Origin of the sequence: Enterobacter sp. KBR-315C3_2022, assembly GCF_041399425.1 — a bacterium.
GTDB lineage: Bacteria > Pseudomonadota > Gammaproteobacteria > Enterobacterales > Enterobacteriaceae > Enterobacter.
Map to the genome: position 1 here is coordinate 1 of NZ_JBGKEB010000010.1, position 111,716 is coordinate 111,716.

Sequence of the window (111,716 nt, forward strand, 5' to 3'; positions counted from 1 at the left end):
ACCCCCGGAGAGTGAGGCGGCTGAATATAGGTAACGAGTTGAAAAGGATGGGAAAGGAGTACAGTAATATGGTCATGGAGGTATGACCATATTACTGGGGATCCCTCAGCCCCGTGGGAGAGGGTTGGGGTAAGGGCATCAGCCCACACAGGCTACTGACTGTCCTTCTGGATCTTCTTGATGATGTTGGTGGTTGAACACCCGTCCTCAAAGTTGAGCACCATCACCTCGCCGCCGTTGGCCCACACCTCTTCGCTGCCCGCGATCTGGTCCGGCTTATAGTCGCCGCCCTTCACCAGCAGGTCCGGCAGAATACCGGCAATCAGGCGCTGCGGGGTATCTTCTTCAAACGAGACAACCCAGTCCACCGCCTCAAGCGCGCCGAGTACGATCATGCGCTGCTCCAGCGGGTTCACCGGACGCGTTTCGCCTTTCAGGCGCTTCGTCGACGCATCGCTATTGACCGCCACAATCAGGCGATCGCCCAGCTTGCGCGCGTTCGCCAGATACGAGACGTGGCCCGCGTGCAGGATGTCAAACACGCCGTTGGTCATCACCACTTTCTCACCGCGTTTACGCGCGGCGGCGACGGCGGCTTTCAGCTCGTCTTCGCTCATCACGCCAAACCCGGTCTCAGCGCGACCGCGCACCGCGTTTTCCAGCTCGATAGGCGAAACGGTAGAGGTCCCCAGCTTGCCCACCACAACGCCCGCTGCCGCGTTTGCGAAGTAGCACGCCTCTTCCAGAGAGTTGCCCGCCGCAAGCGTCGCCGCCAGCACGCCAATCACCGTATCACCGGCCCCGGTCACGTCGTACACTTCCTGCGCCTGGGTTGGCATATGCAGCGGCGCTTTGCCCGGCTGCAGCAGCGTCATCCCCTGCTCGGAGCGGGTGACCAGCAGCGCGGAAAGCTCAAAATCAGCGATGATTTTCATGCCGCGCTCAACCAGCTCGTCTTCGGTTTTGCACTTGCCCGCCACCGCCTCAAACTCAGAGAGGTTTGGCGTCAGCAGCGTCGCGCCGCGATAGCGTTCAAAGTCGGTTCCTTTCGGGTCGATCAGCACCGGCACGTTGGCCTTACGCGCCAGCTGAATCATCTGCTGTACGCTCGCCAGGGCGCCTTTCGCATAGTCAGAGAGCACCAGCGCGCCGATATTGCCCAGCGCCTGATTGATGCGCTCGTGCATCGGCTCGGGATCGACGCCCTCAAACCCTTCTTCAAAGTCGAGGCGGATCAGCTGCTGGTTCCGGGACAGCACGCGCAGCTTGGTGATGGTGGGGTGAGTCGGAACGGAAACGAAGTCGCACTTCACGTTCACGTCCGCCAGAGCCTTGCTCAGCGCGCGCGCCGCATCGTCGATGCCGGTTAAGCCCACCAGACGCGAGCTCGCGCCCAGAGAGGCAATGTTCATCGCCACGTTTGCCGCGCCGCCCGGGCGCTCTTCAATGGTATTGACCTTCACCACCGGGACGGGGGCTTCCGGGGAGATGCGGCTGGTCGGCCCATACCAGTAGCGATCCAGCATCACATCGCCGACAACCATAACCCCAGCACGTTCAAACTCTGGCAGTGTTACTTTCATTCCTGACTCCAGAAAGATTCACAATTTGCGCGCGATAATATCACACTTGTCCTGTTTCGCACGGTTCCACCAGCCACTTCTGCCAGCTCGCCGTGACCTGCGCGCGCTCGTCAGCAAAACCGTCGAGCGCCACGTGGCCCGGCTGTTCCTGCAGGGCCAGACGGTGCAACGCGTCGCGAAGCGTGGTGTAGGCGCGGGTTAGCGCCTGCGCCTCCTGCTCGTCCATAATGTCGTTCTGGGCCAGCAGCTCAAGAATGCGCACGTTGTCGGACCAGCGCGTCAGCTTCGGCCTGTCGTGGGCGTGGCGCAGCACCAGATACTGGGTAATGAACTCAATATCCGTGATGCCGCCCTCGTCGGCCTTGATATCAAAGCGATCGCGATGCTTATTGCCGAGGTGCGCGCGCATTTTTTCGCGCATCTCGCGCACGTCGGTTTGCAGCGTGCTGCCGTCGCGCGGGGTCATCATCACCTCCTTGCGAATGGCATCAAACTGCGTTTTTAGCTGCGGATCGCCATACACCACGCGGGCGCGCACCAGCGCCTGATGCTCCCACGTCCAGGCCTCATTCTTCTGATAATCCGCGAACGACTCCGTCGACGTCACCAGCATCCCCGCCGCGCCGGACGGGCGAAGGCGCGCATCCACCTCGTACAAAATGCCCGACGAGGTGCGGGTGCTGAACAGGTGCATAATGCGCTGCGCCAGGCGCAGGTAGAACTGACGCCCGTCGATTTCCCGCTCGCCGTCGGTCATCACGTCCACCGGGCAGTCGTGCAGGAAGATTAGGTCCAGATCGGAGCTGTAGCCCAGCTCCCAGCCGCCGAGCTTGCCGTAGCCCACCACCGCGAAGCCGCGGCCTTCGCGCTCAGCGAGGTGTTTCGGCTGGCCGTAGCGCGCCACCATCTGGATCCATGCCTGATGCACCACCGCATCAATCATCGCTTCCGCCAGCCAGGTTAAGTGATCGCTGACCTTCATCACCGGCAGCGTACCGGCGATATCCGCCGCCGCCACGCGCAGCATCTGCGCCTGCTTAAACTGGCGCAGCGCTTCCAGCTGCTGCTCTTCATCCTCTTCCGGCACGCGCAGCAGATACTGGCGCAGCTCGTCGCGGTAGGCGTCGGTCGCCGTCGGCTGATACAGGGTATTCGGGTCGAGCAGCTCATCCAGCAGCAGCGGATAGCGCGCCAGCTTGTTCGCCACCATCGGCGAGGCCGCGCAGAGCGTAATCAGGTGCTTGAGCGCGCCCGGAAACTCGCTCAAGAGTTCCAGATAGGTGGTGCGGGTGATAATTCCGCTCAGCAGCGGCATCATGCGCGACAGCGGAATCGGCGCGTCCTCCCGCGAGCATACGTCGCTCAGCAGGTGCGGCATCAGGTGATCGAGCACCTGGCGGCCGCGCGGGCCAATGGCGCGCTTGTTCAGCTCAAGCCGAAAATCGGCAATCAGCGCCACTACGCGGTGACGATCGTCATCGCTCAAGTGCGCCAGCACCGGCGTAGTATCATCCTCCTGGAGCGCGTCCTGCCACAGCTCGCGCCAGTGCTCGGAGAGCGTATCCTCCTGTGACTCGCTTTCATCGTCGCCGATCAGGTCGTTAAAGATGCGGCGAACGCCCGCCATGTGGGCATCCAGCCTGTCGGTCAACGCCGCCCAGTCGTCCACGCGCATGCCCCAGGCCAGTCGCGCCCGGTTAAGATCGTCGCCCGGCAGGGTTTGCGTTTGCTCGTCGTTAATGCTTTGCAGCAGGTTTTCCAGACGGCGCAGGAACAGGTAGGCGTCGCGAAGCGTTGCCGCGTCGCCTTCCGGCAGCAGGTGCAGCTGTTCAATGGCCGCCAGCGTCGGCAGCAGCGAGCGCGACTGCAGGGACGGCTCGCGTCCGCCGCGGATCAGCTGGAAAACCTGAACGATAAATTCAATTTCGCGAATGCCGCCCGCGCCGAGCTTAATGTTGTCCTTCAGGCCGCGGCGGCGCACCTCGCGGGCGATCATCCCCTTCATATTGCGTAGGGACTGGATCACGCTGAAGTCGATGTAGCGGCGGAAGACGAACGGGCGCAGCATGGCGCGCAGCTCGTTGGCGTAGGCATCCTCGCTGTCGCCCATGATCCGCGCCTTGACCATCGCGTAACGCTCCCAGTCGCGCCCCTGCTCCTGATAGTAGTCCTCCAGCGCGGCAAAGCTCAGCACCAGCGGGCCGCTGTCGCCAAACGGACGCAGGCGCATATCCACGCGATAGACGAAGCCGTCCTGCGTCGGCTGATCCAGCGCTTTAATCAGGCGCTGGCCGAGGCGGGTAAAGAACTGGGCGTTATCCAGCTCGCGACGGCCGCCGCGCGTAGAGCCCTTCTCCGGCCAGGCAAAAATCAGATCGATATCGGATGAGAAGTTAAGCTCGCAGCCCCCCAGCTTGCCCATCCCCAGAATCAGCAGCGGCTGCGGAACCCCGTCTTCGCTGCACGGCGTGCCCCACTCGCGGCAGCACGCGGCGTACAGCCAGTCTCGCGCGGCAATAATCAGGGTTTGCGCCAGCGCGCTCAGCTGCTGCAGCGTGCTCTCTTCGCTCACCAGCGCCAGCGACTGCGCCCACGCGATGCGCACCATGATCCGGCGGCGAAACTGGCGCAGCGCGCGCATCAGCGCGGCTTCGTCGGACACGTCCGCCAGCGCGGCCTGTAGCCAGCTGTCGTAATGCCTCCACTCGTCGGCCTGCGGCGGCGCGCTTTCCAGCTCGGTCAGCCAGCCTGGGTTTGCCGTTACGCTTTCCTGCACAAAATCGCTGAAAGTGAGCACACACTTAGCTTGCTCACTCAGGGATGACGCAGGTAAAGATTCAGGCAGACGTTCGCAGACGGTCTGCCACTGCTGCTGTAGCTGTGAAGAGAGCGGCATGTTCGGGGTTCCTTGCCAGAGTTAACGTTTTCCGCTGTGCAGCCAGAACGGCTCCTGCGAAATGGCCTCGTTTCGGAAATGCTCAATTTCGATGTGCTGACGGGTTTCGATGGCGTGCTTCAGCCCCTGCCAGTTCTCGATCCAGGCCTGCGTCCTGGCACCGTCATACGCCCCGGACAGCAGCAGCATACTGTCGATATTGCGCGCCAGGCGAGGAAGCTGATCGCCATACTGGTCGCCCAGCGGGTGCGCGAAGGTCGTTTTCAGCTCGGCCGCATGGCGAGACAGATGGATATCCGCGAAGCGTTTGAACGACTCGCTGATTTTGGCCTGCGCTTTGGCGTCAAGGAACGCGCGCCAGCCGCGGGTGACCAGGAACTCGGTCAGCGCTAGCTTTGCCGCTGCCGTTTGCGCACCGTAGAGCGCCGTGTCGGCAGAAACGTCGGAGAGCAGCAGCGCTTCAGTTTGCGTCAGCAGATCGCGTAAGTGAGCGCTCGCTTTACGAGGCACAATACCGCCGAACAGCATCAGGGCATGGCGGACCAGCCCCATTGCGACCAGCACGTGGGTCTTCGCGTTTTTCACATTACGCGCCCATAGCTCCTCGTGATAAAGCCACTGGGAGAGCGCCAGCTCCAGCGCCGCTTCCATACCCTGCTCAACGCTGGCCTTCGGCGCCACGTGCAGAATGGTCGTCTCCCTCAGCGCGCGCGGCGCATTCCCGGCGGCCAGATGATAGCCGCGGGCGGCTTTGCTCAGGCTGCCCTGGCGCAGGCCGGGCTGGCTCACCAGGCGGCGCGCCAGCTTCAGCACGTCGTTCACGTCGCCTTCCAGCAGCTCAAGCTCCAGCTCGCAGATCGGCTCCCGGCCTTCACCCGCTTTGACTTCGCCCTGGTCCAGCGCAATTTCAATGCGGCTTTTACCTTCCGTTACGAGCCATTTTTCGCGCCAGAAATCGGTGCTGAACAGCGGCTGCACCTGTTCCGCAAGCGTTGCAGGCAGCTCACCTTCCGGCCAGACCTCTACCGGGAAGCGTTCCAGCTCAAGTTCTGGCTTGCTGATGTCGATATTGTATTCCGGGCGCTGATGCAAACCGCCGATCACGCGACCGGCAATTTTCATCGTCATCTCATAACGTCCGCTCGCGCCGCGGATGCGCAGCCCCATATCGTGGCGGCGCAGCCAGTTGTCCGGCGTTTCGTAATAGATGTTGAGGAGCTGTTCCGGTTCATGATGTTCGCCGGAAAACGTATTGATAAGCTGACGCAGGGCGTCCACGCTCTCTTTTTCGACGATAAACTTTAATTCGATTTCTTGAGCCATAGTCTTGTACTTTTGCGTGCGTCACAGACGCGTCAATGAAGGCGAACTTCCTCGCCATTTGTTTGTCAGTACATAGTATTTTGCGACAAATTGCCACGCAATGCGCATTTTGACGGACTTAAAAGTTTAAAGCAGTGGAAATCAGGACACAGATGATTCCGATTGATGATGAATCCTTTGCGTAGCGACACTGATGCCACTACTATCGTTCCACTTTTTATGAAAATAACGACTAATATGCTTAAATTACGCCTGATTGGACTGACTTTCCTCGCTTTTAGCGCCGCGACCGCGGTCCACGCTGAAGAGAAGCGTTACGTTTCTGATGAACTGAATACCTGGGTACGCAGCGGCCCTGGAGACAATTATCGCCTCGTGGGCACGGTAAACGCCGGCGAGGAAGTGACTCTGTTACAAATCAACGCGGACACCAACTACGGTCAGGTTCGCGACAGCACCGGCCGCACCTCCTGGATCCCCATGAAAGAGCTGAGCAACGTGCCTAGCCTGCGCACCCGCGTGCCGGATCTGGAAAACCAGGTGAAAACCCTGACCGACAAGCTGAACAACATTGACGGCACGTGGAACCAGCGCACCGCAGAAATGCAGCAGAAGGTGGCGCAGAGCGACGGCGTGATCAACGGCCTGAAGGAAGAAAACCAGAAGCTGAAGAACGAGCTGATCGTCGCGCAGAAGAAAGTGAACGCCGCCAATCTCCAGCTCGATGACAAACAGCGCACCATCATTATGCAGTGGTTCATGTACGGCGGCGGCGTGCTGGGCGTGGGTCTGGTGCTGGGTCTGGTGCTGCCGATGCTGATCCCAAGCCGCAAGCGCAAAGACCGCTGGATGAACTAACTCGTCTTCTCTGCCACACTTACGTATTATCTTGCGAAAAGAAAATACGGGAGCGTAGGGCGTGAAGAGTTATCTGGTCGGTGGTGCGGTTCGTGATGCGTTGTTAGGTCTGCCGGTCAAGGATAAGGACTGGGTTGTGGTCGGCGCCACGCCAGAAGAGATGCTCGACGCGGGCTACCAGCAGGTAGGCCGCGATTTTCCCGTGTTTCTGCACCCGCAAAGCCGCGAAGAGTACGCCCTTGCCCGCACCGAGCGAAAGTCAGGCTCGGGCTATACCGGCTTTACCTGCTATGCCGCGCCGGACGTGACGCTGGAGCAGGATTTGCTGCGCCGCGACCTCACCATTAACGCGCTGGCGCAGGACGAGAACGGCCATATTATTGACGCGCACGGCGGGCAGAACGATCTGCGCGACCGTATTCTGCGCCACGTCTCCCCCGCGTTTTCCGAAGATCCGCTGCGCGTGCTGCGCGTGGCGCGCTTTGCCGCCCGCTACGCCCACCTGAGCTTCCGCATCGCCGACGAAACGATGGCGCTGATGACCGCTATGACCGACGCGGGCGAGCTGGAGCACCTGACGCCGGAGCGCGTGTGGAAAGAGACGGAAAACACGCTCACCACCCGCAACCCGCAGGTCTTCTTCCAGGTGCTGCGCGACTGCGGCGCGCTGAAGGTGCTGTTCCCGGAAGTGGACGCGCTGTTTGGCGTGCCCGCCCCGGCGAAGTGGCATCCCGAAATCGACACCGGCGTTCATACGCTGATGACGCTAAGCATGGCCGCCATGCTCAGCCCCGAGGTGGACGTGCGCTTCTCCACGCTGTGCCACGATCTCGGCAAAGGCTTAACCCCGAAAGAATTCTGGCCGCGCCACCACGGCCACGGCCCGGCGGGCGTGAAGCTGGTAGAAGGGCTTTGCCAGCGCCTGCGGGTGCCGAACGAAATCCGCGACCTGGCGAAGCTGGTGGCAGAGTTCCACGACCTGATCCACACCTTCCCGATCCTGAAACCGGCGACCATCGTGAAGCTATTCGACAACATCGACGCCTGGCGCAAGCCGCAGCGCGTGGAGCAAATTGCGCTGACCAGCGAGGCCGACGTGCGCGGTCGCACCGGGTTTGAAGCCAGCGATTATCCGCAGGGTCGCCTGCTGCGCGAAGCGTGGGAAGTCGCCAAAGCCGTGCCGACGAAGGACGTGGTTGAGGCCGGTTTTAAAGGGCCAGAAATACGGCAAGAGATGACGAAGCGACGGATTGATGCGGTAGCCGCGTGGAAGGAACAGCGCTGCCCTCAGCCGAAGGACTGAGGGCAGTCGGTCATCAGAAGAAGACCACGTACACCGCAGCGGCGACGATGAAGCGGTAGATCGCGAACGGAATGAACGAGATCCGCTTAATCAGCTGCAGGAAGGTTTTGATGGCAATCAGCGCCACGATAAAGGCGGTGATAAAGCCCACCGCGAACATCGGAATATCGCCTGCGGTCAGGAAGTGGTAGCTCTTATAGAGGTCCAGCACGGTCGCGCCCATCATCATCGGCACCGCCAGCAGGAACGAGAACTCCGACGCCGCGTAGCGGCTCACGCCCATCAGCATCCCGCCGGAGATCGTTGCGCCGGAACGAGAGAAGCCCGGCCACAGCGCCAGACACTGGAAGCAGCCGATCATGAAGGCCTGACGATAGGTCATATCGTCCAGCCCTTCCGCGCGCGGCGTTTTCGGCTTTAGCAGCTCTGCTGCAATCAGCAGGAAACCGCCGACCACCAGCGCGTACATGACGTTAATCGGGTTGAAAAGCGATTTAATGACGTCGTGGAACACCAGCCCCAGCACCACCGCCGGGATCATCCCGAGCAGGATGTGGATCAGCGTCAGGCGGCCCGTGCCTTCCCCTTCGCGCTGCGGCAAACGGCCAAAGTGGATGCCAATCAAACCAAACAGACGGCGCCAGAACATCACGACAACCGCCAGGATAGAACCAAGCTGAATCACCACTTCAAACGTCTTTGCGGTATCACCCTCAAAGCCCAGCATATGGCCAACGATAATCATATGGCCCGTACTGGAAACCGGTAAAAACTCCGTCAATCCTTCGACCACACCCAGTATTGCCGCCACCAGCAGCGAGTGCATATCGCTCATCTATAAACCCCTAAAAAGATATAAAAAACGGTTTACCTGATGGGAAACCGCGAAAAATACATGAGTCAGACCGGTATAACCGAAAATGGTTTAACAATTATGACGTTAAATCTTACCTTTCAGATTTGTGCCACGCTCAATAATAACCCCGACGTTGGCGGCGCGCGCCACCGCCCCCGGCTTGCTCAGCTTGATGCGCACCCACGGCGAGTTAAAGCGCGTTAACAGCAGCTCGGCCACCTCTTCCGCCACGCGTTCAACCAGGGCAAAGCGCTGCCCTTCCACGTGGCCAACGACCGCTTTGCTGATGTCGGCATAGCTCAGACAGTCCTTCACATCATCGCTTTTCGCTGACGCGCGGTTGTCCCAGCCCATTTCGATATCGAACACCAGCTTCTGCTCGATGGTCTGTTCCCAGTCGTAAACGCCAATGGTGGTGATTACCGAAAGTTGCTCTATAAATACAATATCCATCACGACCCGCCTGCTTTTTGTTGGAACCGGATACCACTTCCGGCGAATTATGCGTATTATCCACAGATGCCGAGAATACCGATACCTTTTCAAAATGGAACAGCGTTATGAGTGCAATCGCGCTTGGAATGATACTCCTCGCCTACCTTTGCGGCTCAATCTCCAGCGCCATTCTGGTCTGCCGTATTGCCGGGTTGCCTGACCCGCGCGAAAGCGGTTCCGGGAATCCGGGAGCGACCAACGTATTACGAATTGGCGGCAAGGGAGCAGCCGTAGCGGTTTTGATTTTTGATGTGCTGAAAGGAATGCTTCCCGTCTGGGGCGCGTATGCGCTGGGCGTCACGCCGTTCTGGCTCGGGCTTATCGCTATCGCCGCCTGCGTCGGCCACATCTGGCCCGTCTTCTTCGGTTTTAAAGGTGGCAAAGGCGTCGCAACCGCTTTTGGCGCAATCGCCCCTATCGGCTGGGATTTGACGGGCGTGATGGCGGGCACCTGGCTGCTCACCATCCTTCTTAGCGGCTACTCCTCGCTGGGCGCCATCGTCAGCGCGCTGATCGCGCCGTTTTACGTCTGGTGGTTTAAGCCTCAGTTCACCTTCCCGGTGTCGATGCTCTCCTGCCTGATCCTGCTGCGCCACCACGATAATATTCAGCGCCTGTGGCGGCGTCAGGAAACTAAAATCTGGACGAAGCTAAAGAGAAAGAAAAAAGAGCCGAAAAACGGCTCCTCCTGATTACGCTTCCGGCAGTTCCGCCAGCGGCCAGCGCGGACAAACGGAGACGCTCAGGTCTGCCGTTGCTCCCGCGTTCATACGCACCATGCCCGCATAGGCAATCATCGCGCCGTTATCGGTACAGAATTCCGGGCGCGCGTAGAACACTTCCCCGCGACGTTTTTGCATCATCTCCGCAAGCTTCGCGCGCAGCGTGCGGTTAGCGCTCACGCCGCCCGCCATCACCAGGCGCTTAAAGCCGGTTTGATCCAGCGCGCGCTTGCACTTGATCATCAGCGTGTCCACCACCGCATCTTCGAACGCACGGGCGATGTCCGCTCGGGTCTGCTCGCTATCGTCATTATTACGAATGGTGTTAGCGGCGAAGGTTTTCAGGCCTGAGAAGCTGAAATCCAGCCCCGGGCGGTCGGTCATCGGGCGCGGGAAGACGAAGCGCCCTGCCGTTCCCTGGGACGCCATTTTTGACAGCATCGGGCCGCCGGGATAATCCAGCCCCAGCAGCTTGGCGGTTTTGTCGAAAGCTTCACCCGCCGCATCGTCAATCGATTCGCCCAGCAGTTCGTACTTGCCAATGCCCGTCACGCTAATCAGCTGGGTATGGCCGCCGGAAACCAGCAGCGCCACAAACGGGAACGCGGGCGGGTTGTCTTCCAGCATCGGTGCCAGAAGGTGGCCTTCCATATGATGCACCGGAATGGCGGGAACGTCCCACGCGAACGCCAGCGAGCGGCCCACCGTCGCGCCGACCAGCAGCGCGCCGACCAAGCCCGGCCCTGCGGTATAGGCCACCGCATCAATATCGTTTGACGTCAGTCCAGCTTCTTTTAACGCCGCCTGGATCAGGGGAACCGTTTTACGCACGTGGTCACGAGAGGCCAGCTCGGGCACAACGCCGCCGTAGTCAGCGTGCAATTTCACCTGACTATACAGTTGGTTGGCCAGAAGCCCTTTTTCGTCGTCAAAAATAGCGATGCCGGTTTCATCGCAGGATGTTTCAATACCCAGTACACGCATGACTTGTTTTACCTCGCTTCAATACCGCGCAGTGTAGGGCCAATGCGGGTTGATGTAAAACTTTGTTCGCCCCAGGACATCCGCTCGTGTATACTCCTCCTCCTTATAAAAGTCTCATTTCAAAATCGCATCGGTGCTTTACAAAGCAGCAGCATTTGCAGTAAAATTCCGCACCATTTTGAAATAAGCTGGCGCTGATGCCAGCGGCAAACCGAATTTATTAAAGGTGAGAGTTACATGCCGGTAATTAAAGTACGTGAAAACGAGCCGTTCGACGTAGCACTGCGTCGCTTCAAACGTTCATGCGAGAAAGCAGGTGTTCTGGCTGAAGTTCGTCGTCGTGAGTTTTATGAAAAACCAACGACCGAACGTAAGCGCGCTAAAGCTTCTGCAGTGAAACGTCACGCGAAGAAACTGGCTCGCGAAAACGCACGCCGTACTCGTCTGTACTAATCTGTTGAGAGCACGCGCTCTCAATTGACAGACAGAGTAGTAGTCGTAAGGCCGTGCTTCCGGAAGGAATGCGCGGCTTGTTTTCGTTTATAAGTCGCTTAAATTTTTGGGGCATATGGCCGGAAGAATCCCACGCGTATTTATCAATGACCTGCTGGCCAGAACCGACATCGTCGATCTCATCGACGCGCGGGTAAAGCTAAAAAAGCAGGGCAAGAACTACCATGCGTGCTGTCCGTTCCATAACGAAAAAACCCCCTCTTTCACCGTAAACGGTGAAAAACAGTTTTACCACTGCTTCGGCTGTGGCGCCCACGGTAACGCGGTCGATTTCCTGATGAACTACGACAAGCTCGAGTTCGTTGAGACCGTCGAAGAGCTGGCGGCGATGCACAATCTTGAAGTGCCGTATGAAGCAGGCAGTGGGCCAAGCCAGATCGAGCGCCATCAACGGCAAACGCTGTACCAGCTGATGGACGGTCTTAATTCGTTTTACCAACAGTCTCTTAAGCACGCTGCTGCTGAGCCTGCGCGTCAGTACCTGACAAAGCGCGGACTGAGCGACGATGTGATTACGCGTTTCGCTATTGGTTACGCCCCGCCCGGCTGGGACAACGTGTTAAAGCGTTTTGGCGGCAATAGCGAAGATCGTAAATCGCTGATCGATGCGGGCATGCTGGTCACCAACGACCAGGGACGAAGCTACGACCGCTTCCGCGAACGGGTGATGTTCCCCATCCGCGACAAGCGTGGCCGGGTGATTGGATTTGGTGGTCGCGTGCTGGGTGACGGCATGCCGAAGTACCTCAACTCCCCGGAAACCGATATTTTCCATAAAGGCCGCCAGCTTTACGGGCTTTATGAAGCCCAGAAGGATAATGCGGAACCTCCGCGCCTTTTGGTCGTCGAAGGCTATATGGACGTCGTCGCGCTGGCGCAGTACGACATCAACTACGCAGTTGCGTCGTTAGGCACGTCCACTACCGCCGATCATATCCAGCTGCTGTTTAGGGTGACGAACAACGTCATCTGCTGTTACGACGGTGACCGCGCGGGGCGCGACGCCGCGTGGCGCGCGCTGGAAACAGCGCTGCCGTATATGACCGACGGGCGTCAGCTGCGCTTTATGTTCCTGCCCGACGGTGAAGACCCGGATACGCTGGTACGTAAAGAGGGCAAAGCGGCGTTTGAAGCGCGGATGGAGCAGGCACAGCCGCTCTCCACGTTTTTGTTTAACAGCCTGATGCCGAAGGTGGATTTGAGCACCCCTGACGGGCGCGCTCAGCTCAGTACGCTGGCGCTGCCGTTAATCAGCCAGGTACCCGGTGAGACGCTGCGCATCTATCTGCGTCAGGAATTAGGCAACAAGCTCGGCATTCTCGACGACAGCCAGCTTGAACGTTTAATGCCTAAACAGGCTGAAAACGGTGCGGTTCGCCCCGCGCCGCAGCTAAAACGCACAACCATGCGTATACTGATAGGATTATTGGTACAAAACCCGGAACTTGCGCCGCAGGTGCCCTCGCTGGCGGGTTTGAACCACGAAAAGCTGCCCGGCCTTGGCCTGTTTTCAGAACTGGTCAACACCTGTTTATCGCAGCCGGGCCTGACCACGGGTCAGCTTTTAGAGCACTATCGCGGCACAAAAGAGGCCGCTACCCTTGAAAAACTGTCGATGTGGGACGATATAGCAGATAAGGATATCGCAGAAAAAACCTTCACCGACTCACTCAACCATATGTTTGATTCGATGCTTGAGCTGCGCCAGGAAGAGTTGATAGCTCGTGAGCGCACACACGGTTTAAGCAGCGAAGAGCGCCGGGAGCTCTGGATGATTAACCAGGAACTGGCAAGAAAATAAGTGAAAGACAACAGTATTTAACGGCTTAAGTGCCGAATATCGATCGGGAAGCCCCCGGCAGCCGCACTGAGAGGCAGCGGCAAAAATATAAGTACGCCCTCGCTTTAAAGGTTGGCAGCCCCATCGTCAACACCAATCAAACGAATTAAGTGTGGATACCGTCTTATGGAGCAAAACCCGCAGTCACAGCTGAAACTTCTTGTCCAACGCGGTAAGGAGCAAGGCTATCTGACCTATGCCGAGGTCAATGACCATCTGCCGGAAGATATCGTCGATTCAGATCAGATCGAAGACATCATCCAAATGATCAACGACATGGGCATTCAGGTGATGGAAGAAGCACCTGATGCCGATGATCTGTTGCTGGCTGAAAACTCCAACAACACTGATGAAGATGCAGAAGAAGCCGCTGCACAGGTTCTGTCCAGCGTTGAATCCGAGATCGGGCGTACCACTGACCCGGTCCGCATGTACATGCGCGAAATGGGTACCGTTGAGCTGTTGACCCGCGAAGGCGAAATCGACATCGCAAAACGCATCGAAGACGGGATCAACCAGGTTCAGTGCTCCGTTGCCGAATACCCTGAAGCCATCACCTACCTGCTTGAGCAGTACGATCGCGTTGAGGCTGAAGAAGCTCGCCTGTCCGATCTGATCACCGGTTTCGTCGATCCGAACGCTGAAGAAGACCTGGCGCCAACCGCCACTCACGTCGGTTCAGAGCTGTCTCAGGAAGAGATGGATGACGACGAAGACGAAGATGAAGAAGAAGACGACGACAGCAGCGATGACGACAACAGCATCGATCCTGAGCTGGCGCGCGAGAAGTTTGCTGAGCTGCGTACCCAGTACGAGCTGGCCCGCGACACCATCAAGGCGAAAGGCCGCAGCCACGCTGCCGCTCAGGAACAGATCCTGAAGCTGTCTGAAGTCTTCAAGCAGTTCCGCCTGGTGCCAAAACAGTTCGACTACCTGGTGAACAGCATGCGCGTGATGATGGATCGCGTGCGTACCCAGGAACGCATCATCATGAAGCTGTGCGTTGAGCAGTGCAAAATGCCGAAGAAGAACTTCATCACTCTCTTCACCGGCAATGAGACCAGCGAAACCTGGTTCAACGCCGCTATCGCGATGAACAAGCCGTGGTCCGAAAAATTGCACGACGTGAAAGAAGACGTGCAGCGCGGCCTGATGAAGCTGCAGCAGATTGAAGAAGAGACCGGCCTGACCATCGAGCAGGTAAAAGACATCAACCGTCGCATGTCCATCGGTGAAGCGAAAGCCCGCCGCGCGAAGAAAGAGATGGTTGAAGCGAACCTGCGTCTGGTTATTTCTATCGCCAAGAAATACACCAACCGCGGCCTGCAGTTCCTGGATCTGATTCAGGAAGGCAACATCGGCCTGATGAAAGCGGTAGATAAGTTTGAATACCGTCGCGGCTACAAGTTCTCCACCTATGCAACCTGGTGGATCCGTCAGGCGATCACCCGTTCTATCGCGGATCAGGCGCGCACCATCCGTATTCCGGTGCATATGATTGAGACCATCAACAAGCTCAACCGTATCTCCCGCCAGATGCTACAGGAGATGGGCCGCGAGCCGACGCCGGAAGAGCTGGCCGAGCGCATGCTGATGCCGGAAGACAAGATCCGCAAAGTGCTTAAGATCGCCAAAGAGCCAATCTCCATGGAAACGCCAATCGGTGATGATGAAGATTCGCATCTGGGTGATTTCATCGAGGATACCACCCTCGAGCTGCCGCTGGACTCTGCCACCACCGAAAGCCTGCGCGCCGCGACGCACGACGTGCTGGCTGGCCTGACCGCCCGTGAAGCAAAAGTGCTGCGCATGCGTTTCGGTATCGATATGAACACCGACCACACGCTGGAAGAAGTGGGTAAACAGTTTGACGTGACCCGCGAACGTATCCGTCAGATCGAAGCGAAGGCGTTGCGCAAGCTGCGTCATCCGAGCCGCTCTGAAGTGTTGCGTAGCTTCCTGGACGACTAATCCGTCCGGCATTGTGAAAAAGCTCCCTTCGGGGAGCTTTTTTGTTTTTTCCCTCGCCCCTATGGGGAGAGGGCCAGGGTGAGGGGCAGTGAACGCAGAGGCCGCTAAAGCCCACGCACCACCAGCGCTTCATCAAGCTCGCGATATGCCTCTACCAGCTTGTCCAGCGTCGCCCTGTTCAATCCGCTCGGATTTGGCAGCACCCACACCTGCGTGACGCCAATCGTGATGCTCTGCTTACCCCACATCGCGCCGCGCTGGCTAAACGCCTGTTCGTAGGCCTGTTTCCCCAGAATCGCCAGCGCTGCCGGCTGATAGTCTTCAATCTTCTTCATCAGCTCGCGCCCGCCGCTGCGCAGCTCGTGCAGATTCACCTCGCTCGCCTGCACCGTAGGGCGTTCGACCAGCATGGTGATCCCGCAGCGCGTGTCCAGCAGATGCTGCTCCTCTTCCGGCTTCAGCAGCCTGTCGGTAAATCCCGCCTGGTGAATCACTTTCCAGAAGCGGTTTCCCGGATGAGCAAAATGAAAACCCGTATGCGCCGAGGACTTACCCGGATTGATACCGCAAAACACCACCCGCAGCCCAGGGGCCAGAATATCGTTGATCATGCCTACTCCGCTCTATACATCGTTATAGAAGTATAAAGGATTGATTATGCGTTGTTTATAAAAACAGCAGGCAGGTGCGAATGGCTGGATTGCAACGGGGAGTTACTCTATAATTCACCGCCACGGCCCCTTAGCTCAGTGGTTAGAGCAGGCGACTCATAATCGCTTGGTCGCTGGTTCAAGTCCAGCAGGGGCCACCAAATTTTAGCTTTAAAATCATATCTTTAAGCCACCTTTCAGAAGGTGGTTTTTTCATTATCAAACCCCAGTGTCGCAAAAGTGTCGCACGAGTTAAAAATGCCGGGTTGATTATCAGAGCCTGAAAGACCCAGCAAGCTGTTCATACGTTCACAGATTTCCATCCAATGTCCAAATGCGCCCTGCCACGCAGAGGACTCATCGAAAAAAATATTTGCCTGAATTGGCAACCACTCAACGCCCTTTGTGCCGAACTTCAGATAACGCACATCCCACCCTTCGCCGCGTGGCCATAAAACGTATTTCATGTCCGGCGTTCCGTTGGAAGGTATCCAGTCAGAATCCTTAAGCTTTTCACCTCTGGCCATAAAAATAAAAACCGCGCCGTTGATAGAAACTTTTCGCATTGGCTTTACCTCCCCCTCAAAAACACTGTTTATGCATACAGCATTATAGTGCGTAACTTTTTCAGTTTTCCAGCACCGCTCTGTTTTGCCTTGTACCGCCCCAGCTCTGGCATGAGCTGCATCCCCGCGGACCGAAGCGGAAGGCCAAAACGATCCTTTCGACACGCATAAAATTTAAAATAATACTATTCTTCAATTACTTATGATTTTACTCAGATCCTTTCCAGATCCATGAAAATGAAAAACACTGAAATTCTTTTCAATCTTTTCAGTTCTGGTTTTCCGCAAAGCCGCCAGCGCTGGCGCGGTCTGTCGGTCTGGTTTGCACAAAAATAAAACTGAAAAATTTTTATGATCCAAAAACCGCAGGCGGGTGCGGTGTAGTGCGATTTTTGTCTGCGAAAGATTTTTTTTTGCTGTGCTGTGACGCGCCAGCGCCCTGCTGTTAGCACGATCTGTTTTAAAGGTGGCGTTTACTGTCTGAAAGGCTGGAACGCGCCAGAGCGCCGCTGGTTGCGTGTGGCAACATCCCATTAAGGGGGTAAGAAGATAGATATCCCCTACGGGGGACAGGAGACATAAAAAAACCCGCTTTCGCGGGTTATGTTCTGTTCTGGGTTATTAGCCGATCAGTGGGGAGTATTTGCCGTTCAGCGTGTCCGCTTTCACTCCGGCGTTCCGGATTGCTCCCGCGTTGGTAGGCGTGCCCGTATTGCTGTGCGTGTGGTTTGCCGTTTGCTCTGCCAGCTCTTTCATTACATCGAGCGTGTCGAGCATCAGCTGTGCCACGTTGACAGTGTCAGAGCCAATCCATACCACCGGGGCGATAATCTGCTGTTCGACGGCCGCCACGCTTTTGCGTATCTGGCCAATTTTCTCGATCAGGTCTTTACCCGTTGTAACTGTCTGGCTCCCGGCTATGTCCGTTTCATCATTGCCGCCAATACTCGCCACGCGGTTATTCACAGCCTGGCTGTAATCCCCCGTGCATACCTGCTGAATGGCTCCGGCCATCAGTGTGGACGTACCCAGCACGGTAATTTTATCCGTGGCGTTAACTGTGATTTCGCGGCTGACCAGCTCCCGCTGTTCTGTATCGGCCTTAACCACCCGCGCCATTGAGGTTTCACTGATCGTCTGGTCTGTCTGCCTCACCCAGTCCCCCGCCTGGGTGACGCGCTGCGACACTTCCGCGCGCTGTTGTTGCAGCTGCTCGCCAGGCTGGATATCCGGGAGACTGGTTCCGTCCGGCACGGTCTGCCGCACAAAAGGCTTATCCGGCCGTCCGCCAGTAAAAGCGATTTCAACCAGCGTTCCCTCTGGCGGAAACTGGAACATCCCCGAATCATTACCCGCCATAGGAACCGGCAGCGGAACGGCCGAATAAACAGGCGTGTCTTTTTCCGGGTTGCCGTCCGCGTCCAGCAGCTGCACGTCAACCGCATAGCGGGGACGGAACGGATCGGAGAAACTGCCGCTTTTCACTGCCTCAACGGGATTCAACACACGACCAAACTTTGGCAAATGCATCCCGGATGCAAGCTCCGGATAATGGCTTTCAATCTGGCGCTGAACGGGCGTTTTTTGCAGTGGTTCACCCGTCGCACGGTTGCGGGGTGTCCAGGTAACGGCCATCGTGTCATTTTGCAGGTGAACTTTTGTCACCCTTTCCCCGTTCAGCTCCACGCCGGGGCGCAGACTCTGCACCAGGGGAAGCGTTATTGAGTTTCCCCCGGCCGTTCCCTGATTAAATTCATGCGGGATCTCAATCGGACGGCCAGCAAACAGGGCTTTCTCCGCGCCGCCAACATATACCGCGCCGTCCGGCAGCTGATACCAGACGTAATCCGTAATGCCGAAAGCTTTTCCGAGATTATCCAGCAGCTGATAACCCGTTCCGCTGTGGGTGAAATGTGGGATCGGACGGTCTGAATATTCTGCATCCGGCACGCTGAAGGTTAATCCACTGTTTTCTGTCAGCCAGCTGGCCACATCACGCAGCGTGGGATGCTGGAAGGAACATGGCCACAGGCGTTCGAATACGCCTACCAGTTCCCGGACAAACAAACGCTGAAAGCCGTTTTCAGCAGGTTGCGAGCGTTCCACGTATCCGGTAAACCAGCGCAACACCAGATCGGTGTAACCCACATCGAGACGGACCAGTTTCCCCGTATAGTCCTGCGTTGTTCCGGCTGTAATAAACCCCCGGCCGCAGCTGTTCAGCTCCAGCACCAGGCTGGCATCAGCCAGGTGAATTTCATCCGTTGAAAGATATAAGCGTTTGATAGGTTTCATGATTACGCCAGTGCGTCATTTACGGGCTTGAGTACGTTGCTTTCAAACCACGTCAGTTTTTCTTCATCCTCGCCAGCTGCCTGGCCACCGTTCTGGACTCCGCCACTTCCCGCCGTTTGTTTCACGGCTTTGGCTTTGCCGCTTGCTCTGGCCTCGCGTTTTTCCTGCACGCTGATATGTTCGGCCAGGGTAAACGTAACCAGCCAGGACATACGCCCGTCCTGCGGCGGCGCGTCCAGTGTTCCGGTAAAAATCGCCTCACGAAAATTCACCGCCCGCGCCGCCTCGTGTGCAACGCGGTATTTCTGGCGCTGGCCGGTGGCATCCGTCGCGCTGGCCAGCTCAAAGATACGGCGCAGGATCTCCGGGTTTTTATATGGAATTTCGCCTGAAACGCGCAGCTCCTTGCCTTTTATGCCCTGCTCGGATTTCGTGGTTGCACTCGTCTGGCCGGACTGGTCTTTGTCCTGGAACTGCTGCGATACGGTCACGCGCATGTTCTTCAGCAGAATGGCTTCACCGTTAAGCGCCAGTGTCGGGTTCGATGTCATGTATCATTCCTTTTATGCCATCAAGATTGTCGCCAACCAGCATCATGGCGGCGGTGTACACGGAGGACTGAAGCGGAATCCCTTTTACCAGCTCCAGAAGCGTGGATGGCAGATCGCCGCTGGCGGTAAACACCCATGCCCTGGCACTTTTACCCTGCAATTCCGTTAAGCCGTTGGCAATGCCAGAGATCAGGCTTTCGCGCTGTTGCTTAAAATCCCCCATCAGTTTTTTTAAGGCCGTCAAATCCGCAATGTCTGCGGCCTCCTGCTGGGCTTTCTTCACCGCTGCGGCCGCCAGGGCAGTGCGGCTCGTAGGGACGGAAAGCGGGATCGCCGCTGGCAGACTCTGACTGTATTTCGCCGGAATTTGCATTTTCTCCGCCGCCAGCTGCGCGGCGGACTGCGCCAGCCTCCGCACCTGGGTAAATGCCGGACAGGGGAATACATCAACAAGTTTATTCAGACTGGCCATAAAGCTGTCATGCGTCTGGCCAGAAACCATCATGATCACGATATCCGCCGCGCCGCCCGTTCCGGCCAGTTTGTCAGCCAGGTAATTGATTGCGTTTACCGGGCTGAGATACGCGCCGTTTTCTGTCTGTTGCCCTACTCCGTATAACCATGGATGTACCGGAATAACGGAACAATTTAATGATGCCACTGAATCAGTAAATGCCAGTTTTGCTTCGCGCCACATATAAAATAACCTCAGGAAAATCCTTCAAAAAGGTAATGGGGGGTTATATCCATCCCCTTCATATGCATCAACAATACTTTTCTTTTCCTGCAAATCCGGGCGCGCCTCGCCTTTTATAATCGACTGAATCATTTCATCCTTGATTTTTAAATTCATGTTATGTTTCCACGCTCCCACATCAATATAAGGTTTAAACTCATTACCATCATAAATAAAAGCCCCAACCTGAAGTCCTTCCGGCAATGAATCCAAAAAATAAACTTTATAGGGGTAAGGAAATGAAAACATGCCCTCTTCATCTATACCGCTGACAATGTTGCTTTCAGGGATAGTTAGCAGAACATATTTCTGTTTTCGCTGTTCACGAATATCGTAGTAATCCTCTCCATCCTCGTTTAAAGCCACCCAGAACTCAACACCTTCAACGCTTGTTTCAGTGTGATGCCTCAGGAATGTCCCTGCATATTCTCCTTTGTACATATCAAATATCCTTATGCTGAACCCGTATCAACCCAGCCTTTTGACTGAATATAAACCTGCGCTACACGATAGTAATATTGGCTAAACTTGCTGTTACCATCATCAGTGTGATTTCTTGTTCCGGTAAAATATCCATTCCCCAGTTCAAATCCGTTCCATATTCCATTTTCACCCGGCGTCATAAACTGCTGCGGTCCCCTGCGAATATTCTGTACATATCGCGCATCACTTTCGGCTTTGGTATACGAACCTATAGCGCTGGCCGGGATAGTGATATTCGCCGTGCCGTTGAACGATACGCCATTAATGGTTCGCGCCGTTTGTAGCCGGGTTGCCGTCGCCGCGTTGCCCGTGGTGTTCTGGTTTCCCTGGGTATTCACTCCCGGCAGGTTTATATTCCCCGTGCCGTCAAATGCAACGCCGCCAATTGTGCGCGCAGTCTGAAGCTTAGTTGCTGATACTGCATTTCCATTACTCGGCAGCGCGCCGATATCCGCGGCGGTTGGCTTATTTGCCGCATCATATTGCTTTATCCAGGCCGTCCACGTTCCACTGTAGAGCGTGCGAATATACGAGCGGGAATTGTTATAAACCCGGTATATCTGCGTAATCCCGGCGTGTTTATACACTTCCAGCGCCCCCGCATTGGCTTCGGGATAGTTCTTCCCGGTAGCCGCCTGTGCGTTTGCGGGCTGATAATACAGCCCCGGTGTGGTAAGGGTATTCAGGTCAACGGCATTTCCGATCCCCACAGCCTGGCCGTTAAAAATATCCTGCGCGGTAACACTCACATCATCCGTCAGCGCGTGCCCGTTAACCTTGCGTGTGGACGGCACACGCCCGTTGGCATTCTCGTTAGCGGCCTTCACCGCTTTCGGCGTTGCGGCCAGCGTTTCAGATACGCTGTCCGTTGCGCTACTTAACTGGACAATCCCCTTTTGTCCCGTGGTAGCGTCCTGCGCCGTGTATTTGCCTTTAGCCAGATCGTATGCAGACTTCACCGCCTTAGGCGTTGCCGCAAGAACGTCTGAATCGCTGTCCGTTGCACTGCTTAACTGCACAATTCCTTTTTGCGTTGTGCTGGCATCCTGCGCCGTGTATTTCTTTGCGGCAAAATCATAAACAGCCTTCACCGCTTTAGGCGTTGCAGCCAGTACATCCGAATCACTGTCCGTTGCGTTGCTTAATCGGGTAAAACCTTTCTCCGTGGTGGAGGCATCAGGATGATTCCGGGATTGCTCATGCTGTTTCAAAGCGTCCGTGGCCGCCTGATCGTTTAGCGAGCCTTTAGGGCGCAGATCGGTAATTATGCCGTTTGCATCAATACTGGCCACGGCGAACACATAGTGCTGCACGCCATTTTGCACATAATCTTCAAGATTCTCCGCCAGGGTAATTTTACTGCTGACGCCCCACGCGCTGGCCAGGGTTCCCGTCCAGGCCACATCCAGCCAGACTTTTGAAGCCCCGGCTTTCAGCGTTATGTTTTGGTTAGCGGCAAGGTGTGAACGCAGCCCGCAAACGTATCCGGTTCCGGCAGTCACAAAGTATTGTGACGCGTTTTTATCGACCAGATAGCCATCCCCCAGAAAAGCCGCAGCTCCATAGAGATCGATATTTTCCTGGCGCTGCCGCTCGTCAATTCCGGCCATACGGGCAGTGAAATCAATTTGCCAGGTTTCTGCCGGAGTATCGATCCCGGTTTCAGTCTGCGCGCCGTTATACTCCATCAAAAACGAACGGGTGAGCACATTTCCCTGCTGGCCATCTTTCGTTTTCAGCTTTTGCTGCATGGGAGCATGAACAATCATGGCCAGGGTGTTACTTGCCTTATTGATCAGACCAATCCAGTTAAACGAAAAATCGCCCACATCAGCGCCAAGCACCACTGAATGCACCACGGCATTTTCATTTACTACGCCCTTACGGGTGACGGCCTGGCGGTGAACGATTTGGCCAGCAGGTGGCAGCTGTTCATCGCGCTCGATCGGCGCGGAGGCATCCAGCCCCGGTACGTTGGCAAAAATAAATTCATCCAGCAGAACGGGTTCACCTGTAACCGCCTGGCTGGCCTTCCACTGCTCAAAGGCAAGTGTGATCGCAGTCTGTGACATAAAATCTCCCTATAAACTCGCGCTAAATGTTGCGCTGCTGGTTACAGCACTGCCCAGACGTGCCGGATAAACCACGTATTCCCCCTGGTCCCACCCTGCCCGTATAGCCAGGCTTTCAGACGTAATCACTTCAAACTGATAGCGGCGGCAGGTTCGCCCGTACTGCCGGATTATCTGAATCATCAGCTGCGTGTTGTCCGCAATCTGGCTGTCCGTGACGCGCACCATGATCACGTCCCAGTCAATGTCTGGCTGGCGCTCTACCAGCTCCACATAACCAATCCCCAGCCGATCAAAAATATTGATAAACCCTTCCACAGAACCCGCGTCACGGGCATTGATGAAGGCATAGGCCACGCGCTTGCGGTACAGGCTCAGCGGCTCCCCGCTGAACCGGGTGATATCCCGGTCATAGGCAATCAGGTTCAGTACCGGTTCAACACAGGTCAGCGGGTCAAACTGCCTTAGCGGCCACGTTATCCAGCCGTAAACCTCCGCCCAGAACGTCCTGGCCGTTTTCAGTAACGCCAGCGGCTCACCTTTGTTCATCCAGGACGGGAGCGCCATGCTGGCCAGTTTCTTGAGAAAATCAGTCATCTTTCAGGCTCACCGTTAAGGAGTTAAGGCGCGGTACACTCAGATCGCTGGTGATATCCTTCAGCGAAAACTCAATGGAATCCGAATCCGGGAAGGTTTTGTGCACCTCGCGCCCCAGTTGCGAAAACGAAAAACGGGAATATGGCCATGTTTTTTTCACGTCATAATCCGTGTTCTCCCTGAAGGCGCAGCGGATCAGGTTTTCAATCCCTTTCTTCAGCGTGTCCTGCTGTTCCGCTTCAAAGTTGCTCAGGTTCCTGACGTACACCGTCACGCTCAGATCGTGACGGGTTTCCGGCATGGCAAAACATTGCATATCGTCCCCGTGGCCGTGGTGGCCTTGCGTGTTGATATAGTCATTAACCGCTTCAATAAACGGCTCAGACGTTACCCCGCTATCCAGTAACAAATATGCGTTTGCTGTACCTGGACCACGGGGCGCGTCATGCAGAAAGAAGATCCGATCGATACTCAGCCCGGCAACATTGGCAATCATCGAACGATAAACTGCATCCGTGTGATAGTTCCCCACCAGGTTGAACTGGTTCCGGCAGCGCTCGCGCAGCTCGTCATCGCTTTCTTCGTCTGCCCCCGGAACGGTTAGCCAGTCCTCTTCACTGGCCACATGGCTGATACCGTCCACCGCCACGGGCAGAATGCGGTAATAGCCCGGCGCAAGGTTGTACGCGCCGCCCGTTCCGGTGGCTTTGACGTCCAGTAAAGCACTTGCCGTGCCGGACGGGATCACCACATCGGCCACTGTGGCCATGGCATAAACTTTGCCGTTAATCCTTTCAGTCTGGACTACCGTTCCCGCCGTCACGGTGACGGCCTGTTTTGAATCCTCTTTGTAAAAGCGGATCACTCCTTCCGCAGCGCTGGCAGGTTTAGCCGTGACGTTCACCGCCCAGGCCAGCAGACGCAGCATCTGCCCGCCCGCAGTGGCCACAAACATATTGGCCAAAACCACCGACACCAGCGCATCCTTCAGCCACATCACTGGCGCGGTCACAATGGCGGTAATGAGCCGCCAGAACGGAGACATGCGCGACGTGTTTGTGATTAGCCCTTCCTGTGCGGCGATGGCATTGAACCGGGTGCGTACCGCCTCTTCCGTAACGGGCATTCCGCTGGACTTCACCACCTCTTCAAAATCTACCTGCGGCTTTTCCGTCATAGCTCCACCTGCGCCGATATTCCGCCAAAGTCATACGTGCTCGCCGTCACCCATAAGCGCTTCTGGCTTTCCTCACTCACTTCCACCGTGCCTGGCATAATGCGTTCATCCTCTTCAATCAGCAGCTCCAGCTGCGTGAAGATATCCGCGCGTAAAGTCGGGCTACGTTCGCCGATCAGCTGCGTGGCCAGACCGCTTTCCAGAATGCTGTGAATAATGTCCTGCCCGATGCTTTTGCGGTTATTACACAGCACAGGCTCTTTCCCGGTATTCAGAACAAAATTACCGTTTTCAATCAGCAGATCGATGTAAAGCAAATCACTCATGGGTTTAGCTCCTGCCACTCCTGCAACTGTCCCGGTGAAAGCGTTTCTTTCGGATAAATATTCACCGTGTCAATTTTGCGGCTGTTGTCCGTAACAGATTTTGAATTGCTGTTTATGGTTTTACTGATCCCGCCACGCTCAACGCCTTTAAGCTCCCCACCAGTTAAAAGCACGCTGGGGGCAACTGCTGGCGGCGGCTCCGGTAATAACGTATTCCGCGTTAACTGCGGCGTAATATTCACGCCATAATCAACATGTTTTGAATTGAAAGGGATTCCCTTATTTGTTCCCGATCCAGTATCAGTAGCCAGGGCGATATCCACACCCGGTATTTTGTTCAGCTTTTCAATAATCCAGTTGTACGTTCCGGTAAATGAACCTTTCAGGGTGTCCCACAATTTCCCGAACACGTTCCCGATCACGCTGGCCATTTTTTCAAAGGACGCGACAGGGGAATTTATATCAAAGGCGTTAACCACATCGCCCCAGCCCTCAATCACGATCCCGAACATCTCAATGACCGTTTGAATGGAACGATAAACCAGCTCAAACGGAGTCAGAACCATGCCAACCGCCCCCGCCACGACACGACCAAAGGTTTCCCCCGCGCTGGTCACGCCGCCCAGTTTTTCCGCGGTCATTTGCACCGGGGAAAGCAGGTTTCCAAACCAGCCAAACAGCGTTTTCACTCCGTTCCATACCCAGCCTACCGCCGTGGCGATGCCGCTGAACAGCCCTTTAAACGGAGTCAGTGCGCCACTGGCCTGGCTGAAACCACTGATAAAACCGCTGACGAAAGCCTTGATAGGTTGCCAGAACTTAATGACCGCCAGCACCACGCCAGCAATAGCCAGGGCAACGGCCGCAACAGGGGCAATCATCAGTAAAAACGAAGCAGAACCCACGCGGGCGGCAATACTGGCGGCCAGCAGTGCGGCACGCAGCCCCCGTAATCCGGCAGTAAACAGCTGCGTCACGGCGCTACTGGCGAGCATTGCTAGGCGATTGAGTCCCAGCAGTCTGGCCACTGGTGCCAGCACCTTCGTCATGCCCATCATCACAAACGTACTGACGCCCATCACGATATTGGCGATGGCTCCCACCGCGGCAAAGCTCAACAGCGCCAGCGCGGCATAACCCACCACCCGCGCGATATTGGGAAACAGCTGCATCCACCGGGCAAAGGTCTGCCCCATATCTGCCAGGCGATTCAGCAACGGATACAGCACCGGGATCAGCGTCAGGCCAATGACGGTTTTAATGGCCGTCAGGATGGCAATAAAGCGATCCCACGGCTTCACCATTCTGGCCGCCATTTCCTGGGTACGCTTCAGCCCGTCAGCGCCGCCCAGCTCGGTAATATTCCGCTGAAGCAGCGCCACGTTGCCATACAGCTGCTTAACCACCGCCGAACTGTCCCCAAAGGCTTCATCCAGCTCCGCCTGAGCCTTCAGGTTCCCTTCCAGGCTCTTGCCATATTTGCCCTGTAGCTTTGCCAGCATTTCAGGCATGGACAGCATTTTTCCGGTAGCGTCAGTGAAGGACAGCCCCAGCTTTTTAGCACCATCAATCGCGCCCGTCATAAAGCCTTCGTAAGCGCTGCTCGCTTCCGTTCCCAGCGTGCGGCTCAGTTGTCCCAGCACGGCCAGCTGTTCATCCAGCCCCACACCGTAGTTGGTCCCCACGCCGCGCGCGCCTTCCATCAGGTCTTTGATAGTGCCCATTTCCGCGCCGAAGGTTTTGCGCATGTAAACCATCTTTCCGGCCAGCTGTTCAGCGAACTGGACTTTGCCCAGGCGTGCGGCATCAGACGAAAAGTTACCGAACATCTGCCCCATAAATTCCGACGTTTCCGCCGCGGTTGATTTCATGGCAAACGCCAGGACGTTGGCGACTTTGGCCACTTTCGGCAGTTCATTGCCCGTCAGCCCGGCGATGGCCGCATTGATTGTTTCAGTGGACTGAACAAACTCCACCGCGCTGGCTCCGTAGGTCATGCCAAACATGAGCGCATCGCGCCGGACAGTTTTCAGCGCAGAATCGTCGATACCTTTTGCGGCCGCCTCGTTCAGTGCGTCATACATTTCTATGGCCGGGGACAATGCGCCTTTGATGGCCATGCCCGTTCCGGCCAGCGCCAGCACGCCGCCGCCAATCTTCGTAAACGCTGCCGCTGATTTTTCCGCAAAGCCGGTCACATTGTTCTGCACCTGTTTTAAAGGGCGGGACAATTTATCGATCAGGCTTAATGTAAAATCTAACTGTTTCATTCATCGCCTTTAAAAGCAGTGCTTATTCCGTTTGCAACAGCAATACGCATATTTTCCCACTGGCGATTATCCAGCCAGATAGCGGCGGCGATATCATCAATGGAATCTTCCCCATGGGGTAAATAATGGCGGCGCAAAATTAAATACTGTTCGAGTCCGTTTATCTCAATAGTCCGGACTCGCTTTGTCAGTTTTTTACTTCAATTTCCAGCTCAGGCGCGTAAATTTCATTTACCTTGCCAGCCAGCTGCAACGCTGCACCCGGACGTTTTAAAAGCTCGGCCAGCGCGTCTTTACTTTCCGGCTCTACAATACGGATTAAATAACTATGCGCCGGGGCAACCTTGTTATCCATCGCCATTTCATTAATGAATTTGTTATAGGCGGTCTGGTTAGGCGCGAATACAATTTCTTTACCACATACAACCAGGTTAATTTTCTGTTCCATTTAATACACTCTCTCGTTTATTTATTTCATCAATCAGCGCGTTATGACGTGCTGCACACACAGAATATAAATCCTGATATTCAACAGCAGGGGCAGCGATATCCGCCCCGGTATTACCCTTAATGCGCGGAAGATTTTCCGTTGGGCATTTTCGCTTCAGGTTTTCCTGATAAGGTACGTTCGGTATTTTCGACGGTTGCGTTATACATCCGGATAAAATCATCAGACACGCAAACGTTAGTGAATACCGGCTTAAGGATTTCCGTCCTGATTTCCCTCGGTCTGCCACTTTCCAGCGCCTCCAGCTTCTCTTCCAGCCCCCTGGCGGATTCGCTGGCAATCTCCAGCATCGCCCTGCGGGACTTGTTACCCGCAACCTGCGCGGCGGAGTTTATCGCCAGCTCCAGACTGTCACGCCGCCAGTCAGCGGTCAGCCAGCCCCAGACAAACGCCAGCGCAACCACTACCAGCCACTGGCCGTTTGTCATCAGCGCACCCCGTTATGTTCCAGACTGAAATGATTGCCGTCCGGACGGGATTTAAAACGGCCGCCCCACGTACCGCCCAGCGATTCCCAGTATTCACCCAGCGGGAGATAATCAGCGGTGTCCGTTTTGTACTGACCATTTACGAACAGATTAAAATCCACGGCCAGGCGCTGGGTATGCAGACTGTTAGTGATGCCGCTGCCCTTTTTAGCGTTCAGCGCGGCCTGTTCCGGCGTGCGGTACGCCTCGCCAAACGTCAGACGATAGCCGTGGTCTTCAGCCCAGTGGATCAGACTGGCCACCATCACGGTAAACAGCTGCTGCTTTTCACTTAACGTCATAATTTACCTGCCCCCGGTTTAATCCCTTTACGTCTGAGCCACAGTTCAACCCCCTGAAGCCCGGCCAGCCCCAGCGCCGAACCAATCCCCAGCAGCGCCAGCGGGTGTAGTTCCGGAACCAGATACAGCGCCGAACCCGCCGCCACTGAAAGCGCACTCCCGACAATCACGCGCCCGATGGCCAGCCGTGCCGTAACAGGCTCATTGCTGGACAGTAGCTTACCCAGCGCGATAAGCGCCCCCATAACTGCCAGCGTCAGTGCGCCTTTTTCATACTCCTGCATCCCTGCCCCTTAACCGATCAGGTTTTCCGTGGCTTCCGCTTCCAGATACGGAACGCCGTTGATGTTCACGAACTTCGGACTGGTCACAAAATATTTGATTTTGTGCGTGGCCACGCTGCCCCCCTTCGGATCAACATCCAGCAGGTTACTCAGCTGAAGTTTGCAGCCGAACGTCTCCACCTTGACTTCCTCGCTACCCGCTTTGGCATAGAAGAGGAAATCCACTGGCTCAATACCGCGCCATGAACCTGCCGATCGTGCTTTTGCCGTCAGCACACTCAGCACTTTGGAACTGACTTCAATTTCACCTTCTGCGGACACATCCCCGTCAACGTGGCCATCCGGCACGCCACGGGTCTGCGCGGCGGCGCTGTTGTCCGTGATATCGAGAGAAATTTTCTCGATGTGGATCAGATCGCCATCAACGTAAGTATCAAACGACATCCCCGAAATACGTTTACTCATGCGGCGGCCTCCAGGCTGGCATCCAGTAACAGACTAATGGTGATTTGCAGCGGCACTTCCCAGGTACGCACCACAATGTAAATCTCCACCGCCTTTTTGTTTTTCCAGACAATGGTTACATCACCATCCTGCGGAGGCTTCACTTCGCCGGGGAATGAAACCCCGTTGATGTTTGCTGCCGTGGACATTTCGCGCAGTGGCCTGGCAAACAGCGTCTGGTGGGCTGCAATGCTTCCCGGCGTGCTGTTCAGTGATCGGTCTGCGATTTTGCCGATGGCCAGCAGACGCACTCGTCGTGCGGCTTTATCGGCCACGCGCAGCGTTTCGATGGACTGATAATCGCCCCCTTCCGCGTCCAGCGTGCGGCCGTCTGACCAGTAGAACCCGTCATAGTCCGGATACCACATCGGCACGCTGAAGCGCTGCGCCTCAAGCGCCTGAAGCGTGGCAAGTTCCAGCACCGCGCCTGTGCCATCCAGTGGCAGTTCATCGCTGCCCAGGCTGACCAGCGCTCCCGTTTTTACGCGCGCCGGACTGTCCGCCACGGTGACGGCTCGGTTACACAGACGGCCAGCCAGCACGCCCGGTTCATTCCCCCAAAGCCGGGGAACCAGCTGCACCGCTTTTTCCGCAATGCCGTCCTGGAGATTGGACATACGCGCAAGGTAATCCGACTGCCCCTCTTCATCCTGTATTCCCTGCGTGGCCAGAATGAACCATACCCAGCGGCCATATTTGCCGATCAGATCCGCACGCAGCGTTATGGCCTGGTTAATTTCCACCTTTGTGGAAATGTCATTGCTCAGCACCACGCCTTCAACAGAGCACGACACCTGCGCGGCCAGCACCGCTTTAACCCATGCGTCCGGCTCGCTGTCAGCAGCCAGCACATGGACGAACCCCCACCAGTTTTGGCCAGCGTTAGACACTGCCGCCAAAACATCCTTTTTTAACTGGCTGTCAGCCTCACCCAGAAGCGCGTCAAAATCGCTCTGGGTGTTCACAGCCAGGGTCTTGCCTGTATTTTTGGTTCCCGTACCGATAAACAGCACCGTGCGTTCCACCTCGTTGGTTTCACCCAGTAACTGGTTTACCTGGTTAACGGTTACATTTGGCCAGGTCATGTTCTCCCTCTGATATCCTGCGCATTTACATCCCAGCCAAAGCCAATGGCCTGAAGCTGGCGTGCCAGCGCCTTGTTAAAGTCTTCATCACCCATTCCCAGAAATACGCGGGAGGGGAGATCGATAGTCCAGCTTGTTTTAACGGCCTTGCCGCTTAACTTCCGGATAAGCAAGCCCGCCTGTCCGTATGGCATTTCGCTGGTTATTTCCCGGATAGTGGGCTTTTTCCAGCGCTTCCCCCGGCGCACCCGGTAGCCCAGCGCACGTAGTTTCTTTCCCTGCGCAGCGGTGGCCATCTTTCCCGCCTGTGCCTTCCCTGGCTGGCTGGCACGACTCACCCGGACGCGCATGCCGTTTTGCTGCGAATATCCCACCGTGCCAGCGGGTACAGGCGTTTCTCCGTTCCGGTAGCCGCCGCCCTGCAAGTAGATCCGTACGGCCTGAATTTCAGGCATTTCCCGGATATGTAGCAGTTTCGGCATATTGCGCAGCATCTTCCCTTTGCGCTTTGTTTTGCGCCCTGCCCAGGCTCCCCCGTCCGGCGCCTCCTGGTTCCGCACGTTGCGTTTGGCGGCAGCAATCACGCCATATTTGGCCATTCGCCACAGCAGCCGCTGCCGTTTCTTGGGCGGCAGCTCCATGCTGGCCAGCGCCTTTTTCAGCTCCCCCAGCTGGCGCTTGTTAAGCTCCCCTCCGGCAATCACGACACATCGCCTACAGGCGCACCGGATTCATCCACGCCGTAAATCGTTGCCGTCAGTGCCGTCCAGATCTCCGGCTCAACCAGGGACCAGCGCTTTCCCTGCCAGGGGATTAATCCCTTTTCGTCCTCACGGATCACCAGCGCTTCCGCCATGGGAACCGTCAGTACAATATCGGCGGTTTCTTCATCGGCCACCGACACATCCCATTGCGGATCGGCCTCTGTTACCCCGATTTCTTCCAGTAGTTCCCTGTCTGCCTCATCGAGCCAGGCAGCCATCAGCGACATAAGCAGCTGCGGCGGACACAGGCGATACGGGAAACGCTCCCAGCTCAGTACCGCGTCATAGCGGATCACCGCCTGACGGTACTGCCCCAGCCCCAAATCCTTAGCAGCCGGTACGAACTCCATTTCATCAACGACGCTGCCAAAAGCCTTCATCGCACGGGCTGGCACGTTGCTGGTAAAAAACGCCGTCAGGTTTTCAAGCTGTGTCTGGTTCATACCTTCTTCACCGTGGCTCTTTTCAGCCCCTTCATACGGCGGATCACAACAGATGCTTCTGCCAGTAACCCGGCGCGGGTTTCCGTGCTTTCCTGGCCAGGGTGAGAGTCACGCCGCCCAACGGTGGCAAACTCCCCCAACAGGTCCGCTTTTGCCCTGGCAAAAACCGCCTTTGTGTACTGTGCACAGAGGGCGTTTAACTCCCCCATCCTTGCCCCCGGCGCGTCCCCTGCGCTCAGAACGCCTTTTGCCTTCCAGCTGACTTCCACTTTTTCCAGCTCCGCATTCACCTCCGCCACGGCCGCCAGCAGCGCCTGGGCAACGGTGTCCGCGTCAACATCAGCCGGGATCGCTCGCTGTGCCTGAAAGTCCTTCAGGTTCAGGTCTGGCCAGAATCCTTCGTTTTTTAGCGGCTCGTCCTGATAATCAAGCGGCTTTCCACTAAACATGGCTCCCCCGAAAAAATAGGCGGGCTGTCCGGTTTCCACGGCGCAGCTTCACATCGTGTTTCTGCCCTCCACCGCGCCCGCCTGGCGGTTGGTAGTCTTTAACCCTGCGTCAGTTTTCGGATACGTGCGGCGATGGTCTGCCGCTGCGTTTTAACGCCGATTTTCAGGTAATACTGTTCAGCGGTAGCCAGCAGCTGATCGGCTTTCTGAAGTGTTTCCACATCGTCCACACCCGCCGCTGTTTTCTGGCCATCCTCACCGCGCAGCAGCTGCAACCCGGCGAACTTGTACCATTTCGCTGTCACCTGCTCATGCAGCCGCCACCTGGTGGCCACGTTCTCAAACGTGCGTGAAAAATACGGTTCAATGCTTTCCCCGCGCCCCGCAGACTCCTCCGCCCAGGCCAGCATCGTATCGGCCACGAACGTTGGGAAATTGCTGCGCAGCCTTTCCGGCGTGGCCTGTTGCTGGGCAATAGCGATATCTGCCCATTCCAGCGCCTTTTCCAGATCGCCCACGTCAAACAGCCAGATCACGCACCAGGCCATAACCGGATTGGCATACACCTGGTCGCTGGCCAGATACGCTTCCACAGTCGGAACCCATTTCGGCAGCAGCACATTGCGCTTATGCTCAACGCGGTCAGCAATCAGCGGCAGGCTCCGCACCTGTTCCACGTCTGTTTCCAGCGCCTTAATAAGCAGGTGCATGCTTTCCGTGGTGCCAACGGCCAGGCTTTGCTTCAGCTTTTGCTCCATTGCAATGCGCTGGTTATGACGCTGCGCGGGTGAAAGTGACATTGATTAACCCTCCACTGGCTCTGACGGCTTGCCGATTGTCACGGCATTTTCATCAATCGCCGCGTAAAGCTCCGGCTCTTCAATCGCATAGCCTTCATTACGCAGATAGCTGTTTTCGAACTGTTTGCGATCATCTTCAAAGCGCGCTTTACGCTGGCGCGTGTTGCGCTGGGTGTAGATGTGCAGGTTAGAAAGGGGCGTAACCACCATGCGTTTGCCCGGCATGAACGGCGGGATAATCGCCTGACGGCCAGCAATAGTGTTGCCCAGCAGCTGCGCCGCGATTTTCTCCGTTGGGCGATCTGCGGCCTGGAACAGTCTGTACTGTTCAGCAGCCACCAGGTCAGCACCTACCAGCACCACCAGGCGCGGGTCATTGCGGAACTGTGCCGGAATTTTGGCGTTAATCAGATCGGAGGCCATCGCATCCAGCGATTTGTAATCACCCGCCTGATCGAGGACCACTGGATCGGTCATGATTTGCTTGCCGTCCATCATGGTTTTCATGATTTCATGCCAGCCAATATTGACATCTTCGCCATTTGGGTTGGCTTTAGGGTCTGTGGTTTTGGCGCGGTGTGTACCGTTAAAGCCGATACGCAGCATGTCCATGGCAAACGCCTGTGTGCTGAAGGTCTGCACCAGGTTGTAAAACTCGTTTTCTTCCTTCCCGGCGTTCGCCCAGACGGAAAGCAGATCCCAGCGCAGCGCCGCGCAGCTGTCTGTCTCAACCAGTGAGTAAGTATTGCCGTCAACGCCTACCTGGCGGACAAAACGGCCTGTTTCGCTGCGTCCGGTATGGAGAACAGACGCGCCCACGTTGACGACCTGGCCACTCAACTGGTCAACGTCCAGCGTGGTGATCCAGTTCAGGAACTCCACGGACTCCAGCATGGCCAGACGCAGCGCTGTTTCCTGCGGGTCATTTAACGAAAAATAACGTCCAGGGTTTTGCGTGCCAAAATGCTGCGCCAGCCCCGCCGTATAGTTGTCCAGCAAATCCCGCGCACGGTTATTCAGTAACATAAGACTCCCTCGCAATTAAGCGATAATAAAAATGTTTTGCTTATTCGCGTTGCGGTTAATTACAGGTAACTAAATTTACCTGATTTGGCTGGCACCTGACGCTGTTTGCGCTGACCGCCTTTATTACCCAGATCGTTAAATCGGGTAACAATCTCTTTTGCATTATCACGAATAGCGGCAAACTCTTCCGTGTCTACGACTTCGGTGATAGTGTCAACATCGTCCTGCACGGAATTAAGCTGGGTTTCAATTTTACCCACCCGTGCTTCCAGATCGTTCAGCGCACTCGCCAGCGCCTGCAATTTATCATCAGCAGGTGGATCGTCCTGCGGATTTTCATCTTCAAATTTCGGCTGAATACCAAACAATTTCTGCCAGTTTTTCATCTTCCCTTCCTGCGTAATTTTACCGTTGCGGGAAATCACACAACTGTAATATCCCTGTTTATTTAATTTGCGCTGACTAAAGCGCAGCCGTGTCGTTCCTACACTTGCCGGGTTGTCAGTGACAGCCAGCCCCTTCAGATATGTACGATCCCCTCCGCGCCAGTTCAGCTCCGGCTCGACGGAGAAATAAAGCAGCTGGCCTTCATCATTTGCGTAAATCAGGCGCTTATTCGGGCACAGGCTGACATACAGCCGCGCCAGCCCGTCATCACCGTCCTGCCACATCGCTTCCAGCACTTCACCAAAGTTTCCGGCGTAGCGCTCGTGTTCTGGCCAGAGTAAAGCGGCGTAATGGTTAGGGTCATAGGTTTCCCCCATGTCGATAATCCATCGCCGTTCCAGCACGCGTCCATCAACCGTATCGCCTTCAGTAGCAACACACAGCCAGCCAGTTTTTAAATGCGACACATATTTCCCCCTCTGTCGATTAACTGTTTCCCTTGCTGTGGATTTGATTATTGCTAATTAAACGCATCCCCGCATTACGCTTTATTCTGAACAGTTCGGTTATAAGCCATTACCGAACAGCCCCGAATTTACCCCACCGTTTTTTCATCAGCACCACGGCATAATTAAATCTATGGCTAAATACTCAGACGAATTAAAAGGCGTTGTCCGCGCTCTTTACCTGCGCCGCTACACGCCGAAAGAAATTGCATCAGAATTAAATCTGCCGAATGCGCGGATCGTTTACTACTGGGCGGAAAAATATAAATGGGCTGACCTGCTCAGTTTCGAAAGTACAGAGGAGGCAATTGAACGCCGTTACCAGCTGTTAGCCGGGCGTGACAATAAAACGGATCTGGATTTAAAAGAAATGGATTTGCTTATTGCTCACGCCACAAAGCTGCGTGCGCAGAGCAATAAGCATAAAGAAAAGCTGGCCAGTAGCCAGGGAGAACGGCAAGCAGCTGCGCGAGGGGATAACGAAGACGAACCCCGCGGTAAACGCAAGTACAAGAAAAACGATATCTCGTCACTGACTCAGGAAGATTTTGACTCCTGGGCGGACGAACACCTTTTCGAATATCAGAAGCACCTGCGCCGCAACATTGGCCAGCTGGTTAGGAACATCCTGAAGAGTCGCCAGATCGGTGCAACCTGGTACTTTGCGTTTGAGGCGTTCGAAAACGCGGTAATGACGGGCGATCCACAAATTTTCCTGTCCGCGTCCAAAGCCCAGGCGGAGGTGTTCCGGTCTTACATCGTCAACATTGCCGAACAGTATTTCGGTATCACGCTGACCGGGAACCCTATCCGCTTAAGCAACGGCGCAGAGCTGCGCTTCCTGTCTACCAACAAAAACACCGCGCAGTCATACAGTGGCCATCTTTACTGTGATGAATATTTTTGGGTGCCCAACTTCGCAAAACTGAACGAGGTGGCTAGTGCGATGGCCACCCATGACAAATGGCGTACCACCTATTTTTCCACGCCATCGGCCAAAACGCACCAGGCCTACCCGTTCTGGACGGGTGAAGAGTGGAAACAGGGCAGCAAGAAACGCGCAGCCATCAAATTTCCGCTGTTCGATGAAATGCGGGACGGCGGCCGGCTCTGTCCGGATGGCCAGTGGCGCTATGTCATCACCATGGAAGATGCCATTGCGGGTGGCTTCAACCTGGCCAACATTGAGAAGCTGCGCAACCGCTACAACACCGCCACATTCGACATGCTTTATATGTGCGTGTTCGTGGACAGCAAGGATTCCGTTTTCAGCTTTTCCGATCTGGAAGCGTGCGGCGTGGAGGTGGACACCTGGCAGGATCACGACCCGGACGCAAAACGGCCCTTTGGAGACAGGCCAGTATGGGGAGGATTTGACCCGGCACGCAGCGGCGATTTGTCGTGTTTTGTGATTGTCGCCCCGCCGATTTTTGCCGTTGAGAAATTCCGTGTGCTGAAGGTGATTTACTGGAAGGGCATGAACTTCCGCTACCAGGCAAAGCAGATCGAAAAGCTGTTCGACCAGTACAACTTCACGTATCTGGGTGTGGATGTAACAGGGATCGGCCAGGGTGTTTTTGACAACATCCAGCACTTTGCCATGAAGGTTGTTGTGCCGATTCGCTACGACATGAACACAAAAAACCAGCTGGTACTGAAGGCCGCCGATGTGGTGGAAAGCCAGCGTATCGAGTGGGACAAAAACCTGAAGGAAATCCCGGCCAGCTTTATGTCTGTCCGGCGTACCACCACACAGAGCGGTAACGCTATGACCTTTGTTGCGGACCGCACCCAGGACACTGGCCACGCAGAGGCATTCTGGGCAATTACCCACGCCCTGCATAACGAACCACTTAACTATGAAAACAAACCAAAATCCCGCTGGGGTGTAAGGAAACAAGCAGCATGAGCAAAAAGAAACGATTTGTGAAACGCGAGCAGCGCGGCGACAAATCAAAAAAAATGAGCATTATCAGCTTCGGTAAGCCAGAACCGGTACTGACCACCGGAACCGATTACCGGGAAATCTGGTACGACAACGCCGCCGATCACTACACCCAGCCAATTGACCGCCTGGCGCTGGCGCAGCTTATCAATCTGAACGGCCAGCACGGCGGGATTATCCACGCCCGTAAAAACATGGTCACTGCGGACTATCAGGGCGGCGGGCTGACGTTCGACGAGCTGGAAGCCGCTGTGTTTGATTATCTGACTTTCGGGGATATCGCCGTGGCCAAAGTCCGTAACGGCTGGGGTGATGTGATCGGGCTCCAGCCCCTGCCGGGGCTTTACCTCCGCCGACGAAAGGAGCGAGAAAACGCGGAGACTGTGCCAGGGGATTACGTGGTTTTACAGGAAGGCGAGCCGCTGGCATTCTCACCTGAAGATATCATTTTCATCAAGATGTACGACCCGCAGCAGCACATCTATGGACTGCCGGACTACATCGGCGGCGTTCACTCTGCCCTATTGAACAGTGAGGCGGTTATTTTCCGCCGTCGCTACTACCACAACGGCGCACACACGGGCGGCATTCTGTATACCCGTGACCCCAGCATGACGGATGAAATGGAGGAGGAGATCGAACAGCAGCTGCGGGACAGCAAGGGGATCGGCAACTTCTCCACTATCCTGGTGAACATCCCTGGCGGCGACGGTGATGCGATCAAGTTTATTGAGATGGGGGACATTTCGGCCAAAGATGAATTTGCAAGCGTGAAGAACATCAGCGCCCAGGACATTCTGAACGCGCACCGCTTCCCGGCCGGACTAGCGGGTATCGTTCCGCAGAATACTGCTGGGCTGGGCGACCCGGAGAAGGTTGAACGCACCTACAAAAAGAATGAAGTGCTGCCCATTCAGCGCCGCCTGGCGATGGCCATCAACAGCGATCCGGAAATTCCGCGCCATTTACATTTGAATTTTGCTGAAGAAACAACGGTGAAGGGTGCAGCATGATGCAAAAAAGGCTAAAATCCAGGCATTATTTGACAGCCGGAGAATGGAATATGAGAGTCCTGAAGATTGAATGCCCGGAATGCGGCTCTAAGGCTGTGATTCGCAAGACCAACCGAAAACACCGCCAGATCGCAGATATCTACTGCGCCTGTGCTGACGTAGAGTGTGGACACACCTTTGTTATGAATTTGACGTTTTCCCACACTCTTAGCCCCAGCGCTAAAACGGGTGACGCTTTGGTGCAAACTTTGCTGAAAAACCTGTCACCCAATCAGAAGCAAATGGCCCTGGATTTACTGAAAGCTGCACCCGCCGCCTGAAATGCCCCCGCTCCGGGGGTTTTTTACTTCTGAACGTACAACGTCCCGCATTTCTTCCGCTATCTCGCCAATCCACGTCAGAGCAATGGTTTTTTCCTTCGCGCTGATTTCACCCACATGAGCTATTTTGGCCAGTAGTTCAATACGCTCCAGCTTTGCTGAAGCCTCTAAGATATCCATGCAGCCCTCCACAAAATACAACAATACTGTATAAGCATACAGTATACTTAAAAGCACAATATGTGAAATGATAATTCATGCAACTAATTGGTAAGGCACGATTTATCACATACTTACACAGGATTACTGCCAGCCTGGCCATTGTTCGTTTTCCGGACTGTTCCGCTTCTCCTGCAACCGCCCTTCACGGTAAATCAGCGCTGAACGGCCAAATTTAAGCCCGCCGCCCCGCTTCAGAATGTCGATTTCTTCATCCGTTCCGGCAAAGCCTCGCTGGTTCAGTTCCAGTTTTAACCGCCTCCGGGTTCCTCCCTCCGTACAGTTATTGACAGAACTCCTAGGCGGCGCATTCGCGCCGCTAACTGCAACCGCCTGATCGGCGGTTAACTTCGGAACAATCTTCCACTTTGTGAGTCGGGTTAGAATCGGAGAACCTGCACCAACAACCGGAGAGAAAACCCCCTTAACCCGCACGATCTCCTCACCGTATGCGTTAAATTCCTGACCTGTTTCATACCAGGTGCGAGCAATCAGCTCGTCCCTTCTGACAAACGGACCGCCCTGCTCATTGATGTATTTCGCCCAGTCGCCGTTATCCGCTGCATCATGCACGGCAGCAAATTCCACACTTAAGCCCATGGCCGTATCATGATCGGCCATCCGGCGCAGCTCACGCCAGACGGTGACAGGAGCACCACCAACAAACTGAAACTGGCGGATGCGCCAGCATGAAGCCCACGCAGCAGCAGCAGCGGCCGCTTCTTTCATCGGCTTGCCACTTTCGTCGTCCAGCTCTTCATCCAGCGCGTATCCGTCGATATTTTTAGAAATGTATTTGGCCACATAGCCCGTGGCAGACCCTTTTTCCGGATCGATGCTTTCAGCATGGAAGCGGGCTTTTCTCGCTTTGGCGGTGATCAGCTCCGCATGGTCTTCATCCATCGCGTAATCGCGCAAAATTCCACGCACCTGCTCAACCTCTTCAGGGCGCATAAACAGAAGCATATGCCAGTGCGGCGTTCCATCGTGATGCGGCTCAGCAACCCTGATCCCGAACACACGCAAATCATTACGGTGCAGCTTTGCCCGTATCCGCCCCCAGACTTTACGCAAATAGACCTGCGTATCGGCCGGGCTGCTCCCGTCCCATTTACGGTTACGGTGACCATGAATAGTGGTGGCGTGATATTTGGATGGCGCGGTGATGGTGTAGAACTCCCCCACATAGCCCAGCTCATTACAGATATTTTCAAAGCCACGGATGCGCACCATCATTTCAGTACGACGAATGGCCGGGTTAGCCACGCTGCCCCAGTATTTGTCTATCAGGCTGATTCGGTTGCCGAATTCATCCTCAAGCTCCATCGACTTCAGGAATTCCCGGGTGCGGCGCTTCTGCTCTTTCCAGTCACGGATAAGCTGTTTGCTGGCGTAAGTGCTGGCCTTTTTGCTGACGTGATTCAGGGCAATATGCAAATGCTCGCGCCACTCAGACGCATGGCGGCGCAAGCGACGCGCCCACCACTGATCAGACATCATTTTGGCAAGCGATGCGGCGGCCTTTGTCTCCTCGAAGCAACGACGCATTAACTTTTCAAAGTCTGGCGCTGACTGGCGGAATGCTTTGGCAATTGCCGAGGCACGAACATAAAGTGCGTGCAGTAATTTCAGCGCACCGGCTTCCGGCATTTCATCGTTGATGCTGCTGATTTCCATAGTGATGAACGTCACGACATCCTGCGCCAGCAGATCAATATCTTCCTTCGACATATCAGGAAGCTGATTAAAACGGTGCATCAGTCGAACGTTGTCAGCGGTCATTTTGCCAATGTGGTAACGCTCAGAAACGATGTTAACGCGTGGGAGAATTCGCTCCAGAAAGGTTTTGGCCAAAAAGGCGTTGGCACGCTTTATTCCCTGCTCTTTCTCCAGTTTGCTGGCCGCCGCGTTTACCGACATACGAACAATCACAGATTGCTTTTGTAGCAAATCCTGAGCGCACGCTAACGCCGCATTATCCCGATCACGTTGCTTTAATTCTTCGTATGTTGGGAACGGGCTTTCGATTGCCTGTCGCGGCGCGTTCCAGGCGTATGCCCACTGTTTGATCGCCGATGCGCTTTCCGATAGGTTAGGCATAAACCCTCCTGACCATATGGAAAACCACATGAAGCACCGTTACACCCGAGATTGTCCACGCCCAGATTATGATGAAACGATCACGAAATGGCTGAACACGCTTGATATTGATGACGGAATGATGAGCTATCCTGTGGCTATTTATCACGACGGGTACATTTACCGCGTGATTACAGGCCACGGAATGAGTGAATATGTTTCTATCCGTAATTTTTTGGGTGAGATTGGACTGATCAACCTTATAGATGATACGGCCACATTCCGGGGTTATGATGCCGTGATGGCCATTCCAGATGTAAAAGCAGCAATGGCTAAAGGCGTATTCAGGATGGCTGACATCCCCAAAAATACCCCTCCAGCTAAGTAAGTAAATACGATACACAACTTCATGCCGCCAGATATCGGCGGCATGATGTTGGCCAGCAAGAAACAGATCAGCCACGATTAACCCACTTCTTCCAGGCATTAATCATGTAAGCAGCGGCACAAACCGCCACCAGTACAGGCCAGACGAGGGAAGAGATAGCGAGCAAAATAAAGTCTGCATCATCTGAAGTCTCCGCGTCCCGGCGCTCTTCCCAGGAAAAGAAGATGAAAGCCGCAAATACCGTCATCGCATACAGCCCGGTCATGGGTTCAGTCATCATTTCGCCACCACCCCAGCGCTGGAGGCTGTGGAAACTGGTGATTTCAGGATCAGCTCTACGGCAGATTTCTGGCTTGCAGCTGCGGCACCAACACTGCGTGGCGCTTTGACTTTCATCGCCTCAAACCCGGCGTAAAGGTAATGCACCATTTCCAGATCGCTGTTTGACGCAACAACACTCACGCCCTTTTCAGCGAGACGGCGCAGCTTTCTGGCCAGCCGCCCCTGATCAAGATGTGAAAAGCCGCTTTCAGTGTATGAGGTGAAATTTCCTGATTCCGTCAGGTATGGCGGATCGCAATAGACCACATCCCCGGCACGAACCAGCGCAAGCGTTTCGGAGTAATGCGCAGTGATGAACGTTGCACGCTTTGCCTTTTCAGCAAATGCCCGGACTTCTTTAAGCGGGAAATAGTTTTTCTTGTACTTCCCGAACGGGACATTGAACTGGCCACGGCGGTTGTAACGGCAAAGCCCGTTAAAGCCATGGCGGTTCAGGTACATGAAACGGGCAGCAGCTTCAACGCTTTCAGCCCCAAGCGCCTTTCCCGACAAATTAAACGCGTCCCGGACGGCATAGTAAAAAATAGCGCGGCTCTCCTGTTCACCTAACGCCCCGGCAGAAAACAGGGTTTCAAGCTCCACAAGAAATGCGTCGGTATGGTAGGCCATCGCCTTATACAGATTGACTAAATCCGGGTTCAGATCAGCGATCAGGTATTCGTCATAGTCCGTATTCATCATGACGGCGCACGAACCCGCGAACGGTTCAACCAGGCGCCTACCTTCCGGCAAGTGGCGACGCAGCTGCGGCATAAGGCGGACTTTACTGCCAACCCATTTAAGAGGGGTTTTTACTGCCATGCTGCACCGCCTTTACTGCAAATGGCCGCAGCCTCTTCACGGATCAGCTCAACGATTTCGGCAGCGCTTAAACCTTCGTTAGCTGCATACGCGGCCAGCTTATCCAGACGAGCAGAACACAGATCGGCGGAGGCCGCTTTACCTTCCTCAGTAGCTTTTGCCAGCATTGCCAGCAGGTCAGTACCGGATTGGTTGACGGGTAAAAACATGCGTGTTGTTTGCATTTTGGTTTCCTCAGGGCAAAAGAATCCCCGGCCACCGCAGGGATGGCCAAAAATTCAGGCAGTTAATTAGTGGAAAGAGACGGTAACGGGCGCGGCTGAGTAGCTCGGCGCGGGTATCTGGTGCAGCTCGTAGGTGTTGCGCCACCATTCCTGGATCAGCGCCTTAACTTCCCCGGCGCCCAATGACCCTGCGATGTAATACATGGAACGAATGCTTGCCAGCGCTTCAACCTGTTGGTACAGGCTTTCCGCTTCACGATAGACACAGCACCAGTACGCAACATTCACGGCCAGCCAGTGCCGTTTGTTAGTCATGTGCTCGGTGTCGTTAAAGAAAAACGGATGTAAGGCCACACGGCCATTTTTAACGGTGCTTTTCTCAAGAAAGAGAATGGCGTAATTGTGTGGAACACCCCACGCAGCCAGCTCCTGTCCCAGTTCTTTGGCGTTTACAGAGATAATGGACATTAATGATTCTCCTGCTGTTGCATCTTATGAACGATATGAGGCGCGATAATCATCTGCACGCCATTACTGCTGTGGATCGGATGAGCCTTTTTCACCTGGCGGTTAGCGCTGCGCTTTGAAAAATCGCTGTCGCTCAGACTCCCGAACCCTTCAAACGTCAGACGCGCCCTGGATATGCCCTGACGCAGCTGAATCATTGCCCGGTAGTCCAGGCGTTCGAATAACTCTGACCAGTAGCATTTGCTCAGATGGGCTTTGAAAACGTCCATTCCGGAAGCTACTGCGGCCGCATGTAAAACAACCCCGCGCCATTCTGGTGTTAATTTGTCCCACCATTCGGCGGCTTCGCTTTTCTCACTCCAGTATTTACGGCGGATATTCCCAAGCCACTTAAGGCCAATTTCCTGCTGCTTTTCGCTAATGGCCATAACGCCCCCTGATAATCCCGAACAAACGAAACCACCATGGACGACGAGACGAGCGGGCACTGAATTTGTACTGGTGGCCAGGGTTCCAGCGCTGGCCATTTGGCAGTTCAAGCCAACCAGTTGATCCGCTGGCCAGCTGCATGGCCGGAGATTCTTTTTTCAGATAGGTAACGAACGCTTTCATGGTTATCCCTCACATCATGCTGCTGGCGCTGGTAGTCACGATATCGACGGCAGCAGCAAGAACCGGCGCAGACTGGAGGCGGCTTTCAACGGTGTAAGCCAGGACGGAAAGGGAACGGATTGCATCACGGGCACGATCAAGAATTTGTGTGCGGCGTGCGGCGGTCATGTGCTCAGTTGAAACGGCTTCCCCAGCGATCGCACCCACGTTTGCGGTGGCGCTTAATGCGCAAAACTGCATGTTCGCTTCAGTGGCGTTATTGACCGGAACGGACGGGAGGCAGTTAATCTGCCCTAGCATCCCATCCAGTAAACGCGCATCTTCGGTGTAATCGGTAATAGCCAGTAGCTCGTCACAGGTCAGGCGATGCGGTTGCATCGGGTTCAATTTATTGCGCAGGATCTGCGGACGCATACCAACGGCAGCGGCGACATCCTCCAGATTGTGCGAAAGCGCAAACGCTCGGCAAGCAGCATCAAAGTGAGCATGTTTAGAAGTCTGATAATCAAACATTGTTAGCTCCTCCCTAATCCGTACGATGAATTACGCGTTAAGCGAAACATCACATTCGCTTAACGCCATTACGGTTAAGGCGGCCATGTTCACTTCAACCAGCCCTTTTTTCTGTGCTCCTTTAGGCTTGATAGGAAGTTTTCCGTATGAAATCAGGTTCTCAGCAGTGCTTTTGGACATGCCTGTACGACGGCAATACTCATCAAGCGGGATGTATGGATCAGGGATCACGATTGTAATGTTGGGACGCATAATGCAAACTCCTCAGGTTGTGGATACGCCAATATCCACCGTTATTAGCCAATATCTAAACACAGGAGCAAGGTTAGTTAGATAAAATCTACATGTCAATACAATGTAGTATTTATCTAGATGCCTTGAAATTATGGCGAGATTTAGACTAGACCCAGAATCGGATAGCGCCCCGGTACTTGATCGGGTGCTTGAGGCATACGGCTTTACACAAAAATTACAGCTTGCCGAACATCTTGGAATTGCTTCCAGTTCTATGTCAGCGCGTTATAAACGCGGTGGGCTTCCTGCTGACATAATGCTCAAATGCATGGCTGAAACAGGCGTAACACTTGAATGGCTGGCAACAGGTGAAGGTAAGAAATTTGAGGATGAAGAAGTGGATATCCTCAAAATGCCGCGGCGTAAAATCGTTGACGGTTTGATGTATGACGCTGGGATGTACATGCTGGATAAAGTCTCTTTTTTACCCGGAGTCCCTTTGCCATCATCTCCCGTATGTGTCTTGGAAGGTAATAATCAGTTCATCGTTGATACCTCATTCACAGAAGTTTATGACGATCAGTGGCTAGTAGAGATTGAGGGTAAAGTGAGTATCCGCACCCTTACGCGTATCCCGGTTAAGAAGGTTAGAGTTAGCGGCGTTGGTATGGCTTTTGATTGTGGTATCGAGGACATAACCGTAATTGGGCGCGTTGTTCTGACGATTCAGTGATATGACCGTAAGAAAACTCAGTAATGGCCAATGGGTTGCGGACTTTTACACCGTCAACCGTAGTGATGGCAAGCAAGGAAAGAGAGTTCGCAAGAAGTTCGCGACTAAAGGCGAGGCGTTAGCATACGAAAATTACACCCTTCAAAAAGTAGAGGACACACCCTGGCTTGGACAAGGAAAGGATAAACGTCGACTTTCAGACCTAGTACATCTCTGGTTTGAGCGCCACGGGATAACCCTGCGTGATGGTGAAAAGCGTAAAAGCGCCATGCTATGGGCTGATGAGTGTATGGGTTCTCCAATGGCTATTGAGTTCACCGCGCAGCTGTTCACCGCTTATAGAGCTAAAAGGTTGGATGGCCATTTTGCCCGGACAAAGCGTGTCGCTCAGGTTTCGCCCCGCACCATGAACCTTGAGCACGCGTATTTCCTTGCCGTTTTTAACGAATTAAAACGACTCGGGGAATGGGACGCACCGAACCCTTTAGAGAACGTACGCCAGTTCAGAACAGAAGAAAGTGAGATGGCCTATCTTACAGAAAAACAGATCGAACGCCTTCTAGAAGAATGTCGTAATAGCTCCGCTAAGGATTTAGAGATCATAGTAAAAATTTGTCTTTCTACAGGGGCTAGATGGGGTGAAGCTGAAAAACTAAAACGAACCCAAATCTCCTCAGGAAAAATTACTTTTACAAATACTAAAGGTAAGCGAAATCGCACTATTCCAATCGATGATGATCTAGCCAAATCTATTCCCAAAAAAGGGGGGGCACTATTTACCCCGTGCTATTATGCATTTAGAAATGCACTTTCTAGAGCCGAAATTGAGCTTCCTCCTGGGCAGCTCACTCATGTACTACGTCACACTTTTGCAAGTTATTTCATGATGAACGGTGGAAACATATTAGTACTGCAAAGAATACTAGGACATACTGATATCAAAATGACAATGCGATACTCGCATTTTGCACCATCTCACTTAATTGAAGCTCTAAAGTTCAATCCATTATCAAAATCTATTAAAAAGGATGTTGAAGATGATCGATGAAAGCTTAAAAAGGTATCTTGACTATTACATTGAACAAGCTGAACCAAGTTACGCCGTTCTCATAACAGGGGATTGGGGAATAGGTAAAACTTATCAAGTGATGAATTCATTGCCTAAAGAAAAAGTATGCTATGTCAGTTTATTTGGCTTGAGTTCCACAAGTGAGATATACGCTAATGTCTTCGCAGAAATGTATCCAACAAGAAATTTTTTGAAAAAATCTGCTACAGCTGTTAAAGATTCCACCGCAGAATGGAATGATATAACGTTTGGAGCAGGAAATATTATTAGTAGCCTTGCCGACGCCTTTATAAAGGAGAAAGTAGATAATACTAAAATCATAGTTTTTGATGATCTTGAAAGATGCTCAGTAAAATTAAAAGATATTCTTGGCGCTATAAACAAATACACCGAACATCATAAATGCCGCGTACTTGTAATTGCTCACGACTCAGAAGTAGAATCAGAATTCATAACTACAAAAGAAAAAATAATTGGTCATACCATCAAAATAAAACCTCAAGTGGATTCTGCTGCCGATAGTTTCTTTTCCGAAACCGTCAGATTAAAACATCATAACAATATCAAATCATTCATAGTTTCTGCATTTAAAAAATCACAGTGCCAATCACTGCGAATACTTCGACATGTTATTAAGGACTGTGAAAGATTAACCTCTTGCCTTACATATATTCAAATCAAAAACGATGAGGCTATGCAGGAATTATTTAATACATTTTCAACATTGAATATAGAGTACAGACTAGGTAATATCCTTTCTGTTGAACTTATGAGCTTACAAAATGAATTCCGTAATCACGGCTACTCACTACCAAGTTTAGAAGCTGGCGATGAAGAAAATGAAGAAGCAGACCCGAAAGAGAAAAGATTGAAAAGATTATTTTCAAGTTATTCTCAAGAGATTTTTTCGGATGGAATCCTCAATGATGAGCTTATTTATTTGATGCTTGTTGAAGGCATATATCCAAAAAGTAAAATAAGAAACAAAATCAAACAATCAAGATATTTTCAAGAAAAAGCTAATATCGAAGTGCCAGCCTGGCTGAAAATCCAAAGTTTCGATTATTTGGATGATGAAATTGTTAACAATTCTAAAGTCGAGATGCTTAAACAATTTGAAAATAGAGAGGTGACTGAAACCGGAACTATGCTTCATATGTTTCACTTGATGTTTTTAATGTCATATATCAATGTAATTGATAAGTCCTTAGAGGAAACTCTTAATGATTGCAAAAAATACATAGATGACCTTGTTAACAACAATAGATTACCATTTGAAAATCCAAATGAAAGTATATTTGATAGCTTTTTAGAGTCGAGCGCACACGGCCACGGATTTTGGTTATATGAAGTTTACAGTCAACATATCAATGAAATTAGAAAATACATTAAAATAAAACGCAAGGAAGCATTAATTAATAACTACCCTGAATTTTCAAGGGAGATAATGCAGGCTTTAAATGATAATTTAAATGAGTTCAAATTACTTTTAATCGGTGAAGGTTCGACTTTAGGAAAATATTCCAGAATTGACATATTATCTACCATACCTCCTGAAGATTTCGTACTTACATGGCTGTGCAAACCCTATAATGACTGGGACAGAATTAGAAACATTCTAATAAATAGATATACTAATGGCATTGCCAAAAATATTTTGGCTAGTGAAAAAGAATGGTTGCGCTCAGTAATTGTCACACTAAAAATCGAAGCGATGAAGTTAGAAGGATTTGAACGCCTCAGGATAGAGAGACTCATCCCTGCACGTGCAATGCAGTATCTATAGTGTCGCAAAAGTGTCGCGCAAACTTCAGATTATTGGCTCATATTGGTGGATATTGGGCCTTTAACTTATTGATTTTGAATTAAGTAATTGTTTTTGCTTAGGCTGTAATGGTTCTCATAATCGCTTGGTCGCTGGTTCAAGTCCAGCAGGGGCCACCAAATATATCAAGGACTTAGATAAGAAATTATCTAAGTCCTTTTTCTTTGCGTCGAATTTGGGTCAGGTAACGTTTTGGCTTCGAACCTGAAATGCCAACTTCCAGACTAAAGGTTTGCATGAACACTTTTGCTTCGAACATCCATTCTCTGCTACAACGCCTCGTCAGCGAAGAAGACCCAAACTTGAGTGAAAACGATAAGTGTTTGCTATCACATCTTAAGGTTGCCCTCTATAACTTGCTGGAGGCTGAAAATGGATTAGAGCCTGTTTACAAAGTAAGTTTCAAGGATAGAGCCGGATTAGGATAGTTGGGGTTTTCACGCAGAACATGACTACGGCGTTTCAGTTTGCATTTCAATTTCAATCCTCAACTCATTATTGTTCTGCGCTATATCGCCAGCGATAACCGGCATTGGTTTCCCGTTTACCCTTTCATACAAGGCAAATTTTAGAAGCAGATGCGCCTAATGTTGCCGCTGCCGCAATTGGTACGGTATCAAACAGGATTTCCGTACCATCAGGATCTATCCGGATCACCGGTCTACTCTTTGTTTTTACTTTTCGAACTTCGACGGCCACCAGCGCTTTTCCTGCAGCAATTTCTTCTGGCGTGGCGTAACGCGCACCATACCCACCAGCAGAGCGCCTTTTACCATTGGCCACCATTGTGAACTTGCCATTTGATACGCCTAAAGCGCGGTTAGCATCAGCCACTAAAGGCCAGTATTGTTGATACCCGTCACTGAGCCGGATAGTGATTAGCGGCCTACCCCGGGCCTCATTCACTTTCGCCATACGATTCGCCGTCCATTCCGGATCAGAATGATATTTATCACGCATCGTAGCTTCGCGCCGGGCTAATACTGCGGCAGTCATTGAAGACTGTAGTGTTTCACCCATGCGCTCGCGTTCACCTTCTCGCTGCCAGCGGAGTGCTTGAGCTGCCGCCAGCTTATCTGCATGGCCATTAGCCTGCCGCTTCACCAAACCAGCCTGATTACGCTCTATCCATGTGGGATCAATACTTCGCAGCATCATGGCTTGCTCTTTGGCATGGTTATACATTTCAGATGTTACGCCATCAGTTATATCCTGCCGACCACTCCCCTTTTTGCCGCGTTTATCCAACATCATGGCATAAACAGCCTGCCAGGCGGGTGCTGTCTCTTTCCAGCGAGCATAGAGACGATGAGCGGTATAATGGTGCCAGGCAGTCAGGCGAACAGTTAAGGCCTCCAGGTAAAGCCGGTTATGACGGCGGAAAATAGCTCGCTGGATTATGTGATGGTCTTCGCAGTAGCAATTTGATGCAACGGGATGAACTTGTGCCCACCAGATAAGTTGTTTGTAGAGCTGACGCGGGTTCATCGCATCAGTTTGAGGGTTATAACTCATTTTGTGCTCAACGCTGTTCTCCGATCGCATAGCCCTGCTGATATGCGTCCAAGTATACTTCCTTTCCAGTTCCCTGCCCTCTGCAATAATCGCGCGCGCCTCATCATCCATCGCGGCTATTTCTTCCGCCGCGAAGGGGGATATTTCCAGTTCGGATTTTACTTCTGGCGTTAATTCATTGGTGTATTGCTGGATCATGTAAATTCTATTTCATTCCTAATAATTAATAAACCAAATAATTCTACTACGGATATGTACTCCCCATATAAATTATGGCATTTTTTGTTCATATTTAATCAACTAATTAATTGAAGCCCAAAATATCCAAGGTGAATATTAATGATTAATGTTACAGGTTATCTGAACCACGTTTTGAGCCAATCATCTAAAGGTACTTTTTGCGGTATCCTGCTGCCGCAGTACGTTGTCTGAAATGCATTATCTCAAGCCAGCGCGTTGCATCACACCTCCGGAGGTCTTTCTTCTCAGAGGTTCCCGCAACGCCATCGCTTTTTTTCAGAAATTAGTTTTATGAAACACTTTCGATCATCATGATATGCCCTTATTTAATCTTTTGACTATTTGTTCAAAAGGATGGTTTGTAGGTTCAGTGATTTACATGAAATATTGCTAATTAAGCGAGAGTATACACAGTGAATGGAAGAGTAAAATCTACTGAAAAAATGCGCCCATTCCGCGGAGAACAAATGGTAATCGCTCGCTAACTCAAGATCATAAGCAGAGGACGCCTCATGGCGTATAACTGAGCTGGGACAGAAAAGAATTGATAAGTGCCTTGATGGAAACACCTTTTCTGTCATTCAAGGTGATGGCGAAGAGCCAAACGGGCGTGTAATTCTTCGTACTATTCGCGGTAGCTACACTAAGTAAGTATATCCAAAGCCCCATGTAATCATTTTGGGGTCTTGTCGTATATAATATATTATATTTAATGGCATAATAGCAAAAATTGCCAATTAGTGAGAATCTCTATCTATGATAATTAAAATCAAAAATTGATTTTCAGTTATTCCGATAGAAACGCCTGATCGCCTGGTCGCTGGTTCAAGTCCAGCAGGGGCCACCAGACACCGCAAGGGCTGGAGAGAAATCTCCGGCCCTTTTGCTTTTTGGGCTCCAACACGATTGCCCCTCAAACGCATTCACACACTTCTCCCCCCCCAAAAACAGCTAAAGAAATCCTCCGTCGCGCCGATCATCATCCGTGTGTATTATTTCCTGTAGCGTTCTCAACAACTAACCTTCACTCAACGACTTAAGCGTCAAAAGCGAAAGGCATCATGAGCACACCGATCAAACGGCTAGAAATCATCAAAAATGCCATCGAGCTGGAGGATGACGACATCATCCAGAGCCAGCTCGCGCGCCTGAAGAATGAAGCGTTTGACGATGAGCTGCGGGCAATCGTCGCCGCGCTTGAGCAGAAGCGCTACACCGACGCGCTCGGGGCTATTGTTGCCTGGCTGCAGGGCCAGCGCGCCGTCACACAATGGCGCGACCCGCAGGTGGCGGCAAGCAAGCTTGAGCTAAAGGCGCTGGAGGAGCGGCTGCGCGATCTGATTGACCGCCGCAACGCGCGCGTGCAGCAGCTTGATGAATTTAACGATCTCTACTTTGCCCGCCTCGGGCCGCTGATGCAGCAGATCCTCGGGCTTCGCAAAACGCTGGCGGAGCTGAACCTGCGCCGTCAGCGGGCCGAAGCGCAGCGTCGGGAAGAGGACTACCGCCGCTGCCAGCGCTACATGGCGCAGGCGGTGGAGGTGCTGAACACGCTGACCCAGCGCTGGCGCGACTTGCCCGCGGATTCCGTGCAGGCCGCCGACGCGCGTAAGCATCTGCAGCAGCAAAGTAACCTAATTGCAAACCTGCTGGCCGAAGCGCTGGAGCTGGAAAACGGGCTCACGCGTGAGGAAGAGCCAGCGCGGCAGGCGCGCGACGAGGCCCACGACGAGTACGAGAAATACCGCGAGCAGCATCACGACGCCGAAGTGCGCCTGCGCAAAGGGAAAACGCTTTCGGAAGAGGACAGGAACGAGCTGAAGCGCCTCTGGCGTCAGGCGAGCAAGCTGTGTCATCCGGATCTGGTCGCGGACGACCTGAAGGAAGAGGCCAACGCGATGATGGTTCAGCTCAACCAGGCCAAACAGCGTGGGGATGTGAAGGCCATTCGCTCGCTGGTCGCCCGCCTGCAGCAGGGGTTCGAGCCGCTGATGGCAAGCGACAGGCTGAACGATCTGGCGCGTATTCGCAAAAAAATGGACCAGGTGCGCGAGCAAATCGACACCCTGGTGAACGAGCTGGCCGAGCTGGAAAAAGAGGAGTCGTGGCTGCTGGTCTCCTCGCTGAACAATATGGAAGCCTACTTTGCCCAGCAGGAGAAAGCGCTGAACGAGGTCCGCGCCTCGCTCGAAAATCAGGTGAGCGAAGCGCAGCTGGACTCGGCCGCGTAGTTATTTGGCGTGCCAGTACGCGCTGGCACGCACCAGCTGCGGGTCAATCGCGTCGGCTTCAAACCTCCGGCTCAGGTTTTTTACCACCTTCCCTTCCCCGGTCAGCCAGACAAAGTAATCCTCTTGCGGAACGGTCAGCGCGGCCAGATGGTCTGCTACCGCCTGCTCGCTGTGGCCCACAACCCACGTGATGTTGAACGCGCTCAGGTGCGCCAGATAATCCTTGCAGGATCCGTCCGCCACGGTCACGAGCGCATGTATCTCCGGGCGTACCGGCAGCTTAGCGATCCCCTCCAGCCGACGGCGCAGCGCGGGCATGCCGGACTCGTCGCAGACGTACAGCTGCCAGGCGTAATCTTCCGGCACCACCAGCGAACCGCGCGGCCCGCCGATGGTCAGCCTGTCGCCCGCTTTCGCCTGCATCGCCCAGCGGCTGGCAACGCCGCCGTCGTGAATAAAGAAGTCGAGCGCCAGCTCGTGGTTCGCCTCATCGTAGAGCGGCGTATAGTCGCGCGACTGCGGGCGCACGCCGTCGCCCCAGTCGATGCCTTCCTCCGTGACGACGGGCGGCACGAAGGTCGCGCCCGGCGCGGGGAAAAAGACCTTGGTGTGGTCGTCAAAGCCGCGGGAGCTAAAGCCCTCCAGCGCCTCGCCGCCCAGGACAATGCGCTGAAAGCCCGCGCTGACGCGCTCAACGCGCAGGACGTTTAGCTCGCGAAAGCGCAGGTCGTTACGAACGCGCTGAGGGTAACGGGTAGTCGTCATAGGTATGCCTTACACTGTGAATACGATATATCTAAATCAAATTTTAAATGATAATGATTGCTAATAACGCAAAAAGCAAGATCTTTAAGATTGCATCTAAATATATCTTAGATACACTTTAGATATATCAAAATTAAGGATTCCCATGCGACACGAACACGGCGGACGCCGACAGCGCTTCTTTGGACACGGCGAGCTACGGCTAGTCATTCTGGAACTTCTGACCCGCAGCGCGAGCCACGGCTATGAGCTAATCAAAGAGATCGAAAACCTGACGCAGGGGAACTACACCCCGAGCCCGGGTGTGATCTACCCCACCCTGGATTTTTTGCAGGATCAGGCGTTTATCACCATTATCGAAGAGGAAAACGGCCGCAGGAAGATCGCGATCACCGTTGCCGGGCAGCGCTGGCTGGATGAAAATCAGGAGCAGATGGAGAGCATTCACGCGCGTATCCGCGCGCGCTGCGTCGGGTTTCAGCTGCGCAAAAACCCGCAGATGAAGCGGGCGCTGGACAACTTCAAAGCGGTGCTGGATCTGAAGGTCAATCAGGGAGAGCTCAGCGACGCGCAGCTTAAGCAGATCGTAGGCGTTATCGACCGCGCGGCGCTGGAGATCTCCCAGCTGGATTAGGCCAGCGCGCGGTCGCCCACGCGGAACACGTTGACCAGCGCTTTCAGGTGCATCGCCTGATCGTTCAGCGATGCCGCCGCCGCGACGGACTCCTCCACCAGCGCGGAGTTCTGCTGGGTAGTCGAGTCAATCAGACCAATCGCGCTGTTAATCTGCGATATCCCTTCCGTCTGCTCGTGGCTGGCCTGGCGTATGTCGCGCAGGATAACGTCCATCTCCTCCACGTTGCCCACCATGCCGTTGATTAAGCCGCTGGCTTTCTCCACCAGGTTCATCCCGTCCTGCGTCTGGCTGGTCGAGCTCTCAATCAGCTGGCGAATTTCGCTGGCGGACGACGCGCTCTTCTGCGCCAGCTGGCGCACTTCTCCGGCCACCACGGCAAAGCCCCGGCCATGCTCCCCGGCGCGCGCCGCTTCTACCGCCGCGTTCAGCGCCAGAATATTGGTCTGAAAGGCAATGGCGTCGATCAGGTCGATAATGTCGGACATCCGGTTAGACGTTTCGTTAATCAGGCGCATTTTGCTGGTCACCTGCTTCATCATCTCGCCGTTGTTTTTCACGGTCGCCGCCGCGTCGGCGGAGAGAAGCGTTGCTTCGCCGGTGTGGGAGGCGGTGTTTTTCACCGTCGCGGTAATCTGCTCCATCGACGCCGCCGTCTGCTCGACCGAGCTGGCCTGCTCTTCGGTGCGCGCGGCGAGATCCTGGTTGCCCGCCACGATCTGCGCGGCCGCGCTGGAGATGTTCTCCGAGCCGGTCTGCACCTGCTGCACGATCTCCAGCAGCCGCGTTTTCATCTCCATCAGCGCGTGCAGCAGCAGGCCGGTTTCATCCTTCCCGCGCGGCGTGATGCTGGCCGTCAAATCGCCCTCTGCGATGGCCTCGGCAAAATGCACCGCCTCGCCCAGCGGACGGGTGATGGAACGCACGATGTACCAGCCCATCAGGCTGCCCGCCGCCACGCTGAAGAGCGTAATCAGGATCAGCAGCATGCGGTTGGATTTAAAATCGCCATCGACCTGCGCGCCCGCGCTTTGCATCTCGCCGTTTTGAATCGCAATCAGCTCCTGCACCTTCGCCTTGTAGGCCTGCTGCAGGCCCAGCGTGGTGGTGGTCATTTCCTCAACGGCCGCGGCGCGATCGTTACGCTGCACCGCCTGTAAAATTCGGTAGCGGGAGTCGAGATACTGCTGGCGCACGCCGCGGATATCCGCCAGCACCTGCTGGGACTGCTTATCCTGCAGCGCGTTGTTCAGATCGCCCAGGATCTGCGTGATTTGCTCGCTGATCTCTTTCAGGCGCAGCTCTGACCGCGCGGTAGAGGTTCCCCGCTCGTCCAGCAGCATCAGCTGTTGGGTGCTCACAAATTCCTGGAAGTTGTCGATCAGCTGGTTCGCCTTAACCGTTGTCGGATAATCGCGGGTAATGATGGTTTGCATTCCGTCGTTCGCCCGGTTGAGGCTCATCAGCGACAGGCTTGCGCTCAGGACCATCAGAACAATAAAGAACCCAAACGCCAGAAATAATTTCGTGCCGATCCTTACGTCATGTATGAACATATATTCTCCATCGATGTGATTATTTCTCAGACGATCATCGTTATCGGTAACAGCAACGCTAACTTTATGACTTTGATCGTTTTTTTCTTTACCACCGATGATTGAGCGTTCAGAAATGAATAAAAAATCCGGCGTTTTTTAGTTATTTAATATTTATTTAACATCCTGGCTTATTGCGAAAAACAAATAGCCGTTTACCCCCAAATGGAATAAACGGCTTTAGCGAAACCTGAGATGACTTAATGCAGCACGGTCACCGCGTCCTCCAGACGCCCCGCGCGGTGCTTCACCATCGCGGAGATCTGCGCGCTCTCTTCAACAAGATCGGCGTTTTTCTGCGTGATGCTGTCCAGCTCCGCGACGGCCCGCGTCAGCTCGGACAGCCCCGTCGCCTGCTCGGAGGTGGCGTGACTTATCTGGGCGATAAGCTGCGTGACGTTTTTCACCTGCTCGACAATATCGTCCATCGTGCGGCCCGCGGCGTGCACCTGCTCGGAGCCGGACTGCACCTTGCTGGCGCTGGCGTCGATCAGCCTGCGAATGTCGTTGGCGGCATTTGCGCTGCGGCTGGCGAGATGGCGCACTTCTCCGGCGACCACGGCAAAGCCTTTGCCCTGCTCGCCCGCCCGGGCCGCCTCCACCGCCGCGTTGAGCGCCAGGATGTTGGTCTGAAACGCAATGTCGTTGATAAGCTTGGTAATAGAGCCAATCTGCTGCGTGCTGTCGGCAATGTCGTCCATCGTCTTGACCACGGTGTGCATCGCATTTCCGCCCTCGGTCGCCGCGCTGCTGGCGGCCACGGAGAGCTTATCCACCTCGGCGGCGGTGGCGGAATTGCTTTGCACCGACGCCGCCATCTGGTTCATCGTCGTCACGGTCTGCTGCACGTTGCTGACGGTCTGGCGCGTGCGATCGTTAAGATCCTCATTCCCCTGCGCCAGCCTGTCGCTGCCGTCGCGCACGCTCACCACCTGGCTCGAGACGTCATTGATCAGCCAGCGGCACATCAGCCCGAGCTGCCCGATCGCGCGAAGGGTTAGCCCCAGCTCGTCGCTGCGGTTCAGGTGCTGGACGCTGTTACGCTCCCCCGTCGCCACCTTAAGCGCCTGGCGCGCCACGTTTTCCACCGGGCGAACAATCTGCTGCTCAAAGACAAGCGTGCCCGCCAGCACCGCGACCGCGCTCGCCGCCAGCGCCGTCCAGCCCGCCGAGGTGGTCAGCAGCGCGGCGGCCATAAGTAAGAAGAGAACCGCCATCACGCCGCGGACGCGCCAGCGCAGCGGCACGGCGGGCAGCCTGCCGAGCCAGCTTTTGCTCACCACCAGCCCTTTGTGGATACGCTTTTTGCAGCGGCCTTCATTCAGCGCCTTGTAGAGCGGCTCCACGGCGGCAACCTCTTCTGCCGTCGCTCGGGTGCGAATCGACATGTATCCTGTCATCTGGCCGTTGCGCACCATCGGCACCGCGTTCGCGCGCACCCAGTAGTGGTCGCCATTCTTGCGGCGGTTTTTGACGATCCCGCTCCAGGGCTCGCCCTGCTGCAGCGTGTACCACATGTCGGCAAACGCGGCCTTCGGCATGTCGGGGTGACGCACCATATTGTGCGGCTGGCCAAGCAGCTCCTGGAGGGAGTAGCCGCTTACCTGCACAAAGGTATCGTTGGAGTGGGTCATATAGCTGTGGAGATCGGTGGTCGACATGAGGGTGGTGTCAGCGTCCAGAGGATATTCGTTCTGTGTGACCCATGAAGAAGAGGACATGCGGGCATTCCTTGCAGGTTATTTGAATGTTAATTTTGTGGTTTATTGTTTTTTCGGCGATAACGAATTTATCTTTAGTTGTTAAACACGATAGAGATCGCAAATTTCAGTTAAACCGCACTTTTTGCACGCCTTTTTAATTAATTGATTTTAAATACTTTCATCCTGAAACTACTCACAAAGCATTATTCACCGCTGCCCGCTTAAGCGCCAGGCCCTGCACCATGCAGGGGCAGGGGCGCGTACTCCCTGCAACGCTGCGGCGTTTTCTTCTGGCCCGTTACGCCGTTTCGGCCAGCCCCGCATGATTAAATTTTGTGCAACATTATATTTCCCTGGCGTTTATCCCGATTTTTGTTAAGGCCGCTGAGGTGGCGTAATCCCTGCAATACTTAACTCAGTATCATGTGATACGCGATCCCCGGGAGCATATTTTGAACAGGTTACCTTCCAGCGCCTCGGCTCTTGCCTGTACCGCGCACGCACTGAATCTCATCGAAAAGCGAACGCTCGACCATGAGGAGATGAAACAACTTAACCGAGAGGTGATCGACTACTTTAAAGAGCATGTGAACCCGGGTTTTCTGGAGTATCGCAAATCTGTTACCGCCGGCGGGGATTACGGAGCCGTAGAGTGGCAAGCGGGGAGCCTGAATACGCTTGTCGACACCCAGGGACAGGAGTTTATTGATTGCCTGGGTGGTTTTGGCATTTTCAACGTGGGGCACCGTAATCCAGTTGTGGTTTCCGCCGTACAGAATCAACTTGCGAAACAACCTCTCCATAGCCAGGAGCTGCTCGATCCGCTTCGCGCGATGCTCGCGAAAACGCTGGCGGCCCTAACGCCCGGCAAGCTCAAGTACAGCTTCTTCTGCAACAGCGGCACGGAGTCGGTCGAGGCGGCGATCAAGCTCGCCAAGGCGTACCAGTCGCCGCGCGGCAAATTCACCTTTATTGCCACCAGCGGCGCGTTCCACGGGAAATCGCTGGGCGCGCTGTCGGCAACCGCCAAATCCACCTTCCGCAAGCCGTTTATGCCGCTGCTGCCGGGCTTCCGCCACGTGCCGTTTGGCAATATTGACGCCATGCGCGCCGCGCTCAGCGAGTGCCGTAAAACCGGTGACGACGTGGCGGCGGTGATCCTCGAGCCGATTCAGGGAGAAGGCGGCGTGATCCTGCCTCCGCAGGGCTACCTGCCTGCCGTGCGCCAGCTGTGCGACGAGTTTGGCGCGCTGCTGATTCTGGATGAAGTGCAAACCGGCATGGGCCGCACCGGCAGGATGTTCGCCTGCGAGCACGAGAACGTGCAGCCGGACATTCTGTGCCTGGCGAAAGCGCTCGGCGGCGGCGTGATGCCGATCGGCGCGACGGTGGCGACGGAAGAGGTGTTCTCGGTGCTGTTCGACAATCCGTTCCTGCACACCACCACCTTCGGCGGTAACCCGCTGGCCTGCGCGGCGGCGCTGGCGACCATCAACGTGCTGCTGGATCAAAACCTGCCCGCGCAGGCGGAGCAGAAAGGCGACATGCTGCTCGACGGCTTCCGCCAGCTGGGCCGGGAATATCCGGATCTGGTGCACGAGGCGCGCGGCAAAGGGATGCTGATGGCGATTGAGTTCGTGGATAACGAGATCGGCTACAGCTTCGCAAGCGAGATGTTCCGCCAGCGGGTGCTGGTCGCCGGCACGCTCAACAACGCGAAGACGATCCGCATCGAACCGCCGCTGACGCTGACGATCGAGCAGTGTGAGCTGGTGCTGAAGGCGGCGCGTAAGGCGCTGGCGGCGCTGCGGGTAAGCGTAGAAGAGGCGTGACGTCCCTCCCCCTTCTTCGGAAGGGGGATTTTCTTCAGTGCCGAGAGTATTACGGCATCAGCTAAAAAGCATAAAACGATATATGAAACAGTAGAAGCCAAATGAACGATTAAATCGCCAGAATAGCCGCCTGGTAAGATTTTTATACAAATAGATATACGCCCTCACACACGCCCAAAAAGCATTTATTGCTTAAAGTAACAGCGAGTAATAAGAACCTGATAAATATGACCTAACTTCATATAATATAAGTAAATTCCTAGTAAAAGCGCTAAACCTGTGTATCACCATTCTTACACCGCTGTATTCAAATCGTTACTCCAGCAATTGCGAGAGAACTTTAAGTTATATACTATGAGTTGAATGTAATTCTTACCGATGCATAATTGCGGCTCTTTTTGGACCCCGGACCAAAATGCCAGTCATTGATTATTGCTTGCAGGAACATTTATGAATTCCACACTCGACATCACTGGCAACGGATTGCACGCGTATCGTTTTTCTCAGGATACAAAACCGCAGAAGGCCATTGAGACACTTTTTGCTTATCTCAAACCAGTTAGTTCGCCTTTCTTTTTAGAGGCAGATAAAGAATTTAACTTAAGTCCTAAAAGAGACAATAGCGGTATTATCCTTCTTGATGAGGGCATCTGCTCTGTATGTCATGAAGAAAACGGCTTGCATATGTATTCTTTCTTTGCACAAAGCCTGATAGGGTTTATTGACGGATATAGTCTCTACTATGATGTTCCCGCAAGACCACAGCATATGCTATGCGCAGAAACGGATTGCACGGGTTATTATGTTCAGGTGGATGATTTCGTCAAAGTGGCCGATGAAAATAATCTTTGGCATGACGTTGCCCGCATTCTGGCGCATCGATTGATGGTCATGAGCGCACGGGAAAATGAATTAGTCGGCGTAGACTCTTATCGCAAGGTACGCTCACTTTTAATTGAGCTGTGGTCTTATCCAGAAGAGTACCGGCGGAATATCAACGTGCAGAACTTTATTCAACGCCGAACGTTGATGTCGCGAAGCCGAACGCTAAAATTATTATCTGAATTACGCAAGGGCGACTTCATCAGCATCGACAATGGAAAGCTAACTGCTATTCAAAAACTTCCCGAAGCTTATTAACGCTAATTCCTGACGGCTTCACGCCAGATATCAAACACCATCTTTGGCTCAACCACTTATTCGGTCCTATTGAGGACCGATTTGCTATGCGTGTAATTTAAAGCCGCAATTTTCATTAATTACAGATGTCCTTTGTAGGACCGCATTTTTGCTTTTAATCAAAAAAAACGACAATACAATATGTCTCGAGCTGATAAGGATATCCTCACATCCAAATGTATTTAATGGATAAAAGACTAATAACGGAATAATCCAAATAAACTAAAAGCAATTAGAGTTAAATTATGAAAAAAACAGTTATGGTTAAAAGTTTAGCAGCAGCGGTTATCATGGCAGCCGGCATCTCTTCTGCATTCGCAGCAACGAGCGGCGCAACGTCTTCCACCGTACAGGGCGGCACCGTTGAGTTCAAAGGTTCTGTTGTTGACGCAGCATGTGCAGTGTCTTCCGATACCGTAAACCAGGTTGTTAACCTCGGTCAGGTACGCCTTGCACAGCTGACCGGCAAAGATGCAGTAGCTAATCAGAAAACGCCTTTCGCGATTACGCTGGCTGATTGTGATTCTACTGTTTCTAAGCAGGCTTCAATTACGTTTGACGGTACTGCAGCAGCTGATGAACCAGGCGTGCTGGATAACACCGCTGGCGCAGGCTCCGCGTCTGGCGTGGGTATTCAGATTTATGACAAAGACGGTTCCGCGCTGGATCTGGGCACCGCATCTCAGGCCGTTACCCTGATCGATGGCAACAACAACCTGAACTTCTCTGCTGACTACATCCAGACTGCAGACACCGCGACCGCGGGCAACGTGGACACCACCGCGACGTTCAACATTACTTACCAGTAATTCCCGTCAGGATGAAATCTCTGCCAGGGAGGGCAGCTTAATTTTCTAGGGGGAAGGAATGATTAAAAATATCTTAAGCATCGGCTTGCTCAGTCTTGGGATCGTTCCCTCACTGACGTTTGCGGAGACGCACGTCACCGTCAAAGGGGGAGATGTTGAATTTCGCGGTGCGGTAGTGAATGCCGCCTGCGTGGTCGATGTAGGAAGTGAGGATCTTACCGTTCAGATGGGTGAAATTCGCACCGATGAATTTCACGGTCTGGGCAGCTGGACCGATCCACAAGCGTTTACGTTGGAACTCAAAGACTGTGATTCCACCGTCAGCCAGGACGTTGGCGTAACGTTCCGGGGCCAAACGGATAAAAAAGACCCCGGCGTTTTGGCCGTTATTGATGGCGCACAAAGTGCTCAGGGCGTAGGGCTTGGTCTTTTTGACAGCCAGGGAAATCAAATTATTCCCAATGAACGTCCTCTCACCTTTACGCCAATTCAGGATGGCACAACATCGCTGCATTTTACCGCGCGCTACAGAGCGACCTCCAACGAGGTGATTGCCGGTGATGCAAATACAGAAACCTGGTTCACGTTGACCTATTTATAAATTCAACGCCCTCAGTGGCAATAATTAGCAAGGCTTATCATGTCCGTCATTTCTTCTCTACGCTCCTCGCTGACCGTTTTACTCATGGTTAGCGCAGGATTTATTACATTCGCTGCAAATGCTGCTGAACCCGGCGGCGTATCGTTGGGTTCAACCCGCGTTATTTACCCTGAGGGAAATACGCAGGCTTCACTCGCAATCAATAATACCGATCCTAACGCCGTTTTTTTAATTCAGGCGTGGATGGAGAATGCGCAGCAGGCCAAAAGCAGTGATTTTGTATTAACGCCACCGCTGTTCGTTATCAAAGCCAATAAAGAGAATACGCTGCGTATTATGTACGTCGGGCCTAACACTCTGCCAGCCGATCGCGAATCGCTTTACTGGGTGAACGTTAAGGCCATTCCGTCAGTCAGCAAAGATACCAACAATAAAAACACGCTGCAGATTGCGATATTGAGCCGCATTAAGCTTTTCATGCGCCCCAAAAACCTGTCGATGTCCTCTAATGAAGCACCTTCGCATCTGCAATTCCACAAGAGTGGTAACACGCTAACCATCGATAACCCAACGCCTTATTACCTGACGCTGGTTCAATTCCACGCGGGCCTTGCCAATCTGCCAACCACCATGGTGGCACCGATGTCCAAAGCGGATGTAAAACTCCCGGCAAATGCACAGGGCGATATTAATTTCCAGACCGTAAATGATTACGGCGCGAATACGCCTACTCAAAAGGCACATTTGAATTAATAAATTAAGGCGGGTCAGCAAGGATATGACTATTAGAATGCGCACTGTCTCTTGTGCCATCATGCAGGTGTTATTATCACGACGTAAAATGCAGCGGTTTATCCTGCCTGCGTCATTGACACTCCTGCCGCTGATTGCCCATGCAGATAACTACTTTAATCCGGCTTTTTTATCTGACGATCCGAACGCCGTGGCTGATTTATCGCATTTCGAAAAGAGCGATCATCAGGCGCCAGGTAATTATCACGTGGATATTTACCTTAACGATCAATTTGTCGCGACCGAAGACGTTAAGTTTAATGCCGCGCCTAAAGGCGCAAAAGTCGATTCTGGTCTTGTACCCTGCTTTACCCGGGCCCACCTGCAGGCAATGGGGGTCAATACTGAGGCGTTTTCGCAGATTGCAAAACTGGCGCCGGAACAGTGTGTGCCCTTTGAATCCATACCCGACAGCAAGACAGAGTTCGACTTCGAACAGCTGCGGCTGAACGTCAGCGTGCCTCAGGCCGCAATGAAACAGAGCGCGCGCGGATATATACCGCCTGAGAATTGGGATCAGGGCATTAATGCCCTGCTGGTTAACTATGACTTCTCGGGCAGCAACAGCGGCGGGAACGGCAGCGAAGATAACTATTTTCTTAACCTGCAGAGCGGTCTTAACCTCGGCGCGTGGCGGCTGCGCGACTACTCGACCTGGAACTACACCAGCAGCGATGAAGAGACGGAAAACAACTGGGAGCACATCAGCACCTACGTTGAACGCACCATTGCGCCGCTCAAGGCCGAGCTGACGGTAGGCGAAAGCTATACGTCATCGGACGTTTTCGACAGCCTGAGCTTCCGCGGGGTTCAAATCGCCTCTGATGACAACATGCTGCCAGACAGCCTGAAAGGGTTTGCGCCAACGGTGCGCGGAATTGCGAAAAGCAATGCCAAAGTTACCATCAAGCAGAACGGCTATGTCATCTACCAGACCTACGTTTCGCCGGGCGCATTTGCCATCAACGACCTCTTCCCGACCTCATCGAGCGGCGACCTCATCGTCACGGTGAAAGAGAGCGACGGAAGTGAAAATAGCTTTACGGTCCCCTACTCAGCCGTGCCATTGCTGCAGCGCGAAGGGAGGCTGAAGTACGACTTCACGGCGGGTAAATACCGCAGCAATACCGACGAACAGAACGATGACAGCTTCGTACAGGGCACCGCGCTGCTGGGTATGGCGCATGGGATTACGGCCTATGGCGGTACCGAGGCCTCGAACGACTACCACGCTTTTGCGCTCGGCCTCGGGCTGAACATGGGCGACATCGGCGCCGTGTCGATGGATATCACCCAGGCGAACAGTACGCTCGTTGACGGCAGCCAGCACGACGGCCAGTCAATGCGCTTCCTCTACGCAAAAGCGCTTAACGAGATTGGGACCAACTTCCAGCTGCTGGGCTATCGCTATTCCACCGAAGGGTTTTATACCCTCGATGAGACAACGTACAAACACATGAGCGGCTATACCGGCAGCGATGACTGGAAGGACGACGATCATGATGGAAAACAAGACGCTCCGGACTGGAACGACTTCTACAACCTGTACTACAGCAAAAAGGGCAAAATTGAGCTTAACGTGTCCCAGCAGGTTGGCGAGTTAGGATCGATCTTCGTCACGGGTCAGGAGCAGAGCTATTGGCATACGGATGAAAAAGATCGCCTGCTCCAGCTGGGCTATAACGGCAGCTGGCACGATATTTCCTACAGCGTGAGCTGGAACTACAGCCGATCGCCGGATGAGGATGAAGCCGATCAGCTTTACGCCTTTAATATTTCATTGCCAATCGGCAAATGGCTGTCCGGCCACGGTAGCGAAGCCCCGTCCGATACCACAAATACGGCTAACGCCACCTACAGCATGAATACCGATCAGCACGGCAAAATGACCCAAAGCACCGGTGTTAACGGCACGCTGCTGGCCGATAACAACCTGAGCTACAACGTGCAGGAAGGGTACGGCAACCACGGCGAGGGCGATAACGGCAATGCCAGCGTTAACTACCAGGGCACCTACGGCAATCTGAAGGCCGGCTACAACTACAGCGATGATTATCATCAGGTCAACTACGGCATGAGCGGCGGCGTTGTGGTACATCGCAACGGCATCACGCTGAGCCAGCCGCTGGGCGACACGAACATTCTGGTTAAGGCGCCGGGCGCAGCAGGCGTCGCGCTTGAGAACGCCACCGGGATTAAAACCGACTGGCGCGGCTATGCGGTCATCCCTTATGCCACCACCTATCGCCAGAACCGCGTGGCGCTGGACACCAATACCCTGGGGCAAAACGTCGATATCGACGATACCGTCACCAACGTAGTACCCACGCAGGGGGCGATGGTGCGGGCGGAATTTAACGCTCACGTCGGCATTCGCGCGCTCATGACGTTACTGCATAACGGGAAGCCGGTGCCTTTCGGCGCCGTGGTGAGCCAGGACGCGGGCAACAGCACGATCGTCGGCGAGGATGGACAAACGTATCTTGCCGGCCTGCCGCTGGCTGGGCGACTGAACGTGCAGTGGGGCGATGGCCCGAATCAGCACTGCAAAGTGAATTATCAATTATCGGAAAGCGCAACAAAGCAGCCGATAAACAAAATAGGTGAAAGGTGTCAGTAATGAAGACATGGTTAAAATTCAGTTTGATTTTACTTTGCACAGGCTTTTTGTGGGGTAAGTCAACGGCCGCAATGGCGAACGCCTGCAAGCTAGATTACGCGACTCCAATCGCTATGGTGGATCAAAATTACACCTTCTCCTCAAACAGCAACGGTGCGTCCAGCAAAGAGTATCCAATGAGTGAGACGTTCTGGCCTGGCACTTCTGACCAAATGTATCACTGCCCGGCGCCGCCCAAGGGACTCATTTTTTGTGGTACGGACATAACACGTACCGCTGGCGGAACCGCAACGCAGATTGCGCCCGGCATCACGGCAACTGCTTATGCGGCAAATGGTTCGAACACAACCGGACTTTACGGCGGGTGTTGGGGCTTCACCTCCTCCGCGGCTATGGACAGCCAGGGTCCGATGCCCAGTTCGTTATTGCCCTGGAAATACGTTGGCGCACATTTCTATATCACGGATTCCAGCGTGGCAAGGAATATAACGCTCAATGCCGTGCGGGTGGGGTATATCTTTTTATTGGATGAAAACATGTCCGGTAAGGTCATCAACAGCGGCGAGGCAGTCACCAATGTCGACGTATCAGGCACGATCACCATTCCGGCCTCGTGCAAGCTCGCCTCCAACTCGGTGGTGGTGTTGCCCGACACCTATGCGTCTGATTTTGGAAAAGCAGGCGCGGGTGGCAAAGTCGGCAACGGGACGAAGCAGACCATGGCCATTAGCTGCCTTGGTGGAAGCGAAGAGGCGACCCTCGATCTGCACTTTTCCACCAGTAAGACGTCTGGCGACGATATCGTGACGTCGAATCCGGACGTCGGCGTGCGCATTTTGAACCCTCGCGGCGAAACGGTTTCGGCCAACAACGGCAAATATAGCGCCACGCTGTACCAGGCTGCCTCACATGTTGATTTCACCTACGTACCCGTTGCGCTAACCGGAAAGAATCCTGACGCCGGCGATTACTCCGCGATTGAAACCATCACCGTGAACATCCCTTAAAGCAGGAAAGAGACATGAAACGCGTCGTTTTATTACTATTGCCATTCTGCCTGCTGAGCAACGCATCGCGAGCGGAAACGCAGGTTGGCTCCTGGAATATGACCATTAACGGTACGGTACTGCCCTCTTCCTGTGACGTGGACGCGGGCAGCCAGAACCAAACCATTCAGATGGGTAAAATTTCCTCGTCGGTCTTTAGCAGCGTGGGCGCAACCAGCCCCAATACCCCGGTGAGCATAAAGCTCACCGGCTGCACAAACACCGTGGGTGCGAAAGTCACGTTTAGCGGGAACGCGGATGCCGACAATCCGCAGCTGCTCGCCTTATCCGACACCGGCAGCAGCGGGACGTTGGCCACGGGCGTGGGCGTCGAAGTGTTGAACAGCGATAACACCGCCATCCCGCTTAACAGCCCTTCGTCGCAGTATTCCCTGAAGGATGGCGATAACACGCTCTCTTTCCTGCTGCACTACAAGGCAACAAAAATGCCGGTGACTGGCGGCAGCGCGACCGCCGTTGTTTACTTCGACATGAGCTATCAATAATGATCAAAGTTACCCTTAGCCTGCTTTTGCTCTGCTGGACGCTGTCGGCAGCGGCCCACGACGGCACCATTAACATCGACGGCAGCATTGAAGAACCCGGCTGTACCATCAGTCCCGATACGGTCAACCAGACGATATCGCTGGGGAATATTGCCTCAAGCCAGCTGAGCCAGCCGGGAGAGACCTCGCTGCCGATAACGTTTAAGATCAGCTTCGAACATTGCTCCAGCGTTACGAAAACTCTGGCTCTGCGCTTTAACGGCACCAGCGATAGCACCAATCCCGATCTGGTGGCGATTGACAGCGATCCTGGCGCAGCCTCTGGCATCGCCATTGCGATTAAGGACAGTGATTCCAGGCTGCTGCCGATTAATACCAGTACAGGCACATATTCGCTTCCATCCAGCTATGGCTCTCTGACCTACTATGCACAGTACATGGCCACGAAAAGTAACGTGACGGCAGGGACGGCAAACGCAACGGTAACCTTCAGCATGACGTATGAGTAACCCATCGATCATGCGTACCGTTACCTTCTGTTTATTGGTGCTTTATAGCGCGTGGGCTCAGGCGGGCATTGTCATTGGCGGCACGCGGTTTGTTTTTCACGGCAGTGAAGACACGCTGTCGTTTCACGTGCGCAACACCACCTCTTTGCCCTATCTCGTTCAGACAAAAATTTTGCCCTCCGAGGGCCAGCCGGTGGAGAGCGGGGACGCGTTTATCCCCACGCCACCGCTGTTTGCCCTGAATGCGGGACGCGAAAATTCCGTGAGGATTGTGGATACCAGTGAAGGCTTACCCCAGGACAGGGAGAGCCTGTTCTGGCTAATGATAGCGGGCATTCCCGCCGCCTCGAAAACCGGGAACGAGAATACCGTTCAGTTTGCGGTGCGTCACCGCATGAAGCTATTTTATCGCCCGGCGGGCTTATCGGACGTCGCGGCCAAAAAAGCCCCCTCGCGGCTGCAGTGGACCCGCAGCGACGCCGCGGTGCAGATAAAAAACCCAACCCCTTTTTACGTTACGCTGATCAACGTGACGGTTAACGGCCAGCCGATTGAGGATGCGACCATGCTCGCCCCGTTTGCCACTGAATCGCGGCCGTGGTGTGACGCACCACGCTGTGAGATCCGTTGGCAGGCGCTTAACGACCTGGGTGTGGCGCAACCGGCTCGCCGCGTCGAACCGGGCGTACAGCCCCGGAAAGGCTCGCCGCGATGACCCACAGGCTATCAACCACAAAGGCCTCGCGCTGGACGGTGGGGATGCTGACGCTCATCCTGCTGGGCCTCACGCATGTCGCCATCAGCAATACCGGTGGTAGCGGTGCCGATCTGCCAGAGGCGCTGCTGGTCTGGTGCGGCATTACCGCCACGATCGCGGGATGCGCGTGGTCCATGGCTCGCCAGACGATCGCCCTCTCCTTTAGCGCCCGCCTCATGCTTGCCGCCGCGATCCTGCTGACGATCCCGCTGTTCTGGAGCCCTTCACCGGACTGGCAGCGTGACGCCCTTCCGCGCTTGGCGGGGCTGTGGGCAGGCATGACGCTCTATATTTTGCTGCTGAACTGCCATTTCAGCGCCAGACAGCGCCAGTACATCCTGTGGCTCATTGCCGCGGCGGCCACGCTGCAAACGGCCTATTCGCTGGCCGGGCTGTGGGCGCCGTTCCTGCTGCCAGAAGCGGGACGCACCGCGGCGATGCTGAGCCCGCATATCGGGATTGGTGTTTTTCAGCAGCGCAACGTCACCGCGTCGTTTATTGCCACGGGAGCGGCGGTGCTGCTCTGGCTTGCCGCAGACAGCCGCTTCACCTTAACCCGAGAGGTGCTGGAAAAATGGCGGCGGGCAGCCGTCTACGCCGCGATCGTCGTCATGTTCATGACGTTGACGCTGCTTGAGTCGCGAACGGGCTGGCTGGCGGGGCTGGTCATCTGGGGGATGTTTTCCGGCATTTTTTACCGCACCGAAGAGGCGGATCCCCATCCGGGAAGATGGACGGTACGCTGCGCGCCAGCGCTAGGCATCGCGGTTGGCTTAGGCCTTATGACCGGCACCATCACCAGCGCGCTGCAGGATCATTCAGGCAGCACCCTTAATAGGGTATTTATTTTGCAGCAAACCTGGCAGATGATCGCCCTGCATCCCCTTTCGGGCTGGGGCTACGGCGGCTTCCCATGGTCTTTTGCCCATTTCATTGCCGATCGCGCCCAGCCTTTATACCTTGGAATGAACGAGCTGACGCATCCCCATAACGAACTGCTGTTCTGGTGGGTTGAAGGCGGGATAGTTGCGCTGGGCGGCATACTGCTGCTGCTCGCAGCGGGCGTCATGCTCTTTTTACGTCATCCCACCCGGCATAAGCTGGCGCTGCTCGGCTGCCTGCTGCCCATTCTTATCCACACGCAGCTGGAATATCCGCTCTATCAGTCGCCTGCGCACTGGCTGGTGGTGATTATATTGCTGAGCTTTGCCGACAGGCTGGATGCGCAAGAACGCCCTCATCCTGGCCTGTTCAGACGGTCATCCATCAGGCTGCTTCCCTGCGCCCTCACCGTGCTGGCCCTCTGCGGCACAGGGCTTGTGGGTCTCACATTCTGGCAAAACCAGGTCCTGATCCGCTTTCAGCAATCTCCTCAGCAGTACGCCAGCCGCGTGCTGAAACTGTACGATACGAGGATGGGCAGCGAGCGCTTGCTCAAGGATCGGGCGCTGAGCTGGATCGTGCATTATCAGTCCAGCGGCAATCCCGACGATCTGCAGCGGTTCTGCCGCCTCGGCAGGCGCTGGATTGCCACCTGGTCCGATCCGGATATCTATCACAACCTGATTAACGTAGAGCAGTTTTTGGGCAACGAATCCTACGCGCGCCAGCTTCGCAGCGAGGCGCAGCGCCTGTATCCTGAAGATCCCCGCTTTAGCTGAAAAGCGCCGGGCGGCACGCGTGCCGCCTGGCCGCTACTCCGGCAACAGCCCCACAAAGCTGCGCTTCTTGCGCGGCTCCGACATCAGCGCCTCAAGCTTATCCACGCACGCCAGGTAGTGCGGGGTTTGCTTATGCGCCAGCACCGCTTCTTCGTCCTTATAGGCTTCGTAGATAAAGAACCGGGTTTTCACCCTCGGGTCCTGCAGCACGTCGAAGCGCAGGTTGCCCGGCTCCTGAATCGCCCCCTCGTGGTTGGCGCGAAACACCTCTAGAAACTCGTCCACCCGCTCGGGCTTGATGTTGATCTCCACCAGCGTCACGTTCATTTTGCCTCTCCCTGTTTTTCTTCCTGCCAGAACTGAAACGCCTCTCGCGCCTTCCAGTTTTCATGCACCACCTTCTTCACCGCCTTCAGCATCGCCAGCGGCGCGCTGGACTGGAAGATGTTGCGCCCCATGTCCACGCCGGACGCGCCCTGATCGATGGCGCGGAAGCACATCTCCAGCGCGTCGTGCTCCGGCAGCTTTTTGCCCCCGGCGATCACGATCGGCACCGGACAGCTGGCGGTCACTTTTTCAAAGCCCTCGTCCACGTAGTAAGTTTTGACGAACTGCACCCCCATTTCGGCGGCGATGCGGCTGGCAAGCGAAAAGTAGCGCGCGTCGCGCGCCATCTCTTTGCCCACGCCCGTCACCGCCAGCGTCGGCATGCCGTAGCGCGCGCCCGCATCGACAAGCTTGATGATGTTGTTGATCGACTGGTGCTCAAACGGGCTTCCGATGTACACCTGCGCCGCCACCGCGCAGACGTTCAGGCGCAGCGCGTCCTCCATCGCCACCGCCACGCACTCGTTGGAGAGCTCGCCCAGAATCGAGTTGCCGCCGGAGGCGCGCAGCACTATCGGTTTATTCGTCGCGGCAGGCACCTGGCTGCGCAGAATGCCGCGGGTACACATCAGCACGTCGGTTTCGCCAAACAGCGGCGCAATCGACAGGTCGATACGCTCAAGCCCGGTGGTCGGCCCCTGGAAATAGCCGTGGTCAAAGGCCAGCATCACCGTGCGGTTGCTTTGCGGGTTGAAGATCCGCGCCAGCCGGGACTGCATGCCCCAGTCCAGCGAGCCGCAGCCCTTCAGGGTGTACGGCACATTTTGCTGCAGCGTGCCGATGCCAAAATCCTTGCCGTCCTTGATGTCGTCTAAATCAGCCATTTGCTCCCCCGTCAGAAATCGTATTTGCCAATGTTCTCTTTGGTGAACACCACGCGCTCCGGCAGCAGCACGATGCCGTTGCCCTTCGCCTCATACTGGTAGCCCTGCACGCCGTTCGGCTCGACCTTGAGCGTGCCGATATCTTTTACCTCCACGCTGTCGCCGACGTTAAGATCGCCTTTTTTTAGTAAGCGATCGGCGACGCTGACCGCAATTTTGCCCTGCTGCACCACGTCCCACAGGCCAAAGGCCTTCACCGTGCCGCGCTCAACGTACGGGCGCATCACGTTCGGCGTGCTGAACCCGACGATCGCCACCCCGTCGCGCTTCAGGTTTTCCGCCGCCTGCGCCGCGGCCGGCAGCGCGTTGGCATCCGGGGCGATGATCGCATCCAGATCCGGGTACGCCTTTAAGATCCCCTCGGCGGTCTGCAGGGATTTGGTGGCGTCGTTATAGCCGAACTGGGTGGTGACGACCTGCCACTGCGGGTGATCTTTCTCTATCTTCGCCTTCGCCTCTTTCACCCACTGGTTCTGGTCGGTGACCGTCGGGCTGGAGTAGAAGAACGCCACTTTGGCATTCGGCTTCGTGACCTGCTTGCCCGCCATCTCCACCAGCAGGCCGCCGAGCTGCTCCGGCGTGCCCTGGTTGATGTAGATGCTGCGGCACTCCGGCTTGGTGTCAGAGTCCCAGGTCAGCACCTTGACGCCGCGCTGCATCGCGCGCTTCAGCGCCGGGCAGAGGCCGTCCGGCGACACGGCGGAGACGATAATGGCGTTATAGCCCTGGTTGACGAAGTTATTGATCAGCTGCACCTGCCCGGAGACGCTCGGCTCGGTCGGGCCGTCGTAGGTCACCTCCACGCCGAGATTTTTGCCCGCCTCCTTCGCGCCGTTGCCGCCGCTGGTGAAGAAGCCCACGCCCACCAGCTTCGGAATAAACGCGATGCGGTCTGCCGCCTGCGCGGACGCCACGCCGAGCGCCATTGCCAGCACTATCAGTTTTGTTTTCATCTTTCGCTCCGAAGAGTGTTGTGGAAGAAGTTGCGCACCCATTCACGGTGCAGGCTCAGCGAACGTCCCATTACCACCACCACCAGCAGCGCCCCTGACAGCGCGCTCGAGACCTGGTTGGGGATGCCGACCATCTGTAAACCCTGCTGCAGGTAGCCCACCAGCAGCGCCGCCAGCGCCGTACCGACAACCGAGCCGGAGCCGCCGTAGATATTTGCCCCGCCGAGCACCGCGGCGGTAAGCGCGGGCATGAGTAAGTCGCGCCCCAGATCCGAGCGCGCCGATCCGAAATAGGAGACCATCACCAGCGCGGCAATGGCCGAGGCCACGCCCACCAGGCCGTACAGCGCGTAGGGCATGCCGTTCACCGACAGCGCCGCATAGCGCGCCGCGCGCGGGTTTTGCCCGATCAGGAACAGGTGGCGGCCGAAGCGCCCGCGGTGAGTAATCAGCCAGAAGAAGACGGTAATCACCGCGAACAGCACCAGCGGGATCGGCAGGCCCAGCAGCGTGAGGTTGGCGAAAGCGGTGAAGCTATCCGGGAAGCCGCCGATGCCTTCGTAGCCGGTCGCCCCCGCCATGCCGGAGAGCAGCAGCGCCCCGCCGCCGTAGAGATAGAGCGTGCCGAGGGTGATCACCAGCGGGCTGATGCCGGTGTAGTGGATCAGCGCCGCGTTCAGCAGCCCGCACAGCAGCCCCAGCGCCAGCGTTAGCGGAATGGCGACGCCCATCGGGCAGCCCGCCTGCATCATCACCCCCAGCGCGATGGCGCACAGCCCGATGGTCGAGCCGAGCGAAATGTCGATCCCGCCGCTGACGATCACCAGCGTCAGCGGCAGCGCCACGATGCCGATGCAGATAAAGTCGCTGGTGCTGAACAGCAGCATGTTGACGTCCAGCATCCGCGGATTGACGGTGCCAAAGAGCAGGATCTCCAGCACCAGCAGAACGAGCAGCGCGCCTTCCCAGTTAAGCTTCATTTACGCCACCTCTTTGTTGCGTTTCGGAAACGGGGTGACGCGCTTTCCCCCTTTGTTGCCGGGCTGGAAGCGGCCGTACTTCAGCGCCCGCTGGTGGCGCGCCAGCGCCTGCCGCAGACGCCCGTCGAGCACCAGCACGCCCAGCAGCACCAGCCCGGCGATAAAGTCGTTCCACCACGCCGGGAGCCTGAACAGCACCAGCACGGTGTCGATTTGAGTCAGGAAGAACGCGCCGAGCAGCGCGCCGACCAGCGTCCCCGTGCCGCCCAGCAGCGAGATGCCGCCGAGCACGCAGGCGGCGATGGCCTTCATCTCCAGCCCGCTGCCGGTCTGGTTCGGCACGAAGCCAATCTGTGCGGCAAAGACGATCCCGGCGCAGGCCGCCAGCATGCCGTTGAGGGTAAAGGCAAGCATCCGCGTGCGGTTCACCGCCACGCCCAGCTGGCGCGCGGCGGCGAGGTTATCGCCCACGGCGTAAAAATCACGGCCAAAGGCGGTGCGCGACAGCGTCCACGCCCCAACGCCCGCGATAAGCAACACCACCGCGCCGAGCGGAGAAACGCCGAAGGCGGCAGGCTCCGACAGGGACTTCAGCCCCGGCGGCAGCCCTTCAATCCACTTCCCGCCCGTCCAGAGCAGCATCCCCCCGCGGTACAGCCCCAGCGTGCCGAGCGTCGCGACAATCGCCGGAATGCGCAGCCCCACCACCAGAAAGCCGTTGAACGCCCCCGCCAGCGCGCCTATCGACAGCGCGAAGAGTAACGCTACCGGCAGGCCGTAGCCGCTATTGAGCGCCACGCCGACGGCAATCGCCGACAGCCCCACGGTGGAGCCGACGGAGACGTCGATGTTGCGGGTCAGCATCACCAGCGCCGCCCCGAGCGCCAGCAGGATCAGGATCTGCGCGCTGGCGAAGATCATCCCCAGCGTCTGCAGGCTCAGGTAGGACGGGTTGAGCGCCACCAGCATGGCGAACAGGGCGAGGATCGCCAGAAAGGCGCTCAGCTCGCGGTTTTTAAGCAAGATCTTCATGATTGTCCTCCAAACGCCAGCGCCATCATTCTGTCGAGGCTGACGGCGTGGCGCGGCAGCTCGCCGCTGAGCACGCCCTGGTGCATCACCAGCACGCGGTCCGCAAGATCGGGGAATTCGTCCAGATCGCTTGAGATCATCAGCACCGCCACGTTCTGCGCCGCCACGCTTTTGAGCAGCGCGTAGATATCGGCGCGCGCGGAAACGTCCACGCCGCGCGTGGGTTCATCAACGATAAGCAGCAGCGGATTGGCCTCCAGGCAGCGCGCCAGCAGCACCTTCTGCTGGTTGCCGCCGGAGAGCGTGCGCACGGTTTGATCCGCGTGATTCAGCTTGATCCCGAGCGCCCGGTGGTAGCGCTCCACCACCGCCGACTCCCGCTGGCGCTGCTGCCAGAGCGACGGCTCGTTCAGCGCCACGGTGTTCCAGCGGATCGGCGCGTCCAGAAACAGCCCGGACGCCTGCCTGTCTTCCGGCAGGTACACCAGCCCTTTCTCCAGCCGCGCCGCCACGCCGTCGCGGCCAATCTCCTGATTTTCCAGCCAGATGCGCCCCGCGCGTGCAGGCCGCAGGCCGTAGAGGGTTTCGGCAAACTCGGTGCGCCCGGATCCCACCAGCCCGGCCAGGCCAACGATCTCCCCGGCGTAGATCTCAAGGCTCATATCGATAAATCCTTCCCCGGTGAGATCTTCCACGCGCAGCACCGGAAAATCCTGCGGCTGGGTGCGGCGGTTGCCCGGCAGCGCCAGCCACAGCTTTTGTGAATCGCTCAGCGCCTTTTCGCGGCTCACCGGCGTCATGGCGGCGATCAGGGCGCTATCGTCAAACGCCGCGGTTTCACCGCTCAGCACCACCGCGCCGTCGCGCATCACCGAGACGTGGCTTGAAATCTTGCGGATCTCCGGCAGCTTGTGCGAGATAAAGACAATCCCGACGCCGAGAGCCTGCAGCGCGCGGATCTGGCGAAACAGCCGTTCGGTTTCGCCCGGCGTGAGCGACGCCGTGGGCTCGTCGAGGATCAGGATCGTCGCGTTGCGCATCAGGCCGCGCAGGATCTCCACCATCTGCCGATCCGCCACCTCCAGCGTGCTGGCGGCGGCGTCGAGGTTGAGCTGGCACTGCAGCTGCTGGAGCTTCTCCGCCAGCCGCGCAGGCAGATCCCGCTCGCGCGGCAGGCGGAACAGGATGTTTTCCCGCACCGTCAGGTTCGGAAAAAGCAGCGGCTCCTGCGGCACCAGATAAATGCCGAGCCTGTGCGCCTGCGCGGGCGACAGCCGCGCAAAACGCTGCCCTGCAACCGAAAGTTCACCGCCGTCCGGCGTTTCCACCCCGGCGATAATTTTCATCAGCGTGGATTTGCCCGCGCCGTTTCCGCCCATCAGCGCGTGGACCTGGCCCGCAAGCAGCGTGAAATCAATGCCTTTTAACACCGGCACGCCAGAGAATGCTTTGCTGATATCACGCGCGTCGAGTAGTGAGGTCATCATCGCTCCGCTATTGAACAAATGATTTTTAGATTTAATAATGTTCAAAAGCGTAGACGGTGAACTATATTTACAACCGTGCAGGGATCACAATTTTATCGATTAAGATCCAGATACCATCAAATCTGTATAAAAGATCCGTTTTGCCGCGTGGCTCACACTTTGTTGCCGCGGACCAACGAACATATGATCTAAATTTTTATAAGAGTTCAACTATGAGCGATAAACGTACTGCGGAAGAAGGACGGTTTGCCGGGCTTGCCCTGGCGGAAGAGGAGCTGGTGGCCCGCGTGGCGTGGTGCTATTACCACGACGGGCTGACGCAGAACGACATCGGCGAGCGGCTCGGCCTGCCGCGCCTGAAGATCTCGCGGCTGCTGGAAAAGGGCCGCCAGTCCGGGGTGATCCGCGTGCAGATCAACTCGCGCTACGAGGGCTGCCTGGCGCTGGAGACCGAACTACAGCAGCGCTTCGGGCTGAAGCTGGTGCGCGTGATGCCCGCCCTGAACACCCCGCCGATGAGCGTGCGGTTGGGCATTGGCGCGGCGCAGTCGCTGATGGGCGTGCTGGCGCCGGGCCAGCTGCTGGCGGTGGGATTTGGTGAAACCACCATGAGCTGCCTGCAGCACCTGAGCGGCTTTATTAGCTCCCAGCAGATCCGCCTGGTGACGCTCTCCGGCGGCGTCGGGCCGTACATGACGGGCATCGGCCAGCTGGACGCGGCGTGCAGCGTCAGCATGATCCCCGCCCCGCTGCGCGTCTCCTCGGCCGAGGTTGCCGGGATTTTAAAACGCGAAACCAGCGTGCGGGACGTGATCCTCGCCGCAACGGCGGCGGACGTGGCGGTAGTCGGCATCGGTGCCGTTAACCAGCGCCGCGACGCCACCATCCTGCGCTCCGGCTATATCAGCGAAGGCGAGCAGCTGACGTACGTTCGCAAAGGCGCGGTCGGCGACATTTTGGGCTATTTCCTCAACGCCGACGGGGAGCGCGTTGACGATCTGGAGATCCACAAAGAGTTGCTCGGCGTCACGCTCGATGAACTGGCGCAGCTGCCGACCATCGTCGGCGTGGCGGGCGGGGAAGAGAAAGCCGAAGCGATTTACGCCGCACTGAAGGGTCGCCGTATCAATGGCCTGGTGACGGAAGAGACGACAGCCCGCGCGGTGCTGGCTCTGGCCGGATAAGAGCAGCCCTGCGCTAACAGCGAGGCAGGCTCATGAGTTACCTTTTAGCGTTAGATGCAGGGACAGGCAGCGTTCGCGCCGTCATTTTTGATCTGCAGGGCAATCAGATTGCCGTCGGGCAGGCCGAGTGGAAGCACCTGAGCGTGGAGAACGTGCCCGGCTCGATGGAGTTTGACCTCGACACCAACTGGCGGCTGGCCTGCGAGTGTATTCATCAGGCGCTGGCGCGCGCGCATCTTGGCGCGGCGGATATCCAGTCCGTCGCCTGCTGCTCGATGCGCGAGGGGATCGTGCTGTACGACCGCAACGGCGACGCCATCTGGGCCTGCGCCAACGTCGACGCCCGCGCCAGCCGCGAGGTGGCCGAGCTTAAAGAGATCCACGACTTCCGCTTTGAATCCGAGGTGTATGACGTCTCCGGCCAGACGCTGGCCCTGAGCGCCATGCCGCGCCTGCTGTGGCTGGCGCACCACCGCCCGGATATTTATCGCCGAGCCGCCACCATCACCATGATCAGCGACTGGCTGGCGGCGAAGCTCTCCGGCGAGCTGGCGGTCGACCCGTCCAACGCGGGCACCACCGGCATGCTGGACCTCTTCTCCCGCGACTGGCGTCCGGCGCTGCTGGACATGGCCGGGCTGCGCGCCGACATCCTTTCGCCGGTAAAAGAGACCGGTTCCGTGCTGGGTGCCGTTACCCATGATGCCGCACAGCAGAGCGGCCTGCGCGAAGGCACGCCGGTCGTCATGGGCGGCGGCGACGTGCAGCTGGGCTGTCTGGGGCTGGGCGTGGTGCGCGCCGGACAAACGGCGGTGCTCGGCGGCACCTTCTGGCAGCAGGTGGTGAATCTGCCCGACGTGCGCACCGACCCCGACATGAACATCCGCGTAAATCCGCACGTCATCCCCGGCATGGCGCAGGCGGAGTCGATCAGCTTCTTTACCGGGCTGACCATGCGCTGGTTCCGCGACGCCTTCTGCGCGGAAGAGAAGCTGATCGCCGAGCGGATGGGGATGGACACCTACGCCCTGCTGGAGGAGATGGCGAGCCGCGTGCCGCCAGGCTCCCACGGGGTGATGCCGATCTTCTCCGACGCGATGCACTTTAAGCAGTGGTACCACGCCGCGCCGTCGTTTATTAACCTCTCCATCGACCCGGAAAAGTGCAACAAAGCGACGCTGTTCCGCGCGCTGGAGGAGAACGCGGCGATCGTCTCCGCCTGCAACCTGGCGCAGATTTCGCGCTTCTCCGGCGTCGCGTTTGAAAGCCTGGTCTTTGCGGGCGGCGGCGCGAAGGGGGCGCTGTGGAGCCAGATTTTAAGCGACGTTACCGGCCTGCCGGTGCGCGTGCCGGAAGTAAAGGAGGCCACCGCGCTCGGCTGCGCGATTGCCGCCGGAACGGGCGCCGGGCTGTTTACCGATATGGCCTCGACGGGCGAGCGGCTGGTGAAGTGGAGCCGGGAATTTACGCCGAACCCGGCACACCGCGCTCTGTATGACGGCATGATGCAGAAGTGGCAGGCGGTGTACGCCGACCAGCTTGGGCTGGTGGACAGCGGGCTGACAACGTCGATGTGGCAGGCGCCGGGGTTGGTGCGGGCAGCGGCGCCGTAAATAACGCCGGATGGCGCTGCGCTTATCCGGCCTACGGTTTTTGTAGCCCCGGTAAGCGTAGCGCCACCGGGGAAGTTCTTTGAGATCTATCACAATCATTCGATCCCGCTTTTACCTTTCTTCTGCCGCTGGCTAAAGTAGTAACTCATCCGACCACATAACAATAAATTAACATTGGAAGAGACTATGAGCCGCTACCCGTCGTTATTCGCCCCGCTCGATCTGGGGTTTACCACGCTCAAAAACCGCGTGCTGATGGGCTCGATGCACACCGGGCTGGAGGAGCGGCCGGACGGGCCGGAGCGCCTGGCGGCCTTCTACGCCGAGCGCGCGCGGCACGGCGTGGCGCTGATCGTCACCGGCGGCGTCGCGCCTGCCGCCTCCGGCGTGACGATGGAGGGCGGCGCGGTGCTGAACGATGCCTCGCAGCTTGCCCATCACCGCATCGTGACCGACGCGGTGCACAGAGAAGGCGGCAAAATCGCCCTGCAGATCCTGCATACCGGCCGCTACAGCTATCAGCCACATCTCGTTGCCCCCTCTGCCCTACAGGCGCCAATCAACCGCTTTACGCCGCACGCGCTCAGCCACGACCAGATCCTGACGCTGATTGACGACTTCGCCCGCTGCGCCGCCCTGGCGCGCGAGGCGGGCTACGACGGCGTGGAGGTGATGGGCTCGGAAGGCTATCTGATTAACGAATTTCTCGCCGCCCGCACCAACCATCGCGACGACGAATGGGGCGGCGATTATGCCCGCCGGATGCGCTTTGCCGTCGAGGTGGTGCGCGCGGTGCGCGAGCGTGCGGGCGCGGACTTTATTATCGTTTTCCGCCTGTCGATGCTCGATCTGGTGGAGGGTGGCGGCACGTTCGACGAAACGGTGCAGCTGGCACAGGCGATAGAGGCCGCTGGCGCGACGATCATCAACACCGGCATCGGCTGGCACGAGGCGCGCATCCCGACCATCGCCACCCCGGTGCCGCGCGCGGCGTTCAGCTGGGTGACGCGCAGGCTGAAAGGCAAAGTCTCCGTCCCGCTGGTCACCACCAACCGAATCAACGATCCGCAGGTCGCGGACGACGTGATCTCGCGCGGCGACGCCGATATGGTGTCGATGGCGCGCCCGTTCCTGGCGGACGCCGAGCTGCTGTCAAAGGCGCAGAGCGGCCGCGCGGACGAGATCAACACCTGCATCGGCTGTAACCAGGCGTGCCTGGATCAGATCTTCGTCGGCAAGGTCACCTCCTGCCTCGTTAACCCGCGCGCCTGCCACGAAACCAAAATGCCAATCGTACCAGCAGCGGCGAAAAAACGCCTGGCCGTGGTCGGCGCGGGCCCGGCAGGGCTGGCGTTCGCGGTCAACGCCGCCGCGCGCGGCCACAGCGTGACGCTGTTTGACGCCGCCGCCGAGATCGGCGGGCAGTTCAACATCGCCAAGCAGATCCCCGGCAAAGAGGAGTTTTACGAAACGCTGCGCTACTACAGGAGGATGATCGACCTGACGGGCGTCGAGCTGCGGCTCAATCAGCGGGTGACCGCGGCGGATCTGATCGGTTTCGATGAGACGATCCTCGCAAGCGGGATCGCCCCGCGCACGCCCGCGATCGAGGGCATCGATCATCCGAAGGTATTGAGCTATCTGGACGTGCTGCGCGACAAAGTGCCCGTCGGCGAGAAGGTGGCGATCATCGGCTGCGGCGGGATCGGCTTTGATACCGCGATGTACCTAAGCCAGCCGGGCGAGGCCACCAGCCAGAACATCGCCGAGTTTTGCGTGGAATGGGGCATCGATACCAGCCTCAGCCAGTCCGGCGGCCTGCGCCCGGAGGGGCCGCAGCTGCCGAAAAGCCCGCGCCGGATCGTGATGCTCCAGCGTAAGGCCAGCAAGCCGGGCGAAGGGCTGGGCAAAACCACCGGCTGGATCCACCGCGCTACCCTGCTCGCGCGCGGGGTGAAGATGATCCCGGCGGTGAGCTATCAGAGGATCGACGATGACGGCCTGCACGTGACGATCGGCGGCGAGCCGCAGCTGCTGGCGGTGGACAACGTGATTTTATGCGCCGGACAGGAGCCGAAGCGCGATCTGGCCGATCCGCTGCGCGAAGCGGGCGTGACGGTGCATTTGATTGGCGGATGCGACGTGGCGATGGAGCTGGATGCGCGAAGGGCGATTGCGCAGGGGACAAAATTAGCTCTGGAGATCTAGAACATTGCCCGGTGGCGCTTCGCTTACCGGGCCTACGGGTCCGAGGTCATTGTAGGCCCGGTAAGCGAAGCGCCACCGGGCAAAAAATATTATCGACGACGCCCCAGCTTCACCGCCTTCAGCACCACGAACTTATTGTTGGTCGCAATGGTGACGCAGTTGCCGAAAATCTTCTTCAGCTTGTGGAAGTAGTCCAGGTGGCGGTTGGCCACGATGTACAGCTCGCCGTTGATTTTCAGGCAGCGGCGCGCGTGGTGGAACATCTCCCAGGCGACGTTATCCGTCAGGGCGTGCTTCTGGTGGAACGGCGGGTTGCAGAACACGGCGTTGAAGCGGAACGGCTCGACGCCCGACAGCGCGTTGTTGATCATAAACTCGCAGCGGTCCAGCGCGTCCGGCATGTTGGTTTCCACGTTCAGGCGGCTGGAGGCCACCGCCATCGGCGATTCGTCGCTGAACACCACGCTGGCGTCCGGGTTCTTCGCCAGCAGCGTCAGGCCAATCACGCCATTGCCGCAGCCCAGATCGACGATTTCGCCTTCCAGGTTCTCCGGCAGATGCTCAATAAAGAAACGCGCCCCGATATCCAGCCCGGTGCGGGAGAAGACGTTCGCGTGGTTGTGGATGGTCCAGTCGGTGCCTTCCAGCTTCCAGCTCAGGGTCTCCGGCGCGTCGGCCAGCGCCGGCGCGCTGAAGGTACAGTTGATCAGGCGCGCTTTTTTCCACGCCAGCGTGGTGGTCGTTGGGCCAAGCACCTTCTCGAACAACTCCAGCGTCGAGGTGTGAATGTCGCGCGCCTTGGCGCCCGCGATGATGCGCGTCTCTGGCGTCACCACGTTGCGCAGCGCGCGCAGCTGCTGCTCCAGCAGCGCCATGGTTTTGGGCACCTTGATCAGCACCACGCCCGGTGCCTGCGGGTAATCTGCCGTGCTGTCGAGGAACTTCACGCTGCCTTCATCGATATCGTTATGGCGCAGGTTTTCACGCGTCGCCAGCTCGCTCAGGTAGGAATCACCGATGCTGTAAGGCGAGTGTTCCGCCAGGGCACAGGCCAGCGCGCCAAAGGCGTCATTCAGGATCAGAACCGGGCCGCTGATTTCAGTATCATCCAACTGCTGCAGCAGATAGTCATCCGCCGCTTCCCACGCCATCAGCGGGTTAACGTCGTCCGTTTCCGGGAAACGTTTAAGGTTGAGTGAACGGAAACCGTTGTCTAAGTGGCTCATCGGCCCTCCTGAATGGTAAAATTTGGCGTATCCCTGAAAAGGGTGCGTGAGTATACCCGTTTTATTGTCGATTTGGGGCGTTGATGAACCAACTTACTTATCTCCAGGGCTACCCGGAGCATTTACTTTCTCAGGTTCGCAGCCTGATTGCCGAGCAGAAGCTGGGCGCAGTGCTGGAAAAACGCTATCCCGGCACGCATGATTTCGCGACGGACAAGGCGCTGTGGCAGTATACGCAGGATCTGAAAAACCGGTATCTGAAGAGCGCGCCGCCGATCAACAAGGTGATGTACGACAACAAGATCCACGTGCTGAAAAACGCGCTCGGCCTGCACACCGCCATCTCCCGCGTGCAGGGCGGCAAGCTGAAGGCCAAGGCCGAGATCCGCGTGGCGACCGTTTTTCGCAACGCGCCGGAAGCCTTCCTGCGGATGATCGTGGTCCACGAGCTGGCGCACCTGAAAGAGAAAGAGCACGACAAAGCCTTCTATTCCCTGTGCTGCCACATGGAGCCGCAGTACCACCAGCTGGAGTTTGATACCCGCCTGTGGCTTACGCATTTATCGTTAAAGGGTAATGCGCAGTAGCGCACTGGTTTTGCAATAATCCCGTGCTACAGTGGCTAAAGGTTCCCCGCTACGGAGTACGTAAACGTTTATGATACGTTTCGCAGTTATTGGCACGAACTGGATCACACGCCAGTTCGTCGACGCCGCCCACGAAACCGGCAAATATAAGCTCACCGCAGTCTATTCCCGCAGCCTCGAGCAGGCGCAGAGTTTCGCCAACGATTATCTGGTCGAGCATCTGTTCACCTCTCTCGACGAGATGGCGCAAAGCGACGCTATCGATGCGGTGTATATCGCCAGCCCCAATTCCCTGCACTTCCCGCAGACGAAGCTGTTTCTCAGCCACAAAAAGCACGTGATTTGCGAGAAGCCGCTGGCCTCGAACATTCAGGAAGTGGAAGCGGCAATCGCCCTCGCCCGCGAGAATCAGGTGGTGCTGTTCGAAGCGTTTAAAACCGCGAGCCTGCCAAACTTCCTGCTGCTGCAGCAGTCCCTGCCGAAGATCGGCAAGGTGCGCAAAGCCTTTATCAACTACTGCCAGTATTCGTCGCGCTACCAGCGCTACCTTGACGGCGAGAACCCGAACACCTTCAATCCGGCCTTCTCTAACGGCTCGATTATGGACATCGGGTTTTACTGCCTGGCCTCGGCGGTGGCGCTGTGGGGCGAGCCGCACGGCGTGACGGCCACCGCCAGCCTGCTGGAGAGCGGCGTGGACGCGCACGGCATCGTGGTGCTCGACTACGGTGATTTCAGCGTCACGCTCCAGCACTCCAAGGTGAGCGACTCGGTGCTGCCGAGCGAAATTCAGGGCGAAGACGGCTCGCTGGTCATCGAGAAGATCTCCGAGTGCCAGAAGGTCAGCATCGTGCCGCGCGGCGGTAAAGCGCAGGAGCTGACGCAGCCTCAGCATATCAACACTATGCTGTATGAGGCAGAGGTCTTTGCGCGTCTGGTGGAAGACAACGAAGTGAATCACCCAGGGCTCGCGATTAGCCGCACCACGGCCAAGCTGCAAACGGAGATCCGCCGCCAGACCGGCGTGGTGTTCCCGGCAGACGGCGTGAATGCGGAAGCAATCGCGTAAAACAGTGTAATGAATGCGCGCAGACCATTGACGAAACCGATGGTCTGACATATTTTGTTACCTGCAAAGGGGAGTAACTTCCTTGCCGGTGGATCGTCATTACGATGCGTTAATCGCGCATCCGGTCGCCGGGCAACCTTAGGGTTGTAAGTGAGACCTTGCCGGAAGGCGAGGTCTATGCATAAAACGCTAGCGGCTATCGTCTTCTGACCATAGCCGTTTTTGTTTTTTATGCGTAAGGAAAAAGTATGAATACTGTCGGTACTCCGCTGCTGTGGGGCGGGTTCGCTGTCGTGGTACTCATCATGCTGGCGATTGACCTCTTCCTCCAGGGGCGTCGCGGGGAGCATGGAATGACCATGAAGCAGGCCGCCGCCTGGTCCCTGGTGTGGGTTACGCTCTCACTGCTGTTCTGCGCCGCCTTCTGGTGGTATCTGGCCTCAACCGAAGGCCGCGCCGTTGCCGATCCTCAGGCGCTCGCTTTCCTCACCGGCTACTTAATCGAAAAAGCCCTTGCGGTCGATAACGTCTTCGTCTGGCTGATGCTGTTCAGCTACTTTGCCGTCCCTGCGTCGCTTCAGCGCCGCGTGCTGGTGTACGGCGTGCTGGGCGCGATTATCCTGCGTACGATTATGATCTTCGCGGGCAGCTGGCTGATTACTCAGTTTGAATGGCTGCTGTACGTCTTCGGCGCGTTCCTGCTGTTCACCGGGATCAAGATGGCGCTGGCGAAAGAAGATGAGACGGGCATTGGCGAGAAGCCGCTGGTGAAGTGGATCCGCGGCCACCTGCGCATGACCGATAAGATCGAGAGCGAGCATTTCTTCGTGCGCAAAAACGGCCTGCTGTTCGCCACGCCGCTGCTGCTGGTGCTGATTCTGGTTGAGCTGAGCGACGTGATTTTCGCGGTGGACAGCATTCCGGCGATCTTCGCGGTAACCACCGACCCGTTCATCGTGCTCACCTCGAACCTGTTCGCGATCCTCGGCCTGCGCGCGATGTACTTCCTGCTGGCGGGCGCGGCGGAGCGCTTCACCATGCTGAAGTACGGCCTGTCGGTGATCCTGGTGTTTATCGGTATCAAGATGCTGATTGTCGACTTCTACCATATCCCGATCGCGATTTCGCTCGGCGTGGTGTTTGGCATTCTGATCGTCACGCTACTCATCAATACCTGGGTTAACCGCCAGCACGATAAGAAGCAGGTGGAGTAATCCCCTCACCCCGGCCCTCTCCCAAAGGGAGAGGGTGAAAAAAGCGCCGCCCGGCGCTTTCGTTAACTAATAGTTAAAAAACATGACGCAGTACGTAAAATCCAGCATTTTACGCTTCCCTCCCCGCGCGCTTTCCCTATACTCGACCAGGCAAACATTTACTTACATCCGGACATAAATGTGACTGAGAGCACATCCCGGAGGGGTCGCAATTTCACTTAGGAATTTTGTATGAGCACACAATCAAACGGCCTGCTTGCGCGGCTGGCGCAGGGTAGTCTTGTTAAACAAATTCTGGTCGGGCTGGTGCTGGGGATCCTGCTGGCAATGGTGTCAAAACCTGCCGCGGAAGCGACGGGGCTGCTCGGCACCCTTTTCGTGGGCGCGCTGAAAGCGGTTGCGCCGGTGCTGGTCCTGATGCTGGTGATGGCGTCGATTGCCAACCACCAGCACGGACAAAAAACCAATATTCGTCCAATTCTCTTTTTGTATCTGCTCGGAACCTTCTCTGCCGCGCTGACGGCGGTCGTGTTTAGCTTCCTGTTCCCGTCTACGCTGCACCTGACCAGCGCAGCGGGAGATATCACTCCGCCTTCAGGAATTGTTGAAGTGTTGCGCGGCCTGCTGATGAGCATGGTCTCTAACCCCGTCACGGCGCTGATGAACGGTAACTACATCGGCATTCTGGTTTGGGCGATTGGCCTGGGCTTCGCGCTGCGTCACGGTAACGACACCACCAAAAACCTGGTCAACGATCTGTCAAACGCCGTGACCTTTATGGTGAAGCTGGTAATTCGCTTTGCGCCAATCGGGATCTTCGGCCTGGTTTCCTCCACGCTGGCCACCACCGGCTTTGACGCCCTGTGGGGCTACGCGCAGCTGCTGATCGTTCTGGTCGGCTGTATGCTGCTGGTGGCGCTGGTCATCAACCCGCTGCTGGTGTTCTGGCAGATCCGCCGCAACCCGTATCCGCTGGTGCTGACGTGTCTGCGCGAAAGCGGCGTGTACGCCTTCTTTACGCGCAGCTCTGCGGCGAACATCCCGGTGAACATGGCGCTGGCAGAGAAGCTGAACCTGGATCGCGATACTTATTCCGTCTCCATTCCGCTGGGTGCGACCGTCAACATGGCGGGCGCGGCGATCACCATCACCGTGCTGACGCTGGCGGCGGTGCATACGCTGGGTATTCCCGTCGATCTGCCAACGGCGCTGCTGCTGAGCGTGGTGGCCTCGCTGTGTGCCTGCGGCGCTTCCGGCGTGGCGGGCGGTTCGCTGCTGCTGATCCCGCTGGCGTGCAATATGTTCGGCATCCCGAACGAGATCGCCATGCAGGTGGTTGCCGTCGGCTTTATCATCGGCGTATTGCAGGATTCCTGCGAAACGGCGCTTAACTCCTCTACCGACGTGCTGTTTACCGCTGCGGCCTGTCAGGCGGAAGACGCGCGCTTAGCGAAGAACGCCCTGCGAGGTTAAAAAGAAAAGCCCGGTGGCGGCTACGCCTTACCGGGCCTACGGTTTTTTGTAGGTCGGGTAAGCGTAGCGCCACCCGACACCGAACTTACAGCGTCACACCACTCTTGAAGATCGCCAGCTCGCGGAAGTCGTTCTTCTCGTTGCAGGTCTGCCTGCCGTTGGCAAATTCAACGATGGTATCCACAAACTCAACCAGCAGTTCCGGCATCGCCTTGCCGTGGATCAGCTGCCCCGCATCGAAATCGATCCAGTGTTTCTTCTTCGCCGCCAGCTCGCTGTTGGTGGCGATTTTTACCGTCGGCACAAAGCCGCCGTACGGCGTGCCGCGCCCGGTGCTGAACAGCACCATATGACAGCCCGCGCCCGCCAGCGCGCTGGTAGCAACCGCATCGTTACCCGGCGCGCTCAGCAGATTAAGCCCGTGCGTTTTTAGCCGCTCGCCGTAGCGCAGCACGTCCACCACCTGGCTTGCGCCGGCTTTCTGGGTGCAGCCAAGGGATTTTTCTTCAAGCGTGGTGATCCCGCCCGCCTTGTTGCCCGGCGATGGGTTTTCATAAATCGGCTGGTTGTGGGCAATAAAGTACTGCTTGAAGTCGTTGACCATCGTCACCGTCTTCTCAAACGTCTCTTCGTCGCGGCAGTGGCTCATCAGGATACGCTCTGCGCCAAACATTTCCGGCACTTCGGTCAGCACCGTGGTGCCGCCGTTGGCAATCACGTAGTCCGAGAAGCGGCCGAGCATCGGGTTGGCGGTGATGCCGGACAGCCCGTCCGAGCCGCCGCACTCCAGGCCAAACTTCAGCTCGCTCAGCTTGCCCGCTTCGCGCTGGTCGTGGCGCATCACCTCATACAGCTGGTGAAGCTGCTCCAGCCCCGCCTCCACCTCGTCGTCCTGATGCTGACACACCATAAAGCGCACGCGCTCGGCGTCGAACTCGCCCAGCGTTTCGCGGAAGGCATCCACCTGGTTGTTTTCACAGCCCAGGCCAATCACCAGCACCGCGCCCGCGTTCGGGTGGCGAACCATGTTTTGCAGCATGGTTCGCGTATTAATATGGTCGTCGCCCAGCTGCGAGCAGCCGTAGGTGTGGCTGAAAAGATGAACGCCGTCGGTGCCTTCGGCATCGCGGGTCTCCTTCAGGAAGCGCGTCTGGATTTGACGCGCAATCCCGTTCACGCAGCCTACGGTCGGCAGGATCCACAGCTCGTTGCGGATCCCCACCTCGCCACCGGCGCGGCGGTAGATCTGCACGTCGCGATCCGCCGCCTGCCCCGCTTCAGCCTGAACGTCAGGTTGATAGCTGTACTCGTCCAGGTCGCTGAGGTTGGTGCGGGTATTGTGCGAGTGAATGTGTTCACCCGGCGCAATATCCTGCAGCGCGTGACCAATGGGCAAACCGTACTTCACGACGTTTTCCCCTTTGGCGATGGGGCACACGGCAAATTTATGCCCGCGCGCAATCGCCTGGCGCAGGGTGACCGTATGGTTCTCAACGGTCACCACCGCGCCTTCGGTTAAATCGGCCAGCGCGACGGCCACGTTATCCAGCGAATGGATCTTGATGTAGTGCATATCAACCTCAAACGGCCTTAGTTCAGTTCAATGGCGAAGTAGTCGCGCGCATTGTTAAAGCAGATGTTTTTCACCATCTCGCCCAGCAGCTGGATATCCGCCGGGGCTTCGCCCGCCTGCACCCAGCGGCCAATCATCTGGCACAGAATGCGGCGGAAATATTCATGACGTGTATAAGACAGGAAGCTGCGGCTGTCGGTCAGCATGCCGACAAAGCGGCTGAGCAGGCCAAGCTGCGCCAGCTGCGTCATCTGACGCTCCATGCCGTCCTTCTGATCGTTAAACCACCAGCCGGAACCGAACTGCATCTTGCCCGGCATGCCTTCGCCCTGGAAGTTGCCGATCATGGTGCCCAGCACTTCGTTATCGCGCGGGTTCAGGCAGTAAAGGATGGTTTTTGGCAGCAGGTTTTGCTCGTTCTGCTTGCTCAGCAGCTTAGAGAGCTCTTCCGCCATCGGGCGGTCGTTGATGGAGTCGAAGCCCACGTCCGCGCCCAGCAGCCTGAACTGACGCTGGTTGTTGTTGCGCAGCGCGCCGATGTGGTACTGCTGCACCCAGCCGCGACGCGCGTATTCCGCGCCGAGGAAGACCAGCACCGCCGTTTTAAACTGCGCGACTTCGTGCTCGCTCAACGTTTCGCCCGAGAGACGGCGCGCCAGGATGTTATCCAGATCCGCCTCGTTGGATTCCGCAAACATCACCACGTCCAGCGCGTGGTCGGAAACTTTACAGCCGTGCGCCGCAAAGTGGTCCAGGCGCTTCGTCAGCGCGGACTGCAGGTCGGCGAAGCGGCGAATATCGGTATCAGAGACCTCGGCAAGCTTCGCCATATAGTCGCTGAAGGTCGCCTGCTCAATGTTGAAGGCTTTATCAGGACGCCAGCTCGGCAGTACCTTGATGTCGAAAGAGGTGTCCTGCGCCACGACCGCATGGTGCTCCAGCGAGTCGATTGGATCGTCCGTGGTGCCGACCATCTTCACGTTCATCTGCTGCATGATGCCGCGCGCGGTGAAGCGATCCTGCGCCAGCAGTTCGTTGCACTGGTCCCAGATTTCATCTGCGGTCGTCGGGGAAAGGAGCTTGCCGGTGATGCCGAACGGACGGCGCAGCTCGAGGTGCGTCCAGTGGTACAGCGGGTTGCCGATGGTGTGCGGCACGGTGGCGGCCCAGGCGTCAAACTTCTCGCGGTCGGTTGCGTCGCCGGTGCAGAGGCGTTCCGCCACGCCGTTGGTGCGCATCGCACGCCACTTATAGTGATCACCCTTCAGCCAGATATCATACAGGTTTTTAAAACGGTAATTTTCAGCAACCTGCTGCGGCGGCAGATGGCAGTGGTAGTCGAAAATCGGCTGGTCTTTTGCGTAGTCGTGGTACAGACGGCGGGCAAACTCGGTATCTAACAGGAAATCTTCGGTCATAAACGGGGTCATTATCGTCTTCCTCTGTAGCGAGAGCGTCAGAAAGCTTGATGTTCAGATGCTGCAAAGTTATCACACCAATTTCCAGAGCCCGTAGTTTTTTTCGTGAGTCAGATCAATAAACACAGACAAATAATTTACCCTCAAAGAGGTAAACTCGCCTGAAAACCGCGCCATTACTGGCTTCTCTCGCCAGTCAGAATGCCCCTACAAAGATTCCAGCAATTGTGATGTCACTCACCTTTTAAAGTTGTATGACAAGTTATCTTTTCGCCGTCGCATCAATAAGCCGACGGAATGCATTACCGGTGTTTGATACACCGGATTTAACGGTATGGATACCCACTTAAGCACGATGACTTTTGGCAAGGTTCGGGCCGGATCGGGACATCTCCTGGTGACGCCCCTCCCGTTAACAATTGCTCCCGAAGAGGGTTGAGCGATTGCCGCACCCGGTGCGGAAATCACATAACGATGAGGTTTTACATGCGTAAAATTAAAGGGTTACGTTGGTATATGATTGCACTGGTGACGCTCGGCACCGTGCTGGGTTACCTGACGCGTAATACCATTGCGGCGGCTGCGCCAACGCTAATGGAAGAGCTGCACATTTCGACCCAGCAGTACTCATACATCATTGCAGCCTACTCCGCGGCTTATACCATCATGCAGCCGGTCGCTGGCTATGTGCTGGACGTGTTAGGCACCAAAATCGGTTATGCCTTCTTCGCCGTCACCTGGGCTGTTTTCTGTGGCGCAACCGCGCTCGCAGGCAGCTGGGGCGGCCTGGCGCTGGCGCGCGGCGCGGTAGGGGCTGCCGAAGCGGCGATGATCCCGGCCGGGCTGAAAGCCAGCTCCGAGTGGTTCCCGGCGAAAGAGCGCTCTATTGCCGTCGGCTACTTCAACGTGGGTTCATCTATTGGCGCAATGATTGCCCCGCCTCTGGTGGTGTGGGCTATCGTAATGCACAGCTGGCAGCTGGCGTTCATCATCTCCGGCGTGCTGAGCTTCGCCTGGGCCATGGCGTGGCTTATCTTCTATAAACACCCGCGCGATCAGAAAAAGCTGTCTGAAGAAGAGCGCGAGTACATCATCGGCGGCCAGGAAGCACAGCACCAGACCAACAACGGCAAAAAGATGTCGGTCCTGCAGATCCTCGGCACGCGCCAGTTCTGGGGTATCGCCCTGCCGCGCTTCCTCGCCGAGCCTGCCTGGGGAACGTTTAACGCGTGGATCCCGCTGTTCATGTTTAAGGTATACGGCTTTAACCTGAAAGAGATTGCGATGTTCGCCTGGATGCCAATGCTGTTTGCGGACCTCGGCTGTATCGTTGGCGGCTACCTGCCTCCGCTGTTCCAGCGCTGGTTTGGCGTGAACCTGATCGTCTCGCGTAAAATGGTGGTGACGATGGGCGCGCTGCTGATGATTGGCCCGGGGATGATCGGCCTGTTCACCAGCCCGTATATCGCTATCGCCCTGCTGTGCGTCGGTGGCTTTGCGCACCAGTCCCTGTCGGGCGCGCTGATTACGCTCTCTTCCGACGTCTTTGGCCGTAACGAAGTGGCAACGGCAAACGGCCTGACCGGCATGGCCGCCTGGACCGCGAGCACCCTGTTCGCGCTGGTGGTGGGCGCCCTGGCGGATACCATCGGCTTTAGCCCGCTGTTCGCCGTGCTGGCCATCTTCGACCTGATGGGAGCGGTGGTGATCTGGACGGTGCTGAAAAGCAAATCCGCCGAGGAGCTCGAGAGAGAGTCCCTCGGAGGACCGGCGACGCAGAGTTAGCATCGCTGTGCCGGGTGGCGGCTTCGCCTGACCCGGCCTACAAAACCTGAAAGCCGCCTCCGGGCGGCTTTTTTCATGGCGAAATCTGGAGACTGGCGCGCAAAAGTGGTATAACAAATACTCCGCCGTACCCTGCCTGGAGCGCATATGGAAATCACCGAACCACGCCGTTTATATCAGCAACTTGCCGCTGAGCTGAAAGATCGCATCGAGCAAGGCGTCTATCTCGTTGGTGATAAACTTCCCGCCGAGCGCTTCATTGCGGATGAAAAAAGCGTCAGCCGCACCGTGGTGCGTGAAGCGATCATCATGCTGGAAGTGGAAGGCTATGTCGAAGTGCGCAAAGGTTCCGGCATCCACGTGATTTCCAACCAGGCAAAACACTCCCCCGTACCGGACGAAAGCCTGGAGTTTGCCAGCTACGGTCCGTTTGAGCTGCTCCAGGCTCGCCAGCTGATTGAAAGCAACATTGCCGAGTTTGCCGCCACCCAGGTGACCAAGCAGGACATCATGAAGCTGATGGATATTCAGGAGAAAGCGCGTAAGGAAAAATGTTTCCGCGATTCAGAGTGGGATTTACAGTTCCACGTCCAGGTAGCGCTGGCAACCCAAAATACCGCGCTGGCGGCAATCGTGGAAAAAATGTGGACTCAGCGCGTTCACAACCCGTACTGGAAAAAACTGCACGATCACATTGATTCACGCACCGTGGATAACTGGTGTGACGATCACGACCAGATCCTTAAGGCGCTGATTCGCAAAGACCCGCACGCGGCCAAGCTGGCAATGTGGCAGCATCTGGAAAACACCAAGCTGATGCTGTTTAACGAAACCAGCGACGACTTCGAATTTAACGCTGACCGCTATCTTTTTGCCGATAATCCGGTGGTTCATCTGGATACCGCCGCCAGTCAGGCAAAATAACACGCCGCTTCGCTGGCAAAGCCCACCGCTGCGCGCCTTGCGCCGGTGGGTAAGCAAAACATATATAGTGTCAGCCTTTGTAAAATCCCTCGCTCACTTCCAGGGCTTACGCCAAAATCACTTTGCCCATGCAATTTCTGTGACGAAAAACGCTGGGCTTTGTTACACTTGGATTCAATTTGCATTCTAGTAAGTTAGTGCTTGCTTACCAGCCAATTAACAGGGAACAGTTCTGGCCACCACCCATGTGTCCGCGAGCGACCATAATGAAATCACTATAATGTCGCCGTACTGTTTTTCCCGGATAACAGGCGTGACGTTAACCGATTTCCAGGAATACTGAATGGAACTTTTGACTCAACTCCTGCAAGCCTTATGGGCACAGGATTTCGAAACGCTGGCCAACCCGTCCATGATTGGCATGCTCTATTTCGTCTTATTTATGATTCTGTTCCTTGAGAACGGACTGCTGCCTGCCGCGTTTTTACCGGGAGACAGCCTGCTGGTGCTGGTGGGCGTACTGTGCGCGAAAGGGGCGATGGCCTTTCCGCAAACTATCCTGCTGCTGACCATTGCCGCCAGCCTGGGCTGCTGGTTGAGCTATATTCAGGGACGATGGCTCGGCAATACGCGCATCGTGCAGAACTGGCTTTCGCATCTCCCCGCGCATTATCACCAGCGCGCACACCACCTGTTCCATAAGCACGGGCTTTCCGCGCTGCTGATGGGCCGCTTTATCGCCTTTGTGCGAACGCTGCTGCCGACCATTGCCGGCCTTTCCGGCCTGAGCAGCGCGCGCTTCCAGTTCTTCAACTGGATGAGCGGCCTGCTGTGGGTGCTGATCCTGACCACGCTGGGCTACGCGCTGGGCAAAACGCCGGTTTTTATGAAATACGAAGACCAGCTGATGTCATGCCTGATGCTGCTGCCGGTCGTGCTGCTGGTCTTTGGCCTGGTCGGCTCGCTGGTGGTGCTGTGGAAGAAAAAATACGGGGCCAAAGGCTAACTATGGCTATCTCACCGCGCGCGCTGCGCCGTTTTTCCTGGGCCCTCGCTACGCTGATGATATTCAGCACGCTGGTTCTGCTCTGGACTGCGCTGCAGCATGAAGAATCCACGCTGGCGATTCGCCCGTTGAATCAGGGTGCCAGCGTGCCGGACGGTTTTTCCATCTGGCATCACCTGGATGCAAACGGCATCCGCTTTAAAAGCATTACGCCGCAGGACGACGTTTTGCTCATAAAATTTGACTCCAGCGCGCAAAGCGCCGCCGCAAAAGCAGTGCTGGACCGCACGCTGCCGCAGGTATACATCATTGCGCAGCAGGAAGATGAAAGTCAGGCAGCGGCCTGGCTTTCCCGGTTACGCGACACATCGCATCGGTTGGGTTAATTACCAGGATTCCGAATCTTTTCACTGCTTTTGGTGATTATGCCGTTTACTTACTATGCTTAAGTACGCGGAGCACCCCTCAGTTGTTCTCCGCATGACTTTGGAAAACGGTAATACCGTCAGGTTTGCCGTCACACAATGGAAGGTTTCAATAATGAAATACCGCATCACTCTGGCTCTGGCCCTTTTTTCGTTAAGCACTGCCTCCTTCGCCAACTCTCTTTGTCAGGAGAAGGAGCAGGACATACAGCGTGAAATCAGTTATGCCGAAAAGCACAACAACCAGCACCGGATCGACGGGCTGAAAAAAGCGCTGAGCGAAGTGAAAGCCAACTGCACGGACAGCCAGCTGCGTGCCGACCACCAGAAAAAAATCGCTGAACAAAAGGACGAGATAGCCGAGCGCCGTCAAGACCTGCAGGAAGCGAAAGAGAAAGGTGATGCGGATAAAATTGCCAAGCGCGAAAGAAAGCTGAAAGAGGCGCAGGAAGACCTGAAAGCGCTGGAAGCTCGCGATTATTGAGTTAACGGAAATCTCAACAGGAGAGAATCATGTCAAAAGATACGACTTCAGAAAATCTGCGCGCTGAACTGAAATCCCTGGCGGACACGCTGGAAGAGGTGCTGAACTCCTCTACTGATAAATCCAAAGAAGAGCTGGGCAAGCTGCGCAGCAAAGCGGAAAGCGCGCTGAAAGAGAGCCGCTATCGTCTGGGTGAAACCGGCGATGCGCTGGCCAAACAGACCCGCGAAGCCGCGGCGCGTGCAGACGAATACGTGCGTGATAACCCGTGGACCGGCGTAGGCATCGGTGCCGCGATTGGCGTCGTGCTGGGCGTTCTGCTGACGCGTCGTTAATTATGGAAGATCCTCGTCACGCACAAGGGCCTGCTAAAAACGTCCTCGGCATCGGCCAGCGTATTTTGACCACGCTGGTCGGGATTGCCGAAACGCGAGTTCGTCTGGCGGTAGTGGAGCTGGAAGAGGAGAAAGCCAACCTTTTCCAGATGCTGCTTATGCTCGGGCTGACCATGCTTTTCGCCGCATTTGGGCTGATGAGCCTGATGGTGCTGATTATCTGGGCCATCGATCCGCAGTATCGTCTTAATGCGATGATCGCCACCACCGTTGTTCTGCTGGTTGGCGCGCTGATTGGCGGCCTGTGGACGATGCGTAAAGCGCGCCAGTCCACGTTCCTGCGCCACACGCGTCAGGAGCTGGCAAACGACCGCGCGCTGCTGGAGGATGACAAGCCGTGAGCAGCACAGCCGAACGTCTAAAGCGAAAAGCCTACCTGCTGAGCCAGATCCAGCAGCAGCGGCTGGATCTGTCCGCCAGCCGTCGTGACTGGCTGGAGCTAACGGAACGCTACGATCGCGGCTGGAATACGTTTCTGAGCCTGCGCTCGTGGGCGCTGGTGGGCAGCAGCGTGATGGCGATTTGGACCATACGTCATCCTAATATGCTGATCCGCTGGGCCCGTCGCGGCTTCGGCGTCTGGAGCGCCTGGCGTCTGGTCAAGACAACGCTGCGTAAGCAACAGCTACGGTGATAAAAGCAAAACGGTAACCCTGGTTACCGTTTTTTGTTTTTGCACCCTCTCCCTGTGGGCTGAGGGATGGGATGAGGGCACCAGCCCGCACGCCTTCTTACTCAATATCTTTGATAAAGATTGACAGTTTTCCTTGCTAACAATTGCTACCCGCCCCGTTTACACTCCTCTCCATCGACAGCAAAGACGCGGTATCTCACCGAATTTGCACGTAAAAAATAATTAGCCGCCAAAGTGGTTTCCTGGAGAGTAAAATGAAAAAATTAGAAGATGTTGGTGTTCTGGTCGCGCGTATTCTGATGCCGATTCTGTTTATCACCGCAGGCTGGGGCAAAATCACCGGCTACGCGGGCACTCAGCAGTATATGGAAGCGATGGGCGTGCCGGGGTTCCTGCTGCCGCTGACCATCCTGCTTGAGTTTGGCGGCGGACTGGCCATTTTGTTCGGCTTCCTGACCCGCACCACCGCGCTGTTCACCGCAGGCTTCACCCTGCTGACGGCGTTCATCTTCCACAGCAACTTTGCGGAAGGCGTGAACTCCCTGATGTTCATGAAAAACCTGACCATCGCGGGCGGCTTCCTGCTGTTGGCTATCACCGGTCCTGGCGCATTCAGCATCGACCGCGCTCTGAATAAGAAGTGGTAAGCACGCTATACTGATTGAACCCAAAGCGAGGAGACATCTCCTCGCTTTTGCTATCTGACGGAGGAGAAAAAAATGGGACAACTCGTAGACGGCGTCTGGCAGGATGTCTGGTATGACACCAAATCCACTGGTGGTCGCTTTAAGCGCTCCGTTTCGGCCTTCCGTAACTGGCTAACCCCCGACGGCGCGGCCGGTCCGAGCGGCGAAAGCGGCTTCGCGGCCGAGAAAGATCGCTATCATCTGTATGTTTCGCTCGCCTGTCCGTGGGCGCACCGCACGCTGATCGTTCGCAAGCTGAAGGGGCTGGAGTCGTTAATCCCCGTTTCGGTAGTTAACCCGCTGATGCTGGAAAACGGCTGGACGTTCGACAGTGATTACCCCGCGGCCACCGGCGACGAACTCTATCACCACGATTTCCTGTACCAGCTCTATCTTCGCGCCGATCCGCACTACACCGGACGCGTGACCGTCCCGGTACTCTGGGACAAGAAAAACCAGACCATCGTCAGCAACGAATCAGCGGAGATCATCCGCATGTTCAACACCGCGTTTGACGCCCACGGCGCCCGCGCCGGGGATTACTACCCGGTTGAACTGCGCGATAAAATTGACGAGCTGAACGGCTGGATCTACGACAACGTGAACAACGGCGTCTATAAGGCCGGATTCGCCACCAGCCAGGAAGCCTACGACGAGGCGGTGGGGAAGGTGTTTGAATCCCTCGAACGCCTGGAGCAGATCCTCGGCCAGCATCGCTACCTGACGGGCGATCGCCTGACGGAAGCGGACATTCGCCTGTGGACCACGCTCGTGCGTTTCGATCCGGTGTACGTCACCCACTTTAAGTGCGACAAGCACCGCATCAGCGACTATCTGAACCTGTACGGCTTCCTGCGCGACATCTATCAGATGCCGGGGATCGCGGAGACGGTCGATTTTGACCACATTCGCACACACTACTACCGCAGCCACAAGACCATCAACCCGACGGGCATTATCTCCATCGGCCCGTGGCAGGATCTGGACGAGCCGCACGGGCGCGACGTCCGTTTTGGATAAATATTCTGTATATATACCCGAAATAATTCGAGTTGCATGAAGGCGGCTCCTCATCGAATCCCCAGGAGCGTACATAAGTACGTGACTGGGGTGAGCGAGGACAGCCAACGCACAGGCAACGTGAAGTATGACGGGTAGATGCCCTTTTTTAATTCACGATATCAATCTATCCTTACCTCGATCGCTTAGAAAACAAGTGATTGACCGATTAAAGAGGCAAGGAAAAATGGACTGGTATTTAAAAGTACTGCGCAACTACGTTGGATTCGGCGGCCGCGCCCGCCGCAAAGAATATTGGATGTTCGTTCTGGTGAACTTCGTCCTCATCATGGTGCTGGGCATTGTGGACAGGATCCTCGGCTGGGAGCGCGCGAGCGGTGAAGGGGTACTGACGACCATTTATGGTCTGCTGGTCCTGCTGCCGTCGTGGGCCGTGCTGTTTCGCCGCCTGCACGACACCGATCGCTCCGCGTGGTGGCTGCTGCTGGTGTTGATCCCGATTATCGGCTGGCTGGTGATCCTGATCTTCAACTGTCAGAACGGCACGCCGGGCGAAAACCGCTTTGGTCCGGATCCTAAATTGAACCAATAGTTTTCGGCGGTGACGAAACTGAATAATTGATCGCTTAAAACGTTCGTTATTCTGAAAACGCCTTTACCACGCTTTACCCTGATTTATCACCAACCTATGATGTTTGCCGCTCAATGAATGAGCATATTGCAAATAAAGGGAAAAACCTTATGGGTTGGTATTTAAAAGTATTAAAAAACTATTTTGGTTTTAAAGGACGCGCACGCCGTAAAGAGTATTGGATGTTCGTACTTATCAGTATGATCGTTACAACGTGCGTATCGTTCCTGAATAACCTACTGGGTGATTTAGGCATTGACAGGATTTATGAGCTGGCAATACTGATTCCAGCGTTTGCGCTGGCTTTTCGTCGCCTGCACGATACCGGACGTTCAGCGTGGTGGCTATTGCTAATTTTTATCCCGCTGCTGGGCTGGCTGGTTTTACTCTTCTTCATGGCCGGAAAAGGTGAAGCAGGCGAAAACCGCTTTGGTCCGGATCCAAAACTTAGCGCATAACATAAAGCCCGGTGGCGCTTACGCCTACCGGGCCCACATGCTTATTTATTGTAGTGCGCAAAAAGCTTCGGAATTTCGCGCAGACACCACGATTTTGCCTCGCCCATGCTGTCGCGTCGCCACGCCATAATAATATCGACTTCGCTGGTGTATTCCGGACTCACCACGCGCAGCCGCCCTTCAGCAATATCTTTTTCGACGAACGGATACGGCATGGTCGCCACGCCCAGGCCCGCCAGCAGCGCCTGGCGCTTATCTTCCAGCGAGGTCACCGTGAGGCGCGGCTGTTTGTCCAGCAGCTGCACCGTTAACACCGGGCGCTCGCGCGCGGTATCGGCCACCGCCACGCCGCGGTACTTCACGCGGGTCACTTCGGAGAGCGGCTCCGGCTCCTGGTGGATCGGGTGATCCGGCGCGGCAACGTAAACGTTCATGATGCTGTAAAGCTTGCGGGAGTTGATTTCCGACGACGAGCGAAAATGCATGTCCGGCGCAATAACGATATCCGCCCTGCCCGTTTCCAGACGTTCCCACGCACCCGCCAGGACTTCGGTGATGATCGACAGCTGGGTATTGGCCTTAGCCGCAAGGCGATCCACCAGCGGGAACAGCGCCTCGGTCGGTACCAGCGCCTCCGTGACCAGCGTCAGATGGGTTTCCCAGCCGCGCGCCAGCGCTTCGGCGTCGGTGGTTAGCTTGTCCGCCGCTTCCAGCAGCACGCGCCCGCGCTCCAGCAGCATGCGGCCAACATTGGTGAATTTTGTTCGATGACCTGAACGGTCAAAGAGCACCACGTCCAGTTCTTCTTCCAGCTTTTGCATGGTGTAGCTCAGGGCAGACGGTACGCGCCCAAGCTCGTCTGCCGCGGCAGCAAAGCTGCCACGCCTGTCAATGGCGTCCATCACCCGGAGCGCCTCAAGCGTCAATGCTCTCTCTTTAGCCATCTCGTTCTCATTCAGGAAATTTGAACATACCGGGCAGAATATCTGGCTAACAATGCAGCGTCCATACCTTTACCATTGTTTTAGTGTAAAGAGAGGTCAAGTTTATGATTACGACAAGAACGGCGAAACAGTGCGGACAAGCCGATTTCGGTTGGCTGCAGGCCCGCTACACCTTTTCCTTTGGACACTACTTTGACCCTAAACTCCTCGGGTACGCCTCTCTGCGCGTGTTAAACCAGGAAGTGCTCGCGCCGGGCGCGTCCTTCCAGCCGCGCGCGTATCCGAAAGTCGATATTTTGAACCTGATCCTGGAAGGCGAGGCAGAATACCGCGACAGCGAGGGCAATCATGTCCAGGCAAAGGCGGGCGAAGCGTTACTGATTTCAACGCAGCCCGGCATGAGCTACAGCGAGCATAATCTCAGCAAAGATAAAACGCTGACCCGCATGCAGCTGTGGCTGGATGCCTGCCCGGAGCGGGAAAACCCGCCGGTGCAGAAGATAGATTTAACGGGCGATAAGCAGCAGCTGATTGCCTCACCGGACGGCAGCAGCGGCAGCCTGCAGCTGCGCCAGCAGGTGTGGCTGCACCATATCGAGCTGAAAAAAGGCGAACGGGCGAGCTTCCAGCTGCACGGCCCGCGCGCCTACCTGCAGTCGATTTACGGCACGGTGCATGCGGTCACGCATGCAGAAGAGAAAGAAGCGCTCACCTGCGGCGACGGCGCGTTTATTCGTGACGAAGCGAATATCACGCTGGTTGCCGATACGCCGCTGCGCGCGCTGCTGATTGATTTGCCGGTGTGATTAAACCTTACCCCTCACCCTAACCCTCTCCCCAAAGGGGAGAGGGAACGATCGAGCCCCTCGCCCCTTTGGGGAGAGGGGTTGGGGTGGGGGAAACGAACTACACCTTACTCGCCATAATCTCGATGATCTGCGTATCCGTCGCCTGCATTGAACGACACGCCAGCGCGCAGAGGTTAGCGATAGATTGCTCTACGTCGTGCGCCACAATCCCTTCGTTACCCGTGACCGCGGTATCGTCCAGCGCCATCATCACCGCCTTCCACGCGCTGCCGACGCTGGTCGAGACCTTCATCGCGCAGCTGTTCGACGCGCCGTCGCAGATCATGCCGCTGACGTCGCCGATCATGCTGCCGATCGCCATGGCGATGGTCTGGTAGCGCCCGCCCAGCAGCCACGCCATGCCCGCCGCCGCCCCCATCGACGCCGTCGTGGCCGCGCACAGCGCCGACAGGCGCGGAAGCTGGTAGTGGATATAGATAGCCGCCAGATGCGAGAGCATCAGCGCCCGCGCGAGGCGTTCGTCATCGGCATGGACGTGCTCCGCGACCACCACAACCGGCATGGTGGCGGCGATCCCCTGATTTCCCGATCCCGAGTTGCTCATTGCCGGAAGCGTCGCGCCGCCCATGCGCGCGTCCGAGGCCGCGCTGGTGCGAATCACAATGTCCGAGCCCAAATCCTGCGCTACCCATCCGCGCGAGCGCTGTTTATTCAGCGTCGCGCCCACGTGCAGCCCCCAGCTTCCGCTGAGCCCCTCGCGGGAAAGCGCGTCGTTTAACCGCCCCGCGTCCAGGATAAAGCGGATCGACTCAAGCGGAACCTGCTCCGCAAACTCCACTATCTGCGACAGCGTGGCGTTCGCGAGCGCCGCCAGCGGATCGTCGTTGACCTCATCCCGCTGCTCATCAAGCCTGAAGCGCGTTTCGCCCCGGCACACCACCTCCACGACGCGCGTATGGCCGCCGGCGATGGTCACCATTGCTGACGCCTCTCCGGCGTGCACGCAGGCGCGGGAGTAGAGGATCTCATCGCACGGCTCCTGCAGCTTCACCTGCACCTGACCAGCCTCAAGCAGCGCTTTGGCGCGGGCCAGCGCGTCGGCGGAGGCATCTTTTAATACCTCCAGCCCGGCTCGCGCGTTGCCGCCAATCGCCCCCAGCGCCGCCGCAATCGGTAGCCCGACCATTCCGGTGCCGGGCACCGTCACGCCAAGGCCATTTTTCATCAGGTTAGGCGAGACCCACGCGTCGATCTTCGTCACCTCTCCCGTCAGCTGCTCTGCGGCCAACGCGCAGGCCAGCGCCAGCGATACCGGTTCCGTACACCCCAGTGCGGGCTTAACTTCTTCCCGCACCGCACGAATAAACGACTGCCAAAAAGGATTCATTTGCTCAGACATCGTTACGACCTTATTTACTCCTCAGGAAAACGCGAGGAAAGGAGAAACACAAAGCAGCAGCCCGGTGATGATAATAATCACCAGCGACGCACCCTTATATTTATGTAGCGCCGGGACTTTATAGACCAGCCATGCCGGAATTAAGCAGCCCACCATCCCAAATATTGGGCTGCAAATAGAGGTGAAACTTAATACGGGCGCATTGAGAACAATGGCGCTCCAGGCCAGCAGAATGGCAAACAGCATGATGCCGCGCTGGACGGTGGTTTCATTAATTTTCTCTGCCGGGATTTTGCGGCGCAGGATATTCATCACGATGCCCTGCGTTGCCTCGCGAAACCCGAGATAAACGCCGAAGAAGGCGGTCATGACGGCGAAAATATTGAGAATAACGCTGACGATTTTGACCCAGCCCGCGCCGTCGCCGCTGATAAACTGCGCCGCAATCGCCAGGGCGGAAATATTCTGCTCGTAGGCTTTGACCGCCTCGTCGTGCCCCATCGCCAGGGTGAAGGAGACGGCGTAGAAAAAGACCGTCACGAACAGAATGCCAAAGGCAATATTCATCGCCCGCAGGGCCTTATGCCGCGCCACCTCGACGGATTTTTCCCGCGAACGGTAGGAGATCACCATCGGGCTGAGCGTCTGAATAAAGAGAATAGAGGTTAAGGTAAACGGCAGCGTAATAATGGCATTCTTGATCAGCAGCCCCACCGGCGGCAGCATGCCGACGTTGGCTAAATGCCAGAGGCCAATCATTGACAGCCCCAGTGCCGCGACCACGAATAATTTGGTCAATACCATCAGGCTGGAGACCTTAAACAGCAGCTTCTCGCCGCGCGAGGAGATCGCCACCAGAATGCAGATCAGGAATAAGCCGTAGAACGGGTTTTCCGAGAGCAAGCCGTCCGTCACGCCGAAGGTGTGCAAATAAGAGGCGCTGTCGTTGGTGATGGCCGTGGAATAAACGAACATCCAGATGACCAGCATCACGAAATAGAGCGCGCCCAATAAGATGCCCCAGTTTTTCCCCAGATAGCCGCTAATCACGCTGGGATAGTCTTTGCATTCCGGCGATTCCGCCAGCGTATTAATAAACAGCCGCTGGAAGAGATACATCGCCGGATAGCCAATTATCGAAGAGAGCAAAAATACCCATAGCCCCATTAATCCGACCTGCACCGGGAGAAAAACGATCCCCGCGCCGATGGCCATTCCGATACTCATAATGATCCAGCCCGTATCGGTGCTGTCGAATTTAATGGCTTCTCGCCATTCGCTTTCACTCATTCCAGCCCGCCGTGCCGCGGGGGAATCATTCATTATCAGACTGCTGTTTGTCGCCGTATCCATAAGACACTCGCTTATTTTGTAGGGTAAGTATTTAATTTTTATAAGTTCAGGCTGCCAGCGATAGCGAGCCAGACGAGTGCAGGCGATTATTATTGGTGTGAAAAGATGATAACGAGAGAGCGGGAGAAAAAAGTCACAATATTTTTGTGGATTTTATGATTCAGGAGTAAAAACCTCCTCATATTATCACTTTAAAATAAAATTTTTCTAAATGTGATGCAGCTCATGAAATCTTCACATTACAAATGAGCGTTTTTTCGGAATTTATAAAGACTCCTTCCCTACTCTATGCCTTTAGTTTTTTATAGGATGAGATGACAGAAACCACAGTGAAAGCAGGGTTAGGCTATGGATACCGTTGAAGAACTCAATGGAACATACTTTTATAAAGGTGTATGTAATATCTCTACATCTGAGCTATTTTTTTGGATTTTTCTGGATGTCACCGATGAGCAGTTCGGCGGATTAAAGGATGCGGTAATGATGGCAACAATGATTCTTGGTTTACCTGTACTGGAAACCAGAACAAAACCCGGAACGGCTACTGTAGGAACGTCCGTGGCCTCTAAATACCTGCGAGATCTCCTGAATGTGAAGCTACCACACCGTTTACCCACTCTTACACTTGCAAGCTTCAAATATGGAAAGCCAATGTATACAAATAATTTAGGCGCATTTATTGGTCGATGGATACCTGCTTTAGGGATAACCATATTAGCTGCTGATGTTACAATGATAAGTTACAAAACCTTGTCACGATATAATACGATTGCTCATCCCAAAGACCGGATCTATTGATTATGACGAGTGAAACTGATGTTCTGGCATTCTTTAGAGACAATTTACCAGAACAAGGAACATTGACGGGAAAAAGAATCCCTCTCAATCTTGATGATGTTTTACAGGATTATACCGATCTGGATGACATCATGTATGCAATTGATAAATTTGAGAAAAAATATCTTATCGAGGTTGAAACAGCGAATTATTTCCCCTGGACGCAAACCTGGTTTTTCCGGAAATGGTTCACTAAAACGTCTGTCACGCAAATTTCAAAGCCATTAACGGTAAGAATGTTCGCCGAGGCGGTTACAGCGGGCAAATGGATACACGATTGATTAATATAGGGAGTTTGTATCATGGCCGTACCGGTTCATATCTGGTTTTATGATGACGGTGGTTCACTGATTAAAGGATCATCTGATGTTTTTAACCGCGAAGGTAGTATAGAAATTAAGGGGTTGACCCATAACTTAAGCATCCCAACAGATCCTTTATCAGGAAAGTTAACCAGTACGCGCAAACATGCACCTTTTCTATTCGAAAAGGAAATAGATAGCTCCTCACCCTATCTGTATAAAGCCGTCGCTACGGGACAAAACCTAAAGAAAGTTGAGATCGTCTATTATCGCATTAATGATACAGGGTATGAGGTTGAATATTTCAAAACAGAACTTGAAGGAGTGAAAGTCGTCTCAATCTCTCCTATCGTTAACGATACGCACAATTGTCCCGGAACAGGGCATCTTGAATCTATTCAGTTGCGATATGAAAAAGCTATCTGGACCTACTGCGATGGCAATATACAGTTCTCCGATGCATGGAACGAACGAACTTCAGCACAATGAGAAGCTATCCTCACAGAATCTATTTTAAATGATTCTGTGAGGTCTCTTTCAAATTACAAAAACTGAAATCACTCAGACAGCGCCTTCGCCATATCGGCTTTCACCTGCGTACGCTGCTCTGGCGTCAGCACCTGGCTGACGTCGAAATAGTATTTCACGCGATAGTAGCGCGCCTGCTGTTCAATTTTGCTGAAGGCAGAAAGCTGATTTTTTACCGTGCTTTCATTCCATTTTCCGGCATGGAACATCTCAATCAGCGCGCCGTCCTTAATGCCGGTCATCGGGATTTTGCTGACGTTCTGTTCCAGCGTCTGGTGGAGATTTTCAATCTTCTTCACCTGATCTTTACTCAGCTTCAGGTGCTGCACCAGCGGATCCTGCGCCGGAGCCGGGGCAGAATCTACGTTGGCAGCCTGAGCCGCAAAGCTGCACACCGTCAGGGACGCAGCCACCAGCGCAATACGGGTCATTTTCATCATCTTACTGTCCTTACATTTTGTTGTAGTGAAAAGCAGGCACATTGTTTTTCAAGAGCGGATGAATATGTGTGATTAATTATATAAACAATTTTGTATGTTCTTCGGGCACAAAAAAGCCCCCTCGCGGGAGGGGGCTTAGGGTCTGCCTGGCGTTACATCGCGTGCGTAAACGTCCTTGAAATCACGTCCTGCTGCTGCTCGCGGGTGAGCGCGTTAAACCGTACCGCGTAGCCCGAAACGCGAATCGTCAGGTTCGGGTAGTTCTCAGGATGCTCAATGGCGTCCAGCAGCATCTCCCGGTTCATGACGTTAACGTTCAGGTGCTGGCCGCCCTCGATCGAGGCTTCGTGATGGAAGTAACCGTCGAGCAGCCCCACGAGGTTGGTTTTACGCACCGGCTCATCCTTGCCCAGCGCCTGCGGCACGATCGAGAAGGTGTAGGAGATCCCATCCTTCGCGTAGGTAAACGGCAGCTTGGCGACGGAGGTTAACGACGCCACCGCCCCTTTTCTGTCGCGCCCGTGCATCGGGTTTGCGCCCGGCGCAAACGGCGTGCCGCCGCGGCGTCCGTCCGGCGTGTTCCCGGTCTTCTGGCCGTACACCACGTTCGAGGTGATCGTCAGGATCGACTGGGTCGGCACCGCGTTGCGGTAGGTCGGCAGCGCCTGAATTTTCTTCATAAAGCGCTCAACCAGGTCGCAGGCGATGCTGTCCACGCGGTCGTCGTTGTTGCCGTACTGCGGGTAGTCGCCCTCAATGACGAAATCCACCGCCAGCCCGGTATGGTCGCGCACCGGCTTCACCGTGGCGTATTTGATGGCGGACAGGGAATCCGCCGCCACCGACAGCCCGGCGATGCCGCAGGCCATGGTGCGATACACGTCGCGATCGTGCAGGGCCATCAGCGAGGCTTCGTAGCTGTACTTGTCGTGCATATAGTGGATAAGGTTCAGCGCGCTGATGTACTGCACCGCCAGCCAGTCCATAAAGTGGTCCAGGCTCGCCATCACCGTGTCGTAGTCCAGCACGTCGTCCAGCAGCGGCGCGGTTTTCGGCCCGACCTGGATTTTCAGCTTCTCGTCCACGCCGCCGTTAATCGCATACAGCAGCGTTTTGGCGAGGTTTGCGCGCGCCCCGAAGAACTGCATCTGCTTGCCGATCACCATCGGGCTGACGCAGCAGGCGATCGCGTAGTCGTCGCTGTCGAAGTCGGCACGCATCAGATCGTCGTTTTCATACTGCAGCGACGAGGTAACGATCGACACCTGGGCGGCGTATTTTTTGAAGGCGATCGGCAGCGCTTCCGACCAGAGGATCGTCAGGTTCGGCTCCGGCGCGGGGCCCATGGTGTGCAGCGTGTGCAGATAGCGGAAGCTGTTTTTGGTCACCAGCGTGCGGCCGTCCAGCCCCATGCCGCCGATCACCTCCGTCGCCCAGATCGGATCGCCGGAGAAGAGCGTGTCGAACTCCGGCGTGCGCAGGAAGCGCACCATGCGGATCTTCATGATGAAGTGGTCGATCAGCTCCTGCGCCTGCTGCTCGTTCAGGCGTCCGGCCTGCATGTCGCGCTCGATGTAGACGTCGAGGAACGTCGCCGTGCGCCCGAGCGACATCGCCCCGCCGTTCTGGGATTTGACCGCCGCCAGATAGGCAAAGTAGACCCACTGCACCGCCTCCTGGGCGTTCATCGCCGGGCGCGAGATGTCAAAGCCATAGCTCGCCGCCATCTGCTGGATCTGCAGCAGCGCGCGCCTGTGCTCCGCCAGCTCTTCGCGCAGGCGGATCGTCGCTTCCAGATCCTCACCGCGCTCGAGCCTGCCCTGAAGATCGGCGAACTGCAGCTCGCGCTCGCGCACCAGGTAGCTGATGCCGTACAGCGCCACGCGGCGGTAGTCGCCGATGATGCGCCCGCGCCCGTAGCCGTCCGGCAGGCCCGTCAGCACGCCGGATTTACGGCAGCGCATCATCTCCGGGGAGTAGACGTCAAACACGCCCTGGTTGTGGGTTTTGCGCAGGTCCGTGAACAGGTATTCGAACTGCGGATCCATCTCGCGACCGTAGGCTTCGAACGAGCTGCGGATCATGTTGATCCCGCCGTAAGGATGCAGCGCGCGCTTGAGCGGCTTGTCGGTTTGCAGGCCGACGATCGTCTCCAGATCCTGGTCGATGTAGCCCGGCCCATGGGCGGTGATCGTCGTCGCGATATTGGTGTCAAAATCTACCGGGGCGTGGGTGGCGTTCTCCTGTCGAATGCCGACCATCACCTTCTGCCAGAGCGCCGTCGTTGCAGGCGTCGCCTGCGCGAGGAAAGCTTCATCGCCTTCATAAGGGGTGTAGTTATGCTGAATAAAATCGCGCACGTTGACGGCGTTTTTCCATTCTTCACCGCGAAACCCGGCCCATGCGTCGCTGTAGGGCGCGACGCCCGTATCGATCGTTACTTTCATGAGATTCTCGCTTTATCAGGCGTAAGCCGCATCCGACGCAACCTTGCCAAGGCGCAGGGCGTCGAGCGCGATCATTTTTTCTTCGTTGGTCGGGATTGCCGCGCAGGCGACCCGGGAGGACGCACTGGAAATCACGCGCTCGCCCGCGCTGCCCGGCAGGGCGTTTTGGGCCTCGTCCAGGGCGATGCCAAAGACCTGAAGGTGCTCGGCCACCAGCGCGCGGATAAGCGCTGAGTTTTCGCCAATGCCGCCGGTGAACACCACCGCGTCGAGGCGGTGCAGCGACGCCGCGTGCCCAGCAATATGCCGCGCGATGCGGTGGACAAAGGTCTGGATCGCCAGCTGGGCGCGCGCGTTCCCCGCGTGCCACGCCTTCTCCAGCGCGCGCAGATCCGAAGAGATGCCGGAGATCCCCAGCAGCCCGGACTCCTTGTTAACCACCCGCTCCAGATCCTCAAACGACTGCCCCGTCTGCTGGGCGATCCACGCCATCGCGCCAAAATCGACGTCGCCGCAGCGCGTGCCCATCATCAGCCCTTCCAGCGGCGTCATGCCCATTGAAGTATCGACGCTTTCACCGTTGCGCACCGCGCAGATGGACGCGCCGTTGCCCAGGTGGGCAATCACCAGCCCGCTGTCGTCAGGCGACAGCCCGAGCAGCGCGTGCGCCCTGCCCGCCACGTAGCGGTGAGAGGTGCCGTGGAAGCCGTAGCGGCGCACGCCCAGCTCCTCGAAGTAGCGGTACGGCAGGCCGTACAGATACGCCTGCGGCGGCAGCGTCTGGTGGAAGCTGGTATCAAAAACCGCCACCTGCTGCACGTTCGGGAACAGGCGCTCCGCCGCTTCCACGCCGCTCAGATTGGCGTAGTTGTGCAAAGGCGCCAGCGGCGACACCTGGCGGATCTGCTCAATAACCTCATCGGTGATCGGGGTCGACTCGCTGAACAGCGCGCCGCCGTGGGCGATGCGGTGGCCGATAAAGGCCACGCTGCCCATCAGGTCGCGCTTCTCAAGCTCAAGGGCGATGGCGGCCAGCGCCCCTTCGTAGTCCTGACGAGCCAGCCTGGCCGGCTCGCCCCCGTTCACGGAAATAAAGGCCTCTGCAGTGTTGATACCCTCTGCGAGCCCCGTCACCAGGGCCTCGCAGCTTGTGGCGTCCAGCACCGAAAACTTCACGGAGGACGATCCGCAGTTAATAACCAGTACTACCGGAAACTCAATCATGGTGTTGCTCCGCTCATCCTGAGCCTTGGTTTAGAACAGTTTGTAAACGATATTCAGAATGGTCAGCAGGCCGACAACGGTGACGAAGATGTTCTCCGTTCTGCCTTTGTATTTCGCCAGCGCGGGCGTTTTGCGGATGGCGTACATCGGCAGCAGGCACAGCAGCGAGGCGATAATCGGCGCGCCCATCGCTTCAATAAGGTCAAGAATGTTCGGGTTGGCGTAGGCCACCACCCAGGTGGAGCCCATGATGAAAATCATGCTGATGGTGTTCAGCTTGCCCACCGACACTTTCTTCTTGTCGCCCTTGTAGCCGAACTTCAGCACCAGGCCGTTCAGCCCTTCCAGCGTGCCCAGGTAGTGGCCGAAGAAGGATTTGAAGATTGCCACCAGCGCGATGATGGACGCGCCGTATTCCAGCACCGTGGCGAACGTCGACTTGCTGCCCGACATTGACGCAAAGTGGTTAGCCAGGTAGGAGAGCACCGGAATGTTCTGCGCCTTGGCCTCCGCCATGTTCTGCGGAGAGAGCGTGAACAGGCAGCTAAAGGCGAAGAACATCACCACTGCCACCATCAGCATGCTGGCGCGGCTGATGATTTTGGAACATTTTTGCTCGGTAAATTCTTTTCCGAACTCTGGCTCATACTCTTCACGCTTCGAGACCACGAATGAGGAGACAATCGGCGAGAAGTTGAAGGAGAAGACCATGATGGAAATTCCCAGCCAGACCGTGACCAGAATGCCGTCGTGGCCGGTGAAGGCGATATCGCTCAGGTTCACCTGGTCAATGACCGCGGAGTTCCAGTACGGGATCAGCGACAGGGAGATCAGCACCAGGCTGGCGATAAACGGAAACACCAGGAAGCTCATCACCTTCACCATCAGGTCTTTACCGAACCAGATAACGAAGGCCATCAGCAGCAGCAGGAACAGCGCCACAAAGCCGCGGTTCAGCGCGGGAAGCTGGAGCTGGTTTTCCCAGAAGGTCATAAAGGTGTTGGTAATGGTGACGCCGTAAATCCACAGCAGCGGGCAAATCGCAAAGAAGTAGAGGAAGGTGATCACCACCCCGCCGGTCTTGCCGAAATGTTCTTCCACCGTTTCCGTAATGTTTCCGGAAACGTTGCTGCCGGACAGGCACAGGCGCGCCAGCGCGCGGTGGCAGTAGAAGGCAATCGGGTAGGCGAGTAACAGCATCAGCAGGATGGGGATCAGGCCGCCAAATCCTGCGCGGATCGGGAAGAACAGCACGCCTGCGCCAATGGCGGTGCCAAACAGGCCGAGCGTCCAGGTGGTATCAGACTTACGCCAGGTGGACGTTTTTGTCTGGCCAACAGTAATGCTTTCAGTGTTGCTCATAGGTCATCCTTACGCGTCAACGAAGCCGGTAATTTGGGAAACACGGGAAAGATCGATATTGCCGCCGGAAATAATGCTGACGGTTTTTCGCCCCTGAATGTAGTGGTCAAGCTTGCCGCTTAATAGCGCCGCACAGGCCAGCGCGCCTGCGCCCTCGGTGATCACTTTATTTCGCTGAATTAAGGCAATCATGCTGTCGCGAATTTCGTCTTCGCTGACCAGCACAATGTCATCAACCAGTTCACGAACGATCTGGAAGGTTAAATTACCCGGACGAGAAACATCGCATCCGTCCGCGAGCGTGCCGGTGACGCGATGGTTCATTATTTCGCCGGCGTAATACGATGCCGCCATGCCGTGCACATTTTCTGACTGCACGCCGATGATATTAATCGTCGGGTTAATGGATTTAATTGCCGTGGCGATCCCGGCGATTAATCCACCGCCGCCGATGGGCACAATCACGTTATCGACGTCGTAGAGATCTTCGAGAATTTCCAGGCCGATAGTGCCCTGCCCGGCAATGACCTTCGCGTCGTCGTAAGGCGGGATAAAAATACGGCCTTCCGTCTCGACGATTTCGCTCACTTTGGCAATCGTGTCGTTGAAGTTCTCACCGTGCAGCACCACTTCCGCCGAGTAGTCGCGCGTGGCGGCGACTTTAGACTTCGGCGCGCCCATCGGCATCACCACTTTTCCATCAATGCCGAGCATCGCGCAGGAGAGCGAAACGCCCTGGGCGTGGTTCCCTGCCGAACAGGCGACTACGCCCTTGCGTTTTTCCGCATCGGTCAGCGAGCTTAATTTATTAAACGCGCCGCGGATTTTAAACGAGCCGGTACGCTGCATATTCTCGAACTTGAGGAATATTTCCCCCTTGCAGCGTTCGCTGAGATAATTCGAGCGCGGCATACCGGTTTTATATATCTTACCTGCCAGGCGTTTTCTGGCATCCTGAATATCGTCGATGGTCACCGGGAGGTCGTAGGTAATGTGCATAATATCCTCGTTATAATAATTGATTGTTTTAGGGCAAAGTCCGGGGTTCAGAGCGTCAACAATTGCGCTCTGGGTGTTTTAAAAACGTTCAGGCGGAGTAGCGTATTAATTCAACATCGTCGTCGCGCGTCGTTCAGGGATGAATATTGTTTAGCCAGCTCGACTAATACCGAAGCCGATTTTTTAATGCGGTAATTTTTTGACCACACCGCGGCGTAGCGCGCCACGGGCAGCTCATCCTCAACCGGCAGCACGATAAACTGATCGGAACCGAACGGCGCAATCATGTCGCGAGGAATAACCGTCAGGTAGTCGGCATTGAGCACAAGGTTATAGATGGTGACGACGGAATCGGTCTGGACGATGTTTTCAATGCTGATGTGGTTGTCTTGCAGGGTGGTCAGAAGTTCTTTGTAGTAGCCCATATCGGTTTGCGGCATCACCCAATGTTCATGCGTGAGCGATGCCAGGGTTGTCGATCCGGTGCACGTTCGTGATTTGCTGGCCACCAGCACAAATTCGGATTCAAACAGCGGCTCAACGTGAAGGTCCTGCAGCAGCATCTCGTCGCTGAGCGTGCCGATGGCAAAGTCCAGCCGGCCGTCGCGGATGGCGGGCAGGAACGAAGAGAGCTGCGCTTCATACATTGAGACGCGAGCTTTCGGGAACACTTCCTTGAACTTTTTGATCATCTCCGACAGGAAGGTGAAGCCAATCAGCGACGGATAGCCAAAGGAGACGTCCATAACGGTGCTAAAGCTGAGGCTGTTAATTTCGCTCACCATGTTTTTCATTTCGCGAGTGATCGACTCGGAGTACGACAGCAGCACCTGGCCCGCGGCGGTCAGCTTCACGCCGGTGTTTTTGCGGACCATCACCTCTACGCCAAAGTAGGATTCAATATCGTTGATGATTTTGCTGACGGCGGGCTGCGTCAGGCCAAGTTGTCTTGCAGCAGAACCTATGGAGCCACTTTTAATGACTTCCTGAAATACCACGAGGTGCTGAGTTTTCGGTAGAATAATAGTGTTCATAATATTCTGCGCTTATTTCCCTATGACGCCGTGGATTCTACTCAATATTATCCAGAAGGGTATGTGCTGTTACTCACAGTTCGTCTTTTCGCATTAATAGCACACCCCATAAAGATCAACAAAAATCCTTTTTAAACAATGAATTAACCACATTCACAAATGACTTTTCGCTGATATATGTCAATAAAACCCGCAGTAATAAATTTATTTTATGGCGATAACCGCAGATATTTTCCGCTTCAGAGAAATATCAATAAAGACTAACTTTCAAGCAATTAAAGGTGAATAAATAGCCAATTACTGTTTAAACCATTTTTGTAATTTATCAAATAAGGGAATAATAATAAGCGCAGTGCAGCATAAAGAGTGGAACAGGTCACATATTCACCAAGTAAATGTTTTGATATTCAATATTTATTTATCAAATGAGAAAACATCCACCCCCATTGAGTTAACATCACCAACAAATTCACAACACTGAAAAAAAGTCCGTTTTCAGCGCGAAATTTTGTGATTACGATCGTAACCAGGCAGGGTAAAGGCGATAGCGTGAAGAAAACAGTGAAATGTGCTTAGCGTCGCAAAAATGAGAATTGATGTCGTTTGTGGGGTTGCCGGGTGGCGCTTCGCTTACCCGGCCTACAATGGCTGGAACAAAAAGCAGAAAGCAAAAAACCCCGCCGGAGCGGGGTTTTGAAAAAAGTTGAAGCTGACCGATAAGCCGCGTTCTTTCATAGAAAGCGGAGTGGACAGTCATTCATCTCGCTCGCGCAATAAGCAAAAAACCCCGCCGAGGCGGGGTTTTGAAAGAAGTTGAAGCTGACCGATAAGCCGGGTTCTGTCGTGGACAGTCATTCATCTAGGCCAGCAATCGCTCACTGGCTCAAGCAGCCTACCCGGGTTCAGTACGGGCCGTACCATGTGAACCCCTATTTGGCCTTGCTCCGGGTGGAGTTTACCGTGCCACGGACTGTTGCCAGCCGCGCGGTGCGCTCTTACCGCACCCTTTCACCCTTACCTGATCCCGCTTGCGCGGGCCATCGGCGGTTTGCTCTCTGTTGCACTGGTCGTGGGTTTCCCCCCCAGGCGTTACCTGGCACCCTGCCCTATGGAGCCCGGACTTTCCTCCCCTCCGCCCGTCTCCCCCGAAAGGGACGACGACGAAGCGGCGACTGTCTGGTCAGCTTCGGCGCGCAGTATAGAGGGTTTGCGCCCCGCTGTCACCCTTAGGTATGCATCCTTACGCGCGGGAGACTTCCACCTTCGCCAGCTTCTCGTAGTAGCACGCCAGCGCGCTGTGGTCCGCAGTGCCCATGCCGTCCGCGCGCAGCGCCTGCATCATCTCCATCACCGCAGCCGTCAGCGGCAGCTGCGCGCCCACGCCGTGGGAAGTGTCCAGCGCGTTCGCCAGGTCTTTAATGTGCAGGTCGATGCGGAATCCCGGCTTGAAGTTGCGATCCATTACCATCGGCGCTTTGGCATCCAGCACGGTGCTGCCCGCCAGGCCGCCGCGGATCGCCTGATACACCAGCTCAGGGTTGACCCCGGCCTTGGTCGCCAGCGTCAGGGCTTCCGACATCGCCGCGATGTTCAGCGCCACGATCACCTGGTTTGCCAGCTTGGTCACGTTGCCCGCGCCGATCTCTCCGGTATGCACCACCGAACCGGCCATCGCCTTCATCAGATCGTAGTATTTGTCGAAAATAGCCTTATCACCGCCCACCATCACCGACAGCGTGCCGTCGATGGCTTTTGGCTCGCCGCCGCTGACCGGCGCGTCCAGCATATCCACGCCTTTCGCCTTCAGCGCCTCGCTGATTTCGCGGCTCGCGAGCGGTGCGATGGAGCTCATGTCGATCACCACCAGGCCCGGCTTCGCGCCCTCGATAATGCCGTTCTCTCCCAGGGCGACCTCTTTCACGTGCGGGGA

General features: G+C 55.8%; 112 protein-coding genes, 1 tRNA gene and 1 other RNA gene (1 of these 114 running past the window's edge). 50 read left to right on the forward strand and 64 right to left on the reverse strand.

The window, feature by feature from the left end; genetic code table 11:
• Window positions 1-152 precede the first annotated feature (152 nt).
• The 3 genes from hldE to AB8804_RS12220 are packed head-to-tail and all read right to left on the reverse strand — an operon-like array spanning window position 153 to window position 5,802.
• Window positions 153-1,583: a bifunctional D-glycero-beta-D-manno-heptose-7-phosphate kinase/D-glycero-beta-D-manno-heptose 1-phosphate adenylyltransferase HldE gene (gene hldE, locus AB8804_RS12210; protein WP_371186450.1), complete on the reverse strand. Its 1,431-nt coding sequence runs from the start codon at window positions 1,581-1,583 to the stop codon at window positions 153-155.
• Window positions 1,584-1,623: 40 nt separating this feature from the next.
• Window positions 1,624-4,479, reverse strand: a complete 2,856-nt coding sequence (glnE, locus tag AB8804_RS12215; RefSeq protein ID WP_371186452.1) for a bifunctional [glutamate--ammonia ligase]-adenylyl-L-tyrosine phosphorylase/[glutamate--ammonia-ligase] adenylyltransferase — start codon at window positions 4,477-4,479, stop codon at window positions 1,624-1,626.
• A 21-nt stretch (window positions 4,480-4,500) separates the two neighbouring features.
• On the reverse strand, window positions 4,501-5,802 hold the full coding sequence (locus tag AB8804_RS12220) for an inorganic triphosphatase (protein WP_371186454.1): 1,302 nt from the start codon (window positions 5,800-5,802) through the stop codon (window positions 4,501-4,503).
• Window positions 5,803-6,039: 237 nt separating this feature from the next.
• Between AB8804_RS12220 and AB8804_RS12225 the strand changes: the two genes are divergently transcribed.
• Together AB8804_RS12225 and AB8804_RS12230 are read left to right on the forward strand one after the other, a co-directional pair.
• A complete protein-coding gene (locus tag AB8804_RS12225; RefSeq protein ID WP_371186456.1) occupies window positions 6,040-6,660 on the forward strand; it encodes a TIGR04211 family SH3 domain-containing protein in 621 nt (206 codons plus the stop codon).
• A 61-nt stretch (window positions 6,661-6,721) separates the two neighbouring features.
• Window positions 6,722-7,963: a multifunctional CCA addition/repair protein gene (locus tag AB8804_RS12230; RefSeq protein ID WP_371186458.1), complete on the forward strand. Its 1,242-nt coding sequence runs from the start codon at window positions 6,722-6,724 to the stop codon at window positions 7,961-7,963.
• A 13-nt stretch (window positions 7,964-7,976) separates the two neighbouring features.
• Here AB8804_RS12230 and bacA read toward each other — a convergent pair whose 3' ends face one another.
• Both bacA and folB read right to left on the reverse strand, forming a co-directional pair.
• Window positions 7,977-8,798, reverse strand: a complete 822-nt coding sequence (bacA, locus tag AB8804_RS12235; RefSeq protein ID WP_371186460.1) for an undecaprenyl-diphosphate phosphatase — start codon at window positions 8,796-8,798, stop codon at window positions 7,977-7,979.
• 105 nt (window positions 8,799-8,903) lie between these two features.
• The gene (folB, locus tag AB8804_RS12240) at window positions 8,904-9,272 is read right to left on the reverse strand and encodes a bifunctional dihydroneopterin aldolase/7,8-dihydroneopterin epimerase (protein ID WP_371186462.1); all 369 of its coding nucleotides are present in this window, start codon (window positions 9,270-9,272) and stop codon (window positions 8,904-8,906) included.
• Between the two features lie 107 nt (window positions 9,273-9,379).
• On the opposite strand from folB, the gene plsY reads away from it, so the two are divergent.
• Window positions 9,380-10,006 (forward strand): glycerol-3-phosphate 1-O-acyltransferase PlsY, encoded by a 627-nt coding sequence (gene plsY, locus AB8804_RS12245; RefSeq protein WP_371186465.1) that lies wholly within the window; start codon window positions 9,380-9,382, stop codon window positions 10,004-10,006.
• Here plsY and tsaD read toward each other — a convergent pair whose 3' ends face one another.
• Window positions 10,007-11,020, reverse strand: a complete 1,014-nt coding sequence (tsaD, locus tag AB8804_RS12250; protein ID WP_371186467.1) for a tRNA (adenosine(37)-N6)-threonylcarbamoyltransferase complex transferase subunit TsaD — start codon at window positions 11,018-11,020, stop codon at window positions 10,007-10,009.
• Window positions 11,021-11,257: 237 nt separating this feature from the next.
• On the opposite strand from tsaD, the gene rpsU reads away from it, so the two are divergent.
• From rpsU to rpoD, 3 genes are all read left to right on the forward strand, one after another.
• Window positions 11,258-11,473 (forward strand): 30S ribosomal protein S21, encoded by a 216-nt coding sequence (gene rpsU, locus AB8804_RS12255; RefSeq protein ID WP_001144069.1) that lies wholly within the window; start codon window positions 11,258-11,260, stop codon window positions 11,471-11,473.
• 115 nt (window positions 11,474-11,588) lie between these two features.
• A complete protein-coding gene (gene dnaG / locus AB8804_RS12260; RefSeq protein ID WP_371186470.1) occupies window positions 11,589-13,334 on the forward strand; it encodes a DNA primase in 1,746 nt (581 codons plus the stop codon).
• Window positions 13,335-13,499: 165 nt separating this feature from the next.
• Entirely contained in the window at window positions 13,500-15,344 is a 1,845-nt protein-coding gene (rpoD, locus tag AB8804_RS12265; protein WP_371186472.1) for an RNA polymerase sigma factor RpoD, read from the forward strand.
• Between the two features lie 104 nt (window positions 15,345-15,448).
• On the opposite strand, the gene mug is transcribed toward rpoD, so the two are convergent.
• A complete protein-coding gene (gene mug, locus AB8804_RS12270) occupies window positions 15,449-15,955 on the reverse strand; it encodes a G/U mismatch-specific DNA glycosylase (RefSeq protein WP_371186474.1) in 507 nt (168 codons plus the stop codon).
• A 124-nt stretch (window positions 15,956-16,079) separates the two neighbouring features.
• On the opposite strand from mug, the gene AB8804_RS12275 reads away from it, so the two are divergent.
• A tRNA-Ile gene (locus AB8804_RS12275) sits at window positions 16,080-16,155 on the forward strand.
• A gap of 36 nt (window positions 16,156-16,191) precedes the next feature.
• Here the strand turns inward: AB8804_RS12275 and AB8804_RS12280 are convergent.
• From AB8804_RS12280 to AB8804_RS12390, 23 genes are all read right to left on the reverse strand, one after another.
• Complete coding sequence (locus AB8804_RS12280) at window positions 16,192-16,560, reverse strand: hypothetical protein (RefSeq protein ID WP_371186477.1); 369 nt, start codon at window positions 16,558-16,560, stop codon at window positions 16,192-16,194.
• Window positions 16,561-17,181: 621 nt separating this feature from the next.
• Window positions 17,182-18,855 (reverse strand): hypothetical protein, encoded by a 1,674-nt coding sequence (locus AB8804_RS12285; RefSeq protein WP_371186479.1) that lies wholly within the window; start codon window positions 18,853-18,855, stop codon window positions 17,182-17,184.
• 2 nt (window positions 18,856-18,857) lie between these two features.
• Window positions 18,858-19,406 (reverse strand): hypothetical protein, encoded by a 549-nt coding sequence (locus tag AB8804_RS12290; RefSeq protein ID WP_371186481.1) that lies wholly within the window; start codon window positions 19,404-19,406, stop codon window positions 18,858-18,860.
• Window positions 19,378-20,103, reverse strand: coding sequence for a hypothetical protein (locus AB8804_RS12295; RefSeq protein WP_371186483.1), 726 nt, complete (start codon window positions 20,101-20,103; stop codon window positions 19,378-19,380). Before AB8804_RS12295 ends, AB8804_RS12290 begins: the two co-directional genes overlap by 29 nt.
• A gap of 24 nt (window positions 20,104-20,127) precedes the next feature.
• The gene (locus AB8804_RS12300) at window positions 20,128-20,583 is read right to left on the reverse strand and encodes a hypothetical protein (protein ID WP_297118864.1); all 456 of its coding nucleotides are present in this window, start codon (window positions 20,581-20,583) and stop codon (window positions 20,128-20,130) included.
• A gap of 11 nt (window positions 20,584-20,594) precedes the next feature.
• Window positions 20,595-22,697 carry a tail fiber protein gene (locus AB8804_RS12305; RefSeq protein WP_371186485.1) on the reverse strand — a complete coding sequence of 701 codons (2,103 nt, stop codon included), beginning with the start codon at window positions 22,695-22,697 and terminating at the stop codon, window positions 20,595-20,597.
• Between the two features lie 9 nt (window positions 22,698-22,706).
• On the reverse strand, window positions 22,707-23,294 hold the full coding sequence (locus AB8804_RS12310; protein ID WP_371186487.1) for a hypothetical protein: 588 nt from the start codon (window positions 23,292-23,294) through the stop codon (window positions 22,707-22,709).
• Window positions 23,287-24,471 carry a baseplate J/gp47 family protein gene (locus AB8804_RS12315; RefSeq protein ID WP_371186490.1) on the reverse strand — a complete coding sequence of 395 codons (1,185 nt, stop codon included), beginning with the start codon at window positions 24,469-24,471 and terminating at the stop codon, window positions 23,287-23,289. Before AB8804_RS12315 ends, AB8804_RS12310 begins: the two co-directional genes overlap by 8 nt.
• Window positions 24,468-24,797, reverse strand: coding sequence for a DUF2590 family protein (locus AB8804_RS12320; protein WP_371186492.1), 330 nt, complete (start codon window positions 24,795-24,797; stop codon window positions 24,468-24,470). Before AB8804_RS12320 ends, AB8804_RS12315 begins: the two co-directional genes overlap by 4 nt.
• Entirely contained in the window at window positions 24,794-27,067 is a 2,274-nt protein-coding gene (locus AB8804_RS12325) for a phage tail tape measure protein (RefSeq protein ID WP_371186494.1), read from the reverse strand. The genes AB8804_RS12320 and AB8804_RS12325 overlap by 4 nt, the downstream gene beginning before the upstream one ends.
• The gene (locus tag AB8804_RS12330; RefSeq protein ID WP_371186496.1) at window positions 27,064-27,204 is read right to left on the reverse strand and encodes a hypothetical protein; all 141 of its coding nucleotides are present in this window, start codon (window positions 27,202-27,204) and stop codon (window positions 27,064-27,066) included. The genes AB8804_RS12325 and AB8804_RS12330 overlap by 4 nt, the downstream gene beginning before the upstream one ends.
• A gap of 50 nt (window positions 27,205-27,254) precedes the next feature.
• Window positions 27,255-27,515 (reverse strand): putative phage tail assembly chaperone, encoded by a 261-nt coding sequence (locus AB8804_RS12335; protein ID WP_126817091.1) that lies wholly within the window; start codon window positions 27,513-27,515, stop codon window positions 27,255-27,257.
• 119 nt (window positions 27,516-27,634) lie between these two features.
• Window positions 27,635-28,003, reverse strand: coding sequence for a hypothetical protein (locus AB8804_RS12340; protein WP_371186498.1), 369 nt, complete (start codon window positions 28,001-28,003; stop codon window positions 27,635-27,637).
• Window positions 28,003-28,344, reverse strand: a complete 342-nt coding sequence (locus AB8804_RS12345; protein ID WP_371186500.1) for a M15 family metallopeptidase — start codon at window positions 28,342-28,344, stop codon at window positions 28,003-28,005. The genes AB8804_RS12340 and AB8804_RS12345 overlap by 1 nt, the downstream gene beginning before the upstream one ends.
• Window positions 28,341-28,628 (reverse strand): phage holin family protein, encoded by a 288-nt coding sequence (locus AB8804_RS12350; RefSeq protein WP_371186502.1) that lies wholly within the window; start codon window positions 28,626-28,628, stop codon window positions 28,341-28,343. Before AB8804_RS12350 ends, AB8804_RS12345 begins: the two co-directional genes overlap by 4 nt.
• Before the next feature lie 9 nt (window positions 28,629-28,637).
• A complete protein-coding gene (locus AB8804_RS12355; protein WP_297118885.1) occupies window positions 28,638-29,093 on the reverse strand; it encodes a phage protein in 456 nt (151 codons plus the stop codon).
• A complete protein-coding gene (locus AB8804_RS12360) occupies window positions 29,090-30,217 on the reverse strand; it encodes a DUF2586 domain-containing protein (RefSeq protein ID WP_371186505.1) in 1,128 nt (375 codons plus the stop codon). Before AB8804_RS12360 ends, AB8804_RS12355 begins: the two co-directional genes overlap by 4 nt.
• Complete coding sequence (locus tag AB8804_RS12365) at window positions 30,214-30,921, reverse strand: hypothetical protein (protein WP_297118889.1); 708 nt, start codon at window positions 30,919-30,921, stop codon at window positions 30,214-30,216. Before AB8804_RS12365 ends, AB8804_RS12360 begins: the two co-directional genes overlap by 4 nt.
• Complete coding sequence (locus tag AB8804_RS12370) at window positions 30,918-31,424, reverse strand: phage tail protein (RefSeq protein ID WP_371186508.1); 507 nt, start codon at window positions 31,422-31,424, stop codon at window positions 30,918-30,920. Before AB8804_RS12370 ends, AB8804_RS12365 begins: the two co-directional genes overlap by 4 nt.
• Window positions 31,421-31,873 (reverse strand): head completion/stabilization protein, encoded by a 453-nt coding sequence (locus tag AB8804_RS12375; RefSeq protein WP_371186510.1) that lies wholly within the window; start codon window positions 31,871-31,873, stop codon window positions 31,421-31,423. Before AB8804_RS12375 ends, AB8804_RS12370 begins: the two co-directional genes overlap by 4 nt.
• 98 nt (window positions 31,874-31,971) lie before the next feature.
• On the reverse strand, window positions 31,972-32,673 hold the full coding sequence (gpM, locus tag AB8804_RS12380; protein ID WP_371186512.1) for a phage terminase small subunit: 702 nt from the start codon (window positions 32,671-32,673) through the stop codon (window positions 31,972-31,974).
• A 3-nt stretch (window positions 32,674-32,676) separates the two neighbouring features.
• Window positions 32,677-33,699, reverse strand: a complete 1,023-nt coding sequence (locus tag AB8804_RS12385; RefSeq protein WP_297118898.1) for a phage major capsid protein, P2 family — start codon at window positions 33,697-33,699, stop codon at window positions 32,677-32,679.
• A gap of 59 nt (window positions 33,700-33,758) precedes the next feature.
• Entirely contained in the window at window positions 33,759-34,553 is a 795-nt protein-coding gene (locus AB8804_RS12390) for a GPO family capsid scaffolding protein (RefSeq protein WP_371186514.1), read from the reverse strand.
• Between the two features lie 172 nt (window positions 34,554-34,725).
• Between AB8804_RS12390 and AB8804_RS12395 the strand changes: the two genes are divergently transcribed.
• Genes AB8804_RS12395 through AB8804_RS12405 form a run of 3 tightly spaced genes read left to right on the forward strand, consistent with a single transcriptional unit; the run spans window position 34,726 to window position 37,870 of the window.
• Entirely contained in the window at window positions 34,726-36,501 is a 1,776-nt protein-coding gene (locus tag AB8804_RS12395; protein ID WP_371186516.1) for a terminase large subunit domain-containing protein, read from the forward strand.
• A complete protein-coding gene (locus AB8804_RS12400; RefSeq protein ID WP_371186518.1) occupies window positions 36,498-37,550 on the forward strand; it encodes a phage portal protein in 1,053 nt (350 codons plus the stop codon). Before AB8804_RS12395 ends, AB8804_RS12400 begins: the two co-directional genes overlap by 4 nt.
• Window positions 37,547-37,870 carry an ogr/Delta-like zinc finger family protein gene (locus tag AB8804_RS12405; protein ID WP_047362326.1) on the forward strand — a complete coding sequence of 108 codons (324 nt, stop codon included), beginning with the start codon at window positions 37,547-37,549 and terminating at the stop codon, window positions 37,868-37,870. The genes AB8804_RS12400 and AB8804_RS12405 overlap by 4 nt, the downstream gene beginning before the upstream one ends.
• Here the strand turns inward: AB8804_RS12405 and AB8804_RS12410 are convergent.
• Both AB8804_RS12410 and AB8804_RS12415 read right to left on the reverse strand, forming a co-directional pair.
• Window positions 37,844-38,050: a hypothetical protein gene (locus tag AB8804_RS12410; RefSeq protein WP_371186521.1), complete on the reverse strand. Its 207-nt coding sequence runs from the start codon at window positions 38,048-38,050 to the stop codon at window positions 37,844-37,846. The two genes, AB8804_RS12405 and AB8804_RS12410, sit on opposite strands and share 27 nt — an antisense overlap.
• A gap of 123 nt (window positions 38,051-38,173) precedes the next feature.
• Window positions 38,174-40,189: a replication endonuclease gene (locus tag AB8804_RS12415; protein WP_371186523.1), complete on the reverse strand. Its 2,016-nt coding sequence runs from the start codon at window positions 40,187-40,189 to the stop codon at window positions 38,174-38,176.
• Window positions 40,190-40,217: 28 nt separating this feature from the next.
• Here AB8804_RS12415 and AB8804_RS12420 point away from each other — a divergent pair, with 28 nt between their 5' ends.
• Window positions 40,218-40,556 (forward strand): hypothetical protein, encoded by a 339-nt coding sequence (locus AB8804_RS12420; protein ID WP_193360722.1) that lies wholly within the window; start codon window positions 40,218-40,220, stop codon window positions 40,554-40,556.
• A 67-nt stretch (window positions 40,557-40,623) separates the two neighbouring features.
• Here AB8804_RS12420 and AB8804_RS12425 read toward each other — a convergent pair whose 3' ends face one another.
• The 8 genes from AB8804_RS12425 to AB8804_RS12460 form a co-directional block, all read right to left on the reverse strand.
• Entirely contained in the window at window positions 40,624-40,836 is a 213-nt protein-coding gene (locus tag AB8804_RS12425) for a hypothetical protein (protein WP_371186526.1), read from the reverse strand.
• Window positions 40,833-41,699: a DNA adenine methylase gene (locus tag AB8804_RS12430; RefSeq protein WP_371186528.1), complete on the reverse strand. Its 867-nt coding sequence runs from the start codon at window positions 41,697-41,699 to the stop codon at window positions 40,833-40,835. The genes AB8804_RS12425 and AB8804_RS12430 overlap by 4 nt, the downstream gene beginning before the upstream one ends.
• Window positions 41,690-41,923: a DUF2732 family protein gene (locus tag AB8804_RS12435; protein ID WP_013097407.1), complete on the reverse strand. Its 234-nt coding sequence runs from the start codon at window positions 41,921-41,923 to the stop codon at window positions 41,690-41,692. Before AB8804_RS12435 ends, AB8804_RS12430 begins: the two co-directional genes overlap by 10 nt.
• Window positions 41,924-41,989: 66 nt before the next feature.
• Window positions 41,990-42,391: a hypothetical protein gene (locus AB8804_RS12440; RefSeq protein ID WP_058656533.1), complete on the reverse strand. Its 402-nt coding sequence runs from the start codon at window positions 42,389-42,391 to the stop codon at window positions 41,990-41,992.
• Window positions 42,391-42,819, reverse strand: coding sequence for a hypothetical protein (locus tag AB8804_RS12445; protein WP_013097409.1), 429 nt, complete (start codon window positions 42,817-42,819; stop codon window positions 42,391-42,393). The genes AB8804_RS12440 and AB8804_RS12445 overlap by 1 nt, the downstream gene beginning before the upstream one ends.
• Window positions 42,809-43,003 carry a phage filamentation protein Fil family protein gene (locus tag AB8804_RS12450; protein WP_039268751.1) on the reverse strand — a complete coding sequence of 65 codons (195 nt, stop codon included), beginning with the start codon at window positions 43,001-43,003 and terminating at the stop codon, window positions 42,809-42,811. Before AB8804_RS12450 ends, AB8804_RS12445 begins: the two co-directional genes overlap by 11 nt.
• A gap of 9 nt (window positions 43,004-43,012) precedes the next feature.
• Window positions 43,013-43,516, reverse strand: a complete 504-nt coding sequence (locus AB8804_RS12455) for a phage regulatory CII family protein (protein ID WP_371186532.1) — start codon at window positions 43,514-43,516, stop codon at window positions 43,013-43,015.
• Between the two features lie 30 nt (window positions 43,517-43,546).
• Entirely contained in the window at window positions 43,547-43,768 is a 222-nt protein-coding gene (locus tag AB8804_RS12460) for an AlpA family transcriptional regulator (RefSeq protein WP_023136170.1), read from the reverse strand.
• 133 nt (window positions 43,769-43,901) lie between these two features.
• Here AB8804_RS12460 and AB8804_RS12465 point away from each other — a divergent pair, with 133 nt between their 5' ends.
• From AB8804_RS12465 to AB8804_RS12475, 3 genes are read left to right on the forward strand one after another with little or no spacing between them, the layout of a single operon-like run.
• Window positions 43,902-44,483 (forward strand): phage repressor protein CI, encoded by a 582-nt coding sequence (locus AB8804_RS12465; protein ID WP_371186535.1) that lies wholly within the window; start codon window positions 43,902-43,904, stop codon window positions 44,481-44,483.
• A 1-nt stretch (window position 44,484) separates the two neighbouring features.
• Window positions 44,485-45,531, forward strand: a complete 1,047-nt coding sequence (locus tag AB8804_RS12470; RefSeq protein WP_371186537.1) for a tyrosine-type recombinase/integrase — start codon at window positions 44,485-44,487, stop codon at window positions 45,529-45,531.
• Window positions 45,521-47,338, forward strand: a complete 1,818-nt coding sequence (locus AB8804_RS12475) for a hypothetical protein (RefSeq protein WP_371186539.1) — start codon at window positions 45,521-45,523, stop codon at window positions 47,336-47,338. Before AB8804_RS12470 ends, AB8804_RS12475 begins: the two co-directional genes overlap by 11 nt.
• Window positions 47,339-47,929: 591 nt before the next feature.
• On the opposite strand, the gene AB8804_RS12480 is transcribed toward AB8804_RS12475, so the two are convergent.
• Entirely contained in the window at window positions 47,930-49,090 is a 1,161-nt protein-coding gene (locus AB8804_RS12480) for a hypothetical protein (protein ID WP_371186541.1), read from the reverse strand.
• 1,103 nt (window positions 49,091-50,193) lie between these two features.
• Between AB8804_RS12480 and AB8804_RS12485 the strand changes: the two genes are divergently transcribed.
• Window positions 50,194-51,363 carry a DNA repair protein gene (locus AB8804_RS12485; RefSeq protein ID WP_371186543.1) on the forward strand — a complete coding sequence of 390 codons (1,170 nt, stop codon included), beginning with the start codon at window positions 50,194-50,196 and terminating at the stop codon, window positions 51,361-51,363.
• Here AB8804_RS12485 and AB8804_RS12490 read toward each other — a convergent pair whose 3' ends face one another.
• Complete coding sequence (locus tag AB8804_RS12490; protein WP_371186545.1) at window positions 51,364-52,128, reverse strand: siderophore-interacting protein; 765 nt, start codon at window positions 52,126-52,128, stop codon at window positions 51,364-51,366.
• Between the two features lie 145 nt (window positions 52,129-52,273).
• Between AB8804_RS12490 and AB8804_RS12495 the strand changes: the two genes are divergently transcribed.
• Complete coding sequence (locus AB8804_RS12495) at window positions 52,274-52,762, forward strand: PadR family transcriptional regulator (protein WP_371186547.1); 489 nt, start codon at window positions 52,274-52,276, stop codon at window positions 52,760-52,762.
• On the opposite strand, the gene AB8804_RS12500 is transcribed toward AB8804_RS12495, so the two are convergent.
• Window positions 52,759-54,318, reverse strand: a complete 1,560-nt coding sequence (locus tag AB8804_RS12500; RefSeq protein ID WP_371186549.1) for a methyl-accepting chemotaxis protein — start codon at window positions 54,316-54,318, stop codon at window positions 52,759-52,761. The genes AB8804_RS12495 and AB8804_RS12500 overlap by 4 nt on opposite strands.
• 239 nt (window positions 54,319-54,557) lie before the next feature.
• Window positions 54,558-56,078 (reverse strand): methyl-accepting chemotaxis protein, encoded by a 1,521-nt coding sequence (locus AB8804_RS12505; RefSeq protein ID WP_371186551.1) that lies wholly within the window; start codon window positions 56,076-56,078, stop codon window positions 54,558-54,560.
• Between the two features lie 434 nt (window positions 56,079-56,512).
• On the opposite strand from AB8804_RS12505, the gene ygjG reads away from it, so the two are divergent.
• The 11 genes from ygjG to AB8804_RS12560 all read left to right on the forward strand — a co-directional run bounded on the left by ygjG (window position 56,513) and on the right by AB8804_RS12560 (window position 68,372).
• On the forward strand, window positions 56,513-57,892 hold the full coding sequence (gene ygjG, locus AB8804_RS12510) for a putrescine aminotransferase (protein WP_371186553.1): 1,380 nt from the start codon (window positions 56,513-56,515) through the stop codon (window positions 57,890-57,892).
• Between the two features lie 450 nt (window positions 57,893-58,342).
• Window positions 58,343-59,032, forward strand: a complete 690-nt coding sequence (locus AB8804_RS12515) for a helix-turn-helix domain-containing protein (protein WP_371186555.1) — start codon at window positions 58,343-58,345, stop codon at window positions 59,030-59,032.
• Window positions 59,033-59,316: 284 nt separating this feature from the next.
• Window positions 59,317-59,880, forward strand: coding sequence for a fimbrial protein (locus AB8804_RS12520; RefSeq protein WP_371186557.1), 564 nt, complete (start codon window positions 59,317-59,319; stop codon window positions 59,878-59,880).
• 58 nt (window positions 59,881-59,938) lie between these two features.
• Complete coding sequence (locus tag AB8804_RS12525) at window positions 59,939-60,481, forward strand: fimbrial protein (RefSeq protein ID WP_371186559.1); 543 nt, start codon at window positions 59,939-59,941, stop codon at window positions 60,479-60,481.
• Window positions 60,482-60,520: 39 nt separating this feature from the next.
• Window positions 60,521-61,234 carry a fimbria/pilus periplasmic chaperone gene (locus tag AB8804_RS12530; RefSeq protein WP_371186561.1) on the forward strand — a complete coding sequence of 238 codons (714 nt, stop codon included), beginning with the start codon at window positions 60,521-60,523 and terminating at the stop codon, window positions 61,232-61,234.
• A 61-nt stretch (window positions 61,235-61,295) separates the two neighbouring features.
• Window positions 61,296-63,893 (forward strand): fimbrial biogenesis usher protein, encoded by a 2,598-nt coding sequence (locus AB8804_RS12535; protein WP_371186752.1) that lies wholly within the window; start codon window positions 61,296-61,298, stop codon window positions 63,891-63,893.
• Window positions 63,893-64,900 carry a fimbrial protein gene (locus AB8804_RS12540; protein WP_371186563.1) on the forward strand — a complete coding sequence of 336 codons (1,008 nt, stop codon included), beginning with the start codon at window positions 63,893-63,895 and terminating at the stop codon, window positions 64,898-64,900. Before AB8804_RS12535 ends, AB8804_RS12540 begins: the two co-directional genes overlap by 1 nt.
• 14 nt (window positions 64,901-64,914) lie before the next feature.
• Window positions 64,915-65,445, forward strand: a complete 531-nt coding sequence (locus tag AB8804_RS12545) for a fimbrial protein (protein ID WP_371186566.1) — start codon at window positions 64,915-64,917, stop codon at window positions 65,443-65,445.
• A complete protein-coding gene (locus AB8804_RS12550) occupies window positions 65,445-65,954 on the forward strand; it encodes a fimbrial protein (protein ID WP_371186568.1) in 510 nt (169 codons plus the stop codon). Before AB8804_RS12545 ends, AB8804_RS12550 begins: the two co-directional genes overlap by 1 nt.
• Window positions 65,947-66,669, forward strand: a complete 723-nt coding sequence (locus AB8804_RS12555) for a molecular chaperone (protein ID WP_371186571.1) — start codon at window positions 65,947-65,949, stop codon at window positions 66,667-66,669. Before AB8804_RS12550 ends, AB8804_RS12555 begins: the two co-directional genes overlap by 8 nt.
• The gene (locus AB8804_RS12560) at window positions 66,666-68,372 is read left to right on the forward strand and encodes a Wzy polymerase domain-containing protein (protein WP_371186573.1); all 1,707 of its coding nucleotides are present in this window, start codon (window positions 66,666-66,668) and stop codon (window positions 68,370-68,372) included. Before AB8804_RS12555 ends, AB8804_RS12560 begins: the two co-directional genes overlap by 4 nt.
• 33 nt (window positions 68,373-68,405) lie before the next feature.
• Here the strand turns inward: AB8804_RS12560 and lsrG are convergent, their stop codons facing one another.
• Genes lsrG through lsrA form a run of 6 tightly spaced genes read right to left on the reverse strand, consistent with a single transcriptional unit; the run spans window position 68,406 to window position 74,092 of the window.
• Window positions 68,406-68,699, reverse strand: a complete 294-nt coding sequence (gene lsrG / locus AB8804_RS12565; protein WP_282494251.1) for a (4S)-4-hydroxy-5-phosphonooxypentane-2,3-dione isomerase — start codon at window positions 68,697-68,699, stop codon at window positions 68,406-68,408.
• A complete protein-coding gene (lsrF, locus tag AB8804_RS12570) occupies window positions 68,696-69,583 on the reverse strand; it encodes a 3-hydroxy-5-phosphonooxypentane-2,4-dione thiolase (protein WP_371186576.1) in 888 nt (295 codons plus the stop codon). The genes lsrG and lsrF overlap by 4 nt, the downstream gene beginning before the upstream one ends.
• Before the next feature lie 11 nt (window positions 69,584-69,594).
• Window positions 69,595-70,596, reverse strand: a complete 1,002-nt coding sequence (lsrB, locus tag AB8804_RS12575) for an autoinducer 2 ABC transporter substrate-binding protein LsrB (protein WP_371186578.1) — start codon at window positions 70,594-70,596, stop codon at window positions 69,595-69,597.
• Window positions 70,593-71,576, reverse strand: coding sequence for an autoinducer 2 ABC transporter permease LsrD (gene lsrD / locus AB8804_RS12580; RefSeq protein WP_371186580.1), 984 nt, complete (start codon window positions 71,574-71,576; stop codon window positions 70,593-70,595). The genes lsrB and lsrD overlap by 4 nt, the downstream gene beginning before the upstream one ends.
• Complete coding sequence (gene lsrC / locus AB8804_RS12585; protein WP_371186582.1) at window positions 71,577-72,608, reverse strand: autoinducer 2 ABC transporter permease LsrC; 1,032 nt, start codon at window positions 72,606-72,608, stop codon at window positions 71,577-71,579.
• On the reverse strand, window positions 72,605-74,092 hold the full coding sequence (gene lsrA, locus AB8804_RS12590) for an autoinducer 2 ABC transporter ATP-binding protein LsrA (RefSeq protein ID WP_371186754.1): 1,488 nt from the start codon (window positions 74,090-74,092) through the stop codon (window positions 72,605-72,607). Before lsrA ends, lsrC begins: the two co-directional genes overlap by 4 nt.
• A gap of 215 nt (window positions 74,093-74,307) precedes the next feature.
• Between lsrA and lsrR the strand changes: the two genes are divergently transcribed.
• The 3 genes from lsrR (at window position 74,308) to AB8804_RS12605 (ending at window position 79,100) form a co-directional block, all read left to right on the forward strand.
• Window positions 74,308-75,279, forward strand: a complete 972-nt coding sequence (gene lsrR / locus AB8804_RS12595) for a transcriptional regulator LsrR (protein WP_371186585.1) — start codon at window positions 74,308-74,310, stop codon at window positions 75,277-75,279.
• A gap of 32 nt (window positions 75,280-75,311) precedes the next feature.
• Window positions 75,312-76,892: an autoinducer-2 kinase gene (gene lsrK, locus AB8804_RS12600; RefSeq protein ID WP_371186587.1), complete on the forward strand. Its 1,581-nt coding sequence runs from the start codon at window positions 75,312-75,314 to the stop codon at window positions 76,890-76,892.
• 186 nt (window positions 76,893-77,078) lie between these two features.
• Complete coding sequence (locus tag AB8804_RS12605; RefSeq protein WP_371186589.1) at window positions 77,079-79,100, forward strand: FAD-dependent oxidoreductase; 2,022 nt, start codon at window positions 77,079-77,081, stop codon at window positions 79,098-79,100.
• Between the two features lie 89 nt (window positions 79,101-79,189).
• Here the strand turns inward: AB8804_RS12605 and rlmG are convergent, their stop codons facing one another.
• Complete coding sequence (rlmG, locus tag AB8804_RS12610; protein ID WP_371186591.1) at window positions 79,190-80,326, reverse strand: 23S rRNA (guanine(1835)-N(2))-methyltransferase RlmG; 1,137 nt, start codon at window positions 80,324-80,326, stop codon at window positions 79,190-79,192.
• An 83-nt stretch (window positions 80,327-80,409) separates the two neighbouring features.
• On the opposite strand from rlmG, the gene AB8804_RS12615 reads away from it, so the two are divergent.
• The 4 genes from AB8804_RS12615 (at window position 80,410) to sstT (ending at window position 84,669) form a co-directional block, all read left to right on the forward strand.
• A complete protein-coding gene (locus AB8804_RS12615; RefSeq protein ID WP_371186593.1) occupies window positions 80,410-80,913 on the forward strand; it encodes a YgjP-like metallopeptidase domain-containing protein in 504 nt (167 codons plus the stop codon).
• Between the two features lie 70 nt (window positions 80,914-80,983).
• The gene (locus AB8804_RS12620) at window positions 80,984-81,982 is read left to right on the forward strand and encodes a Gfo/Idh/MocA family oxidoreductase (protein WP_371186595.1); all 999 of its coding nucleotides are present in this window, start codon (window positions 80,984-80,986) and stop codon (window positions 81,980-81,982) included.
• Between the two features lie 248 nt (window positions 81,983-82,230).
• Window positions 82,231-83,196: a TerC family protein gene (locus tag AB8804_RS12625; protein WP_371186597.1), complete on the forward strand. Its 966-nt coding sequence runs from the start codon at window positions 82,231-82,233 to the stop codon at window positions 83,194-83,196.
• Window positions 83,197-83,427: 231 nt separating this feature from the next.
• Complete coding sequence (sstT, locus tag AB8804_RS12630) at window positions 83,428-84,669, forward strand: serine/threonine transporter SstT (RefSeq protein ID WP_371186599.1); 1,242 nt, start codon at window positions 83,428-83,430, stop codon at window positions 84,667-84,669.
• An 85-nt stretch (window positions 84,670-84,754) separates the two neighbouring features.
• On the opposite strand, the gene AB8804_RS12635 is transcribed toward sstT, so the two are convergent.
• Together AB8804_RS12635 and uxaC are read right to left on the reverse strand one after the other, a co-directional pair.
• Entirely contained in the window at window positions 84,755-86,242 is a 1,488-nt protein-coding gene (locus AB8804_RS12635) for a UxaA family hydrolase (RefSeq protein WP_371186601.1), read from the reverse strand.
• A 17-nt stretch (window positions 86,243-86,259) separates the two neighbouring features.
• A complete protein-coding gene (gene uxaC, locus AB8804_RS12640) occupies window positions 86,260-87,672 on the reverse strand; it encodes a glucuronate isomerase (RefSeq protein WP_371186603.1) in 1,413 nt (470 codons plus the stop codon).
• A 474-nt stretch (window positions 87,673-88,146) separates the two neighbouring features.
• On the opposite strand from uxaC, the gene AB8804_RS12645 reads away from it, so the two are divergent.
• The 12 genes from AB8804_RS12645 to AB8804_RS12700 all read left to right on the forward strand — a co-directional run bounded on the left by AB8804_RS12645 (window position 88,147) and on the right by AB8804_RS12700 (window position 96,108).
• Window positions 88,147-89,445, forward strand: a complete 1,299-nt coding sequence (locus tag AB8804_RS12645) for an MFS transporter (protein WP_297116402.1) — start codon at window positions 88,147-88,149, stop codon at window positions 89,443-89,445.
• 147 nt (window positions 89,446-89,592) lie between these two features.
• Window positions 89,593-90,369 carry a transcriptional regulator ExuR gene (gene exuR, locus AB8804_RS12650; protein ID WP_371186605.1) on the forward strand — a complete coding sequence of 259 codons (777 nt, stop codon included), beginning with the start codon at window positions 89,593-89,595 and terminating at the stop codon, window positions 90,367-90,369.
• Window positions 90,370-90,712: 343 nt separating this feature from the next.
• Window positions 90,713-91,375, forward strand: coding sequence for a DedA family general envelope maintenance protein YqjA (gene yqjA, locus AB8804_RS12655; protein WP_371186607.1), 663 nt, complete (start codon window positions 90,713-90,715; stop codon window positions 91,373-91,375).
• Between the two features lie 2 nt (window positions 91,376-91,377).
• Window positions 91,378-91,761: an EnvZ/OmpR regulon moderator MzrA gene (mzrA, locus tag AB8804_RS12660; protein ID WP_371186609.1), complete on the forward strand. Its 384-nt coding sequence runs from the start codon at window positions 91,378-91,380 to the stop codon at window positions 91,759-91,761.
• Window positions 91,762-91,915: 154 nt separating this feature from the next.
• Window positions 91,916-92,284 carry a DUF1090 domain-containing protein gene (locus tag AB8804_RS12665; RefSeq protein WP_371186611.1) on the forward strand — a complete coding sequence of 123 codons (369 nt, stop codon included), beginning with the start codon at window positions 91,916-91,918 and terminating at the stop codon, window positions 92,282-92,284.
• Between the two features lie 29 nt (window positions 92,285-92,313).
• The gene (locus AB8804_RS12670) at window positions 92,314-92,619 is read left to right on the forward strand and encodes a YqjD family protein (RefSeq protein WP_371186613.1); all 306 of its coding nucleotides are present in this window, start codon (window positions 92,314-92,316) and stop codon (window positions 92,617-92,619) included.
• A 2-nt stretch (window positions 92,620-92,621) separates the two neighbouring features.
• The gene (locus AB8804_RS12675) at window positions 92,622-93,020 is read left to right on the forward strand and encodes a phage holin family protein (RefSeq protein ID WP_371186615.1); all 399 of its coding nucleotides are present in this window, start codon (window positions 92,622-92,624) and stop codon (window positions 93,018-93,020) included.
• Window positions 93,017-93,313, forward strand: a complete 297-nt coding sequence (locus AB8804_RS12680) for a YqjK-like family protein (protein WP_371186617.1) — start codon at window positions 93,017-93,019, stop codon at window positions 93,311-93,313. Before AB8804_RS12675 ends, AB8804_RS12680 begins: the two co-directional genes overlap by 4 nt.
• Before the next feature lie 254 nt (window positions 93,314-93,567).
• On the forward strand, window positions 93,568-93,960 hold the full coding sequence (locus AB8804_RS12685) for a DoxX family protein (RefSeq protein WP_371186620.1): 393 nt from the start codon (window positions 93,568-93,570) through the stop codon (window positions 93,958-93,960).
• A 72-nt stretch (window positions 93,961-94,032) separates the two neighbouring features.
• A complete protein-coding gene (locus AB8804_RS12690; RefSeq protein WP_371186622.1) occupies window positions 94,033-95,019 on the forward strand; it encodes a glutathione S-transferase family protein in 987 nt (328 codons plus the stop codon).
• Between the two features lie 226 nt (window positions 95,020-95,245).
• Window positions 95,246-95,611, forward strand: coding sequence for a DUF805 domain-containing protein (locus AB8804_RS12695; RefSeq protein ID WP_371186624.1), 366 nt, complete (start codon window positions 95,246-95,248; stop codon window positions 95,609-95,611).
• Window positions 95,612-95,760: 149 nt separating this feature from the next.
• Complete coding sequence (locus AB8804_RS12700) at window positions 95,761-96,108, forward strand: DUF805 domain-containing protein (RefSeq protein ID WP_371186756.1); 348 nt, start codon at window positions 95,761-95,763, stop codon at window positions 96,106-96,108.
• Between the two features lie 41 nt (window positions 96,109-96,149).
• Here the strand turns inward: AB8804_RS12700 and yhaJ are convergent, their stop codons facing one another.
• The gene (yhaJ, locus tag AB8804_RS12705; protein ID WP_112010846.1) at window positions 96,150-97,052 is read right to left on the reverse strand and encodes a DNA-binding transcriptional regulator YhaJ; all 903 of its coding nucleotides are present in this window, start codon (window positions 97,050-97,052) and stop codon (window positions 96,150-96,152) included.
• 104 nt (window positions 97,053-97,156) lie between these two features.
• Here yhaJ and AB8804_RS12710 point away from each other — a divergent pair, with 104 nt between their 5' ends.
• Complete coding sequence (locus tag AB8804_RS12710; protein ID WP_371186626.1) at window positions 97,157-97,858, forward strand: pirin family protein; 702 nt, start codon at window positions 97,157-97,159, stop codon at window positions 97,856-97,858.
• A 100-nt stretch (window positions 97,859-97,958) separates the two neighbouring features.
• Here AB8804_RS12710 and AB8804_RS12715 read toward each other — a convergent pair whose 3' ends face one another.
• Both AB8804_RS12715 and AB8804_RS12720 read right to left on the reverse strand, forming a co-directional pair.
• A complete protein-coding gene (locus AB8804_RS12715) occupies window positions 97,959-99,260 on the reverse strand; it encodes a serine dehydratase subunit alpha family protein (protein ID WP_371186628.1) in 1,302 nt (433 codons plus the stop codon).
• 21 nt (window positions 99,261-99,281) lie between these two features.
• Window positions 99,282-100,613 carry a hypothetical protein gene (locus AB8804_RS12720; RefSeq protein ID WP_371186631.1) on the reverse strand — a complete coding sequence of 444 codons (1,332 nt, stop codon included), beginning with the start codon at window positions 100,611-100,613 and terminating at the stop codon, window positions 99,282-99,284.
• 348 nt (window positions 100,614-100,961) lie between these two features.
• Here AB8804_RS12720 and AB8804_RS12725 point away from each other — a divergent pair, with 348 nt between their 5' ends.
• The 3 genes from AB8804_RS12725 to AB8804_RS12735 are packed head-to-tail and all read left to right on the forward strand — an operon-like array spanning window position 100,962 to window position 102,241.
• Entirely contained in the window at window positions 100,962-101,411 is a 450-nt protein-coding gene (locus tag AB8804_RS12725; protein WP_371186633.1) for an STM2901 family protein, read from the forward strand.
• 2 nt (window positions 101,412-101,413) lie between these two features.
• The gene (locus AB8804_RS12730) at window positions 101,414-101,731 is read left to right on the forward strand and encodes a DUF1493 family protein (RefSeq protein ID WP_371186635.1); all 318 of its coding nucleotides are present in this window, start codon (window positions 101,414-101,416) and stop codon (window positions 101,729-101,731) included.
• Between the two features lie 21 nt (window positions 101,732-101,752).
• Entirely contained in the window at window positions 101,753-102,241 is a 489-nt protein-coding gene (locus tag AB8804_RS12735; RefSeq protein WP_371186637.1) for an Hcp family type VI secretion system effector, read from the forward strand.
• Between the two features lie 68 nt (window positions 102,242-102,309).
• Here the strand turns inward: AB8804_RS12735 and AB8804_RS12740 are convergent, their stop codons facing one another.
• The 8 genes from AB8804_RS12740 to garR all read right to left on the reverse strand — a co-directional run.
• Complete coding sequence (locus AB8804_RS12740; protein ID WP_371186639.1) at window positions 102,310-102,720, reverse strand: Spy/CpxP family protein refolding chaperone; 411 nt, start codon at window positions 102,718-102,720, stop codon at window positions 102,310-102,312.
• A 152-nt stretch (window positions 102,721-102,872) separates the two neighbouring features.
• Window positions 102,873-105,167 carry a formate C-acetyltransferase gene (gene pflB, locus AB8804_RS12745; protein ID WP_371186641.1) on the reverse strand — a complete coding sequence of 765 codons (2,295 nt, stop codon included), beginning with the start codon at window positions 105,165-105,167 and terminating at the stop codon, window positions 102,873-102,875.
• A 15-nt stretch (window positions 105,168-105,182) separates the two neighbouring features.
• Complete coding sequence (tdcD, locus tag AB8804_RS12750) at window positions 105,183-106,391, reverse strand: propionate kinase (RefSeq protein ID WP_371186643.1); 1,209 nt, start codon at window positions 106,389-106,391, stop codon at window positions 105,183-105,185.
• A 30-nt stretch (window positions 106,392-106,421) separates the two neighbouring features.
• On the reverse strand, window positions 106,422-107,753 hold the full coding sequence (gene tdcC, locus AB8804_RS12755; protein ID WP_112010852.1) for a threonine/serine transporter TdcC: 1,332 nt from the start codon (window positions 107,751-107,753) through the stop codon (window positions 106,422-106,424).
• A gap of 9 nt (window positions 107,754-107,762) precedes the next feature.
• Entirely contained in the window at window positions 107,763-108,752 is a 990-nt protein-coding gene (tdcB, locus tag AB8804_RS12760; RefSeq protein WP_112010947.1) for a bifunctional threonine ammonia-lyase/L-serine ammonia-lyase TdcB, read from the reverse strand.
• A gap of 110 nt (window positions 108,753-108,862) precedes the next feature.
• Window positions 108,863-109,786, reverse strand: coding sequence for a transcriptional regulator TdcA (gene tdcA, locus AB8804_RS12765; protein ID WP_371186646.1), 924 nt, complete (start codon window positions 109,784-109,786; stop codon window positions 108,863-108,865).
• Between the two features lie 811 nt (window positions 109,787-110,597).
• Window positions 110,598-110,974, reverse strand: an RNA gene (rnpB, locus tag AB8804_RS12770) — RNase P RNA component class A.
• A 52-nt stretch (window positions 110,975-111,026) separates the two neighbouring features.
• A protein-coding gene (gene garR, locus AB8804_RS12775; RefSeq protein WP_297116552.1) for a 2-hydroxy-3-oxopropionate reductase crosses the window boundary here: on the reverse strand, window positions 111,027-111,716 show its 3' portion. Its footprint extends 204 nt past the window's final position; 690 of the gene's 894 nt are visible here — the last part of the coding sequence; its start codon lies off the right edge, out of view; it ends in the stop codon at window positions 111,027-111,029.

What these genes read in the sequence shown, in the direction of transcription:
- hldE (WP_371186450.1), bottom strand. Translation starts at nt 1,583, where the DNA reads ATGAAAGTAACACTGCCAGAGTTTGAACGTGCTGGGGTTATGGTTGTC.
- glnE (WP_371186452.1), bottom strand. Translation starts at nt 4,479, where the DNA reads ATGCCGCTCTCTTCACAGCTACAGCAGCAGTGGCAGACCGTCTGCGAA.
- AB8804_RS12220 (WP_371186454.1), bottom strand. Translation starts at nt 5,802, where the DNA reads ATGGCTCAAGAAATCGAATTAAAGTTTATCGTCGAAAAAGAGAGCGTG.
- AB8804_RS12225 (WP_371186456.1), top strand. Translation starts at nt 6,040, where the DNA reads ATGCTTAAATTACGCCTGATTGGACTGACTTTCCTCGCTTTTAGCGCC.
- bacA (WP_371186460.1), bottom strand. Translation starts at nt 8,798, where the DNA reads ATGAGCGATATGCACTCGCTGCTGGTGGCGGCAATACTGGGTGTGGTC.
- folB (WP_371186462.1), bottom strand. Translation starts at nt 9,272, where the DNA reads ATGGATATTGTATTTATAGAGCAACTTTCGGTAATCACCACCATTGGC.
- plsY (WP_371186465.1), top strand. Translation starts at nt 9,380, where the DNA reads ATGAGTGCAATCGCGCTTGGAATGATACTCCTCGCCTACCTTTGCGGC.
- tsaD (WP_371186467.1), bottom strand. Translation starts at nt 11,020, where the DNA reads ATGCGTGTACTGGGTATTGAAACATCCTGCGATGAAACCGGCATCGCT.
- rpsU (WP_001144069.1), top strand. Translation starts at nt 11,258, where the DNA reads ATGCCGGTAATTAAAGTACGTGAAAACGAGCCGTTCGACGTAGCACTG.
- dnaG (WP_371186470.1), top strand. Translation starts at nt 11,589, where the DNA reads ATGGCCGGAAGAATCCCACGCGTATTTATCAATGACCTGCTGGCCAGA.
- rpoD (WP_371186472.1), top strand. Translation starts at nt 13,500, where the DNA reads ATGGAGCAAAACCCGCAGTCACAGCTGAAACTTCTTGTCCAACGCGGT.
- mug (WP_371186474.1), bottom strand. Translation starts at nt 15,955, where the DNA reads ATGATCAACGATATTCTGGCCCCTGGGCTGCGGGTGGTGTTTTGCGGT.
- AB8804_RS12280 (WP_371186477.1), bottom strand. Translation starts at nt 16,560, where the DNA reads ATGCGAAAAGTTTCTATCAACGGCGCGGTTTTTATTTTTATGGCCAGA.
- AB8804_RS12285 (WP_371186479.1), bottom strand. Translation starts at nt 18,855, where the DNA reads ATGAAACCTATCAAACGCTTATATCTTTCAACGGATGAAATTCACCTG.
- AB8804_RS12290 (WP_371186481.1), bottom strand. Translation starts at nt 19,406, where the DNA reads ATGACATCGAACCCGACACTGGCGCTTAACGGTGAAGCCATTCTGCTG.
- AB8804_RS12295 (WP_371186483.1), bottom strand. Translation starts at nt 20,103, where the DNA reads ATGTGGCGCGAAGCAAAACTGGCATTTACTGATTCAGTGGCATCATTA.
- AB8804_RS12300 (WP_297118864.1), bottom strand. Translation starts at nt 20,583, where the DNA reads ATGTACAAAGGAGAATATGCAGGGACATTCCTGAGGCATCACACTGAA.
- AB8804_RS12305 (WP_371186485.1), bottom strand. Translation starts at nt 22,697, where the DNA reads ATGTCACAGACTGCGATCACACTTGCCTTTGAGCAGTGGAAGGCCAGC.
- AB8804_RS12310 (WP_371186487.1), bottom strand. Translation starts at nt 23,294, where the DNA reads ATGACTGATTTTCTCAAGAAACTGGCCAGCATGGCGCTCCCGTCCTGG.
- AB8804_RS12315 (WP_371186490.1), bottom strand. Translation starts at nt 24,471, where the DNA reads ATGACGGAAAAGCCGCAGGTAGATTTTGAAGAGGTGGTGAAGTCCAGC.
- AB8804_RS12320 (WP_371186492.1), bottom strand. Translation starts at nt 24,797, where the DNA reads ATGAGTGATTTGCTTTACATCGATCTGCTGATTGAAAACGGTAATTTT.
- AB8804_RS12325 (WP_371186494.1), bottom strand. Translation starts at nt 27,067, where the DNA reads ATGAAACAGTTAGATTTTACATTAAGCCTGATCGATAAATTGTCCCGC.
- AB8804_RS12335 (WP_126817091.1), bottom strand. Translation starts at nt 27,515, where the DNA reads ATGGAACAGAAAATTAACCTGGTTGTATGTGGTAAAGAAATTGTATTC.
- AB8804_RS12340 (WP_371186498.1), bottom strand. Translation starts at nt 28,003, where the DNA reads ATGACAAACGGCCAGTGGCTGGTAGTGGTTGCGCTGGCGTTTGTCTGG.
- AB8804_RS12345 (WP_371186500.1), bottom strand. Translation starts at nt 28,344, where the DNA reads ATGACGTTAAGTGAAAAGCAGCAGCTGTTTACCGTGATGGTGGCCAGT.
- AB8804_RS12350 (WP_371186502.1), bottom strand. Translation starts at nt 28,628, where the DNA reads ATGCAGGAGTATGAAAAAGGCGCACTGACGCTGGCAGTTATGGGGGCG.
- AB8804_RS12355 (WP_297118885.1), bottom strand. Translation starts at nt 29,093, where the DNA reads ATGAGTAAACGTATTTCGGGGATGTCGTTTGATACTTACGTTGATGGC.
- AB8804_RS12360 (WP_371186505.1), bottom strand. Translation starts at nt 30,217, where the DNA reads ATGACCTGGCCAAATGTAACCGTTAACCAGGTAAACCAGTTACTGGGT.
- AB8804_RS12370 (WP_371186508.1), bottom strand. Translation starts at nt 31,424, where the DNA reads ATGAACCAGACACAGCTTGAAAACCTGACGGCGTTTTTTACCAGCAAC.
- AB8804_RS12375 (WP_371186510.1), bottom strand. Translation starts at nt 31,873, where the DNA reads ATGTTTAGTGGAAAGCCGCTTGATTATCAGGACGAGCCGCTAAAAAAC.
- gpM (WP_371186512.1), bottom strand. Translation starts at nt 32,673, where the DNA reads ATGTCACTTTCACCCGCGCAGCGTCATAACCAGCGCATTGCAATGGAG.
- AB8804_RS12385 (WP_297118898.1), bottom strand. Translation starts at nt 33,699, where the DNA reads ATGTTACTGAATAACCGTGCGCGGGATTTGCTGGACAACTATACGGCG.
- AB8804_RS12395 (WP_371186516.1), top strand. Translation starts at nt 34,726, where the DNA reads ATGGCTAAATACTCAGACGAATTAAAAGGCGTTGTCCGCGCTCTTTAC.
- AB8804_RS12400 (WP_371186518.1), top strand. Translation starts at nt 36,498, where the DNA reads ATGAGCAAAAAGAAACGATTTGTGAAACGCGAGCAGCGCGGCGACAAA.
- AB8804_RS12405 (WP_047362326.1), top strand. Translation starts at nt 37,547, where the DNA reads ATGATGCAAAAAAGGCTAAAATCCAGGCATTATTTGACAGCCGGAGAA.
- AB8804_RS12410 (WP_371186521.1), bottom strand. Translation starts at nt 38,050, where the DNA reads ATGGATATCTTAGAGGCTTCAGCAAAGCTGGAGCGTATTGAACTACTG.
- AB8804_RS12415 (WP_371186523.1), bottom strand. Translation starts at nt 40,189, where the DNA reads ATGCCTAACCTATCGGAAAGCGCATCGGCGATCAAACAGTGGGCATAC.
- AB8804_RS12420 (WP_193360722.1), top strand. Translation starts at nt 40,218, where the DNA reads ATGAAGCACCGTTACACCCGAGATTGTCCACGCCCAGATTATGATGAA.
- AB8804_RS12425 (WP_371186526.1), bottom strand. Translation starts at nt 40,836, where the DNA reads ATGATGACTGAACCCATGACCGGGCTGTATGCGATGACGGTATTTGCG.
- AB8804_RS12430 (WP_371186528.1), bottom strand. Translation starts at nt 41,699, where the DNA reads ATGGCAGTAAAAACCCCTCTTAAATGGGTTGGCAGTAAAGTCCGCCTT.
- AB8804_RS12435 (WP_013097407.1), bottom strand. Translation starts at nt 41,923, where the DNA reads ATGCAAACAACACGCATGTTTTTACCCGTCAACCAATCCGGTACTGAC.
- AB8804_RS12440 (WP_058656533.1), bottom strand. Translation starts at nt 42,391, where the DNA reads ATGTCCATTATCTCTGTAAACGCCAAAGAACTGGGACAGGAGCTGGCT.
- AB8804_RS12445 (WP_013097409.1), bottom strand. Translation starts at nt 42,819, where the DNA reads ATGGCCATTAGCGAAAAGCAGCAGGAAATTGGCCTTAAGTGGCTTGGG.
- AB8804_RS12450 (WP_039268751.1), bottom strand. Translation starts at nt 43,003, where the DNA reads ATGAAAGCGTTCGTTACCTATCTGAAAAAAGAATCTCCGGCCATGCAG.
- AB8804_RS12455 (WP_371186532.1), bottom strand. Translation starts at nt 43,516, where the DNA reads ATGTTTGATTATCAGACTTCTAAACATGCTCACTTTGATGCTGCTTGC.
- AB8804_RS12460 (WP_023136170.1), bottom strand. Translation starts at nt 43,768, where the DNA reads ATGCGTCCCAACATTACAATCGTGATCCCTGATCCATACATCCCGCTT.
- AB8804_RS12465 (WP_371186535.1), top strand. Translation starts at nt 43,902, where the DNA reads ATGGCGAGATTTAGACTAGACCCAGAATCGGATAGCGCCCCGGTACTT.
- AB8804_RS12470 (WP_371186537.1), top strand. Translation starts at nt 44,485, where the DNA reads ATGACCGTAAGAAAACTCAGTAATGGCCAATGGGTTGCGGACTTTTAC.
- AB8804_RS12475 (WP_371186539.1), top strand. Translation starts at nt 45,521, where the DNA reads ATGATCGATGAAAGCTTAAAAAGGTATCTTGACTATTACATTGAACAA.
- AB8804_RS12480 (WP_371186541.1), bottom strand. Translation starts at nt 49,090, where the DNA reads ATGATCCAGCAATACACCAATGAATTAACGCCAGAAGTAAAATCCGAA.
- AB8804_RS12485 (WP_371186543.1), top strand. Translation starts at nt 50,194, where the DNA reads ATGAGCACACCGATCAAACGGCTAGAAATCATCAAAAATGCCATCGAG.
- AB8804_RS12490 (WP_371186545.1), bottom strand. Translation starts at nt 52,128, where the DNA reads ATGACGACTACCCGTTACCCTCAGCGCGTTCGTAACGACCTGCGCTTT.
- AB8804_RS12495 (WP_371186547.1), top strand. Translation starts at nt 52,274, where the DNA reads ATGCGACACGAACACGGCGGACGCCGACAGCGCTTCTTTGGACACGGC.
- AB8804_RS12500 (WP_371186549.1), bottom strand. Translation starts at nt 54,318, where the DNA reads ATGTTCATACATGACGTAAGGATCGGCACGAAATTATTTCTGGCGTTT.
- AB8804_RS12505 (WP_371186551.1), bottom strand. Translation starts at nt 56,078, where the DNA reads ATGTCCTCTTCTTCATGGGTCACACAGAACGAATATCCTCTGGACGCT.
- AB8804_RS12515 (WP_371186555.1), top strand. Translation starts at nt 58,343, where the DNA reads ATGAATTCCACACTCGACATCACTGGCAACGGATTGCACGCGTATCGT.
- AB8804_RS12520 (WP_371186557.1), top strand. Translation starts at nt 59,317, where the DNA reads ATGAAAAAAACAGTTATGGTTAAAAGTTTAGCAGCAGCGGTTATCATG.
- AB8804_RS12525 (WP_371186559.1), top strand. Translation starts at nt 59,939, where the DNA reads ATGATTAAAAATATCTTAAGCATCGGCTTGCTCAGTCTTGGGATCGTT.
- AB8804_RS12530 (WP_371186561.1), top strand. Translation starts at nt 60,521, where the DNA reads ATGTCCGTCATTTCTTCTCTACGCTCCTCGCTGACCGTTTTACTCATG.
- AB8804_RS12535 (WP_371186752.1), top strand. Translation starts at nt 61,296, where the DNA reads ATGCAGGTGTTATTATCACGACGTAAAATGCAGCGGTTTATCCTGCCT.
- AB8804_RS12540 (WP_371186563.1), top strand. Translation starts at nt 63,893, where the DNA reads ATGAAGACATGGTTAAAATTCAGTTTGATTTTACTTTGCACAGGCTTT.
- AB8804_RS12545 (WP_371186566.1), top strand. Translation starts at nt 64,915, where the DNA reads ATGAAACGCGTCGTTTTATTACTATTGCCATTCTGCCTGCTGAGCAAC.
- AB8804_RS12550 (WP_371186568.1), top strand. Translation starts at nt 65,445, where the DNA reads ATGATCAAAGTTACCCTTAGCCTGCTTTTGCTCTGCTGGACGCTGTCG.
- AB8804_RS12555 (WP_371186571.1), top strand. Translation starts at nt 65,947, where the DNA reads ATGAGTAACCCATCGATCATGCGTACCGTTACCTTCTGTTTATTGGTG.
- AB8804_RS12560 (WP_371186573.1), top strand. Translation starts at nt 66,666, where the DNA reads ATGACCCACAGGCTATCAACCACAAAGGCCTCGCGCTGGACGGTGGGG.
- lsrG (WP_282494251.1), bottom strand. Translation starts at nt 68,699, where the DNA reads ATGAACGTGACGCTGGTGGAGATCAACATCAAGCCCGAGCGGGTGGAC.
- lsrF (WP_371186576.1), bottom strand. Translation starts at nt 69,583, where the DNA reads ATGGCTGATTTAGACGACATCAAGGACGGCAAGGATTTTGGCATCGGC.
- lsrB (WP_371186578.1), bottom strand. Translation starts at nt 70,596, where the DNA reads ATGAAAACAAAACTGATAGTGCTGGCAATGGCGCTCGGCGTGGCGTCC.
- lsrD (WP_371186580.1), bottom strand. Translation starts at nt 71,576, where the DNA reads ATGAAGCTTAACTGGGAAGGCGCGCTGCTCGTTCTGCTGGTGCTGGAG.
- lsrC (WP_371186582.1), bottom strand. Translation starts at nt 72,608, where the DNA reads ATGAAGATCTTGCTTAAAAACCGCGAGCTGAGCGCCTTTCTGGCGATC.
- lsrA (WP_371186754.1), bottom strand. Translation starts at nt 74,092, where the DNA reads ATGACCTCACTACTCGACGCGCGTGATATCAGCAAAGCATTCTCTGGC.
- lsrR (WP_371186585.1), top strand. Translation starts at nt 74,308, where the DNA reads ATGAGCGATAAACGTACTGCGGAAGAAGGACGGTTTGCCGGGCTTGCC.
- lsrK (WP_371186587.1), top strand. Translation starts at nt 75,312, where the DNA reads ATGAGTTACCTTTTAGCGTTAGATGCAGGGACAGGCAGCGTTCGCGCC.
- AB8804_RS12605 (WP_371186589.1), top strand. Translation starts at nt 77,079, where the DNA reads ATGAGCCGCTACCCGTCGTTATTCGCCCCGCTCGATCTGGGGTTTACC.
- rlmG (WP_371186591.1), bottom strand. Translation starts at nt 80,326, where the DNA reads ATGAGCCACTTAGACAACGGTTTCCGTTCACTCAACCTTAAACGTTTC.
- AB8804_RS12615 (WP_371186593.1), top strand. Translation starts at nt 80,410, where the DNA reads ATGAACCAACTTACTTATCTCCAGGGCTACCCGGAGCATTTACTTTCT.
- AB8804_RS12620 (WP_371186595.1), top strand. Translation starts at nt 80,984, where the DNA reads ATGATACGTTTCGCAGTTATTGGCACGAACTGGATCACACGCCAGTTC.
- AB8804_RS12625 (WP_371186597.1), top strand. Translation starts at nt 82,231, where the DNA reads ATGAATACTGTCGGTACTCCGCTGCTGTGGGGCGGGTTCGCTGTCGTG.
- sstT (WP_371186599.1), top strand. Translation starts at nt 83,428, where the DNA reads ATGAGCACACAATCAAACGGCCTGCTTGCGCGGCTGGCGCAGGGTAGT.
- AB8804_RS12635 (WP_371186601.1), bottom strand. Translation starts at nt 86,242, where the DNA reads ATGCACTACATCAAGATCCATTCGCTGGATAACGTGGCCGTCGCGCTG.
- uxaC (WP_371186603.1), bottom strand. Translation starts at nt 87,672, where the DNA reads ATGACCCCGTTTATGACCGAAGATTTCCTGTTAGATACCGAGTTTGCC.
- AB8804_RS12645 (WP_297116402.1), top strand. Translation starts at nt 88,147, where the DNA reads ATGCGTAAAATTAAAGGGTTACGTTGGTATATGATTGCACTGGTGACG.
- exuR (WP_371186605.1), top strand. Translation starts at nt 89,593, where the DNA reads ATGGAAATCACCGAACCACGCCGTTTATATCAGCAACTTGCCGCTGAG.
- yqjA (WP_371186607.1), top strand. Translation starts at nt 90,713, where the DNA reads ATGGAACTTTTGACTCAACTCCTGCAAGCCTTATGGGCACAGGATTTC.
- mzrA (WP_371186609.1), top strand. Translation starts at nt 91,378, where the DNA reads ATGGCTATCTCACCGCGCGCGCTGCGCCGTTTTTCCTGGGCCCTCGCT.
- AB8804_RS12665 (WP_371186611.1), top strand. Translation starts at nt 91,916, where the DNA reads ATGAAATACCGCATCACTCTGGCTCTGGCCCTTTTTTCGTTAAGCACT.
- AB8804_RS12670 (WP_371186613.1), top strand. Translation starts at nt 92,314, where the DNA reads ATGTCAAAAGATACGACTTCAGAAAATCTGCGCGCTGAACTGAAATCC.
- AB8804_RS12675 (WP_371186615.1), top strand. Translation starts at nt 92,622, where the DNA reads ATGGAAGATCCTCGTCACGCACAAGGGCCTGCTAAAAACGTCCTCGGC.
- AB8804_RS12685 (WP_371186620.1), top strand. Translation starts at nt 93,568, where the DNA reads ATGAAAAAATTAGAAGATGTTGGTGTTCTGGTCGCGCGTATTCTGATG.
- AB8804_RS12690 (WP_371186622.1), top strand. Translation starts at nt 94,033, where the DNA reads ATGGGACAACTCGTAGACGGCGTCTGGCAGGATGTCTGGTATGACACC.
- AB8804_RS12695 (WP_371186624.1), top strand. Translation starts at nt 95,246, where the DNA reads ATGGACTGGTATTTAAAAGTACTGCGCAACTACGTTGGATTCGGCGGC.
- AB8804_RS12700 (WP_371186756.1), top strand. Translation starts at nt 95,761, where the DNA reads ATGGGTTGGTATTTAAAAGTATTAAAAAACTATTTTGGTTTTAAAGGA.
- yhaJ (WP_112010846.1), bottom strand. Translation starts at nt 97,052, where the DNA reads ATGGCTAAAGAGAGAGCATTGACGCTTGAGGCGCTCCGGGTGATGGAC.
- AB8804_RS12710 (WP_371186626.1), top strand. Translation starts at nt 97,157, where the DNA reads ATGATTACGACAAGAACGGCGAAACAGTGCGGACAAGCCGATTTCGGT.
- AB8804_RS12715 (WP_371186628.1), bottom strand. Translation starts at nt 99,260, where the DNA reads ATGTCTGAGCAAATGAATCCTTTTTGGCAGTCGTTTATTCGTGCGGTG.
- AB8804_RS12720 (WP_371186631.1), bottom strand. Translation starts at nt 100,613, where the DNA reads ATGGATACGGCGACAAACAGCAGTCTGATAATGAATGATTCCCCCGCG.
- AB8804_RS12725 (WP_371186633.1), top strand. Translation starts at nt 100,962, where the DNA reads ATGGATACCGTTGAAGAACTCAATGGAACATACTTTTATAAAGGTGTA.
- AB8804_RS12730 (WP_371186635.1), top strand. Translation starts at nt 101,414, where the DNA reads ATGACGAGTGAAACTGATGTTCTGGCATTCTTTAGAGACAATTTACCA.
- AB8804_RS12735 (WP_371186637.1), top strand. Translation starts at nt 101,753, where the DNA reads ATGGCCGTACCGGTTCATATCTGGTTTTATGATGACGGTGGTTCACTG.
- AB8804_RS12740 (WP_371186639.1), bottom strand. Translation starts at nt 102,720, where the DNA reads ATGATGAAAATGACCCGTATTGCGCTGGTGGCTGCGTCCCTGACGGTG.
- pflB (WP_371186641.1), bottom strand. Translation starts at nt 105,167, where the DNA reads ATGAAAGTAACGATCGATACGGGCGTCGCGCCCTACAGCGACGCATGG.
- tdcD (WP_371186643.1), bottom strand. Translation starts at nt 106,391, where the DNA reads ATGATTGAGTTTCCGGTAGTACTGGTTATTAACTGCGGATCGTCCTCC.
- tdcC (WP_112010852.1), bottom strand. Translation starts at nt 107,753, where the DNA reads ATGAGCAACACTGAAAGCATTACTGTTGGCCAGACAAAAACGTCCACC.
- tdcB (WP_112010947.1), bottom strand. Translation starts at nt 108,752, where the DNA reads ATGCACATTACCTACGACCTCCCGGTGACCATCGACGATATTCAGGAT.
- tdcA (WP_371186646.1), bottom strand. Translation starts at nt 109,786, where the DNA reads ATGAACACTATTATTCTACCGAAAACTCAGCACCTCGTGGTATTTCAG.